General features: G+C 65.1%; 75 protein-coding genes. 31 read left to right on the top strand and 44 right to left on the bottom strand.

Features of this window, described 5'->3' with window-relative positions:
- From VDP74_RS09235 to ettA, 4 genes are all read right to left on the bottom strand, one after another.
- The coding region (locus VDP74_RS09235) for an acyl-CoA dehydrogenase family protein (protein WP_322999337.1) at positions 1 to 1,363 on the bottom strand (1,363 nt) is incomplete at its 3' end.
- 232 nt (positions 1,364 to 1,595) lie between these two features.
- Positions 1,596 to 1,823, bottom strand: a complete 228-nt coding sequence (locus VDP74_RS09230) for a glycine zipper 2TM domain-containing protein (RefSeq protein WP_298013986.1) — start codon at positions 1,821 to 1,823, stop codon at positions 1,596 to 1,598.
- A gap of 116 nt (positions 1,824 to 1,939) precedes the next feature.
- Positions 1,940 to 2,497 carry an isochorismatase family protein gene (locus VDP74_RS09225; protein WP_322999336.1) on the bottom strand — a complete coding sequence of 186 codons (558 nt, stop codon included), beginning with the start codon at positions 2,495 to 2,497 and terminating at the stop codon, positions 1,940 to 1,942.
- 57 nt (positions 2,498 to 2,554) lie between these two features.
- Positions 2,555 to 4,228, bottom strand: a complete 1,674-nt coding sequence (ettA, locus tag VDP74_RS09220) for an energy-dependent translational throttle protein EttA (protein WP_322999335.1) — start codon at positions 4,226 to 4,228, stop codon at positions 2,555 to 2,557.
- Positions 4,229 to 4,339: 111 nt separating this feature from the next.
- On the opposite strand from ettA, the gene VDP74_RS09215 reads away from it, so the two are divergent.
- Positions 4,340 to 4,816 carry a hypothetical protein gene (locus VDP74_RS09215; protein ID WP_322999334.1) on the top strand — a complete coding sequence of 159 codons (477 nt, stop codon included), beginning with the start codon at positions 4,340 to 4,342 and terminating at the stop codon, positions 4,814 to 4,816.
- 30 nt (positions 4,817 to 4,846) lie between these two features.
- Here VDP74_RS09215 and VDP74_RS09210 read toward each other — a convergent pair whose 3' ends face one another.
- The gene (locus tag VDP74_RS09210) at positions 4,847 to 5,812 is read right to left on the bottom strand and encodes a glycosyltransferase family 2 protein (RefSeq protein ID WP_322999333.1); all 966 of its coding nucleotides are present in this window, start codon (positions 5,810 to 5,812) and stop codon (positions 4,847 to 4,849) included.
- 123 nt (positions 5,813 to 5,935) lie between these two features.
- A complete protein-coding gene (locus VDP74_RS09205) occupies positions 5,936 to 6,064 on the bottom strand; it encodes a hypothetical protein (protein WP_003803595.1) in 129 nt (42 codons plus the stop codon).
- Between the two features lie 224 nt (positions 6,065 to 6,288).
- Between VDP74_RS09205 and uvrA the strand changes: the two genes are divergently transcribed.
- The 4 genes from uvrA to VDP74_RS09185 all read left to right on the top strand — a co-directional run bounded on the left by uvrA (position 6,289) and on the right by VDP74_RS09185 (position 14,782).
- Complete coding sequence (gene uvrA / locus VDP74_RS09200) at positions 6,289 to 12,039, top strand: excinuclease ABC subunit UvrA (protein WP_322999332.1); 5,751 nt, start codon at positions 6,289 to 6,291, stop codon at positions 12,037 to 12,039.
- Positions 12,036 to 13,256 carry an aminodeoxychorismate synthase component I gene (gene pabB, locus VDP74_RS09195; RefSeq protein WP_322999331.1) on the top strand — a complete coding sequence of 407 codons (1,221 nt, stop codon included), beginning with the start codon at positions 12,036 to 12,038 and terminating at the stop codon, positions 13,254 to 13,256. The genes uvrA and pabB overlap by 4 nt, the downstream gene beginning before the upstream one ends.
- A complete protein-coding gene (locus tag VDP74_RS09190) occupies positions 13,225 to 13,956 on the top strand; it encodes an aminotransferase class IV (protein WP_322999330.1) in 732 nt (243 codons plus the stop codon). Before pabB ends, VDP74_RS09190 begins: the two co-directional genes overlap by 32 nt.
- Positions 13,957 to 14,122: 166 nt before the next feature.
- Entirely contained in the window at positions 14,123 to 14,782 is a 660-nt protein-coding gene (locus tag VDP74_RS09185; RefSeq protein ID WP_416232960.1) for a C40 family peptidase, read from the top strand.
- A gap of 49 nt (positions 14,783 to 14,831) precedes the next feature.
- Here VDP74_RS09185 and VDP74_RS09180 read toward each other — a convergent pair whose 3' ends face one another.
- Positions 14,832 to 15,179 carry a DUF2325 domain-containing protein gene (locus VDP74_RS09180; RefSeq protein WP_322999329.1) on the bottom strand — a complete coding sequence of 116 codons (348 nt, stop codon included), beginning with the start codon at positions 15,177 to 15,179 and terminating at the stop codon, positions 14,832 to 14,834.
- 252 nt (positions 15,180 to 15,431) lie between these two features.
- On the opposite strand from VDP74_RS09180, the gene VDP74_RS09175 reads away from it, so the two are divergent.
- From VDP74_RS09175 to VDP74_RS09155, 5 genes are read left to right on the top strand one after another with little or no spacing between them, the layout of a single operon-like run.
- The gene (locus VDP74_RS09175) at positions 15,432 to 16,649 is read left to right on the top strand and encodes an amino acid ABC transporter substrate-binding protein (RefSeq protein ID WP_322999328.1); all 1,218 of its coding nucleotides are present in this window, start codon (positions 15,432 to 15,434) and stop codon (positions 16,647 to 16,649) included.
- A 27-nt stretch (positions 16,650 to 16,676) separates the two neighbouring features.
- Complete coding sequence (locus VDP74_RS09170; RefSeq protein ID WP_322999327.1) at positions 16,677 to 17,540, top strand: branched-chain amino acid ABC transporter permease; 864 nt, start codon at positions 16,677 to 16,679, stop codon at positions 17,538 to 17,540.
- A complete protein-coding gene (locus tag VDP74_RS09165; RefSeq protein WP_322999326.1) occupies positions 17,537 to 18,484 on the top strand; it encodes a branched-chain amino acid ABC transporter permease in 948 nt (315 codons plus the stop codon). The genes VDP74_RS09170 and VDP74_RS09165 overlap by 4 nt, the downstream gene beginning before the upstream one ends.
- On the top strand, positions 18,481 to 19,215 hold the full coding sequence (locus VDP74_RS09160; protein ID WP_322999325.1) for an ABC transporter ATP-binding protein: 735 nt from the start codon (positions 18,481 to 18,483) through the stop codon (positions 19,213 to 19,215). The genes VDP74_RS09165 and VDP74_RS09160 overlap by 4 nt, the downstream gene beginning before the upstream one ends.
- Positions 19,212 to 19,946 (top strand): ABC transporter ATP-binding protein, encoded by a 735-nt coding sequence (locus tag VDP74_RS09155; RefSeq protein ID WP_322999324.1) that lies wholly within the window; start codon positions 19,212 to 19,214, stop codon positions 19,944 to 19,946. Before VDP74_RS09160 ends, VDP74_RS09155 begins: the two co-directional genes overlap by 4 nt.
- Before the next feature lie 11 nt (positions 19,947 to 19,957).
- Here VDP74_RS09155 and VDP74_RS09150 read toward each other — a convergent pair whose 3' ends face one another.
- Complete coding sequence (locus tag VDP74_RS09150) at positions 19,958 to 20,920, bottom strand: CysB family HTH-type transcriptional regulator (RefSeq protein ID WP_322999323.1); 963 nt, start codon at positions 20,918 to 20,920, stop codon at positions 19,958 to 19,960.
- A gap of 163 nt (positions 20,921 to 21,083) precedes the next feature.
- Entirely contained in the window at positions 21,084 to 22,577 is a 1,494-nt protein-coding gene (locus tag VDP74_RS09145; RefSeq protein ID WP_322999322.1) for a CoA-acylating methylmalonate-semialdehyde dehydrogenase, read from the bottom strand.
- Between the two features lie 179 nt (positions 22,578 to 22,756).
- Between VDP74_RS09145 and VDP74_RS09140 the strand changes: the two genes are divergently transcribed.
- Positions 22,757 to 23,719: a LysR family transcriptional regulator gene (locus tag VDP74_RS09140; protein WP_322999321.1), complete on the top strand. Its 963-nt coding sequence runs from the start codon at positions 22,757 to 22,759 to the stop codon at positions 23,717 to 23,719.
- 13 nt (positions 23,720 to 23,732) lie between these two features.
- On the opposite strand, the gene lptF is transcribed toward VDP74_RS09140, so the two are convergent.
- Complete coding sequence (lptF, locus tag VDP74_RS09135) at positions 23,733 to 24,860, bottom strand: LPS export ABC transporter permease LptF (RefSeq protein ID WP_322999320.1); 1,128 nt, start codon at positions 24,858 to 24,860, stop codon at positions 23,733 to 23,735.
- Positions 24,861 to 24,960: 100 nt separating this feature from the next.
- Between lptF and VDP74_RS09130 the strand changes: the two genes are divergently transcribed.
- The 3 genes from VDP74_RS09130 (at position 24,961) to VDP74_RS09120 (ending at position 27,709) form a co-directional block, all read left to right on the top strand.
- Positions 24,961 to 26,457, top strand: coding sequence for a leucyl aminopeptidase (locus VDP74_RS09130; protein WP_322999319.1), 1,497 nt, complete (start codon positions 24,961 to 24,963; stop codon positions 26,455 to 26,457).
- On the top strand, positions 26,454 to 26,897 hold the full coding sequence (locus VDP74_RS09125; RefSeq protein WP_322999318.1) for a DNA polymerase III subunit chi: 444 nt from the start codon (positions 26,454 to 26,456) through the stop codon (positions 26,895 to 26,897). Before VDP74_RS09130 ends, VDP74_RS09125 begins: the two co-directional genes overlap by 4 nt.
- 110 nt (positions 26,898 to 27,007) lie before the next feature.
- Positions 27,008 to 27,709: a Bax inhibitor-1/YccA family protein gene (locus VDP74_RS09120; protein ID WP_322999317.1), complete on the top strand. Its 702-nt coding sequence runs from the start codon at positions 27,008 to 27,010 to the stop codon at positions 27,707 to 27,709.
- 151 nt (positions 27,710 to 27,860) lie between these two features.
- Here the strand turns inward: VDP74_RS09120 and rarD are convergent, their stop codons facing one another.
- From rarD to VDP74_RS09030, 18 genes are all read right to left on the bottom strand, one after another.
- Positions 27,861 to 28,751 (bottom strand): EamA family transporter RarD, encoded by an 891-nt coding sequence (gene rarD, locus VDP74_RS09115; RefSeq protein ID WP_322999316.1) that lies wholly within the window; start codon positions 28,749 to 28,751, stop codon positions 27,861 to 27,863.
- Position 28,752: 1 nt separating this feature from the next.
- Entirely contained in the window at positions 28,753 to 29,343 is a 591-nt protein-coding gene (recO, locus tag VDP74_RS09110; protein ID WP_322999315.1) for a DNA repair protein RecO, read from the bottom strand.
- A complete protein-coding gene (era, locus tag VDP74_RS09105; protein WP_322999314.1) occupies positions 29,336 to 30,271 on the bottom strand; it encodes a GTPase Era in 936 nt (311 codons plus the stop codon). The genes recO and era overlap by 8 nt, the downstream gene beginning before the upstream one ends.
- Positions 30,268 to 31,023 carry a ribonuclease III gene (gene rnc, locus VDP74_RS09100; RefSeq protein WP_322999313.1) on the bottom strand — a complete coding sequence of 252 codons (756 nt, stop codon included), beginning with the start codon at positions 31,021 to 31,023 and terminating at the stop codon, positions 30,268 to 30,270. The genes era and rnc overlap by 4 nt, the downstream gene beginning before the upstream one ends.
- Positions 31,023 to 31,910 carry a signal peptidase I gene (gene lepB, locus VDP74_RS09095; protein WP_322999312.1) on the bottom strand — a complete coding sequence of 296 codons (888 nt, stop codon included), beginning with the start codon at positions 31,908 to 31,910 and terminating at the stop codon, positions 31,023 to 31,025. The genes rnc and lepB overlap by 1 nt, the downstream gene beginning before the upstream one ends.
- Before the next feature lie 9 nt (positions 31,911 to 31,919).
- A complete protein-coding gene (lepA, locus tag VDP74_RS09090; RefSeq protein ID WP_322999311.1) occupies positions 31,920 to 33,713 on the bottom strand; it encodes a translation elongation factor 4 in 1,794 nt (597 codons plus the stop codon).
- 141 nt (positions 33,714 to 33,854) lie between these two features.
- Positions 33,855 to 35,336, bottom strand: a complete 1,482-nt coding sequence (locus VDP74_RS09085; RefSeq protein WP_322999310.1) for a DegQ family serine endoprotease — start codon at positions 35,334 to 35,336, stop codon at positions 33,855 to 33,857.
- A gap of 23 nt (positions 35,337 to 35,359) precedes the next feature.
- On the bottom strand, positions 35,360 to 36,367 hold the full coding sequence (locus VDP74_RS09080; protein WP_322999309.1) for a MucB/RseB C-terminal domain-containing protein: 1,008 nt from the start codon (positions 36,365 to 36,367) through the stop codon (positions 35,360 to 35,362).
- Positions 36,367 to 36,873, bottom strand: coding sequence for a sigma-E factor negative regulatory protein (locus VDP74_RS09075; protein WP_322999308.1), 507 nt, complete (start codon positions 36,871 to 36,873; stop codon positions 36,367 to 36,369). Before VDP74_RS09075 ends, VDP74_RS09080 begins: the two co-directional genes overlap by 1 nt.
- A 9-nt stretch (positions 36,874 to 36,882) precedes the next feature.
- The gene (rpoE, locus tag VDP74_RS09070) at positions 36,883 to 37,482 is read right to left on the bottom strand and encodes an RNA polymerase sigma factor RpoE (protein ID WP_322999307.1); all 600 of its coding nucleotides are present in this window, start codon (positions 37,480 to 37,482) and stop codon (positions 36,883 to 36,885) included.
- A gap of 19 nt (positions 37,483 to 37,501) precedes the next feature.
- Positions 37,502 to 38,731: a beta-ketoacyl-ACP synthase II gene (fabF, locus tag VDP74_RS09065; protein ID WP_322999306.1), complete on the bottom strand. Its 1,230-nt coding sequence runs from the start codon at positions 38,729 to 38,731 to the stop codon at positions 37,502 to 37,504.
- Between the two features lie 140 nt (positions 38,732 to 38,871).
- Complete coding sequence (gene acpP, locus VDP74_RS09060; RefSeq protein ID WP_043680887.1) at positions 38,872 to 39,111, bottom strand: acyl carrier protein; 240 nt, start codon at positions 39,109 to 39,111, stop codon at positions 38,872 to 38,874.
- A gap of 186 nt (positions 39,112 to 39,297) precedes the next feature.
- Positions 39,298 to 40,038 (bottom strand): 3-oxoacyl-ACP reductase FabG, encoded by a 741-nt coding sequence (fabG, locus tag VDP74_RS09055; RefSeq protein WP_322999305.1) that lies wholly within the window; start codon positions 40,036 to 40,038, stop codon positions 39,298 to 39,300.
- 1 nt (position 40,039) lies between these two features.
- Positions 40,040 to 40,972, bottom strand: a complete 933-nt coding sequence (gene fabD / locus VDP74_RS09050; RefSeq protein ID WP_322999304.1) for an ACP S-malonyltransferase — start codon at positions 40,970 to 40,972, stop codon at positions 40,040 to 40,042.
- Positions 40,973 to 40,983: 11 nt separating this feature from the next.
- Positions 40,984 to 41,958: a beta-ketoacyl-ACP synthase III gene (locus VDP74_RS09045; RefSeq protein WP_322999303.1), complete on the bottom strand. Its 975-nt coding sequence runs from the start codon at positions 41,956 to 41,958 to the stop codon at positions 40,984 to 40,986.
- Between the two features lie 19 nt (positions 41,959 to 41,977).
- Entirely contained in the window at positions 41,978 to 43,036 is a 1,059-nt protein-coding gene (plsX, locus tag VDP74_RS09040) for a phosphate acyltransferase PlsX (RefSeq protein ID WP_322999302.1), read from the bottom strand.
- 28 nt (positions 43,037 to 43,064) lie between these two features.
- Positions 43,065 to 43,247, bottom strand: coding sequence for a 50S ribosomal protein L32 (rpmF, locus tag VDP74_RS09035; protein WP_298013908.1), 183 nt, complete (start codon positions 43,245 to 43,247; stop codon positions 43,065 to 43,067).
- A 65-nt stretch (positions 43,248 to 43,312) separates the two neighbouring features.
- Positions 43,313 to 43,819, bottom strand: coding sequence for a YceD family protein (locus tag VDP74_RS09030; RefSeq protein WP_322999301.1), 507 nt, complete (start codon positions 43,817 to 43,819; stop codon positions 43,313 to 43,315).
- Between the two features lie 122 nt (positions 43,820 to 43,941).
- Here VDP74_RS09030 and VDP74_RS09025 point away from each other — a divergent pair, with 122 nt between their 5' ends.
- A complete protein-coding gene (locus VDP74_RS09025) occupies positions 43,942 to 44,529 on the top strand; it encodes a Maf family nucleotide pyrophosphatase (protein ID WP_322999300.1) in 588 nt (195 codons plus the stop codon).
- Between the two features lie 5 nt (positions 44,530 to 44,534).
- On the top strand, positions 44,535 to 45,242 hold the full coding sequence (locus tag VDP74_RS09020) for an SAM-dependent methyltransferase (RefSeq protein ID WP_322999299.1): 708 nt from the start codon (positions 44,535 to 44,537) through the stop codon (positions 45,240 to 45,242).
- Here VDP74_RS09020 and VDP74_RS09015 read toward each other — a convergent pair whose 3' ends face one another.
- Both VDP74_RS09015 and VDP74_RS09010 read right to left on the bottom strand, forming a co-directional pair.
- Positions 45,243 to 45,977 (bottom strand): HAD-IA family hydrolase, encoded by a 735-nt coding sequence (locus VDP74_RS09015; protein WP_322999298.1) that lies wholly within the window; start codon positions 45,975 to 45,977, stop codon positions 45,243 to 45,245. It lies immediately after the preceding gene.
- Positions 45,974 to 46,930, bottom strand: a complete 957-nt coding sequence (locus VDP74_RS09010; protein WP_416232959.1) for an RluA family pseudouridine synthase — start codon at positions 46,928 to 46,930, stop codon at positions 45,974 to 45,976. The genes VDP74_RS09015 and VDP74_RS09010 overlap by 4 nt, the downstream gene beginning before the upstream one ends.
- A 468-nt stretch (positions 46,931 to 47,398) precedes the next feature.
- Here VDP74_RS09010 and VDP74_RS09005 point away from each other — a divergent pair, with 468 nt between their 5' ends.
- Entirely contained in the window at positions 47,399 to 50,269 is a 2,871-nt protein-coding gene (locus VDP74_RS09005; protein WP_322999296.1) for an Rne/Rng family ribonuclease, read from the top strand.
- An 86-nt stretch (positions 50,270 to 50,355) separates the two neighbouring features.
- On the opposite strand, the gene mdtI is transcribed toward VDP74_RS09005, so the two are convergent.
- On the bottom strand, positions 50,356 to 50,688 hold the full coding sequence (gene mdtI / locus VDP74_RS09000) for a multidrug/spermidine efflux SMR transporter subunit MdtI (RefSeq protein WP_322999295.1): 333 nt from the start codon (positions 50,686 to 50,688) through the stop codon (positions 50,356 to 50,358).
- 3 nt (positions 50,689 to 50,691) lie between these two features.
- Complete coding sequence (locus VDP74_RS08995; RefSeq protein WP_322999294.1) at positions 50,692 to 51,066, bottom strand: SMR family transporter; 375 nt, start codon at positions 51,064 to 51,066, stop codon at positions 50,692 to 50,694.
- A 104-nt stretch (positions 51,067 to 51,170) separates the two neighbouring features.
- On the opposite strand from VDP74_RS08995, the gene VDP74_RS08990 reads away from it, so the two are divergent.
- Entirely contained in the window at positions 51,171 to 52,046 is an 876-nt protein-coding gene (locus VDP74_RS08990) for a LysR family transcriptional regulator (protein ID WP_322999293.1), read from the top strand.
- A gap of 39 nt (positions 52,047 to 52,085) precedes the next feature.
- Here the strand turns inward: VDP74_RS08990 and accD are convergent, their stop codons facing one another.
- The 4 genes from accD to VDP74_RS08970 all read right to left on the bottom strand — a co-directional run bounded on the left by accD (position 52,086) and on the right by VDP74_RS08970 (position 57,331).
- On the bottom strand, positions 52,086 to 52,967 hold the full coding sequence (accD, locus tag VDP74_RS08985) for an acetyl-CoA carboxylase, carboxyltransferase subunit beta (RefSeq protein WP_322999292.1): 882 nt from the start codon (positions 52,965 to 52,967) through the stop codon (positions 52,086 to 52,088).
- Positions 52,964 to 53,797 (bottom strand): tryptophan synthase subunit alpha, encoded by an 834-nt coding sequence (gene trpA / locus VDP74_RS08980; protein WP_322999291.1) that lies wholly within the window; start codon positions 53,795 to 53,797, stop codon positions 52,964 to 52,966. Before trpA ends, accD begins: the two co-directional genes overlap by 4 nt.
- A 9-nt stretch (positions 53,798 to 53,806) precedes the next feature.
- Positions 53,807 to 55,006, bottom strand: coding sequence for a tryptophan synthase subunit beta (gene trpB, locus VDP74_RS08975; RefSeq protein ID WP_322999290.1), 1,200 nt, complete (start codon positions 55,004 to 55,006; stop codon positions 53,807 to 53,809).
- A 126-nt stretch (positions 55,007 to 55,132) separates the two neighbouring features.
- The gene (locus VDP74_RS08970; protein ID WP_322999289.1) at positions 55,133 to 57,331 is read right to left on the bottom strand and encodes a bifunctional (p)ppGpp synthetase/guanosine-3',5'-bis(diphosphate) 3'-pyrophosphohydrolase; all 2,199 of its coding nucleotides are present in this window, start codon (positions 57,329 to 57,331) and stop codon (positions 55,133 to 55,135) included.
- A gap of 209 nt (positions 57,332 to 57,540) precedes the next feature.
- On the opposite strand from VDP74_RS08970, the gene fdxA reads away from it, so the two are divergent.
- From fdxA to VDP74_RS08925, 9 genes are all read left to right on the top strand, one after another.
- Positions 57,541 to 57,867: a ferredoxin FdxA gene (gene fdxA / locus VDP74_RS08965; RefSeq protein ID WP_322999288.1), complete on the top strand. Its 327-nt coding sequence runs from the start codon at positions 57,541 to 57,543 to the stop codon at positions 57,865 to 57,867.
- Positions 57,868 to 58,064: 197 nt separating this feature from the next.
- A complete protein-coding gene (locus tag VDP74_RS08960; RefSeq protein WP_322999287.1) occupies positions 58,065 to 59,282 on the top strand; it encodes a polyhydroxyalkanoate depolymerase in 1,218 nt (405 codons plus the stop codon).
- Positions 59,283 to 59,384: 102 nt separating this feature from the next.
- Positions 59,385 to 59,996, top strand: a complete 612-nt coding sequence (locus tag VDP74_RS08955) for an RnfABCDGE type electron transport complex subunit B (RefSeq protein ID WP_322999286.1) — start codon at positions 59,385 to 59,387, stop codon at positions 59,994 to 59,996.
- Positions 59,993 to 60,631, top strand: a complete 639-nt coding sequence (gene nth, locus VDP74_RS08950) for an endonuclease III (RefSeq protein WP_322999285.1) — start codon at positions 59,993 to 59,995, stop codon at positions 60,629 to 60,631. Before VDP74_RS08955 ends, nth begins: the two co-directional genes overlap by 4 nt.
- A gap of 144 nt (positions 60,632 to 60,775) precedes the next feature.
- The gene (locus VDP74_RS08945) at positions 60,776 to 61,558 is read left to right on the top strand and encodes an ABC transporter ATP-binding protein (protein WP_322999284.1); all 783 of its coding nucleotides are present in this window, start codon (positions 60,776 to 60,778) and stop codon (positions 61,556 to 61,558) included.
- Between the two features lie 67 nt (positions 61,559 to 61,625).
- Positions 61,626 to 62,339, top strand: coding sequence for an ABC transporter ATP-binding protein (locus VDP74_RS08940; RefSeq protein WP_322999283.1), 714 nt, complete (start codon positions 61,626 to 61,628; stop codon positions 62,337 to 62,339).
- A gap of 54 nt (positions 62,340 to 62,393) precedes the next feature.
- Positions 62,394 to 63,605, top strand: a complete 1,212-nt coding sequence (locus tag VDP74_RS08935; protein ID WP_322999282.1) for an ABC transporter substrate-binding protein — start codon at positions 62,394 to 62,396, stop codon at positions 63,603 to 63,605.
- A gap of 88 nt (positions 63,606 to 63,693) precedes the next feature.
- Complete coding sequence (locus VDP74_RS08930; protein WP_322999281.1) at positions 63,694 to 64,581, top strand: branched-chain amino acid ABC transporter permease; 888 nt, start codon at positions 63,694 to 63,696, stop codon at positions 64,579 to 64,581.
- Entirely contained in the window at positions 64,578 to 65,555 is a 978-nt protein-coding gene (locus tag VDP74_RS08925) for a branched-chain amino acid ABC transporter permease (protein ID WP_322999280.1), read from the top strand. The genes VDP74_RS08930 and VDP74_RS08925 overlap by 4 nt, the downstream gene beginning before the upstream one ends.
- 158 nt (positions 65,556 to 65,713) lie before the next feature.
- On the opposite strand, the gene VDP74_RS08920 is transcribed toward VDP74_RS08925, so the two are convergent.
- From VDP74_RS08920 to VDP74_RS08900, 5 genes are all read right to left on the bottom strand, one after another.
- Positions 65,714 to 66,916, bottom strand: a complete 1,203-nt coding sequence (locus VDP74_RS08920; protein WP_322999279.1) for an ABC transporter substrate-binding protein — start codon at positions 66,914 to 66,916, stop codon at positions 65,714 to 65,716.
- A gap of 372 nt (positions 66,917 to 67,288) precedes the next feature.
- Complete coding sequence (locus VDP74_RS08915; protein ID WP_322999278.1) at positions 67,289 to 68,047, bottom strand: ABC transporter ATP-binding protein; 759 nt, start codon at positions 68,045 to 68,047, stop codon at positions 67,289 to 67,291.
- Entirely contained in the window at positions 68,044 to 69,888 is a 1,845-nt protein-coding gene (locus VDP74_RS08910; protein ID WP_322999277.1) for a branched-chain amino acid ABC transporter ATP-binding protein/permease, read from the bottom strand. Before VDP74_RS08910 ends, VDP74_RS08915 begins: the two co-directional genes overlap by 4 nt.
- Before the next feature lie 4 nt (positions 69,889 to 69,892).
- Complete coding sequence (locus VDP74_RS08905) at positions 69,893 to 70,930, bottom strand: branched-chain amino acid ABC transporter permease (protein ID WP_322999276.1); 1,038 nt, start codon at positions 70,928 to 70,930, stop codon at positions 69,893 to 69,895.
- 64 nt (positions 70,931 to 70,994) lie between these two features.
- Positions 70,995 to 72,164, bottom strand: coding sequence for an ABC transporter substrate-binding protein (locus tag VDP74_RS08900; RefSeq protein WP_322999275.1), 1,170 nt, complete (start codon positions 72,162 to 72,164; stop codon positions 70,995 to 70,997).
- A 287-nt stretch (positions 72,165 to 72,451) separates the two neighbouring features.
- Here VDP74_RS08900 and msrB point away from each other — a divergent pair, with 287 nt between their 5' ends.
- The 4 genes from msrB to VDP74_RS08880 are packed head-to-tail and all read left to right on the top strand — an operon-like array spanning position 72,452 to position 74,512.
- Entirely contained in the window at positions 72,452 to 72,847 is a 396-nt protein-coding gene (msrB, locus tag VDP74_RS08895) for a peptide-methionine (R)-S-oxide reductase MsrB (RefSeq protein ID WP_322999274.1), read from the top strand.
- Positions 72,844 to 73,425 carry a septation protein A gene (locus VDP74_RS08890; protein WP_322999273.1) on the top strand — a complete coding sequence of 194 codons (582 nt, stop codon included), beginning with the start codon at positions 72,844 to 72,846 and terminating at the stop codon, positions 73,423 to 73,425. The genes msrB and VDP74_RS08890 overlap by 4 nt, the downstream gene beginning before the upstream one ends.
- Complete coding sequence (locus tag VDP74_RS08885; protein WP_322999272.1) at positions 73,422 to 73,721, top strand: BolA family protein; 300 nt, start codon at positions 73,422 to 73,424, stop codon at positions 73,719 to 73,721. Before VDP74_RS08890 ends, VDP74_RS08885 begins: the two co-directional genes overlap by 4 nt.
- Entirely contained in the window at positions 73,718 to 74,512 is a 795-nt protein-coding gene (locus VDP74_RS08880; RefSeq protein ID WP_322999271.1) for a peptidylprolyl isomerase, read from the top strand. The genes VDP74_RS08885 and VDP74_RS08880 overlap by 4 nt, the downstream gene beginning before the upstream one ends.
- A gap of 64 nt (positions 74,513 to 74,576) precedes the next feature.
- Here the strand turns inward: VDP74_RS08880 and ligA are convergent, their stop codons facing one another.
- From ligA to smc, 3 genes are all read right to left on the bottom strand, one after another.
- Positions 74,577 to 76,709, bottom strand: coding sequence for an NAD-dependent DNA ligase LigA (ligA, locus tag VDP74_RS08875; protein ID WP_322999270.1), 2,133 nt, complete (start codon positions 76,707 to 76,709; stop codon positions 74,577 to 74,579).
- Complete coding sequence (locus VDP74_RS08870; RefSeq protein ID WP_322999269.1) at positions 76,706 to 77,698, bottom strand: cell division protein ZipA C-terminal FtsZ-binding domain-containing protein; 993 nt, start codon at positions 77,696 to 77,698, stop codon at positions 76,706 to 76,708. The genes ligA and VDP74_RS08870 overlap by 4 nt, the downstream gene beginning before the upstream one ends.
- Before the next feature lie 19 nt (positions 77,699 to 77,717).
- The coding region (gene smc, locus VDP74_RS08865) for a chromosome segregation protein SMC (RefSeq protein ID WP_322999268.1) at positions 77,718 to 81,191 on the bottom strand (3,474 nt) is incomplete at its 5' end.

Raw genomic sequence — 81,191 nt, 5'->3', positions numbered from 1 at the left:
TGCGGCCCAGCAGGTCCAGCGCCTGCACGCCGGTGGTGCCCTCGTACAGCATGGAGATGCGGCTGTCGCGCACATTCTGTTCCATCCCGTGCTCGGAAATGTAGCCATGCCCGCCGAATACCTGCACGCCCAGGTTGGCCGCCTCGAAGCCGGTTTCCGTCATGAATGCCTTGGCGATGGGCGTCAGGAAGCTGAGCAGCTTTTCCGCCAGTTCACGCTGTTCGGCATCCTGGCTGTAGTGGGCGATATCGACCTGCTGCGCAGCGTAGTACAGCAAAGCCCGGTTGCCCTCGGCAAAGGCCTTGATGGTCAGCAGCATGCGACGCACGTCGGGGTGCACGATGATGGGGTCGGCCGGCTGGTCCGGGAACTTCGGGCCGCTGAGCGAGCGCATCTGCAGGCGTTCATGCGCATAACGGTTGGCACCCTGGAATGCGACCTCGGCATGTGCCAGTCCCTGGATGGCCGTGCCCAGGCGAGCCGTGTTCATGAAGGTGAACATGCAGTTCAGGCCCTTGTTGGCCGGCCCGATCAGGAAGCCCGTGGCACCGTCGAAATTCATGACGCAGGTGGCGTTGCCGTGAATGCCCATCTTGTGCTCGATGGATCCGCAGCTGACGGCATTGCGCGCACCCAGGCCACCCTGCCCGTCCGGCAGGAACTTCGGCACGATGAACAGGGAAATGCCCTTGGTGCCAGCAGGCGCGTCCGGCAGACGGGCCAGCACGATGTGGACGATGTTTTCCGCCATATCGTGTTCGCCGGCGGAAATGAAGATCTTGGTGCCGCTGATGCGATGGCTGCCGTCGGCCTGGGGTTCGGCCTTGGTGCGCAGCATGCCCAGGTCGGTGCCGCAATGCGGTTCGGTCAGGCACATGGTACCGGTCCATTTGCCGGACACCAGGGGTTCCAGGTAGGTCTTCTGCTGTTCCTGCGTGCCATGCGCCTGCAGGGTATTCATGGCGCCATGCGACAGGCCGGGATACATGCCCCAGGCCCAGTTGGCCTCGCCCATCAGTTCACTGATGGCCATGCCCAGCGACTCAGGCAACCCCTGGCCGCCATGGGCCGGGTCGTGCGACAGGGCCGGCCAGCCGCCTTCCACGTACTGGGCGTAGGCTTCCTTGAAACCTTTGGGGGTCGTGACGCCTTCCGGCGACCAGGTGCAGCCCTCGCGGTCGCCGACCTGATTCAGCGGCGCCAGCACTTCCTGGCAGAATTTCGCGCCTTCTTCCAGAATGGCATCGACCGTGTCCGGCGTGGCGTCCCCACAGCCCGGCAGGGACTGGTAGTGATCGGGATAATTCAGAACCTCGTCGCGCACGAAACGGATCTCGCGCAAGGGGGCTTTATAGTCGGGCATCTCCAGGTCTCCGGGTGGTTGGCTCTCCGGCCGGCGCAATGCCGGGGCCGGAAGGCCGAGTCTCATTTAAATTCAAACGATCGTTTGAATTTAAGCCGGGATTGCCTGGAAAGTCAAGGCCCGATCCCTGGGGCCAAAAAAAGAAGGGCTCCGGCAGCGACGCTGCCAGAGCCCTGTCGGCCGGAGCCGGGTACGGCCCCGCTCCGCCGGATTCAGCTGCAGATGTGCCCGATCAGCGGTTCTTCCCGACCTGATCACCGATCACGCCGCCGATGGCTGCGCCGCCGACCGTCCCCAGGATACCGCCGCCCGTGATCACAGCCCCCGCCACACCGCCGAGACCAGCGCCGGTCACGGCGGATTTCTGACGATGGCTCATGTTGTCCCAGGAGGAGCAGCCTGCCATGGCGGTCGCCAACACCAGCACTGCGCTGAATTTCCCAAGGGTACGAATGGTCATAGGAGGTTCTCCTTCTTTGAATTCCTTGATTTCTTTATAACCCGGCCCCCGGGTGGAAACTGTGAGCCGAGGCTACAGTTGTTTCAATCCAGGCCGCAAGGCAGCCCGGGGAGCCGTCATTTCACCAGGGCCAGCACGTCGCGAAAGGCCGGATGCGCCGGGGTTTCAAGCCATTCATACAGCGCCATCTCGGATGTGACGATTTCCAGACCATACCGGCGCCAGCGTTCGCAGGCCGCCAGCCGATCGGATTCGCGCCGGGAGCCGATGCCATCGGCGACCAGCACCGGCTCGTAGCCGGCCTGCGCCAGGCCCAGGCCAGTTTGTAACACGCAGATGTGGGCTTCCGTGCCTGCCAACAACACTCGGGTGCGCCCCACCGGCCACCGCGACAGAAAAGCGGCTTCGCGGCAGGCGTTGAAATGCGTCTTGGCAACGGTCCGATCGATATGGGGAAGCAGATCGGCATGAGTCGGACCGATCTTCTGGGACCAGTGTTCCGTAGCCCAGACGGGAACGGACAACAGGCGGGCTGCCTGGGCCAGGCGGGCCACCCGCCCCCTCAGGGCATCGGTCTCCCGGATCGCCGGCAGCAGTTTCTCCTGCATGTCGATGATCAGCAGCAGGCTGGCGCCGGCTGCCAGCAGGGCCTGATTCACATCGTGGGTGCTCATGACGCGCTCCTGTGATCCTGACTGCCGGCTGCCAGGACGGGCAGCCAGCCAATCGAATTATTTCAAGGCCTTGTAGCGGATCCGGTGCGGCCGGGCGGCTTCCTCGCCCAGGCGCTGGCGCTTGTCGGCTTCGTATTCCTGGTAGTTGCCATCGAAGAACACCACCTGGGAATCGCCTTCGAAGGCCAGGATGTGCGTGGCGATCCGGTCCAGGAACCAGCGGTCGTGGCTGATGACCAGCACGCTGCCCGCGAATTCCAGCAGCGCGTCTTCCAGGGCGCGCAGGGTTTCGACGTCCAGGTCGTTGGACGGCTCGTCCAGCAGCAGCACGTTGCCGCCCGCGATCAGGGTCTTGGCCAGGTGCAGGCGGCCGCGTTCGCCGCCCGAAAGTTTGCCGACCTGCTTGCCCTGGTCCGCACCCTTGAAGTTGAAGCGGCCCAGGTAGGCGCGGGAAGGCATCTCGAAACGCCCCACCGTCAGCAGGTCGGCGCCATCGGAAATGGCATCGAACACGGTCTTGTCGTCGGGCAGGGAATCGCGCGACTGATCCACGTAGGCCAGCTTGACCGTCTGGCCCAGCACGACCTCGCCGGAATCGGGGGTCTCCTGACCGGCGATCATGCGAAACAGCGTGGATTTCCCGGCGCCGTTGGGGCCGATGATGCCGACGATGGCCCCGGCGGGAATCTTGAAGCTGAGATCGTCGATCAGCACCCGATCGCCAAAGGATTTGGAGACGTTGTGGAATTCGATGACCTCGTTGCCCAGGCGTTCGGCGACCGGGATGAAGATTTCCTGGGTCTCGTTGCGCTTCTGGTATTCGTGCGAAGACAGTTCCTCGAAGCGGGCCAGGCGGGCCTTGGCCTTGGCCTGGCGGCCCTTGGGATTCTGCCGCACCCATTCCAGTTCTTTCTTGATCGTGCGCTGGCGGGCGGATTCGGCGGCTTCCTCGTGCTTCAGGCGGTCTTCCTTCTGTTCCAGCCAGGAACTGTAGTTGCCCTTCCAGGGGATGCCGTGCCCGCGATCCAGTTCCAGGATCCATTCGGCGGCATTGTCCAGGAAGTAGCGGTCGTGGGTCACGGCCACGACCGTGCCGGGAAACTGGCGCAGGAAGACTTCCAGCCATTCCACCGATTCGGCGTCCAGGTGGTTGGTGGGTTCGTCCAGCAGCAGCATGTCGGGCTTGGACAGCAGCAGGCGGCACAGGGCGACCCGGCGTTTTTCACCGCCCGACAGCTTGCCGACGATGGCATCCCAGGGCGGCAGCCGCAGGGCGTCCGCCGCGATTTCCATCTGGGTTTCAATGTCGTCGCTGCCGCTGGTGGCGGCCGCCGCGATGACGGCTTCCAGTTCGGCCTGCTCGGCGGCCAGCGCGTCGAAATCGGCATCTGGTTCAGCGTATGCGGCATAGACTTCATCCAGCCGTTTGCGGGCCTCGAACACCTGGCCCAGGCCGGCTTCGACGGACTGGCGCACGGTGTGTTCGGGGTCCAGTTGCGGTTCCTGGGGCAGGTAGCCGATGTTTAGGCCCGCCATGGGGATGGCTTCGCCCTCGATGTCCTTGTCTACCCCGGCCATGATCTTCAGCAGGGTGGATTTGCCGGACCCGTTCAGGCCCAGCACGCCGATCTTGGCGCCGGGAAAGAAGGACAGGGAAATGTCGCGCAGGATCTGGCGTTTGGGGGGCACGATCTTGCCCACCCGGTTCATGGAATACACGTACTGTGCCATGGCGTCACCGTCAAAGCTCGGGCCGAGGAATTCGGCCGCACAAAGGGTCGATTGTAGGCCGGGGAACGTACAATGGGCGAAGAGCGACTTTCTGAATTCCCGGACACCACCATGCTGACCTTCACCGCTGCCGAGGCCGATCTGCTGGGCCGCACGGCCGATGCCCTGTGCGCCTACATGGGCAAGCCCGTCATTGCCGAAATCGTCACAGAGCCCGAAGAAGGCTTCGAATGGGCACTGTTCGCCCTGCCCCTGAGCCCGGGCGAAGAAACCGACGGCCGCCAGCACGTCCAGGCCGGCGGCCCCGGCGCCCGCTTCCTGGGCAACGGCGGGGGGCTGGATCTCAGCGACGGCCAGCCCATCGACTGCGAATTCCTGTGGGCCATCCAGCTGTCCGAACTCGAAGGCTGCCGCTACATCAAGGTCGACGGCCAAGGCGAGGAAGCCGGCTGGTCGGACACCCTGTCCGAACTGCTGCCCTTCGAACTGACGGAAACCGAACTGCCCGACGACGAGGACGATACCGCCGACATCGATGAACCCGATGACGACGACGATATTCCCGACGCAGGGCGCACCCTGCACTGATGCGCCCACAGACGCCCTGACGCCCGCAGGTCAGGCGGCGACGGAATGCTTGCTGCGGGCGGCGGCTTCGCGCACGCGATCCCGCACGTACAGGACCGCGCCCGCCGGCCACATCGCCACCACCAGTAGCCGGGACAGCGGATGGGTCAGGCGCCGCCCCTGAGGCCGGGCCACCCGGCGGGCGCGCAAATGCAGGGCAAACCGTGTATACCGCACGGCCGCCGCCAAAAACGACGACGGCTGGTAGCGCAGCCACGGCAGACAGCATTCCACCGTGTCATAGGACAGCAGCCACAACCCCAGTGCATGCCGGCTGCTGTCGGCAGCCGGCTGCCGACGGGACAGGCCGTCATTGCTGTCGTGATAGACCCGGAACACCTGATTGACGAAACGCGTCAGGTAGCCGGCGCGGGCGATGGACCGCCACACCAGGCTTTCGGGCACAAAGCCCGGGATGTCTTCCGGAAAAGGAAACTGCCGCAGCACATCCGTGCGCAGACAGCCGAATTTTTCACCGCGCACGTGGTAGCGGAATGTCATGTCCAGCGAAGTGACGTCCATGACGTCATCGGGATACATGTCCCCCACGACCTGGCCGTCGGGCCGGGCGCACAGGCCTGTGATCGCCACATAGCGGCCGCGCAGGGCCGGCGGCACCTGGTCCCAGACCTGGGCCATCTGATACAGCGCATTGGGATCGAGTTCGTCATCGCTGTCGATGGCGACCAGCCATTCACCCCGAGCCTGGCGCACGCCATTGTTGAAGGCTGTTTTCTTGTGTTGATTGGATTGCCAGATGTAACGGATCGGAAAGCTGGCTTCTTCTTGCCACCCCTGCACCAGCGTGCGGGTATGGTCGGTCGACCCGTCGTCCACCACCACCCATTCAAAGTCCTGGAATGACTGTTCCTGCAAAGACCGGTAGACACGTTCCAGTGTGTGCGCCCGATTGAATGTGGGGGTGACGACAGAAAACAAATGACGCCAGCAAGCCATGCCGGTGAACTCCTCCTGTCCTCAGGGCTTCATGATAGCGGCAAAAAAAAACCACGGACGACGGTGTCCGTGGTTTCCCCGATGCCGAATTGTATGCAAACAATACGGCAGGTCTGGCGCGGATCAGACGCGCTTGACCTTTTCCAGCATCTTGAAGACGCCTTTGGGGGCGCGCACGAATAGACGCTTGAACGCTTTGCCAAGGCAACGGCGCTCGAGCGTGTTGCGCCGCGTGCGTTTGATTTCTGCCATGAGAATCTCCTGGGTATGGGGGCGGGCTTGAATGCAAAACACGCTATTTTAGCAAAGTTCCCTTCTTCTGGCCCTGCAGCGGGCCCTGGCGTCCGGGCGGGTCTGGTAACACATGCATCCGATCTGTTGCCGGAAGCGACAGCGCGCCGCACTGTCCGCAATACCCCTCGGGCCGTGCCGGGCTGCTGCCACCATCCGGCACACGCGCGGATTATGATGGCGCCATGAACGCACCCATCCGCATTTTCGGCGCCCGCCAGAACAACCTGAAGAACCTGGACGTCACCGTCCGCACCGGCGAACTGCTGGTGGTGACCGGCGTCTCCGGCTCGGGCAAATCCTCGTTGGCCTTCGACACCCTGTACGCGGAAGGCCAGCGCCGCTATGTGGAAACCTTTTCGCCCTACGCCCGCCAGTTCCTGGACCGCATGGACAAGCCCCAGGTGGACCGCATCGAGGGCATCCTCCCGGCCATCGCCATCGACCAAGTGAACCCGGTGCGCAATTCGCGCAGCACCGTGGGCACCATGACGGAACTGAACGATCACCTGAAGCTGCTGTACGCGCGCGCAGGCCACCTGCACTGCGCTGGCTGCGCCCGCCCCGTCATGCGCGACAACCCCACCAGCATCCGGCAGCAACTGGATGCCTTGTGCGCCGCCTCCGACCCGCGCCTGGTCGTCACCTTTCCCGTCACGGTGCCGGGCAACTTCACCGAAGACGAGGTGCGCGGCTTCCTGGAGCAGCAGGGCTACACGCGCGTGCACGAACCGGCGGCAGGCGCTGCTGCCGACAGCCAGGCGCAGGTTCCAGTCGCCGCCGCAGCCGCCGCGAAGACGGCTAAGGCCAAGAGCAAGACGACAGCCCCTTCCCGTCGCCTGCACGTCATCCAGGATCGTTTCCGCCTGGGCAATGCCGAGGCCGCCCGGGTCGACGAGGCTCTGGAAACCGCCCTGCGCCAGGGCAATGGCCGGATGACCGTCCACGCCCTGTTCGACGACCACGAAGAAGCCTGGCGCTTCAGCGCCGGGCTGCACTGCGCCCAGTGCGACATCGAATACAGCACCCCGCTGCCCAGCACCTTCTCGTTCAATTCGCCCCTGGGCGCCTGCGAGGCCTGCAAGGGCTTTGGCCGGGTCATGGGCATCGACTACGGCCTGGTCGTCCCCGACGAGACACGCACCCTGCGCGACGGCGCGGTCAAGCCCTGGCAGACCGCCAGCTACAAGGAATGCCAGCAGGAGATGGAACACTACGCCGGCAAGATCGGCATCCGCCTCGACACGCCCTGGCGCGACCTGACGGCGGCGGAAAAATCCTGGGTGATCCACGGCACTCCCGACTGGAAGGGCGGGCCCTCGGCCTGGAAACACCAGTGGTACGGGATCCAGCGCTTCTTCGACTGGCTGGAAACCAAGGCCTACCGGATGCACGTGCGCGTACTGCTGTCCAAATACCGCAGCTACACGCCCTGCCCCGTTTGCCTGGGCGCCCGCCTGAAGGCCGACGCAACCCTGTGGCGCCTGGGCCGGGACACAGGCGCCATCGCCGGCTACCCGCGCTTCAAGCCCGCGCACGCCCGCTGGACGGATGCGCAGCTGGCCGGTCTGCCCGGCCTGGGCCTGCACGACCTGATGCGCCTGCCCATCGAACGCGTGCGCGACTGGTTCGAAAGCATCGAACTGGGACAGGCGCTGGACGGAGCGCTGACCGAACTGCTGGACGAAGTCCGCACCCGGCTGCGCTTTCTGTGCGACGTGGGCCTGGGCTACCTGTCGCTGGACCGGCAGAGCCGCACCCTGTCGGGCGGCGAAGTCCAGCGCATCAACCTGACCACGGCTCTGGGCACCTCCCTGGTCAATACACTGTTCGTGCTGGACGAACCGTCCATCGGACTGCATCCCCGTGACATCCACCGCATCGTGCAGGTCATGCAGCGGCTGCGCAACCACGGCAACACTCTGGTCGTGGTGGAACACGACCCGCAGGTCATGGTGGCGGCAGACCGCATTCTGGACATCGGCCCCGGCCCCGGCGAACGTGGCGGCCACATCGTCTTCGACGGCACCCCGGCGCAGTTGGCGGCGGCCGACACGCTGACCGGCCGCTATTTCGGCGGCCGCGAGCGCATCGAAGCCCCGCGCCCCATGCCTGTAGCGGAAAAAACCCCGCGCCTGCTGCTGCAGGGGGTGCGGGCCAACAATCTGAAGAACATCGATTTTTCCCTGCCCCTGGGGCGGCTGGTATGTCTGACCGGGGTATCGGGGTCCGGCAAGTCCACGCTGGTGCAGGACGTGCTGTACCCGGCCCTGCTGAAACGCATGGGCCGACCGACCGAGGCCCCCGGCGAACACGACGCCCTGCTGGGCGCCGAGCAGATCGCCGACGTCGTCCTGGTGGACCAGACCCCGATCGGCAAGACGGCGCGCTCCAATCCGGCCAGCTACGTCGGCGCCTTCGACGCCATCCGCAAGCTGTTTGCGGCAGCCCCCCTGTCTCAGGAACGCGGCTACACCGCCGGCACCTTCAGCTTCAATACCGGCGACGGACGCTGCCCGGGCTGCGGCGGCACCGGCTTCGAACACGTGGAAATGCAGTTCCTGTCGGACGTCTACCTGCGCTGCCCCGACTGCAATGGCCACCGCTTCCGCCCCCAGATCCTGGAAGTGCGCATCGAGCACCTGGGCCGCACCGCATCCATCAACGAAGTCCTGGACATGACGATCAGCGAGGCCCTGGAATTCTTCAAGGGCCTGCGCGACGTGCAGTGGGGACTGGCGCCACTGGCCGACGTCGGCCTGGAATACGTGCGCCTGGGCCAGCCGGTGCCCACGCTGTCCGGGGGCGAAGCCCAGCGCCTGAAACTGGCCGGGCACCTGGCCCAGGCAGCCAAATCCCGCGCGCCACAGGGCATGCTCAAGGGTAGCCTGCTGCTGTTCGACGAACCAACGACCGGCCTGCACTTCGATGACATCGCCCGGCTGATGCGGGCCTTTCGCAAGCTGCTGGCCGCCGGGCATTCGCTGCTGATCATCGAGCACAATCTGGACGTGATCCGCGCAGCGGACTGGATCATCGACCTGGGGCCGGAAGGCGGCGACCAGGGTGGGCGCATCATGGCGCAGGGTTCGCCCGAACAACTGATGCAACACGCCGGATCCCATACCGGCCAGGCCCTGGATGAGTACGAACACAGGGCAGTCCTTGCGGACTGCCCTGTGCCTGACGAATCCGAGCGGCATGCAGGCCGCGAGGTGGTACAGAACTGTGGCAGCCCGGCGCTGATGCTGCGGGAACCCGCGCCCCGGCCACCGCTTGCCTCCGCCAGCGCCGACATTCACATCGTCAACGCCCGCGAGCACAACCTGAAGGGCATCGAAGTCCACATTCCGCGCAATGCCTTCACCGTCATCACAGGAGTGTCAGGGTCGGGAAAATCCACGCTGGCCTTCGACATCCTGTTCAACGAAGGACAACGCCGCTATCTGGAATCCCTGAACGCCTATGCCCGCGCCATCGTGCAGCCGGCCGGCAAGCCCGACGTGGACGCCATCTACGGCATACCGCCGACCGTGGCCATCGAGCAGCGCACCAGCCGGGGAGGGCGCAAGTCCACCGTGGCGACCATGACGGAAATCCACCACTTCCTGCGTCTGTTGTACGTCCGCCTGGGCACGCAGATGTGCCCGGATTGCCACGTGCCGGTCGCGCCCCAGACACCGGAACAGATCGTCGCCCAGCTGCTGCGTGATCATGCGGGCGACCATATCGGGCTGCTGGCCCCGCTGGTCGTGGCCCGCAAAGGCTATTACACAGACCTGGCCAAATGGGCAGCCTCGCACGGCCACACCCATCTGCGCGTGGACGGCGCCTTCATCCCGGTCGCCCCCTGGCCGCGCCTGGATCGCTACCAGGAACACACGATCGAACTGCCGGTACGCGACCTGATCGTGGACGTCCGCGACGAGGCCGGGCTGCGAGACGCCGTGCGCGCGGCGCTGGCGCTGGGCCATGGCAGCTTCCGTGTCCTGACCGGACTGACGACGGCAGGTCCCGCCACGATCGAGGGCCGCCGAGGGGCAGGCCTGGCCCCCGACCCGCTGTTGCTGACCTTTTCCATCAAGCGGGCCTGCCCAAGCTGTGGCACCAGCTTCCCCGAACCCGATCCACGCCTGTTCTCCTACAACTCGCGCCACGGCTGGTGCCCAGGATGCTTCGGCACGGGGTTGTCCCTGGCAGGCTTCACGGAAGAACAGACCGGCGAGGAATCCAACTGGCTGGAAGGCAACCCGGAGGACGCCCTGTCGGTCTGCCCCCAATGCCACGGCCAGCGGCTCAACCGCGTAGCCCTGGCCTTCCGCTGGCATGAGCGTTCCATCGCCGAGCTGGCTGCCCTGCCCGTCAGCGACGCCCAGCGTTTCTTCCTGGGCCTGGGCACACAGGGACGCGAGGCCGAGATCGCCCGCGACGTCCTGACGGAAATTCGTGGCCGCCTGGACTTCATGATGGACGTGGGGCTGGGCTACCTGGCCCTGGACCGTGCCGCCCCCACGTTGTCGGGCGGCGAAGCCCAGCGCATACGCCTGGCCGCGCAGCTGGGTTCGAACCTGCAGGGTGTGTGCTACGTGCTGGACGAGCCCACCATCGGTCTGCACCCGCGTGACAACCGCATCCTGCTGGACGCCCTGAGCCGCCTGGAAGGCAACGGCAATACCCTGGTGGTCGTCGAACACGATGAAGACACCATCCGCCGCGCCGAACACGTGATCGACATCGGCCCGGGGGCCGGGACGCGCGGCGGCATGGTGGTCGCCCAGGGCACAGTGGCCGACATCGCACGCCATCCGGCGTCGCTGACCGGTCGCTACCTGCGCGAACCACTGCGCCATCCCATGAACGGCCGTCGAGCCGTGGACGCGCAGACACCGGCCATCGAGGTCGTCGACGCCAACCTGCACAATCTGCGCCAGGCCCGGGCCCGCATCCCCTTGGGACGCCTGACCGTCGTGACCGGGGTTTCGGGGTCGGGAAAGTCCACCCTGGCCCGCGAAGTGCTGCTGGACAACCTCAGCCGCCGGATCAACAGCCGCCTGTCCGTTCCCTGGCAGGGCTGCCGCGACATTCGCGGCTGGGAGGCCGTGGACCGGGTGCTGGAAGTCGACCAGACGCCCATCGGCAAGACCCCCCGGTCCTGCCCGGCCACCTACGTCGGTTTCTGGGACGACATCCGCAAGCTCTACGCCAGCACGCGCGAATCGCGCCTGCGCGGCTGGACGGGATCGCGCTTTTCCTTCAATACCGGCGATGGCCGCTGCCCGGAATGCGAAGGCCAGGGCATGCGCACCATCGAAATGAGCTTCCTGCCGGACGTCAAGGTGCCTTGCGAAGCCTGCCACGGAGCGCGCTTCAACCAGGAAACCCTGGGCGTGGCCTGGAACGGGCGCAGCGCCGGCGACGTGCTGCGCATGGAAGTCGATGACGCCATCGGCCATTTCGCCGCGCACCGCAAGATCGCCCGCGCCCTGCAGCTGATGCAGGACGTCGGCCTGGGCTATCTGACCCTGGGCCAGCCCTCCCCCACCCTGTCGGGCGGCGAGGCCCAGCGCATCAAGCTGGTCACGGAACTGACCAAGGCTCATCTGGACGAAGGCGTGCTGCGTACCGGGCGGGCATCCCGCGCGCCCCACACCCTGTACGTGCTGGACGAGCCCACGGTCGGGCTGTCGACCGCCGATGTGGAAAAGCTGATCGGCGTGCTGCATCGGCTGGTCAATGCAGGCCACACGGTCGTGGTCATCGAACACAACCTGGATGTCATGGCCGAAGCCGACTGGATCATCGACCTGGGGCCGGAAGGCGGCGACCAGGGCGGCCAAGTCGTGGCCCAGGGCAGCCCGGAACAGCTGTGCGCGACTCCGACCCATACGGGTCGCATCCTGGCGGAATTTCTGCAGCGCGCTCCGGCCACGGCATGAATCCACCATCCGGCTGTCTGTTCGAAAACCGCCTGAGCGGCTGGTCGCTGCAGCTGGATGACCCAGCGGGCAGGATCGCAGTCCACCGGCGATCCGACCTGCCCGCCGCCTGGGCCGCCATCGAGTCCGCCCGGCGGGCGGGCTGCTGGGTTGCCCTGCTGCTGGATTACGAGCTGGGGACATGGCTGGATGACGGCCTCGGCCTGTCCGATCCGTACAGCCAGGATGCGGATGCCCTGCCCCGGCTGACCGCCCTGGTGTACGCGCAGGCACGGGAACAAGGCCAGTGGGCCCCTAACGTGGGGCCCGACAGCCCTGCGTCCCCGCCCGCGCGAGACGCATCGGCCCTGCTGTCCGGCGCACTGGATCTGAGGCTGCGCTGCGGCCGGACCCGGACGGAACATGCGCGGGCCATCAGCGCCATTCGCCAGGGGATCGCGCGCGGCGACTACTACCAGGTGAACTACACCATGCCGCTGACGCCGGACTGGCCGACCGGGCTGTCGCCCGTGCAGGTCTACCAGGACCTCACGGCCCGGCACCCCGTGTCACACGCGGCCTGCCTGCAGGACGGGGAACGCTGGGTGCTGTCGCTCTCGCCCGAACTGTTCGTCGCCCGCCAGGGCAGCCTTCTGACGACCCGCCCGATGAAGGGCACGGCCCCCCGTCACGCTGATCCGATACGAGATCGACACGCGGCCGACACCCTGCTGCGCAGTGAAAAGAACCGTGCCGAGAACCTGATGATCGTCGACCTGCTGCGCAACGACCTCGGGCGCATCGCCACGCCAGGCACCGTCCGCGTGCCGGCGCTCTTCAGCCTGGAAGGCTACCCGTCCGTCTGGACCCTGACGTCCACCGTACAGGCAGAAGCGCCGGACGTGCCCATATCCCGGGTGCTGCAGGCCCTGTTTCCCTGTGGATCAGTGACGGGCGCGCCCAAGATCGCCGCCATGCGGGCCATCCGGACGCTGGAAAACCGGCGCAGGGGCATCTACTGCGGCAGCGTGGGATGGCTGGCGCCCAACGGCGATTTTTCCCTGAACGTCGCCATCCGGACCATCGAGGTGCGCGACGGCCAGGCGCTGTTCGGCGTCGGCGGTGGTATCGTTGCCGATTCCCGGGCCGATGAGGAATGGCGGGAATGCCGATGGAAAGCCAGGATCCTGGACCGCTGGAATCCCTATGACGACGACACCCGCCCCCGCCCTGATTGAAACCATGCGCCTGGAGCAGGGCCGGATTGCCCTGTGGCCCGGCCACCGGGCGCGGCTGCTGGCCTCGGCCGCCGCGCTGGGCTACCCCCTGGACCCTGCCGCGCTTGACGCCCGGGTGTCGGCCAGCCTGCACGCCGCAGCTTCGACACCCGGATCGGCCGGCCTCCCTGGAGCCGTATGGCGCCTGCGCCTGCTGCTGACGTCAGACGGACTGCTCTCACTGGAAGCGGCGCTGTTGCCGGATACCCCCGCCCCGGTCCGGCTGGCAATTGCGTCGGACGTCCTGGACGACGTGACTGCAGACACCGCTGCCGGACACCGTGACCTGCCGCCAACCGATGCCCGCTTCCCAGACGACTTCTGGCGACGACACAAGACCACCCGCCGCCCCTGGTTCGCCGCCGCCCAGGATTGGCTGCGGGCCCACCCGGATCATTTCGATCTGGTGTTCGACGATGCCACGGACGGATTGCGCGAAGGCAGCCGCTGCAACCTCTACCTCCGCGATCCGCAAGGCCGCTGGCTGACCCCGACTGCAACCGGCAGCCTGCTGCCCGGTGTCCAGCGCCAATGGCTGCTGGATCAGGGCCTGGCTCACGAAGCGGCCCTGAGCCTGGCCGATCTGCGCGCCGCGCCCGCCCTGAGAATCTCCAACGCCCTGCGAGGCTGGCTGGATGCGCAGCTGGATCCGGCAGACTGAACCGGGCACTGGGCAGAAACACAGACTGGTCACATGCACAGCTTTACCTCATCCACATGATCATTTAGAATCGGACGGTTGCCCTGCAGGGTGGGCAATTTTTTTCAACCTCCAGGCGTTCACTGGCCTTCCCAGGCCGCACGCCGAAGACAGAACTCAAGAACCCATGCCGCCGCCACATTCCGCTCAAGTCCATGTCATTCAGCCCACGCCATTTGTGGCGCGCCTCTTCAAGCTGATGCTGTGCGCCGGCGCAGTGGCCCTGGCCGGGTGCGCCACCCAGCCCCGCCAGACGGCAGATGCAAACTCCAATCACCTGCTGCGCGACAGCTACCTGCTCAGCACCCAGTCCGACCCCCTGGGCGCCTGGCTGGACAAAAAAGACCAGCTCGCTGTCGATTATCCCCAGTCCGATGTCCCCTCCAGCCAGCTCCCCAAGACCATGGCGGCCACTGCCCTGAAATTCCTGGGGGTCAAATACCGCTACGGCGGGGATGCGCCCGGCGAAGGCTTCGATTGCAGCGGTCTGGTGGCCTATGCGGCAGAAAAATCCCTGGGATTGAAACTGCCGCGCACCGCCAGCAGCCAGGCCCAGGAAGGCATCTCGATCGACCGTGACGAACTGCGCCGTGGCGACCTGGTGTTCTTCAATACGCGGGGCCGACGTTTCTCACACGTCGGCATCTACCTGGGCAACCACCAGTTCGTGCATGCGCCGCGCACCGGCGCCGCCATCCGCGTCGAAAGCATGGACATCGCCTACTGGCGAAAGCGCTACAACGGCGCCCGCCGCCTGAAACCCCAGGCCGAAACCGCACAACGCTGACCCTCGCACCGCAGCCGCATGCCAGGCCCGGGACTGCAGTTTCGCAGGCTCAGTGCAGGCGCGCACCGGCATCCGCCCGCAAAGGGCAGGCCTTGCAATAGCCACACTGATCGAGCGCCCGCTGCATGCTGCATACCGACCGCCTGCAGGTCAACACGCGTACCCCAGCCCGCTGCGCAGCCGCCCGGAATGTCTTCATGACGTTGTGTCCCAGGAAATCCGTCAGCAGGATCACCAGGTCCGTGCCGGACGGCAAGGCCGGCGCTTTCTTCTGATGGGACGGGTCCCGGCCGCTGATGTGATGCCGAACGGCGATATTGTGATCGCGCAGCAGGTCCGGAATGTTGCCCAGCCGGTCTGCGCCGACGATCAATGCACTGACTTGAGACTGCGCCATGAAAGTGGCTCCTGGAATGGAACGGGAAGAAATCGGCTTCCTTAATTGAACATAAATAATAATCATTCTTATTCAAGAACGCAATTCTCACGTGACCTACTCCCCACCGCTGCCGTGGACACCCCGGAGGATTACCTCCTATTTGCGGACACGTTGCGGTGATTTTCAGTAGACCGTCAGAGAATATTCAGAGGTTTGTTACGTTACAAAGCGCAGAATGGAACGCAAAGCAACCCTTAGGAGACACGTTCCATGCATACCTTATTTCGGCATAGCCTGCCCTGCGCGGCCGTCGCGCTGGCCCTGGCGCTGGCCAGCGGAGCCAGTCAGGCGGCGGACAACCAGATTCTGCTGGGCGCATCCGTCCAGCTGACGGGGCCGGTGGCCAACACCGGCCGCTATTACAACGACGCCTACAAGCTGGCGGTCGACCAGATCAACCGCAAAGGTGGTGTCACGATCGGTGGGAAAAAATACACCCTGGCCCTGAAGATCTACGACAACCAGTCCGACGTCAACCTGAGCGTGCGCCAATACACGCAACTGGTGTCTCAGGACAAGGTCAACTTCCTGTTGGGACCGTTCGCCAGCAATTTCGCCCTGGCCGATTCGGCGGTCTCGGAAAAATACCAGATTCCCATGGTCCAGGGCGGCGGCGCCTCGGACCAGATCTTCTCGCGCGGCTTCAAGTACGTCTTCGGCACCCTGGCGCCGGCCAGCGACTATTTCGGCAGCACGATCAAGATGTTCAAGCAACTGAAGCCTGAACCCTCCAAGGTCGCCCTGCTGTACGCGGACGATTCCTTCGACGTGTCCGTGGCCAAGGGCACCCGGCCGCTGCTGAAGGACGCCGGCGCCGATACCGTGCTGGACGAGCGCTACAGTTCCAACGCCAGCGACTTCAACACCCTGCTGTCGCAGATCAAGTCCAAGCAGGCGGATGCCGTGCTGGTTGCTGGCCACGAAACGGAAATCCTGAACTTCATCCGCCAGGCGAAAAGCCTGGACGTCTCGCCGAAGTTCTATTCCTTCACCGTGGGCGTGCCCAGCGAGGACTTCCGCAAGGCTCTGGGCAATGACGCTGACTACGCCTTCGGCATGACGGCCTGGCTGCCCAGCGAGGCCCTGAAGGATGACTGGTTCGGCGACGCCGCCCAGTTCGCCAAGGCCTGGGGCGCGCAGTACCGCTACGAACCGGACTATCACGCGGCATCGGGCGTCTCCGACGTGGAAGCCATCGTCAAGGCCATCGAAAAAGCCGGCACGCTGGAGCCGAAGGCTGTCCGCAACGCGCTCGCCGCCAGTGACTTCAATAGCCTGTATGGCCACATCAAGTTCGCCGACAACGGCCAGATCCATCTGGACCAGACCGTGATTCAAGTGCAGAACGGCAAGCCGGTGGCCGTATTCGACGGGGACAAATTCATGACCCAGCCGAAATACCCGATGCCCGACTGGTCGAAGCGCTGATCCGCCCCGCCCCCCGGAGACACCGCCTTGGACCTTCTGCTGCAAGTCCTCATCAACGGCATCCTGCAGGGCGGGCTGTACGCCATCGTGGCGCTCGGCCTGGCCCTGGTCTGGGGGGTGCTCAATATCGTCAATCTCTCGCATGGCGCCTTCATCATGCTGGGCGCCTACATCTCCTGGTACAGCTTTCAATGGCTGCACCTGGACCCCTTCCTGGGGCTGCCGCTGACGGCAGTCCTGATGTTCGTCGTGGGCTACGCCATCCAGCGCGGCATCCTGAACCTGATCGTGCGCGCGCCCATGTTCAACACACTGCTGATCACCTTCGGGATGGAGGTCGTGCTGACCTACCTCGCCCAGCTGGTGTTCTCGGCCGATTTCCGCACCATCAATCCCGCCTATTCCGGGCAGAACATCACCCTGCTGGGGCTGACGATCCCGCTGGTGCGGCTGGCCGCCTGCAGCGTGGCCATCGCCCTGACGCTGATCATGTGGTATTTTCTGCTGCGGACCCGCCTGGGCCGGGCCATCCGGGCCACGGCTCAGAACCTGTCGGCGGCCCGGCTGTACGGCGTCGAACCGCGCCACCTGTACGCCGTCACCTTCGGCCTGGGCCTGGCACTGGCTGGCGCGGCCGGCGGCCTGTACGGCACCGTCTCGCAGATCAACCCCTACATCGGCGCCACCCTGACGGCCAAATCCTTCGCCATCGCCATCATCGGCGGCCTGGACACGCCGCTGGGCGTGATCGCAGGCGGCCTGATCCTGGGACTGATCGAATCCCTGACCACGCTGTACATCGGCCCCACCTACGCTGACGTCGCCAGCTTCGGCGTGCTGCTCCTGGTGCTGATCGTGCGGCCCACCGGCCTGCTGGGGAGAACCGCATGAACATCTGGCGCCCCATCCTGATCGCTGCAGCGCTGGTCGCGCTGGCCCTGCTGCCCTGGTACGGATCCGACACCATCATCCAGTTCGGCATCAGCACCCTGCTGCTGGCCGTGCTGGCGCAGGGCTGGAACATCATCGGCGGCTATACCGGCTACCCGTCCTTCGGCAATTCCGTGTTCTATGGCCTGGGCGCCTATGGCGTGGGCATCGCCATGGTTCAGTGGCAACTGCCCTTCGCCGTGGGCATGGCCTTTGGCGTCGTGCTGGCCGTGATCTTCGCCTTCCTGCTGGGCATTCCGGTACTGCGCCTGAAGGGCCACTATTTCGCCATCGCGACCCTGGCCCTGGCGCAGATCATGGCGGCCATCGTCTCCAACGTGCCGCTGGCGGGGCAGAACATCGGTCTGGTGCTGCCACCGCTGAACGACGACCGGATGTTCTACGAACTGGCGCTCATCCTGCTGGTGGCTGCGACCCTGACCGTCTGGTGGCTGACCCGCAGCCGCTTTGGCTTCGGCCTGATCGCCATCCGCGAAAACGAGGAAGGCGCCGTCGTCATGGGGGTGGACACGACCCGCTACAAGGTCCTGGCCTTCGCCCTGGCCGGCGTGTTCAGCGCACTGGCCGGCGGCATCCAGGCTTACTGGATCACCTTCCTGGACCCGGGCAGCGCATTCGACATCACCCTGAACGTCAAGATGATCATCATGGCGGTGTTCGGCGGCCCCGGCACGATCCTGGGACCGATCGTCGGTTCCTTCATCCTGTCGGCCATCTCCGAACTGCTGTCCAGCGAGGTCACCAGCATTGCCGGCCTGTTCTTCGGCATCGTCATCGTCGTCGCCGTGGTGTTGATGCCACGCGGCCTGGCCGACGTGGTACGGCGTTTCCACCGCCTGGGCTGGCGTTATTTCATCGACAACATCCGGACGAACCGCATATGAGCCCGATTCTGGAAGCCCGACAGCTCACGCGCCGTTTCTCGGGATTGGTCGCGGTCCACGACGTCAGCTTTTCCCTGTCGCCCGGTGAAATACTGGGCTTCATCGGCCCCAACGGCGCCGGCAAGACCACGCTGATCAGCCTGCTCAGCGGCACCCTGGATCCTTCCGAAGGCGAGGTCTGGTTCGACGGGCGACGCATCGACCGCATGGCCGCATTCCGCCGCGCGCGCCTGGGTATCGGGCGCACCTTCCAGATCATGCAGCCCTTTCCGGGCCTGTCGGTCCTGGACAACGTCGCCGTCGGTGCCCTGTTCGGGCGCGGCCAGGGAGAAGCGAAACTGTCCAGGGCCCGCGCCAACGCCCGCGAATGCCTGCAGTTCGTCGGCCTGGGCAAGCACGTGGACCAAAGGGCCGAAGACCTGGGCGGACCGGACCGCAAGCGCCTGGAACTGGCCAAGGCCCTGGCCATGCAACCGCGCGTACTGCTGTGCGACGAGGTCATGGCCGGCCTGAACCTGGTGGAGATCGACGAGGTCATCGACATCATCCGCAAGGTGCGCGACACCGGCATCAGCATCATCGTCATCGAGCACGTGATCAAGGCCATCCGCAACCTGTCGGACCGCATCATGGTGCTGCACCACGGCGAAAAGATCGCCGACGGAGCGCCCGACAGCGTCCTGAACGACCCGCGCGTGGTCGAAGCCTATCTGGGAAAGAAACGCACATGAGCTCCACGCCTTCGACACATACGCCGCTGCTGCAGGTCCAGGGCTTGTCGGCCGGCTACGGCCTGGTGCAGGTGCTGCACGACATCACCCTGGAAGTGCGCGAAGCCGAATTTCTGGCCCTGGTCGGCAGCAATGGCGCGGGCAAGACCACCTTGCTGCGGGTTCTGTCCGGCCTGCTGCCCAGCCAATCAGGCCGCATCACGTGGGCTGGCGCCGACATCCAGGGCCACACGCCCGACCAGATCTTCCGCCAGGGGATCGTCCAGGTTCCCGAGGGCCGCCAGCTCTTTCCCCGCATGTCGGTGCAGGACAATCTTCTGATGGGCGCCTACCGGCGCGCGGACACAGCCGCCATCCGCACCGATCTGGAACAGGTGTACGCCCAGTTCCCGCGCATGGCCGAACGCCGCCGCCAGCTGGCCGGCAGCATGTCGGGCGGCGAACAGCAGATGTGCGCCATGGCACGCGCACTGATGGCGCGCCCGCGCCTATTGCTGGTGGATGAAATGAGCCTGGGCCTGGCGCCCATCATCGTCGATCAGCTGATGGAGAGCCTGGCGACCATCCGCGACCAGGGGGTCACGGTGCTGCTGGTCGAACAGGATATCCACTTGGCCCTGGCGGCGGCGGACCGCGCCTACGTGCTGGAAACCGGCCATATCGTGCAGGAAGGCCCGGCCGGCCAACTGATCGAGGACCCCGAACTGAGACGGGCCTATCTGGGCGTGTAGCGCCCAGGGGATCAGGCGACTTCGCGCACCGCCGGCGTCGGCTGGGAAACGGCCTCGGACACCCGGTCGCGCGTCAGTTCGGGCGCCAGCATTTCCATCAGCACGTACACATAATCCCGCAGGAAGACGCCGCGTTTGATGGCGACGCTGGTGGTGTGCTTGCCGAACAGATGACCGGCCGGCAGCCCCACCAGGCCTTTGTCGCGACGCGGGTCGAAGGCCACGCCTGCGATGATGCCGATGCCCAGGCCGATGTCGGCATAGGTCTTGACCACGTCCGCGTCGATGGCCTCCAGCACGATGTCGGGCGTGATGCCCGCCTGCTCGAAGGCGGCGTCGATGGCCCGACGCCCCGAGAAAGCCCGATCGTACGTGACGATGGGGTATTGGGCCAGATGCTCCAGCGACAGGTTACGGGCGGCGCTGGACGTCAGGCTGGTCAGGGGATGATCGGGCGGCACCACCAGCGTGTGTTCCCAGGCATAGACCGGCAAGGCCACCAGGCCCGGTGTATCTGCCAGGGTTTCGGTGGCGATGGCCAGATCGGCCTGTTCGTGCAGCACCAGGCGGGCCAGGTGTTCGGGATTGCCCTCGGCCAGCGAAACGTGCACTTTCGGAAAGCGCGCCCGGAAGGCCGGGATCACGCGCGGCAGCAGGTAGCGGGCCTGTGTGTGGGTGCAGGCGATGACCAGGGCGCCTTCGTCGCGCTGGGCGAATTCATCGCTGACCTTTTTCAGGTTGTCCACTTCGCGCATGATGCGGTCGATGACGGTGGACACGGCCTGCCCCGGCTTGGTCAGGCCCTTCAGGCGTTTGCCGTGGCGCTCGAAGATCTTGATGCCCAGCTCGTCCTCGAATTCGATGATGGCTTTCGACACCCCGGGTTGCGAGGTATACAGGGCCCGGGCGGCTTCGGTCAGATTGAAGTTGCGGCGGATGGTTTCGCGGACGAAACGGAATTGCTGGAGATTCATATGCCATGGCCCTATAGGAACAGCCATTATATGGAATATGGAACGCCTTTTATATTATTTTTTGTTATTTGTTTAGTTCGTCGGATGGACATGCCACAGGGCGCCGGAAAGGTTCTGAGACCCTGCCGACGCCCTGTGCATCACGCCTGCAACAGCCGACGCGTTACCTCATGGCGATGGTCGTGTTCACGTCCGTGGGATGCGCCTGCCAGCGAGCCGTGATGGTCTTGGTCTGCGTCCAGAAGTAGATGGACTGGCGGCCATTGGGACCCAGGTCGCCCAGTTTCGACGCCCGCGACCCCGTGAAGCTGAACCAGGCCACCGGCACCGGGATGGGGATGTTGATCCCCACCTGGCCGACGTCGACGTGATTCTGGAAGTAGCGAGCATGCCCGCCATCCTGGGTGAAAATCGACGTGCCATTGCCATTGGGATTGGCGTTGATGAATTCGACGGCTTCTTCCAGAGTATCGACCAGCACCACGGACAGCACCGGCCCGAAGATTTCTTCCTGGTAGATGCTCATGTCGGCCTTGACCTTGCTGAACACGGTAGGGCCGACGAAATTGCCCTGCTCGTAGCCAGGGACCTTGATCCCGCGCCCATCGAGCACCAGATCGGCGCCTTCGTCCACACCCTTCTGGATGAAGCCTTCGACGCGTTTCTTGGCCGCTGGCGAAATCAGGGGGCCCAGGTCTGCCTTGCGGTCGGTGCCGATATTGACCTTCAGTTTCTTGGCCCGCTCGACGAAGTCCGGCAGCCATTTCTGCGCCTCGCCGACCAGCACCAGCACCGAAATCGCCATGCAGCGTTCGCCGGCCGCGCCGAAGGCGGCCCCCAGCATGGAATTCAGGGCGGCCTCGCGGTCGGCGTCCGGCATGATGACGCTGTGGTTCTTGGCCCCCATCATGGCCTGGCAGCGCTTGCCGGCGTTGGACGAGCGGCGATAGATTTCCGTACCCACGCGCGTCGAACCGATGAACGACACGGCCTTGATGTCCGGGTGATCGCACAGGGTATTGGCCACGTCCGGGCCGCCGTGCACGACGTTCAGGACCCCCGGCGGCAGGCCGGCTTCCAGGGCCAGTTGCGCCACCATCAGCGACGCGCTCGGGTCCTGTTCTGACGGCTTGTAGACGAAGGTATTGCCCATGGTGACGGCAATCGGGAACATCCAGCAGGGCAGCATCACGGGGAAGTTGAAGGCCGTGATCCCGGCGCAGACGCCCAGCGGCTGCAGCACGTTGTAGACGTCGATGCCGGTGGCGGCATTTTCGGCGTAATCGCCCAGTTGCAGCACATTGGCCGACACGGCGTGTTCCACGCCTTCCAGGCCGCGCGCGACTTCGCCCTCGGCATCGGGCAGGGTCTTGCCGTGTTCGCGGGACAGGACTTCGGCGATCTTGCCGGTGTTTTCACGCAGCAGGTGTGCCAGGTCGTTCATGATCTGGCGGCGTTTGGCCTGGCTGACGGAACGCCAGGTCTTGAAGGCTTCCTTGGAATTGGCAATGGCCCGCTCGACCTCGGCCGGCGTGGCGAACGGCACCCGCGCCACCACTTCCTGGGTCGCCGGATTGATGATGTCGCGCCATTCGGTAGTTTCGGACTGGACCAGTTTCCCGTCGATCAGTAGCGGGACACGTGGAATATCGCTCATGCAAGTCTCCTGGTTGAAATCGGTTGGATTCCGCAGGGCGGGCTGCCCGGAGTCCTGCCCGGTCAACCCGTACAGGACACTCGTGGCGCGGCGCCTCATGTCATGTCCCAGTGTAGTTGTGTAAAAAACTTATTACCATGAAAATATTTGCACATTGGTTGACGATATTTGCACAAGCCATGACGGACTGGGACGCGATTCGCTATTTTCTGGAAGTCGCCCGCACGCAGCGGGCCAGCGCAGCCGCACTGCGCCTGGGTGTGCAGCACAGCACCGTGACACGGCGCATCCGGGGCCTGGAACTGGACCTGGGCATCACCCTGTTTGAGAAATCCCGCGCCAGCGGCTTCACCCTGACGGAGGAAGGTCAGCGATTCTTTGCCTACGCGGAACAAGTCGAAAGCGCGCTGCTGGCCGCCCGCGAGGCCCTGTCCGGATCCGCTCAGGGGCCTTCCGGCCACCTGCGCATCGGATCGACCGAGGGCTTCGGCAGCACCATCCTGACGCCCCTGATGATCGACTTCCAGCGCCGCCACCCAGGCATGACCCTGGACATCATGCCGGTGCCGCGCTACATCAGCCTGTCCAAGCGCGAGGCCGACATCGCCATCGCCCTGGAGCGCCCGCAGCGCGGCCCCTATCTGTGCACCAAGCTGGCCGACTACACCTTGCAGCTCTATGGCACGCAGGACTACCTGGATCGCCAGCCGCCCATCCGCCACCGTCACGATCTGGAGCGGCACCGCTTCATCGGCTATGTGGACGAGCTTCTGTTCAGCGACCGCCTGCGCTATCTGGATGATCTGGCGCCGGCCGCCAACGTGGTGTTTCGCAGCACCAGCGTGCTGGCCCAGTATCAGGCCGTGCTGGGCGGCCAGGCCCTGGCCATCCTGCCGTGTTTCCTGGCTGCGCAGGACTCGCGCCTGGCGCCGGTCCTGGCGCGCGACATCCACGTCACCCGCAGCTTCTGGATGTACTGCCACGAAGACCTGCGCCAGACCCGGCGCGTCATGGCCCTATGGGATTACCTGAAGCATGCCATCGACCTGAATCGCGACCTGCTGCAAGGCGGCAGCCGGACCCTGCGCACGCCTGCCGAGGACTGGCTGCCTTCGTATGGCGCTCAGGTGCCGGCGGCCTGATGCGAATTCCGGCCTATACGGGCCTGGCCGCTGCTGAAGCTGCCTGCCGGCGAGGCCTGGGCATGCGGGTGCGCCGCCACAGCATCCCCAGCCCCAAGGCCAGGAACAGGGCATGGACCAGCCAGACTCCCAGCCCGAAGGACAGCACCCCGCTGCCGATCCAGCCGCGCGACAGATTGATCAGATTCATGTAGAGCAGCGCCAGCAGCCCGGCCAGCAGCAGATCGCCAGAACGCCCCAGGCGCGGGTTCACCGCGCCCAGCGGCAAGGCGATCAGCGCCAGGTTCAGCACAGAAAGCGGCAAGGCCAGGCGCCACATCAGCTGGGACAGGGATTCATTGTCTCCACGTACCACGAGATCCAGCGTCGGCCGCGCCTTGATTTCCTGCAACGCCTTCTGGCGGGCGGTTTCCAGGGCCCCGGGGTCGGTACGGCTTTCGATCCGCACGCCATAGCGCTGGAAATCCAGCAGCCGCAGTTCCGGAGTGCCCGGTTTCAGGTCATAGCGATGCCCCGGACCCAGCACCAGGAAACGGTCGCCGTTGGCTTCTGTGCGGATGGCAGCGCTGTCGGCGGTGACGATGCTCAGCCAATCGGGCTCGATGATGCGGGCCACGACACGGCCCAGCTCGTCATCGGGACGCGAAGGCGATTCCGCGAAGAACACGCGCTTCCCGTCGTCGGTTTCGATGAACTGCCCGGCCGTGACCTTGGACAGGTCGGAGCGCTGCTCGAAGCGCTGGCGATATTCGGCAATCTGTCCGTAAGCCCAGGGCGAGGCCGACAAGGTCAGCACGGCCACCACGGCGGCCACCGGCAGAGCAAACATCATGACGGGGCGCAGCCAGTCGGTCAGGGAAAGGCCGCTGGCGAACCAGACGGGCATTTCCGATTCGCGGTAGCTGCGCGTGACGGTCGTCAGGACTGCCACGAACAGCGTCACCGACAGGATCACCGGCAGCGCCGTGATGCTGGAAAAGGCCGCCAGCCCCAGCACGACGTTGGCGCCGATATCGCCATTGGCGGCCTGGCCGAGCAGCCGCACGATCAGCACGCTGAGCCAGACCACCAGCAAGGTGGAAAACACGATGCCAGCATGGCTGGTGATTTCGGAAAAGACGGCGCGCTTGAACAATGACATGGGAAAATGCGGAATAATGGGCCGTCAATCCCAAACGGGCGCAATTGCCTGCGAATCGGCTGATTGCCGCCCGCGCGCCGCTGGATCTAAGGAAATACGAATGGAATTTAGCACAAGCACCACGACTACCCTGCATACCTTGAAAACCCAGGCCCTGGCGGTCGGCGTGTTCCAGGATGGCATCCTGAGTCCCGCAGCCGACGCGCTGGACCAGGCGTCCGGCGGTGCGATCCGCGCGGTCGTCCAGTCGGAATTCGACGCGGCGCCGGGCAGCTGCCTGACTCTGCACGCGCCGGTCGGCATCGCGGCGGCCCGTGTCATTTTACTCGGCCTTGGCCGCCAGGACAGCCTGACGGCCGCCACCCTGGCCAAGGCGCACCAGGCGTTCGCAGGCTACTGCGTGCGCGCCGGCGTCAGCACGGCAGTATCCACCCTGTGCGCCCTGGCCATCGCGGATGCCCCCCTGACGGACTGCGCCCGCGCGGCGGCCCGCCTGGTCAGCGCCGCAGCCTACCGCTACGACCAGACCTTCAGCCAGGCCAAGCCGGCCATCAAACTGCGCAGCTTCACCCTGCACTTGTCCCGCGCCAAGGCCGCCCAGGCCAAGATCGGCCTCGAACAAGGCGCCGCCATCGGCGCGGGCGTCAATCTGGCCCGCTTGCTGGGCGACCTGCCCCCCAACGTCTGCACCCCCACCTACCTGGGGCAGACGGCGCGCAGCCTGGCAAAGCAATTCAAGACCCTGAAGGCCGAAGTCCTGGATCAGAAGAAGATCGAAGCCCTGAAAATGGGCTCTTTCCTGTCAGTAGCGCGGGGGTCGACCGAACCGCCCGCCTTCATCGTGCTGCGCCACACACCCAGCAAACCGACCGACCGCAAGGCCGCCCCGATCGTGCTGGTCGGCAAGGGCATCACTTTCGACGCCGGCGGCATTTCCCTGAAGCCCGGCCCCGGCATGGACGAAATGAAATTCGACATGTGCGGCGCAGCCAGCGTCCTGGGCACCATGCGTGCCGTGGCGGAACTCGACCTGCCGCGCGAAATCATCGGCATCGTGCCCAGCTGCGAGAACCTGCCCAGCGGTTCAGCCGTCAAGCCCGGGGACATCATCACCAGCCTGTCGGGACAGACCATCGAAGTCCTGAACACCGATGCCGAAGGCCGCCTGATCCTGTGCGACGCCCTGACCTACGCGGAACGCTTCAAACCCGCAGCGGTGATCGACGTCGCCACCCTGACCGGTGCCTGCGTCATCGCCCTGGGCCACGTCAACAGCGGTCTGTTCACCCAGGACGACACGCTGGCCGCCGAACTGCTGGCAGCGGGCCGCCAGGCCCAGGATCCTGCCTGGCGCATGCCCCTGGAAGACGCCTACCAGGACCTGCTGAAATCGAATTTCGCCGACATGGCCAACATCGGCGGCCGCCCTGCGGGTTCCGTCACAGCGGCCTGCTTCCTGTCGCGCTTCACCGGGAAATACCGCTGGGCACACCTGGACATCGCGGGCACCGCCTGGCTGGAAGGCAAACAAAAAGGCGCCACCGGCCGGCCGGTGCCCCTGCTGACCCAGTACCTGCTGGGGCAATGCGGGGCATGAGCCGCGTTGATTTTGCCTACGGGGCGCCCCACCGCCTGCGGGCGGCCTGCCGCACCACGGCCCGTCACGTACAGGCGGGCCGGCGGCTGCTGGTCTACTGCACCGACCCTCGACGCCTGCGGCGCTTCGATGGCCTGCTCTGGGACTTCGACCCCGCCAGCTTCATCCCGCACGCCTATGCGCACGATCCGCTGGCAGACCAGGCCGATGTCATCCTGGTGTCCGATGCCGACACCCTGGCGGCGGCGGCGACCACCGACTGGCTGCTGAACCTGGACCTGGCCTGCCCGCCGGATGCCGCGCGTTTCACCCGCATCCTGGAAATCGTGTCCGGCCACGAAGCCGACCGGGAAGCCGCCCGCAGCCGCTGGGCGCAGTACCGGGATGCAGGACACGATGTGCGAGGGCATCAGCTCTCGGCGGGAACTTGGGAACCCTGAACGGGCCCAACTCATGACAGTCTGGACGATTTTGTTCAGCTTAATGTAAGATTGCTGCATCCACTATGTTATAAGCGTTAGACTGATCTGACGCACGACAGGAAACCACCATGTCCGACTTCCGCAATACCCTACCTCGCGCCGGCGCCTACGACGCGTCGGTCACTGTCCGCAACCGCGTGTTGCGCAATACCTACTGGCTGCTGGCCTTGTCCCTGATTCCCACCGTGCTGGGCGCGGCCGTCGGCCTGCACTTCGGCATGGGCCAGGTCATGGCCGCCAATCCAGGCACCAGCACGCTGGTCTTCCTGGTCGGCGCCTTCGGCCTGATGTTCCTGGTCGAACGCAATAAAAATTCCTCGCTGGGCGTGGCCCTGCTGCTGGGCTTCACGTTCTTCATGGGGCTGATGCTGTCCAACCTGCTCAGCTTCGTCCTGGGCATGAGCAACGGCGCCCAGCTGATCATGCTGGCCTTCGGCGGCACGGCGGTCGTCTTTGGCGCCATGGCCACGGTGGCCACCACCACGAAACGCGATTTCACCCATCTGCAGAAATTCCTGTTCGTGGGCGTGATCCTGCTGATCGTGGCCATGGTGGCCAACATCTTCCTGCAGATGCCCGCCCTGATGCTGACGCTGTCGGTGCTGGCCATCGGCATCTTCTCCGCCTTCCTGCTGATCGACCTGCAGCGGATCATCCAGGGCGGCGAAACGAACTACATCAGCGCCACCCTGGCGGTCTACCTGGACCTGTACAACATCTTCGCCAACCTGCTGATGCTGCTGGGCGTCCTGGGCGGCAACCGCGACTGATACAGCCGCGCACCACACAACACCCTGGCGGCCTTCGGGCCGCCATTTTTTTGCCCGCCAGCAGTCGTCAGCCTGCGCAGCGTGGGGGCGCCTTTTGCCGCTGGGCCGCCCCCAAGGCAAAAGAGCCCCCTTGGGGGGCAGCAAGCAGGCGTCAGCGTGCGCAGCGTGGGGGCACCTTCAATTTCTGAACTCCCTCGGCTGCGATCAGCCCCACCGCCAGCCAGATCGGCCCGTAGGTCAGCCATTGGGATGGAGCCACTGGTTCTCCCATCAATAGAAACGCCACCCAGAACAGCAACACCGGTTCCACGTAGCTGAGCAGGCCGAACAGCCCCATGGGCAACAGCCGGCTGGCTGCCAGGTACATGGACAGCGACACCACGCTCAGCAGGCCCAGCAGGGGCACCTGCAGCAGTAGACGCGGGTGGTCCGCGAAAATCCGGGCGGCCTCGACCGCCTGGGACTGCAGGACCAAAACCGCCACGGGCAACAGGAACAGCATGTCGAACCACAGGCTGCTGAGCGCATCGACCTGCAGGCGCCGCCGCAACATGAAGTACGGCGGATAGCCCAACGCCACCAGGGCGGTCGCCCACGATACCGAGCCCAGCCGCCACCATTCGTGGCCGACCCCCAGCAAGGCGAACGCCACCGCCCAGGCCTGCCAGCGACTGAGCCGTTCGCGATAGACCAGCCGGCCGGCCAGCACCATCACCAGCGGCAGCAGAAAATATCCCATGGACACGTCCAGGGCGTAGCCATGCAGAGGCGCCCAGACGAACAGCCAGAGCTGAACCCCCAGCAGGGCCGAGCACAGCACCATCGCCGCCAGGAAACGGCCGCGCGTGAACCGCTGCGCCGTCGCGCGCAGGGCGCCCCAGCCCCGCGCACGATGGACGACCAGGGCCATCATCGGCAGGCCCATCAGAACGCGCCACGCGAACACGATGTCGCCATCGAACGGCTGCATCAGCGTCGCATAGAAATACATGGTCGCGAACAGGGCCGAGGAAGCGACCGACAGGACGATGCCTTGCTTCATCTCAGTAACGCTGCAGGTCCATCAATACCTGGCGCGTGCGCAAAGGCGCATCCAGCAGCAGATCCAGCCGCTCCCGCAAAGCCTGGCGCAAGACCGGTTCGGCAACCACATCAGCAAAATCGGGCATGGGTTCGTCCACGCCATAGCCGGCCTGTTCCAGCAGCAGCCATTCGAACCGCCGCAAGGCGGCAGCATGAGAACGGGCCTGGGTATCGGCCAAGGCTTCCAGCGCAGTTTCATAGGCGTCATAGACGCCGGGATGCGGATCTTCGCGGGCCAGCAAGCGCAGGATCAGTTCGTTCAGATACCAGGCCGACATCATGGCCCGGCCATTCAGCAGACGCACCGGGCCAGATTCCGCTCGCACCAGGGTATGGACTTCGGCCGATCCCGACCATGACAGCCACAACGGCTGAAACGCGACCAGCACCGGCCGCAGTGCGGAATATGGGCGCTTGGCGCCCTTGGCCACAACAGCTACACAGCCGTGGTCGCGCGTGAAACACTGGACGATCAGCGAGGTTTCGCGCCATGGGCTGGCATGCAGCACATAGCCTTGCGCATCCTGGATGCGCAAGCCTCGTCTAGTCATATCCCAGTTCCCGCAGGGTGGCCTCGCGCCCGGACCAACCCTTGCGGGTCTTGACGTAGACATCGAGGAACACCGGCTTGTCGAGCAGTTTCACCATGTCCTGGCGGGCCTCGGTGGCGATGCGCTTCATGTGCTGCCCCCCCGCCCCCAGCAGGATCGGCCGATGGCCGTCGCGCTCGATGACGACGCAGGCGGCGATGCGTACCCCGCTGTCGTCCTCTTCCCATTGCTCGATCACGACGGTGCAGCCGTAAGGCAGCTCGTCGCCCACCAGGCGGAAAATCTTTTCCCGTATCAGTTCGGCCGCCAGGAAGCGGACCGGGCGATCGGTGAAGGTGTCGGCTTCGAACAGGTGTTCGCCTTCGGGCAGATACTGGGCAATTTCACGCACCAGCACATCCAGCTGTACGGACCGGGCGGCGCTGACGGGCACCACCGCCGCATACGGAAATTCCTGGGTCAGGCGCGTCACGTAGGCGAACAAGGCGTTCTTGTCTTTCAGGGCGTCGATCTTGTTGACGGCCAGGATCACCGGTCGCTGGCGCGGCAGCAGCGGCACCACGGCCGCATCGCCCGCCGACCACTTGCCGGCCTCGACAACCTGCACCACCACGTCGACCTCGGCCAGTGCCTGAGTGACGACCCGGTTCATCATGCGGTTCATGGCCCCGCCGTGGCGGGTCTGGAAGCCGGGGGTATCGACGAAGACGAACTGGTCGGCCCCCTGGGTCAGCACCCCGTGAATCCGGTGGCGGGTAGTCTGCGCCTTGCGTGAGACGATGGATAGTTTGGCGCCGATCAGGGCGTTGCCCAGCGTCGACTTGCCGACATTGGGTCGCCCCACCAAGGCAACGAAGCCGCAGCGGCTGGCGGGTTTTTCGTCGCCCGCCCCCGCATCGGGGGATGCCTTCAGGGAATCATCAGTCATGTCTTTTCCTGGGAAACCGCCACCGGCAAGGATAATTGGGCGGACTTGCGATGGCGCCGCCCCGGGCGGCGCGCCGGCCCCAATGCCTGCACGGCGGCGATGACCTGCCCAGCGGCAGTCTGTTCGGCCGCCCGGCGGCTGCTGCCCGAGGCCTGGACCTGGATGTCGAGCTGCGCGACCGAGCACACCACGTCGAAGGTCTGATTATGGGCCGCCCCCCGGGTGGAGACGACCTCGTAGTGGGGCAGATCCAGCCCGCGACCCTGCATGATCTCCTGCAGCAGGGTTTTGGGGTCCTTGCCGAAGGTGCGCACGTCGATGTGCGCCAGAATGGGGCGGTACAGTTGTTCGATGACCCGGCTGACCTGATCGTAGCCACCGTCCAGCAGCAAGGCGCCGAAAATGGCTTCCAGGGCATCGGCCAGAATGGATGGGCGCCGGAAGCCGCCGCTTTTCAGTTCGCCCTCGCCCAGCCGCAGGTAGCTGGACAGCGACAGTTTCTGCGCAATGTCGGCCAGGGCCGATTGTTTGACCAGATTGGCCCGCACACGCGACAGATCGCCCTCGTCCATTTCCGCATGCTCGGTGAACAGCAGCGCAGAAACGACGAAATTCAGCACCGAATCCCCCAGGAATTCCAGGCGTTCGTTGTGCGGCATGCCATGGCTGCGGTGCGTCAGGGCCTGCTCCAGCAGGGCCTGGTCCCGATAGCGGTAATCCAGCGCCGCCTGCAGCGTGTCGAGCCCGGCCATCAGTGAAACCCGCCGATCCGGCTGGGCGAACTGAAATTCATCCAGACGAAAAATGCCCGCCCGACGATGTTGCGGTCTGGAACGAAGCCCCAATAGCGGCTGTCCAGACTGTTGTCGCGGTTGTCGCCCATCATGAAGTAATGGCCGGCCGGCACCGTGCAGCGCACCCCGCCATCCTGATAGGCGCAGGCCTTGTAGTCCGGGAACCGCGTGATCGGCATGAAATCCTGGGGCGCCTGGACGTTCAGCAGGATACGGTGCGAAACCTGTCCCAGCTGCTCGTGGTACTGGCCCACGTATACCGCGCGATCAGGCTCGAAATAATCCCCGTCGCGTTCACGGGGCACCTGTTTGCCATTGATGAACAAGGTCTTGTCACGGTATTCGATGACGTCGCCCGGCACCCCGACCACACGCTTGATGTAGTCCACGGACGGATCCACCGGGTAGCGGAACACCACCACATCGCCCCGGTTGGGCGTGCCGATGTCGATGATCTTGCGGTCGATGACCGGCAGGCGAATGCCGTACTGGAATTTGTTCACCAGGATCAGATCGCCGTTTTCCAGCGTCGGCAGCATGGAACCGGACGGAATGCGAAATGGCTCGACCACAAAGGACCGCAGCACGAACACGAACAGGATCACCGGAAAGAAACTGACACAGTATTCGATCCACCAGGGCGCCTGGATGGCGCGGTCGTAGATCTGCTGGCATTCGGCCTGCAGGGCGGTCGGATCCAGGCCGGCGGCATTGTTGCGGCAGGCCTGGGCGGCGGCCTCGGCGCGAGCGCGGCGCCGGCCACGCAAACGGACTCGATCGAGCAGCCAGACCAGACCGGTCACGACCAGGGCGACAAACAGCAGCAATGCAAAATCCCAGCTCATCGGCGATCCTTACTTGTCCTCGACCTGCAGGACGGCCAGGAAGGCTTCCTGCGGGATTTCCACGTTCCCGACCTGCTTCATGCGTTTTTTGCCAGCTTTCTGCTTTTCCAGCAGTTTTTTCTTACGCGAGATGTCGCCGCCATAGCATTTGGCCAGTACGTTCTTGCGCAGCGCCTTGACGTTCTCTCGGGCGACGACCTCTGCCCCGATGGCCGCCTGGATGGCGATGTCGAACATCTGGCGGGGAATCAGGCCACGCATGCGCGTCACGACATCCCGGCCCCGGTGCCGCGCATTGGCGCGGTGCACGATCATCGACAGGGCGTCGACCCGGTCGCCGTTGATCAGCAGGTCGACGCGCACCACATCGGCCATCCGGTATTCCTTGAATTCGTAATCCATGGACGCATAGCCACGCGACACGGATTTCAGGCGATCGAAGAAATCCAGGACGATTTCCGCCAGTGGAATTTCATAGCTGAGGTGCACCTGGCGGCCGTGATAGCTCATGTTCAGCTGGACGCCGCGTTTGGCCGTGCACAGCGACATCACCGGACCCACGTATTCCTGCGGCATGAACAGCGTCACCGTCATGATGGGTTCACGGATTTCCTGGATGTTGCCGACTTCCGGCATGCGGGCCGGGCTGTCCACCATCATCAGCGTGCCATCGCGATGCAGGACTTCGTACACCACCGACGGCGCGGTGGTGATGATGTCCATGTCGAATTCGCGTTCCAGGCGTTCCTGCACGATATCCATGTGCAGCAGGCCCAGGAAGCCGCAGCGAAAACCAAAGCCCAGTGCCTGGGAAACCTCGGGTTCGAACATCAGGGACGAGTCGTTGAGCTTGAGCTTTTCCAGGGAATCGCGCAACTGGTCGTACTCGCTGGATTCGACCGGATAGACGCCGGCGAACACCTGGGGTTTGACTTCCTTGAAGCCAGGCAGCGGACCGGTGGCAGGCTTGCCCGCCAGCGTGATGGTGTCACCGACCTTGGCGTGCTCGAGTTCCTTGATGCCGGCGATGATGAAACCGACCTCGCCGGCCGACAGGGAGTCCCGGGGCTGGGATTTGGGCGTGAACACCCCCAGCTGTTCGCACAGGTGGGTGGCGCCGGTGGCCATCAGCAGGATCTTGTCTTTCGGACGCAGCACGCCGTTGACGATGCGCACCAGCATCACCACACCCACGTAATTGTCGAACCAGGAGTCGATGATCAGGGCCTGCAGGGCGGCGCCGGGATTGCCCTTGGGCGGCGGCACCCGCGCCACGACGGCTTCCAGGATCTCGTCGATGCCCAGGCCGGTCTTGGCGCTGGCCTGGATGGCATCGGTGGCATCGATGCCGATGACGTCCTCGATTTCAGCGGCGGCGGCGTCCGGATCGGCGGACGGCAGGTCCATCTTGTTCAGGACCGGCAGGACTTCGACGCCCAGTTCGATGGCGGTATAGCAGTTGGCCACGGTCTGGGCCTCGACCCCCTGGGTGGAGTCGACCACCAGCAGGGCGCCTTCGCAGGCCGACAGCGATCGGCTGACCTCGTAGGAAAAGTCCACGTGGCCCGGAGTGTCGATCAGGTTCAGGGCATAGACGCGGCCGTCTGCAGCGGTGTAGCTCAACGCCGCCGTCTGCGCCTTGATGGTGATGCCGCGCTCGCGCTCGATATCCATGGAATCCAGCACCTGCGCCGCCATCTCGCGGTCCTGGAGACCGCCGCAGCGCTGGATCAGGCGGTCGGCCAAGGTCGATTTGCCATGATCGATGTGCGCGATGATGGAGAAGTTGCGAATATGATCCATAGACTGCGTGCGAAACTCGGGAAAGTCGGAAAAGGATGGGGAAGGCAGACCGGCATGCCGTCAAAAAAGAGGGCGCCGCAAGGCGCCCCCTTCGGTACAGGCCGTATTTTAGCTTTTTCCCGCCGGGGAATCCCTAGCGGATCATTGCAGCTTGATGATCACCCACTGGGATTGCTGATCCCGGCTGACCAGCAGCACCACCGGATTGGATTTATCCAGGCCTTTGACGACCTTTTCGTACTGCGCCGGGCTGGTGATGTCGGTATTGTTCACCCGCAGGATGATGTCGCCTTCCTCGATGCCCACATCCGCCGCCGCGCCTTCGGAGCGGCTGACCACCACGCCCTGGTCCAGGCCCGAATCCGCCGGCAGGGGCTTGACGCTCAGGCCCAGGCGATCGGCGCCGTCCTTGGCGGGGGCCTCGGGATTGGACGAGGCGGCTGCCTTCTGGTCCAGTTCCGCGACCTTGGTCTTCAGTTCCAGCGACTTGCCCTTGCGCCAGACCTGGATCGTGGCCTCGGTGCCAGGCTGGGTCGACCCGACCAGGCGCGGCAGATCCGTCATGTGCTTGATGGTCTGGCCATTGAAGGCCGTGATCACGTCACCGGCATGCACGCCCGCCTTGGCGGCCGGGCCATCGGCTTCGACGCTGCTGACCAGGGCGCCCTGCGACGTGCCCAGCCCCAGGGCCTTGGCGACGTCATCCTGGACTTCCGTGATCTGCACGCCGATGCGACCGCGCGTGACCTTGCCGTGCGCCTTGAGCTGGTCCACCACCCGCATCACTTCATCGATCGGGATGGCCAGGGAAATCCCCATGAAACCGCCGCTGCGCGAGATGATCTGGGAATTGATACCCACCACCTGGCCCTGCAGATTGATCAGCGGGCCGCCCGAGTTGCCGGGGTTGACTGCCACGTCGGTCTGGATGAAGGGCAGATAATCGCCGGTATCCCGATTGATGGCGCTGACAATGCCGGCCGTCACGGTGGAGTCCAGCCCGAACGGCGAACCGATGGCCAGCACCCATTGGCCTTTCTTCAGCTTGTCGGAATCCCCGATCGCCAGGGGCGTGAGGCCGGTGGCATCGATCTTCAGCAAGGCGATATCCGTGCGCGCGTCGGTGCCGATGACCTTGGCCTTGTATTCCTTGCCGTTGGTCATGGTGACGAAGATGCCGTTGGAATTATCCACGACATGGTTGTTCGTCAGGACATAGCCATCGCTGGACAGGATGAAGCCCGACCCGATGCCACGCGGCACGGTGCGTTCCTTGGGCGTGGGCTGATTGGGCTGGGCATGCGGCCGCTGTTGCTGCTGCGGCCCGTATCCCGGCGGCATGAAATCCGGTCCGAAGAACCAGCGGAACAGATCGGAGGGATCCCCGCCGCCGGGCCCCGTGGGCGAGCGGCGCACCGGCACGGCCTCGGTCGTGCGGATATTGACGACGGAACCTTCGGTCTCGGAAACGACCTGTGTGAAATCCGGCAGCGCGGCGGTCGCCGATACAGCGGATTCAGCCTGGGCGGCGCCCATCGGTGCTGCCGAGATCAGCAGCAGGCCGGCGGCAGCGCCCGCAAACGCTCGCTTTACACCCAATGCTCGGGGCAAATTGAAAGCCATGGAGTTCTCCTTGGAAGAATGAGTTAGCGGGCAGCTTGCGGCACGTATTGCACGGCACGGGCCAGATCACGAACCGTCTGGGCGGGTGCTTCGCCAACGGCAGTCAACCAAAAGGACGCCAGACGCATCCGATAGATATTGACTGCTCCTTGCCGCAGGTCTCCCTGTCTGATGTTTTGATCACGTTTCGGGTCAAAGGTTTCAATGAAAACCGAAATGGCGGCCAGACCGTCGGAAACCACCAGCTGGTTCACGGCGTGATCCGGCCCGATCTGACGCGATAATTCGGCCACAGGCTGGAAACCGGGCGGCAGCGTGAAACGCCAGCCCTGGGCCTGCAGGTCCGTGGGCGCGCTGGATTCCGTCACCAGCTGCCAGTCGCGGGTGTCCCAATGAGAGCTCAGGGCCGCCGGCTGCACATCGGAGCCCATGCGGATGCTGCTGAACGCCACCTGATCCACCAGGTGGCCCGCAGGATCCAGCGTCTGGGATTTCAGCAACAGGTGCGTCTTGGCATCGGTGCAGATGCGGTAGCTGTAGCGCAGATGGTCGCGCGCCTTGAGCTCGGACATCGCGCATTCCCGCCCCGCGATCCGGTAGATGCGGGACGAGGCGCGCCAGTCATAATGCGTGGCGATGGCCTGGGCATTGCCCAGCAACAGGCCCGGGAAGTGGTCGCTGCGCGCGGGCTGGACGATCACGAGCTTGTGATCCGGTCGCAGGCACTGTTCGACGCCGTTCTGGCGCAGGCATTCGCGCGGGGCGCCGTCCAGCACTTCCAGGCGCTCTCGCTCGCCCGTGCCGTCGACCAGATGCACCAGCCGGGATGCCTGCAGGATGTGCCCCTGCTGATAGACGTAGATACCGGAGTAATCCAGCGCCCGGGCAGCCTGCTGAACCTGCTGTAAAAACGCCAGGGCATCGCTGCCGGGCTTTGGAGCAGAAGGAGCCGCCTGGGCACCTGCACACAGCACCAGCCCCGCCAGCAGGCCGCAGGCCCATCGGGCGGAACTACCCTGCCACGTCACCATCAGTGGGACCCCATGCCGTCATAGGAAACCTGGCGCACCGGGCCTGCGCCGGCCATGTCCTGGTGCGCCGCCATGTAATCGGCCAGGCTGGGGTCGTTGGTTTCAGGTTCGGCGGCCTGGGCCAGGACCGGCGTGCTGGCCGGCGCCGCATCCGGCCCGGACAGAAAAGGTTTGGCCATCCAGACCACCGACGCCACCGCTGCCGCCACCGCCAGGCTGGACAGTCCGAAACGCCAGGCACGATGGCGTGCCAGCGGCGCCGGCGCGACGATGGCCGGCTCGGCGGCCACGGCGGCCGACACCCGCGCATAGAAGCGTTCGGACGGCTGAATGGCCAGATCCTGGCTGCGCATGACGTCGCCGATCAGGTGATAAGTATCCCAGACCTGTCGGCCATAGGGGCTGTCGAGTTCTTCGGCCCGCAGATCGGCTTCGCCATCCACCCAGGACGAAACCGACGCTTCCCAATCATGGTCCACGACGGACGGTTCATGCTTGATATTCATGAGGGCTCCTTACCAGCGGCGTGCCGGGTCTTGTTCCATGACCGGCCGCAAGCGGCTGGCAATGGCTTCCCGCGCCCGGAAGATCCGGGATCGGACCGTCCCGATCGGACACTGCATGGTGCTGGCAATATCTTCATAACTCATCCCCTCGATCTCTCGCAACACGATTGCCGTCCGCAAGTCTTCGGGCAGAGCCTCGATCGCTTCGTTGACGGTCTGGGCGATCTGGCGACTGGCCATCATCGATTCGGGCGTGCTCTGATCACTTAGGCCATCGATCTGGTCAAAAGTTTCACCGTCATCGTTTTCCAGTACGGAAACCGTGGTCGGCCGTCGAAAATTGGCCGCCTGCCAGTTGCGGGCCGTATTGATGGCGATGCGATACAACCAGGTATAGAAGGCGCTGTCGCCCCGGAACTGCGGCAAGGCGCGATAGGCCTTGATGAAGGCTTCCTGGGCGACGTCCTCGACGTCGGCGGGATCGTGGATCATGCGCGACAGCAGGCGCATGATCTTGCGCTGGTATTTGATCACCAGCAGGTCGAAGGCGTGCCGTTCGCCGCGCCGCACGCGTTCGACCAGCGCGAGGTCGACCTCGCGCTCGCTCATGCGGAGTCTCCGACGAAGGTCAGAACCGCCTCACGATCATGGAGCCGTTGGTGCCGCCAAACCCGAAGGAATTGGACAAGGCGACGTCGATCTTCAGATCGCGAGCCTGGTTGGCACAGTAATCCAGGTCGCATTCCGGGTCCTGGTTGAACAGATTGATGGTCGGGGGCGAGATCTGGCGATACACCGCCAACGTCGTGAAGACGGCTTCGATCCCGCCGGCGGCCCCCAGCAAGTGGCCCGTCATGGACTTGGTGGAATTGACGACCAGTTTGCGAGCATGATCCCCGAACGCCAGCTTCAGGGCCTCGGTTTCGTTTTTGTCACCCAGCGGGGTGGATGTGCCGTGCGCATTGACGTAGCTGATCTCGTCCGCGTTCACGCCGCTGTTGCGCAAGGCGTGCAGAATGCCCCGGCGCGGACCGTCCTGGTCGGGGCTGGTGATGTGATGTGCGTCGGAACTCATGCCGAAACCCAGGAACTCGCCATAGATGCGAGCGCCGCGACGTTTGGCGTGTTCGTATTCTTCCAGCACCAGCACCCCGGCGCCTTCGCCCAGGACGAAGCCGTCGCGGTCGCGGTCCCAGGGGCGCGAAGCCGTGGCGGGATCGTCGTTGCGCGTGGACAAGGCGCGCATGGCGGCAAACCCCCCCATGCCCAGCGGGGAGACGGAGCTTTCGGCGCCGCCCGCGACCATCACGTCGGCATCGCCGTATTCGATCAGGCGGGCTGCGTCGCCGATGGAGTGCAGGCCAGTGGTGCAGGCCGAGACCACCGCATAGCTGGGGCCCTTGAGGCCCAGCATGATGGACAACTGGCCCGAAATCAGATTGATCAGGGAAGCCGGTACGAAGAACGGCGAGATCCGTCGAGCGCCGCGCTGCAGGTATTCGGTCTGCATTTCCTCGATGCGCGGCAGGCCGCCGATGCCCGAACCGATGATGGTGCCGATGCGGTCTGCGTTTTCACCCGTGATTTCCAGGCCGGAATCGCGCCAGGCCTGTATGCCGGCCGCCACGCCATAATGGATGAAGGTATCCATCTGTTTGGCTTCCTTGGCGCTCATGTAGTCGGTGACCTGAAAGCCTTTGACTTCGCCCGCAATCTGGCTGTTGAGCACCGAGGCGTCGAATCGCGTCACCCGCCCGATCCCGGAGCGGCCATGGATGAGGTTGTCCCAGGCGGTATCGACATCATTTCCCACAGGCGACACGATGCCCAATCCGGTTATGACGACTCGTCGTTTCACATACGGCTCCTGAAAAGAAAAAGGCAGTTCATGGCAGATCATCAGGTCGGACACGCAGACCTGCCTGCCCGATGATCACCCGTCACGAACTGCCATGGCCCGGACGCGGCGGACTACGCCTGCGTCGGGTCGAAATGAGATTACTGTTTGCTATGCGAGGTGATGTAATCGACCGCCTGCTGCACCGTCGTGATTTTCTCGGCTTCCTCGTCGGGGATTTCCGTTTCGAATTCGTCTTCGAGCGCCATCACGAGCTCGACCATATCGAGCGAATCGGCACCGAGGTCGTCAAGGAAGGAAGATTCGTTTTTGATCTCGGCTTCGTTGACGCCAAGTTGCTCAGCGACGATCTTCTTGACGCGCTGTTCGATGCTTTCCATGCATATCTCCAGTTAGGAAAAATCCCGCGAATTATAGCCAAACGAGGACAGCTGGGCTGCGGGTCTTAGTCAAAAAAAAGCAGCTCGGGACCAGACGACTATACGCTGGACGATTGAAGCACCGAGATCTGCCTACTGAGTTTGAACGGATTTTACCTTAGACGGGTGTCGTCCGTTCTCTTTACCCTACATGTACATACCACCATTGACGTGCAAGGTCGTGCCTGTTACATAGCCCGCCTGGGGGCTGGCCAGGTAGGCGACTGCATGCGCGATTTCTGCCGCAGAGCCCAAACGCCCCAGGGGAATCTGCTGCAGGATCGCTGCCGTTTGCGTGTCGTTGAGCGCGCGTGTCATGTCCGTATCGATAAAGCCGGGCGCCACGCAATTGACCGTGATGCCGCGGCTGCCGAGTTCCTGGGCCAGGGCGCGCGACATGCCTGCCACGCCGGCCTTGGCCGCCGCGTAGTTCGCCTGCCCCGGGTTGCCGCTGTAGCCCACCACCGAGGTGATGTTGACGATGCGGCCCCAGCGGGCCTTCATCATGGTCTTGGCGACACCGCGCGACAACCGGAACACGGCCGACAGGTTGGTGTTCAGCACGGCGGCCCAGTCTTCGTCCTTCATGCGCAGGATCAGCCCGTCGCGGGTGATGCCGGCATTGTTGACCAGGATGTGGGGGCCGCCCTGCCCTGCCAGTTCTGCCAGCAGCGCATCGCAGCTCGCAGCATCATCGACATTCAGGACCGTGCCACGCCCGCCCTGGGGAGCCAGGGCTTCGGTGATGCCGTCCGCGCCCGCCTGCGAGGTCGCGGTGCCCACGACTGTTGCACCGGCGGCGGCCAGTTCCAGGGCCACAGCGCGGCCAATGCCGCGCGATGCGCCGGTGACCAGGGCGATCTTGCCCGTCAGAATGGGTTCTGCCATATCAGCCTCTCAAGGCGTCCAGCGTCTGTTGCAGCGACGCCGGATCGGTAATGTTGAAGGTTGTCAGATCGCGGTCGATGCGCTTGACCAGGCCGGTCAGGACCTTGCCCGGACCGCACTCGACCAGATGGGTGACGCCGTCGCGCTTCATCGCCTGGATCGTCTCCACCCAGCGCACCGGATGCCAGGCCTGACGCACCAGCGCGTCGCGGATGGCAGCCGGTTCTGTCGGCGAGGCCACATCCACATTATTGATCAGGGGAACGGCGGGCGCACGCAGATCGATGTCGGCCAGCGCCTGTGCCAGCGTATCCGCCGCAGGCTTGAGCAAGCGGGAGTGAAAAGGCGCGGACACCGGCAGGGTGACGGCGCGCTTGGCGCCGGCCGCCTTGGCCAGTTCGCAGGCCCGCTCGACTGCAGCCGCATGGCCCGCGATCACGACCTGGGCTGGCGCGTTGTAGTTCACGGCCTCGACGATCTGGTCGCCGGATGCCTGAAGACAGGCCTGGCGCACGGCGTCGTCATCCAGCCCCAGGATGGCGGCCATGCCGCCCTCGCCCACGGGGACCGCAGACTGCATGGCCTGGGCACGCACCCGGACGGTACGCACGGCGTCGCCCAGGTCCAGCGCCTCGGCCGCCACCAGCGCGGAGTATTCCCCCAGGCTGTGCCCGGCCACGATGGCGGGCGCAGCGCCGCCGGCCTGCTGCCAGGCGCGATACATGGCGACGGAACACAGCAGCATGGCGGGTTGGGTATTGGTCGTCAGATTCAGGGATTCGGCCGGCCCCTGGGCGATCAGGCCCGTCAGGTCTTCGCCCAGGGCATCATTGCCCTGCTGCAGAACGGCCTGCACGCCGGCGTGATCCGCCCAGGCGTCCATCATGCCCACGGCCTGCGAACCTTGGCCTGGAAATACGAATGCGATCTTCATGTGCGTGAGCCTTACAGTCTGACGAGGACGGAACCCCAGGTAAAGCCGCCGCCGACGCCCTGCAGCAGGGCCAGTTGCCCCGGGCGGATGCGTCCGTCGCGCCAGGCCACGTCGAATGCCAGGGGGACGCTGGCCGCCGACGTATTGGCGTGTTTGTCCAGCGTCACGATCACCTTGTCCTCGGGCAGGCCGAGCTTGCGGCTGATGAAATTCAGGATGCGGACGTTGGCCTGGTGCGGCACCATCCAGTCCAGCGCCGACAGTTCGATGCCGGCCTCTTCGCAGACCTCGTGCGCCGAGCGCGTCAGCGAGTTGACGGCCAGCTTGAATACGGCCTGACCGTCCATGCGCAGGAACGGATCGCCAGTGACCTGGCCGCCGGTCACGCTGCCCGCAGCGCACAAAATGTGCTGCTGGCGCCCGTCGGCATTGAGTTTGGCCGCCAGGATGCCGGGTTCTTCCGAGGCGCTGAGCACCATGGCCCCTGCCCCGTCGCCGAACAGCACGCAGGTGCGCCGATCGTTCCAGTCGAGGATGCCGGAAAAGACCTCGGCGCCGATCACCAGGGCATGGCGGGCGCGGCCGGCGCGAATCATCGCATCGGCGGTCGCCATGGCATAGACGAAGCCGCTGCACACGGCCTGCACGTCGAAGGCAGCGGCGCCGCCGACGCCCAGGTTGGCCTGCACCACACAGGCCGTGCTGGGGAAGATGAAATCGGGCGTGGACGTCGCGACGATGATCAGATCCAGGTCGTCGGCCCGCAAGCCGGCGTTTTCCAGCGCGGCGCGCGCCGCAGCCGTGGCCAGGGTGCTGGTCTTGGTGCCGGGATCGGCGATATGGCGTTGGCGGATGCCGGTGCGTTCGACGATCCAGTCATCGGACGTTTCCACGCCGCGCGTGGCCAGGTCGGCAGCCAGATCATCGTTGGTGACGACACGAGGGGGCAGATAGCCGCCCGTTCCGGTAATCCTGGCGTAAGGCATATCGATTCCGAAAAAGAAACTAGACAGCCTGGGCGGCATCGCCCTGCGAGGGCGAAGGCACGCGGCTGCGCAAGGCATCCAGGCGCTGGATGGTGCCCTGGAGCAGGCCGTTCAGGACAGCCTCGCGGGCACGCTGCAGCGCCTGCCCGTAGGCATAGATATCGGCCGAGCCGTGGCTTTTGATGACGATGCCACGCAAGCCCAGCAGCGCTGCGCCATTGTAGCGGCGATTGTCCACCCGATCGCGGAAGCGGCGCAACACGGGCGTGGCCACCAGGCCGGCCGTCATGGTGAAGGGCGAACGGCGGAATTCCTCGCGCATCATGGTGCCGATCATCCGCGCCAGGCCTTCGACCGATTTCAGGACGACATTGCCGACGAAGCCATCGCAGACGACCACGTCGACCGTGCCTTTGAAAATATCGTCGCCTTCCACGTTGCCGTAGAAGTTCAGCCCGCTGGCGCGCAGCAGCTCGGCTGCCTGTTTGACGACCTCGTTGCCCTTGATGAGTTCCTCGCCGATGTTCAACAGGCCGACCGAAGGCTGGGCCTGGCGATCCACCGCCGACACCAGGGCCGCGCCCATCAGGCCGAACTGCAACAGGTGCTCGGCAGAGCAATCGACGTTGGCGCCCAGGTCCAGCACCGTGGTGGCCCCGCCTTTCTGGTTGGGCAAGGCAGTGGCGATGGCGGGCCGGTCAATCCCGTCCAGCGTCTTCAGGACATAGCGGGAAATGGCCATCCAGGCGCCGGTGTTGCCGGCCGAGACAGCGGCATCGGCGCGGCCGTCCTTGACGGCCTGGGCCGCCACCCGCATGGACGAGTCCTTCTTGCGGCGCAGGGCGACCTCGACCGAGTCGTGCATGGTGACGACTTCGGAAGCGTGCAGGACGTCGAACTGGCCGGCGGTCACCACGTGCTGCGCCAGCATGGAACGAATCTGGGATTCGTCCCCCACCAGCAGGCAGCGGGTATCGGGATGCGCCTGGGCAAACGCCACCGCCGCCGGCACCGTGACGGGCAGGCCGTGATCGCCGCCCATGCAATCGATGGCGACGGTAAGAGTGTGATCGGGCATTGAGCGCGATGAAAACCGAGGCGCCGGATTACTCGTCGTTCTTGGTCTTCAGGACCTTGCGGCCGCGATACACGCCGTTGGGGCTGATGTGATGGCGCAGGTGCTGTTCGCCGGTGGTGGGCTCGATGGCCGTGGCCGGAGCCGTCAGGAAATCGTGCGAGCGATGCATGCCGCGCTTGGACGGGCTCTTTTTGTTCTGCTGGACAGCCATGATGACTCCTGTGTTCGGGGCCGCCTATTTTAAGGTAAGCGCGAACCCGCGTGTTAAATGATGATTCAGTGTTTCCTGAGCTGTTCGAGAACGGCAAAGGGCGAAGGTTTGGTCACATCCTGGTGTTCCGATTCATCCGCAGCCCCGGGGCAGACATCGTGCCGGGGGGCGTAAGGCAAAGCCAGAATCAATTCGTCTTCGATCAGCGCCAGGACATCCAGCTGCCGATCGGCGATCAGATATTCGACGTCGGTGCCTTCTCCGGCGGATTCCATTGCGTCCAGGGCATCCAGCTGGGCCTGGTTTTTCACCAGCCCAACCGTATTGTCCACCTGCACGGACAGCACCAAAGGCCCCAGGCACCGCTGACAAATCAGCGTCACCGACCCTTGGGCATGGATATCCAGCCACATCCGGCCCGTGCCGGCATCCTGCCGGCCAGCCACGCGCCAGGCAATTTCAGCATCCTGAGGCACCGGAAGACCCTGGCAAAGACGCGCGAACTCAAAGGCTTTCCGGCTGCCTTCCAGCACCCGGCCTGCCTGCGAGAACTCCAAGGCATCAACGACCATGAATTCTGACTTCCAGGAAAACTCTAGATTTTACTTGGCAACGGCAATTTAATCAATTTGACGTATCGGCCCACCCCTGCCGGGCGCAGTACACTGCCGGTTCCCACTGCACGGCTTCGTTCATGACCCTTATTCTGGCCTCCAGTTCCATCTACCGGCGCGAATTGCTGCAGCGGCTGCAGTTGTCCTTCCAATGCCACTCGCCCGACATCGACGAACGCCCGCTGCCGGGCGAATCCCCCCGCGACCTGGCCTGGCGGCTGGCACGGGGAAAGGCCGACCGGGTCCTGGCCGAATACCCCGGCGCCCTGGTGATCGGCTCTGACCAGGTCGCCGCCTGCGAAGGGCGGGCCATCGGCAAACCGGGCACCCACGAGGCCGCCCGCGCGCAGCTGCGGCATTTCAGCGGCCGCGAGGTCCTGTTCCACACGGCGGTCTGTGTCACCGACGGCCAATCGCACCTGCAGGACGAAATCACGACCCACTGCGAATTCCTGCCCCTGAACGACGCCCAGATCGAACATTACCTGCGCACCGAACAACCCTATGATACGGCGGGCAGCGCCAAGGCCGAGGCACTGGGCATCGCCCTGATGGCCCGCATGCGCAGCGACGACCCCACCGCCCTGATCGGCCTGCCCCTGATTGCAGTTTGCCGCATGCTGCGGGCCTTCGGCCTGGATCCCTTGCAACCCACTCCATCCGCCTGATTCCCATGACCATCCTGCATCTCATTCCCGTCGGATTGGGCGAATCCGCCCCGGATCGCTGGCTGCCCCAGGCCGCCCGAGAGATCACTACGCAGCTGCGCTACTTCGTCGCCGAGAACGCCAAGTCCGCGCGGGCATTCCTGAAACTGATCGGCACCCAGGTCCCGCTGCAGGACATCACGATCCACACCCTGAAGGCCGACAGCACGCCGCAGGACATCCGCAGCTGGCTGGATGCCGTACCCGCCGACCAGGATCTGGGTCTGGTGTCCGAAGCGGGCTGCCCGGCGGTGGCGGACCCCGGGGCGCTGGTGGTGGCCCAGGCGCATGCGCGCGGCCTGCGGGTACTGCCCTGGACAGGGCCGTCGTCGATCATGCTGGGGCTGATGGCCAGCGGCCTGCAAGGGCAGCGTTTCGCCTTTCATGGCTACGCGCCGGTCAAGGCGCATGAACGCGACGCGCAGTTGCGGGCCTGGGAATCCGTGTCGCACAAACAACAGCAGACGCAAATCCTGATTGAAACGCCCTATCGCAACAAGGCGATGTTCGATGCGCTGCTGCAAACGCTGCGGGACACGACACGCGTGTGCGTGGCCAGTTCGCTGACCTGCGCGGACGAATCCATCCTGACCCGGACAGTCGCCCAGTGGCGCAAGACGGGGGCGCCGGATTTCGACAAGAAACCGACGCTGTTCCTGTTTCTGGCCAGCTGATCAGGCCACCCGCGCCCGGATCCAGGCCTGCATGCCGGGCACCGTGCCGACCAGCGCCGTCGGCTGGGCGGATTCCAGCAAGGACGCCCGGTGCGCACCGTAGGACACGGCCAGACTGTCGATACCGGCGGCCTTGGCCATGAGGACGTCGTGCGTGGTGTCGCCGACCATCAGTGCGGATCCGGGACTCAGATCCAGTTCGGCCAGCAGCTGTTCCAGCATGTCGGGATCGGGTTTGCCCCGGGCCTCGTCCACGGTACGGGTAGCCTGGAACAGGCCCTGCAGGCCCAGGCGGTCGATGGACGTATCCAGCCCTCGGCGGCTTTTGCCGGTGGCGACTGCCAGCACCACGCCCTGGGCGTGCAGGTCGCGCAACAGCTGGGCCTGCCCGTCGAACAGGTGCATGTCGTCCAGCAGATGCATGAAATGAGCCTTGTAGCGTTCGGCAAAGGCATCGGCCTGGTCAGCCCGCAGCTCTGGGACCAGCTGATACAGGGCCGACTGCAGGGATAGCCCGATGACCCAGCCGGCCTGTTCCCGGGTGGGTTCGCGCAGGCCCAGGTCGCGACAGGCGCCGATCAGGGCGCCGACGATGTGGTGCGTGGAATCCAGCAGCGTGCCGTCCCAGTCGAAGATCACGGCCCGGTAGGCCGCACGGGTGGCGCCGGCAATCGAACCGGCGGGTGCCGGCGCCGCCAGGGGAGCGTTCTGTGTCATGTCGTCCAAAAGAGTCATTGCATCGAATCCAGCCGATCCAGCACGGCCTGGCATGCCGGCGGCAACGGTGCTTCCAGCACCAGAAGTTCGCCCGTCACCGGATGGGGAATCTCCAGCCGATGGGCATGCAGGAACATGCGCCGGAAGCCCTGGGCAAAGAGGGCCGCGCGAATTGCGTCCGGCCCGTATTTCTCGTCGCCCGCGATGGGATGGCCCTGAGAAGCCAGATGCACCCGGATCTGATGCGTGCGCCCGGTGCGCAATTCGGCGCCCAGCAGCGACCAGGCGCCACCATAGCGGTGTTTCAGGGTGATGATGGTATGTGCAGGCTTGCCCAGGGGATCGACCCGCACGCGGCGCTCGCCCCCGGGGGTCAGGTATTTCAGCAGCGGCAGACGGATGCGCTGGCGATCATTGACCCAGTCGCCCACCACCAGGGCCAGATAGTGCTTGCGCCCTTGGCTGTTGCGCATCATGTCGTGCAGGGCCACCAGGGCCTTGCGGCTGCGGGCGATCATCAGCACACCGGACGTTTCCCGGTCCAGCCGGTGGGCCAGTTCCAACAGGCGTTCGTCCGGGCGGGCGGCCCGCAGCTGTTCGATGACGCCAAAGGACACGCCGCTGCCGCCATGCACGGCCACCCCCGCCGGTTTGTCGATGACCAGCAGATGGGCGTCTTCGTACAGCACGGGAAACGTAGCCGGAGGCGCAGCCGGCCGCGCGGCGGGATCGGGCAGCCGCAGCGGCGGGATGCGCACCAGGTCGCCGACCTGCACCCGCGTGTCGGCGCGGCAGCGCCCCTTGTTGATGCGCACCTGTCCATCGCGGATGGCCTTGTACAGATGGCTTTTGGGCACGCCCTTGTTCAGGCGCAGCAAAAAATTGTCCAGCCGCTGGCCCGCCGATTCGCTATCCACCACCACCTGGCGGACGGCCGGACGGCGTTCGGGAGACATATCTATTTTGCGCATAGGGAAAAGCGGCATATAATCACAGCAGCCTATAGAGGCCGAAAACCGCCAGACGTAGAGACGCAAGGCATGCGCTCCGCCGGGCTGCAGGGACATCATTGTACTGCCTGGGTTTCGGTTTCTGGGTCCTTGGTCGCCGGCCCTGTCCCGGTTTCCCTGCCCCGCACATCGGGCAGGGCAATCGACAAGCCGCGTGCGACGCCGCAGGTTTCTGCTCGCTCTTCCGCACCGGACGCCGCGTTTCGCGCGTCCGCCGTTCCCAGCAACTTTTCGTCAACCACGACCGTGCCCTTGACCTCCCTGCTGCCAGAACCTCGCGCCCACCAGCGCGCCGTGCCACTCTTACCGGAGACTGGCGCGGCCTGATTTCGTCCGCAGCCACCTCCACGCAGACTGCCGCTATGCACACCGAGTGACCCGTGGTCGTGCGCCGAATCCGGCGCACCCTGACAACGGAGAAACCCACTCATGAAACGCATGCTGTTCAATGCGACGCACCAAGAAGAACTACGCGTCGCTATTGTCGATGGCCAGAAACTCATCGATCTGGACATTGAAACTGCCGGGCGCGAACAGCGCAAAGGCAACATCTACAAAGGTGTCATCACTCGCATCGAACCGGGCCTCGAAGCCTGCTTCGTCAGCTACGGTGAAGAACGCCACGGCTTCCTGCCCTTCAAGGAAGTTGCCCGCACTTACTTCAAGGAAGGCGTGGACGTGCGCACGGCGCGCATCCAGGACGCCCTGACCGAAGGCCAGGAACTCATCATCCAGGTCGAAAAGGAAGAGCGCGGCAACAAAGGCGCGGCCCTGACGACCTTCATCTCGCTGGCGGGCCGCTATCTGGTCCTGATGCCCAACAACCCGCGCGGCGGCGGCGTCTCGCGTCGCGTGGAAGGCGAAGACCGCCAGGAACTGCGCGACACCATGGACCAGCTGGACATCCCGGCCGGCATGAGCATGATCGCCCGCACGGCCGGCATCGGCCGCAGCGTCGAAGAACTGCAGTGGGACCTGAACTACCTGCTGCAGCTCTGGACCGCCATCGACGGCGCCGCGCGCGAAAACAAGGCTCCGATCCTGATCTACCTGGAATCCAGCCTGGTCATCCGTGCCATCCGCGATTATTTCTCGCCCGAAATCGGCGAAATCCTGATCGACACGGACGACATCCACGATCAGGCCCTGGCCTTCATGAGCGTGGTCATGCCCGACAACGTCAATCGCGTGAAACGCTACCGCGACGACGTGCCGCTGTTCTCCCGCTTCCAGATCGAACACCAGATCGAGACCGCGTACTCGCGCACGGTGACGCTGCCTTCGGGCGGCGCCATCGTCATCGATCACACCGAGGCCCTGGTGGCCGTGGACGTGAACTCGGCGCGCTCCACCCGGGGTGCCGACATCGAGGAAACCGCCCTGCGCACCAACGCGGAAGCGGCCGACGAAGTCGCCCGCCAGTTGCGCCTGCGCGACCTGGGCGGCCTGATCGTGATCGACTTCATCGACATGGAAGAAAGCAAGAACCAGCGGGCCGTCGAACAGCGCCTGCGCGATGCCTTGCACTTCGATCGGGCGCGCGTCCAGATGGGCAAGATTTCCCGCTTCGGCCTGATGGAACTGTCCCGTCAGCGCCTGCGCCCCGCCCTGAACGAAGGCTCGCACGTCACCTGCCCGCGCTGCACCGGCACCGGCGTCATCCGCGACGCGGAATCCAGCGCCCTGCACGTGCTGCGCCTGCTGCAGGAAGAAGCCATGAAAGAAGGCACTGCCGCCCTGCACGCCCAAGTGCCGGTGGACGTCGCCACCTTCCTGCTGAACGAGAAACGCCACGACATCAGCCAGATCGAATCGCGCCTGAAGGTCAACCTGGTCCTGATCCCCAACAAGTCCCTGGAAACGCCGCATCATCACATCGAACGACTGCGCCACGATGATCCGCGCCTGGACGAAACCAAGACCAGCTTCGAACTGGTCCAGGAACCGGAAGACAAGGTCGTCTGGCAACCCAATAAGGACCAGGAAGCCAAATCGCGCCCCGAAGCCCTGGTCAAGGGCATCCAGCCCGCCCAACCGGCGCCGCACCATGTCGAACGCCCGGCCAAGGCCGCTGCCCCGACGCCGGCCCCCGCTGCCGACGCGGGCGGCCTGTTCAAGCGCATCCTGTCCTGGTTCACCGGCTCGGGCACTCAAACGGCCGCTCCTGCGGAATCCGCTCCGTCCAACCCCGCCCGCCGCGAAGACGACAGCCGTCGCCGCAATGGCGCCAGCCGCCACAACGGCCGCCGCTCGGAATCCCGTTCCAACGGCCGCGGCGAACGCAACAGCCGCGCTGAAAAGGCAGAATCCCAGGATCGCGTCGAGCGCACGGAAAAATCCGCCGACAGCCGCTCTGCACAGCGCCGCGAACGCAATTCGGACGACCGCGCAGCCCAGACGGCAAAGCCCGCCATCCCCGCCGCCGATGCCATGCAAGACTCGGTGGAACCGCGTCGCAGCCGCAGCCGTCGAGGCCGGGGCCGCAGCCGTGCCGAAGACGCCCAGGACCAGGTCGCAGGCGAGGCCGTGGAACTGACCGCAACAGCGGCAGCCGTCGCAGCCGCCCCGATTGCGGAATTCCCGGCGCCTGCCCTGGCCCAGGACGATGAACAGATCATCGCCCAGACGCCCATCGACACCGACGCCAGCCCCGTAGCCGGCCCGGCCGTGGACATCGAAGGCGATACCGGCCTGGACAGCCCGGACCCGGAACGCAAGCGCCGCCGCCGTCGCGGCCGTCGCGGTCGTCGCACCGGCGAAGGCGTGGAATCCACGACCGACACCGAATCGCTGGACGCGGCTGAATCCAGCGCCAGCGATCTCGAAACGCACGAAACGCCGCGCTTCGACCCCGAGGCCCTGGGCGCTGCCGAGCAGGCCAGCGCACCGGACGCAGGCGATACGGCCCCGGCTCCCGCGCCGCAAGCCGAACCGGCCGATCCCGTCGACGTAGCGGCCGCACCGACCGACGACACCTTCGACGCCCCGGCTGTCACCGAAGTCGTAACGCCAGCACCGGTCGTCGAGCCCGAGCCTGAGCCCATGGCGCAGGTGCAAACAGCCGCCGAGCCGGCATCTGTGCTTGCACCGGAACCGGTTCAAACCTCCGACAGCAGCCACCCGATCGTCCTGCCGCCCATCGACGAATCCCTGCGTTCCGCGGGAATGCAGCTCATCGAAACCCGGGCAGGGACTGCGCCGGCCGAACCCGTCGCACCGCCCAAGCCCCTGGGCCGTGCCCGCAAGGCCGTCGCCACGACGCAGGCGGAACCCCTGCAGCAGGTGGAAACCACGCACTGATGACAGTGCGGCCGATCGCTCCCGACAGGGGCGACCGGCGCAGCCCGGCCTCTGAAAAGACGCCGGGCTTTTTTGCGTTCAATCCTTCAATGTGAGAGCTTCAGCAGAAGCACGCCGAACACGATGCTGGCGATGCCCAGCCAGCCCAGACGGCTCAGCCGCTGCCGGAACAGCAGCAGGCCGGACACAGCGGTCAGAAAAATCCCCATGCCCCCCCACAAGGCATAGGCGATGGACAGATCGATGCCCTTGATCGCCTGCGACAGCGCGGTGAACGACATCAGGATGCTGGCGATGCCAAGCAAGCCGTACCTGCGCCGACGAAATCCGTCGGAATACTTGATGAGGACATTGGCGGCCACTTCCAGCACAATGGCCGCCGCCATGAAGGCGTAATGGATGAATCCGGCGTTCTGCATGGATCAAGGCTCCGGGATCGCGCAAGCACCGCTGGGGCATTCACCGGGCCCATCAGACGCGCCCAGGTTGACCAGCACCACGCCGGCCAGCAGTGCGCCCAGGCCCAGCAGTTTGAACGGATCCAGGGTTTCGCCGAAATACCGCAGGCCGATCAGCGTGACGCAGATCAGTCCCAGGCTTTCCCACACCGCGTAGGCCAAGGCCAGGGGCAGGTATTTGACAGCCGGAGCCAGGAACACGAATGACAGGCCGATCATGACGTACATGAGCAGCCAGGCAAACGGGGAACCGGACAGCGAAACATGCTTCATGACGGTGACGCCGGCGACTTCGACGGCCACCGCCGCCAGCAGGCATAACCAGGGGCGTAGAAACACGGCACACCTCTTGAGACGGACAACAACGATATGAACGCCATTTTCATTCTGATTCATGGATTCATAAAGTTGATGTCCATCTGATTTGTCGATAAAGTTGCCACATGCAATGGAATATCGATCAACTGCGCCAGTTCGTCGCCACGGCGGAATACGGCTCCATCAGCGCTGCCTCGCGGCAATTGGGCAAGGCGCAGTCCGCCGTCAGCACGGCGGTCAGCCTGCTGGAAGCCGATCTGGGGGTGACGTTGTTCGACCGCAGCGGACACCGCGCGACCCTGTCCGACGCTGGGCAGCTGCTGCTGCGGGAAGCCCGGGAACTATTGCGCCAGGCGCATGAACTGGATCAGCGGGCGCGATCCCTGGCCGAGGGCAGCGAACCCAGGCTGGCCCTGGCATTCGACGAGGCTCTGCCGTATGCCGCGATCAACGCCTTGCTGGGAGAGATCTCCGAACGCTTCCCCGAACTGGAACTGACCCTGCTCAACGGCACGGCCACGGAAGTCGCCGAATACGTCGAACAAGGCCGTGCCGATATCGCCTTCCATTTCGAGCGCGGCCCGCTGCACGATGGTTTCGATCAACGCCACCTTGGGACATTGCCCCAGGGCGTCTTCGTGGCCAGCGGCCACGCCCTGCTGCAATCCGACTCCGTCGGGCGGCGGGACCTGGCGCGCCACCGGCAGCTGCTGATGTGCGCGGAAGACCTCGAGGCCCAAGCCTACAGCCCGAGAATCTGGCGTTCCGACAGTTTCTATACGATCGCGGGGATGGTTGCAGCCAGGCTGGGCTGGGCCGTCCTGCCGGTACACATTGCCGCCTACGACGACTATCCGCGCCCGCTGCGGCAGGTGGCCTGCCCGTCGCTGGCCCTGCCTCCCCTGCCCATGCGCATGTTCTGGCCGCTGGGGCGCCCGCTGGGCGCCACAGCGCAATGGATCGGCGCGCGATTCGCGGAATTGATGCGGGAACTGCCCTGAAGGGGCGGCCGCGCCGGCAGCCGCCCGGGACGAGCCGTGTCAGGCCGCCTTGCAGACGACTTCGATCGGCTGGCGGGTGAACAGCGCCAGCAGGTGGGCCAGTTCAGTCTGCATTTCGCGGCGATCCACGACGCAGTCGATGGCGCCTTTGGCCAGCAGGAATTCCGCCCGCTGGAAGCCTTCCGGCAATTTTTCACGCACGGTCTGTTCGATCACGCGCGGGCCGGCAAAGCCGATCAGGGCATTGGGTTCGGCCATGACGACGTCGCCCATGAAGGCAAAGGACGCAGACACGCCACCCATGGTCGGATCCGTGAGGATGCTGATGAAGGGCAGGCCGGCCTCGGACAACTGATGCAACATGGCGGTGGTTTTTGCCATCTGCAGCAGGGAAAACAGGGATTCCTGCATGCGAGCGCCCCCGGAGGACGACACGCAGATGAATGGCATGCGGCGGTCGATGGCTTCCTGGACGCCCCGAGCGAAGCGTTCGCCCACCACCGAACCCATCGAGCCGCCCATGAAGGCGAACTCGAAGCAGGCCAGGACGGCAGGGACCGAAAGAATCGTGCCGCTCATGACGACCATGGCTTCGGACTCGCCGGTCTGTTTGGTCGCCTCGGAAACGCGTTCCGGGTACCTGCGCGAATCCTTGAATTTCAGGGGATCCATGGGACGCGTCTGGCCGCCGATCTCGGTGCGGCCTTCCGGGTCCAGCAGCGCATTGATGCGCGCCCGCGCCCCGATCCGCATGTGGTGGCTGCACTTGGGGCAGACATTCAGGGTTGCCAGCAGATCTTCCTTGTAAAGGACGGATTCGCAGGACGGGCATTTGACCCACAGGCCCTCGGGCACCCGCTTGGATGCCGATTCGCTCTGGCGGTTGATGCGCGGGGGCAGAATTTTTTCGAACCAGCTCATGCTTGACCTTTTTGGACGTGATCGAGAGCCTGGCGGACGTCGGCCAGCCACGCAGCCGCAGCGCCGATCGCAGCCTGGGGGCCATCGCTGCGCGAGGCCGTCTCGATGATTTGAATCAGTTTGCTGCCGATGACGACAGCATCGGCATGCTGCGCCAGCCGAGCGGCGCTGGCCGCATCCCGGATGCCGAAACCGACGCCGACCGGGATGCCGACATGGCGGCGGATGGTGGCCAGGTGCCGGGCGACGTCGTCGGTATCCAGATGGCCGGCGCCGGTGACGCCTTTCAGGGACACATAGTACACATAACCCCGGGCCAGACGGGCAACGTCGGCCATCCGGGCCTCGGTGGAGGTCGGCGCCAGCAGATAGATGGGATCGACACCGGCCGCCGACAGGCTGGTGGCGAAATCGACGGATTCTTCCGGGGTGTAGTCCACGACCAGGACCCCGTCGACGCCCGCCTGGGCGGCGCGCCGCACGAAGTCGTCCCGACCCATGCATTCGATGGGATTGGCATATCCCATCAGCACGACGGGCGTGTGGTCGTCATGACGGCGGAATTCGGCCACCAGGTCCAGCACCCGGGCCAGGCTGGTGCCGGCCGCAATGGCGCGCTCCCCGGCCTGCTGGATGACCGGGCCGTCGGCCATCGGGTCCGAAAACGGCACGCCCAGTTCGATGACGTTGGCGCCCGCTGCCACCAGCGCCTGCATCAGGGCAGGCGTGGACGTGACCAGAGGATCTCCGGCAGTGATGTACGGGATCAGGGCCGTGCCCCCCGACAGGCCGGCAAAGGTGGCGGCCAGGCGGTGATTGGATGCAGTCAAGAAAGGCTCCTAAAGCGCGATGCCGCTGGTTTCGGCCACGGTATGCATGTCTTTGTCGCCGCGCCCCGACAGGTTGACCAGGATGATCTGGTCCTTGGGCAGCGTGGGCGCGAGTTTGGCCGCATAGGCGATGGCATGGGCAGATTCCAGCGCGGGCATGATGCCTTCGATGCGGCAGCAGTTGTGGAAGGCGGCAAGGGCTTCCTGGTCGGTGATGCCCACGTACTGGGCCCGCCCCGAATCCTTCAGCCAGGCATGTTCCGGCCCAACGCCCGGGTAGTCCAGGCCGGCCGAGATGGAATGGGTTTCGGTGATCTGGCCGCTGGCGTCCTGCAGCAGGTACGTGCGGTTGCCGTGCAGCACGCCGATCACCCCGCGATTCAGGGATGCGGCGTGATGACCGCTGTCCAGGCCTTCACCCGCCGCCTCGACGCCGATCAGGCGCACGGATTCATGTTCGATATAGGGGTGGAAGATGCCGATGGCGTTGGACCCACCGCCCACGGAAGCTACCACGTAGTCGGGCTGACGGCCGGCGTCGCGCGGCATCTGTTCCAGGCATTCCCGGCCGATGATGGTCTGGAAATCGCGCACCATCAGCGGATACGGGTGGGGACCCGCCACCGTGCCGATGATGTAGAAAGTGTTTTCGACGTTGGTGACCCAGTCGCGCATGGCTTCGTTCAGGGCGTCCTTCAGGGTGCGCGAACCGGATTCCACCGGCACCACCGTAGCGCCCAGCAGCTTCATGCGGTAGACGTTGGAAGCCTGGCGGCGCACGTCTTCGCTGCCCATGTAGACCACGCATTCCAGGCCGTAGCGGGCCGCGACCGTGGCGGTCGCCACGCCGTGCTGGCCGGCGCCGGTTTCCGCGATCACGCGCGGCTTGCCCATGCGGCGGGCCAGCAGCGCCTGGCCGATGCAATTGTTGACCTTGTGGGCGCCGGTGTGGTTCAGGTCTTCGCGCTTGAACCAGATCTGAGCGCCCCCCAGCTGCTGCGACCAGCGCCGGGCATGATAGACCGGGCTGGGGCGTCCGACGAAATGTTCCAGTTCATCGGCAAATTCGCGCAGGAATTCAGGATCGTCCCGGTAATGCTGATAGGCCTTCTGCAGGGCATCCAGGGCGTGCACCAGGGTTTCGGCCACGAACGAACCGCCAAACTGGCCGAAATGCCCCTGGGCATCCGGCAAATGATAGGGCTTCAAATCCAGACTCGCTTCAAAGGTGCCCGAACCGGGCGCAGCGGACCACAACGGCCAGCCAAAACGGGCATTTTAACAGCGCGGGCCGATGGGCAGCCGCTGCAGCCGCATCCGGCGCGCTCCGCGCGGCTATTGCCGGCTGGCCTGGACGCCCGGCAGTTCGTTGACGGCGTCCAGCGCCTGGCGGATCTGCGTGCCATCGCGCACTTCGATCGTGAACACCATGTGCGCCAGAGAGCGCCGACTGTGGGTGGTCACCCGCACCACCCGCAGCCGCAGGCGGGCGAAGACCTCGGACAGGTCCCGCAGGAGATTGGGCCGGTCCTGGGCATGGATGCTGAGATCCACCGGATACAGGGCCTGGCCGGTTTCCCCCCAGGCCACCTGGATGCAGCGTTCCGGGTGCCGCTGGGCCAGCGCCGCCCAGGACGAGCAGTCCTGCCGATGGATGGAGACCCCCCGGCCCCGCGTCACGAAACCCTCGATGGCATCCGGGGGGGCCGGACGGCAGCAGCGGGCCAGCTGCGTGAGCAGCGAATCCACCCCGACCACCAGAACCCCGCTCTTGCCGGTGCGCGCCACGCTGCCCGCATCGCTGGCATAGACACGGGCGGCATCAGGCAGCGCGGATTCGGATTCCGGCTCGCGAAAGACCTGATCGATCTGACGCAGGCTGAATTCTTCCTTGGCAGCCGCCACGTACAGATCGTCTGCCTTGGCAAAGCCCAGCTGCTGGGCCAGGTTTTCCTGGTTGACGGCGGTCTTGCCCAGGCGCTGCAGTTCTTTTTCGACCAGTGTCTGGCCCTGGGCGATGCGCTGCTGCAATTCCACTGCATTGAACCAGGCCCGGACTTTCGACCGGGCGCGCGGGCTGGCCAGATAGCCCAGCTGCGGATTGAGCCAGTCCCGAGAAGGCCCCCCGGATTTGGCGGCGGTGATCTCGACCGTCTGGCCGGTGCGCAAGGGCGTGGACAAGGGCACCATCTGGCCATCGACCCGGGCACCCCGGCAACGGTGCCCCAGATCGGTATGCAGCAGATAGGCGAAATCGACGGCGGTGGCGCCTTCGGGCAATTCCAGCACCCGGGCCTGAGGCGTCATTACATAGATATGGCGTTCGCTGCGCGGCGCCTCGGGTGCCGGCGCCGGCCCGCCGTCTTCTTTCCAGGCCAGCAGCTGGCGCATCCAGGCGATTTTCTGATCGTATTCCCCCGACGCTGTCACCTGCCCGCCCCGGGCTCCGGCTTCTTTGTAGCGCCAGTGCGCCGCCATGCCGAACTCGGCAAACTGGTGCATGTCCTGGGTGCGGATCTGCACCTCGAAGGCCCGCCCCTGATCGTCTGCCACCACGGTGTGCAGGGACCTGTAGCCATTGGGCTTGGGCCGCGCAATGTAATCGTCGAATTCCTCCGGCACCGGGGTCCACAGGGCATGGACCAGGGCCAGCGCCGCATAGCAGGCGCGCTCGTCGGCCACGATCACGCGCAACGCCCGCAGATCGAACAGCTGCTGAAACTCGAGATGCTTGATGCGCATCTTGTTCCAGATGCTGTAGATGTGCTTGGGCCGGCCGCTGATGTCCGCCCGGATCCCGGCATCGTCCAGGGCGGCCTGCAGGCGGTTCATCACGTCTTCGATGAAGGCCTCGCGCTCGGCGCGCTTTTCCTCGAGCTGGCGGGCGATGGTTCTGTAGGTGTCGGGCTGCAGGAAACGGAAGGACAGGTCCTCCATTTCCCATTTCAGCTGCCAGATGCCCAGCCGGTTGGCCAGCGGCGTGTAGAGCGCCATGGTTTCCCGCGCGAATTCCGGCGGACAGGGCGTACGGGTCGCGGCAAACCAGCGCAAGGACTGCAGGCGCGAGGCCAGCCGCATCAGCACGATGCGCAGGTCGGCCGCCATGGCCAGCAGCATCTTGCGCTGCATTTCCTTTTGGTCGGCCCCCGATTCGCCGCCGGCCCGCCCGGCCACGGCCCCCAGGTGCAGCAAGGCGCGCGTGCCCTGCACCAGAGTGGCGACCTCGGGGCCGAAGGCCTTGCGCAAGGGGTCGGCGCGAGAGAGTTCGCCCGCCGGCACTGGTTGCACGGCCAGCAAGGCGCCCGCCCGCGTCTCGGCGTCCGAGCCCAGATCACGCAGGATCAACGCCACGGCTGCGCAGTGCGCATCCAGGAGTTCCCCCGTGCTGGCGCGGACCTGGCGCAATGGTTCACGCACCCAGTCCACCGCCTGCTGCAGCAAGACAACCCCGTCATCATCCAGGCCCTGGCTTGCCTCGCGGAACCAGTCCGGATCAAACGGGTCGGTCGATACAGTGTGCGCAGGGATGCTCATGGCCAGAAAACACTAGGGAAGTCGGCCCCGATGGGCCACCCCTCTATACTACTTGAGTCCTCCGGCCGATGGTCGCCTCCGCCTGTCCGGGATCGCCTTGCGCGGCCTCGCCCCTATCCCGGTATCGGGCTCTACGGGTTGTCCCGGATAAATTCGGTAAAATCCCCCTTGGCCTTCATCGGCCCTTGTTTGCTGCCGGAGTTCCCCTCATGACCCACGTCGTCACCGAAAACTGTATCAAATGTAAATTTACCGACTGCGTCGATGTCTGTCCGGTGGACTGTTTCCGCGAAGGGCCCAACTTCCTGGTCATCGACCCCGAGGAATGCATCGACTGTGCGGTCTGTGTCCCCGAATGCCCTGCCAACGCCATCTTCGCCGAAGAAGACGTACCCCAGGATCAGGTCGACTACATCCCCCTGAATGCGGAACTTTCCCCGATCTTCGGGCCCATCAACCGTTCCATCCAGGCCCTGGACGGCGCCGACGAATGGAACGGCGTCGCCGGCAAACTCAAATACCTGGAACGCCCCTGACCTTCCCGGTGCGGCGCCCTGCACGGGCGCAGCCGCACTGCGGCCTGTCTGTAAAATCCCACACCCAGACCCGGCAATCGACCTTACGCGGGTAAATCCTGTAGCGCGTCGTAACGATTACCGGTACTTTAAGTCCGGACTCCCGATATGAAGGCGCACGATCTGCGTCATCACAGACCACCGGAACGCATTCATCCATGCTGTACGATCTTCACGAGCTGCAACGCTCCATCCTGGCCCCGTTCACCGCTTTCACCGAAACGGGATCCCAGCTGTTTTCCAATCCCTACAGCCCGCTGGCCTACACGCCACTGTCCCGACAGTTCGCCGCCACCTACGAGCTGGCGCACCGCATGGGCAAGGACTACGAAAAACCCGCCTGGAACCTGCCTTCCACGACCATCGGCGGCCGCGAAATCACCGTGACCGAAGACATCGCGCTGGCGCAGCCGTTCTGCCGCCTGGTGCATTTTCGTCGCGACATCCGGCGCCAGGACCCGTGCATCCTGCTGGTAGCGCCGCTCTCGGGCCACCATGCCACGCTGCTGCGCGACACTGTCCGGGCCTTGCTGCCCGATCACGACATCTACGTCACCGACTGGATCGACGCCCGTATGGTGCCGGCCGCCGAAGGCACCTTCGGGCTGGACGACTACGTGCATTACATCCAGACATTCCTGCGCCATCTGGGGCCTGATACCCACGTGATGTCGGTCTGCCAGCCCACGGTGCCCGTGCTGGCCGCCGTCTCGCTGCTGGCCGCCGCCGACGAACCCTGCCAGCCGCGCAGCATGATCATGATGGGCGGCCCGATCGACACCCGCAAATCTCCCACGCAAGTCAACCGTCTGGCCACGACCAAACCCTACGCCTGGTTCGAGGACAACCTGATCCACCGCGTGCCGGCCCGCTACCCCGGCGCCGGGCGCCTGGTGTATCCCGGTTTCCTGCAGCATGCGGGATTCGTTGCCATGAACCCCGACCGCCACCTGAAATCCCACTACGATTTCTACCTGCACCTGCTGCGCGGCGACGACAACGACGCAGAAGCCCACCGCCGCTTCTACGACGAATACAACGCCGTGCTGGACATGCCGGCCCGTTTCTACCTGGACACCATCCGCACCGTCTTCCAGGAATTCAGTCTGCCCATGGGCACCTGGACCATCGACGGCATGCTGGTGGAACCCGCCGCCATCCGCAAGACCGCACTGCTGACCATCGAAGGCGAACTCGACGACATCTCGGGCTGCGGACAGACCCACGCAGCCCATCATCTGTGCGCCAACCTGTCCCCATCGATGCGGGAAATCCATACCGCCAAGGACTGCGGCCATTACGGGATTTTCTCCGGGCGCCGCTGGCGTTCGCAGATCTGTCCTAAAATCTCCGCATTCATCCGCGCCCACGCCTGATTCACCGCACCGCCTGCAGCCGCCCCGTAGCGCGCGAACGCAGGCGCATCCTGCCCGGAACGCGGCGGGGCGGCGGTGTTTTCAGCGCAATCCGTTTCCCTCATGTCTACTCTCGTTGACGAACTGGACGCCCTGCTGCCGCAGACGCAGTGCGGGCAATGCGGCTTCGACGGTTGCCGTCCTTACGCGCAAGCCATGGCCGATGGCCGCGCCGACACCAACCGCTGTCCGCCTGGCGGGCCGCCGACCATTGCCGCCCTGTCGCAGCGGCTGAACCGTCCTGCCAGACCGCTGGATCCGGACTGCGGCGTCCATCAGCCCTTTCGCGTCGCCCTGATCGACGAGGAACACTGCATCGGCTGTACGCTGTGCATCCAGGCCTGTCCCGTGGACGCCATTCTGGGCGCCAACCAGAGCATGCACACCGTCATCGAGGCCGACTGCACTGGCTGCGAGCTGTGCGTCGCCCCCTGCCCGGTCGACTGCATCTCCATGGTGCCCGCCGGCCGCGACTGGACTGCGGACGACGCCCAGGCCGCCCGCCAGCGCTATCGGTCGCGTACCACGCGGCTGCTGGCCCGCCACACCGAATCCGCAGGGCCAGCCGCCCGCACCCTGGCCAACAAGCCGGCGCTGGCCACCGCCCCTTCCGACCACGACAAACAAGACCGCATCGCCCAGGCCTTGGCCCGGGCTCGCGCCAGACGCTCATGAAACGTGCCGCCATCGAGGAATGCTTTCGCCGCTGGCGCGAGGCCAACCCCCACCCCAAGACGGAACTGGAATACGGCAGCACCTTCCAGCTGCTGATCGCCGTGATGCTGTCGGCGCAGGCAACCGACCGCTCGGTCAACCTGGCCACGCGCCGCTTCTTCCCGGAACACGGCACCCCCCAAGGCCTGCTGGCCCTGGGCGTGGACGGCCTGATGGAGGCCATCCGCACCATCGGCCTGTACAAGACCAAGGCTCGCAACGTGATCCGCACCTGCGAGCTGCTGCTGGAGCGCCACGACGGCCAGGTGCCGGACCGCCGCGAAGACCTGGAAGCCCTGCCAGGGGTCGGCCGCAAGACGGCCAATGTCGTGTTGAACACGGCATTCCGGCAACCTGCCATGGCCGTGGACACGCATATCTTCCGCGTCGCCAACCGCACCGGCATCGCGCCGGGCAAGACCGTGCTGGCCGTCGAACAGGCGCTGCTCAAGCGCATTCCGAAGGACTACCTGCTGGACGCTCACCACTGGCTGATCCTGCATGGACGCTACGTCTGCGTGGCCCGCAAGCCCAAATGTCCGCAATGTCCGATCAGCGATCTGTGCGAATATCCGGACAAGACCCCGTCCGCCTAGGCTATCGCACTGCAGCATTTTTACTTGACGTTAGGTAAACCCTGAGAAACCCCTATGGAGGCCGGCCCCGATCCGTCTCATACTTGAAACATTCCACCAAACGGCGCTGCACTGCGACAGGACACACAGGACATCTTGGGCACTATGGGCACGGACCAATCCACCATTCTCGAAACCCGCAATCTAAGCAAGACCTTCCTGGGATTCGTCGCAGTCGATGCCGTCAATCTGCAGGTCCAGCGCGGCCACATCCACGCCTTGATCGGCCCCAACGGGGCCGGCAAGACCACCTGCTTCAACCTCCTCACCAAATTCCTGACTCCCTCCGAAGGCCAGATCTTCTTCGACGGCCGGGAAATCACGCGCGACAAACCCGCTGAAATCGCCCGCAAGGGCATCATCCGGTCCTTCCAGATCTCCGCCGTGTTCCCGCAGCTGTCCGTGGTGGACAACGTACGCATCGCCCTGCAGCGCAACACCGGCCTGTCCTTCAAGTTCTGGCGCAGCGAAACCAGCCTGCATCACCTGAATGCCCGCGCCCTGGAACTGCTCGACGAAGTCGGCCTGGCCGACTTTGCCAACGAGACCACCGTCAACCTGCCCTACGGCCGCAAACGCGCCCTGGAAATCGCCACCACCCTGGCCATGGAACCCAGCCTGATGCTGCTGGACGAACCCACCCAGGGCATGGGCCACGAAGACGTCGACCGCGTCACCCAGCTCATCAAACAAGTCAGCGCCGGTCGCACCATTCTCATGGTCGAACACAACATGAAGGTCGTGTCCTCCATTGCCGACCGCATCACGGTCCTGGCCCGGGGGGCGGTACTGGCCGAAGGCGACTACGCCACCGTCTCGAACAACCCCGCCGTCATGGAAGCCTACATGGGCACCACCCAGGGCGAACTCGAAGGAGCCCAAGCATGAGCACGCAAGGCCGCCCTAAGTGCAAATTCCCCCTCGGGGGGACGGCGCGCGGCGCCAAGGGGGCAGCATGAGCACGCCCGCCCTGGAAATCTCCAACCTGCAGGCGTGGTACGGCGAATCCCACGTGCTGCACGGGGTCGACATGCGCGTCGAACCCGGCCAGGTCGTCACCCTGCTGGGGCGCAACGGCGCCGGGCGCACCACCACGCTGCGCGCGCTGCTGGGCCTGACCAGCCGGCGCACCGGCTCGATCCGCATCCAGGGCACCGAATCGATCCACCTGCCCACCTACCGCATCGCCCACCTGGGCATCGGCTACTGCCCGGAGGAACGCGGCATCTTCGCCTCGCTGTCCTGCGAGGAAAACCTGCTGCTGCCGCCCACCGTGGGCAGCACGCTGGGCGGAGGCATGTCGCTGGCCGAAATCTACGACATGTTCCCCAACCTGCTGGAACGCCGCCATTCACCGGGCACCCGGCTGTCGGGCGGCGAACAGCAGATGCTGGCCGTGGCGCGCATCCTGCGCACCGGCGCCAACCTGCTGCTGCTCGACGAAATATCCGAAGGCCTGGCACCGGTGATCGTGCAGGCGCTGGCACGCATGATCACGACGCTGAAGTCCAAGGGCTACACCATCGTCATGGTCGAGCAGAACTTCCGCTTTGCCGCGCCGCTGGCCGATCACTTCTACATCATGGAACACGGCCAGATCGTCGAGGAATTCCCCGCCGCCCAGCTGCAGGAAAAGCAATCCACGCTCGACAGCCTGCTGGGCGTCTGACACCCCATTCATCATGACACCTGCCGGCACAACCGGCTTCCTAGGAGATTCCCCATGAAATTGCGTACCCTATCCGCTGCACTCGCCGTAGCCGGCCTGGGATTTGGCCTTTCCGCCCATGCCGCCGGGGTGTCCGACGACGTCATTCGCATCGGCTTCATCACCGACATGTCCGGGGTCTACGCCGATGTGGACGGCAACGGAGGGGCGGATGCCATCCGCATGGCCATCGCCGACATGGGGGGCGAAATCAACGGGAAAAAGATCGAACTGCTGACCGCTGACCACCAGAACAAGGCCGACATCGCCTCGGCCCGCGCCCGCGACTGGTTCGATACCCAGAAAATGGACATGCTGATCGGTGGCACCAACTCCGCGACGGCACTGGCCATGGCCGGGGTGGCCGCCGAAAAGCAAAAGCCCTTCATCGCCATCGGCGCGGGTTCATCCCAGCTGACCAATGCAAAATGCACGCCCTATACCGTGCATTACGCCTACAACACCACGGCGCTGGCTAACGGCACCGGCTCCGCCGTGATCCGCGAAGGCGGTAAATCCTGGTTCTTCCTGACGGCCGATTACGCCTTTGGCCATTCCCTGGAACAGGACACCGCCGCAGTCGTGAAAAAAGACGGCGGCAAGGTCCTGGGCGAAGTCCGCGCCCCCCTGTCCACGACTGATTTCTCGTCCTTCCTGCTGCAGGCCCAAAGTTCCGGCGCCCAGGTGCTAGGCCTGGCCAACGCGGGCGGCGACTTCATCAACTCGGTCAAGGCCGCCAAGGAATTCGGCATCACCAAGACCATGAAGCTGGCCGGTCTGCTGGTGTTCATCAACGACGTTCATTCTCTGGGCCTGGACAACACCGCCGGGCTGTACCTGACCACGCCCTGGTACTGGAACCAGTCCGACGATTCCCGCGCCTGGTCCAAACGCTTCTTTGAAAAACTCGACCGGGCGCCGTCCTTCGTGCAGGCGGCAGACTATTCCGCCGCGCTGAACTACCTGCAAGCCGTCAAGGCCACAGGCACCGATGACGGCGACACCATCATGCAGTACCTGAAGTCCCACAAGATCAACGACATGTTCGCGAAAGACGGCTACATCCGCAAGGATGGCCTGTTCATGCACGACATGTATCTGGCCCAGGTCAAACGTCCTGACCAGTCCAAGGCACCCTGGGACTACTACAACATCATCCGCGATCTGCCGGCCGAATCGGTCTACGGCGCGGAATCCACCTCCACATGCCCCCTGCTCAAGGGCTAATCTCGACGCCTGAACTGCATGGCCCAGCCGCAACGGCCGGGCCATGCGCTCATCCGGCGCTCCGGTCATCTCCCTTCGCTGCGGCTCTATGACAGAACTTTTCGGTGTCCCCATCCAGGCCCTGCTCGGGCAGTTGCTGCTTGGCTTGGTCAACGGCTCTTTCTACGCCGTGCTCTCGCTCGGGCTGGCCATCATCTTCGGCCTGCTCCAGATCATCAACTTCACCCACGGCGCGCTCTACATGCTGGGGGCCTTCGTCGCCTGGCTGGGCCTGCACTACCTGGGGCTGAACTACTGGGTGATGCTGGTGCTCTCGCCCATCGTCGTGGGGCTGTTCGGCATCCTGCTCGAACGCCTGCTGCTGCGCCACCTGTACAAGCTGGACCCGCTGTACGGGTTGCTGCTGACCTTCGGCCTGGCGCTGATCATCGAAGGGCTGTTCCGCAGCATCTACGGGGTCTCGGGCCAGCCCTACTCCACGCCCGCGCTGCTGCAAGGCGGCGTCAACCTGGGCTTCATGTACCTGCCGATCTACCGCGGCTGGGTCGTGGTGGCCTCCATCCTGGCCTGCCTGCTGACCTGGTTCCTGATCGAAAAGACCCACCTGGGCGCCCTGCTGCGCGCCGGGACTGAAAATGCCAAGCTCGTCGAGGCCTTCGGCGTGAACGTGCCGCTGATGATCTCGCTCACCTTTGGGCTGGGGGTAGGCCTGGCGGCCTTTGCCGGCGTGCTGGCGGCCCCCATCCTGCAGGTCTCTCCGCTCATGGGGTCCAACCTGATCATCGTGGTGTTCGCCGTGGTGGTGATCGGCGGCATGGGCTCGATCCTGGGCTCCATCATCACTGGCCTGGGGCTGGGCGTCGTCGAAGGCTTCACCAAGGTCTTCTGGCCAGAAGCCTCCAGCACCGTGGTCTTCATCATCATGGTGATCGTGCTGTTGCTGCGCCCGGCGGGGCTGTTCGGGAAAGAATCATGAATCGACAACTGCTTGCCTACCTGGTCGCCATTGTGGTGATCGCGGCGCTACCGGCAATAGGCGCCTATCCGATCTTCATCATGAAGGTCATGTGCTATGCCCTGTTCGCCTGCGCCTTCAACCTGCTGCTGGGCTACACCGGCCTGCTGTCCTTCGGCCATGCCGCCTTCCTGGGGCTGGCTGGCTACGCCTGCGGCCAGGCGCTGACCGTCTGGGGCTGGCCGACCTTCAGCGGCCTGCTGTTCGGTACAGCCAGCGCCGCGCTGCTGGGCCTGGTGTTCGGCATCCTGTCGATCCGACGCAGCGGCATCTACTTCGCCATGATCACCCTGGCACTGGCGCAGATGCTGTTTTTCTACTTCCTGCAGGCGCCCTTCACGGGCGGCGAGGATGGCCTGCAAGGCATCCCGCGCGGCAGCATCCTGGGCCTGGACCTCACCCAGGACATCAATCTGTACTACGTGGTGATGGTGATCTTCGTGCTGGGCTATGCGCTGATCTGGCGCACCGTGCATTCGCCCTTCGGCCAGGCCCTGAAGGCCATCCGCGAAAACGAAGCCCGCATGGTGTCCCTGGGCTATCACGTGGACCGCTTCAAGCTGCTGGCCTTCGTGCTCTCGGCGGCCCTGTCGGGCCTGGCGGGCGCCACCAAATCGGTAGTGTTCGTCTCGGCAACCCTGTCGGATGCCACCTGGCAGATGTCGGGCATGGTGATCCTGATGACGCTGATCGGCGGCATGGGCACCCTGACGGGGCCGGTGCTGGGGGCCGTCATCGTGGTGGCCCTCGAAAACAAGGTCGGCGACATCGGCCGCTTCCTGATGCAGGAAACCGGCATCACCTGGTTCCGGGTGCTGGGCGAGTCGGTCACGATCGTCATCGGCCTGATCTTCGTCATCTGCGTGCTGACCTTCCGGCGCGGCATCATCGGCGAATGGCTGTACCGGCACGCGCTGCGCAAGGCGCGCAGCTGATCGATCCGTAGCAGGGGCCCGGCGACGACCGGACCGTCCCTACCTTACCAGGCGCAATGAAAATCCGGCCCCTCATCAAAGGGGCCGGATTGCTTTTTGATCATGCGAGGCAACGCTGCGTGCCCCCACCTCGCGGCCTGCATGCCGCCCGGATTCGATCAGCCTTGCTTGACCAACGGGCAGGCGCTTTCCGACAGCGGCACCGAGACCAGATCCGCCGGCAGAGTCCTCAGGATCTTGTAGTAGTCCCAGGGCCCTTTGGATTCCTTCGGGGTCTTGACCTGAACCAGGTACATGTCGTGCGCCATCCAGCCGTCCTTGCGGACCACGCCGTTGTGGGCGAAGAAGTCGTTGACCGGCAATTCACGCATCTTTTCGGCCACGACCTTGCCGTCCGTCGTCCCGGCGGCCTTGACGGCCTTCAGGTAGTGCAGCGTAGACGAATACACGCTGGCCTGCACCATGCCGGGTTCGCGCTGGGTGAGCTTTTCAAACCGGGCGGAAAATTTCCGGCTGGCATCGTCGCGATCCCAGTAGAAAGGCGTGGTCGCCACCAGCCCCTGGGCCTTTTCCAGGCCCAACGCATGCACGTCGCTGATCACGATGCCCAAGGCCACCAGCTTCTGGCCAGCCTGTGTCAGGCCGAATTCGGCAGCCTGCTTGATGCTGTTGCTGGTGTCGGCCCCGGCGTTGGCCAGTGCCACGGCCTGCGCCTTGGATGACTGCGCCTGCAGCAGGAAGGACGCAAAGTCGGACGTGCCCACCGGGTGGAATACCTCGCCCACGACCTTGCCGCCGTTCTTGTCCACGACCTTGGTCAGGTCGGCTGCCAGCTGTTTGCCATAGGCATAGTCGGCCCCCAAGATGAACCAGTTCTTGGCGCCTTCCTTGACCAGGCCGGTGGCCGTCCCGACAGACGAGGCGTAGGTGTCAAACGCCCAGTGGAACCCCGTGGGAGAGCAGGCCTTGCCGGTCAGGGCCGCCGAAAACGGGCCGGACGCGATGGTGACCTTGCCCTTTTCCTGGGCCAGCCCCTGCACGGCCAGGGCCACTGCGGAATTGGTCAGGTCGCCGATCATTTCGACGTGATCGACGTCGAACCATTTACGGGCGATGGACGTCGCAATGTCGGTCTTGTTCTGGTGATCGGCCGAGACGACTTCGATCTTGCGACCCAGGACCTCGCCACCGAAATCCTTCACGGCCATCTGTGCAGCCGTCACTGACGTCACCCCGCCGAAATCGGAATACAGGCCCGACTGATCGTTCAGGATCCCGATGCGCAAGGGTTCAGCCGCGCCGGCGAACTGAGGAATCGCCGCAGAAATCGCCAGGCACAGCAACAACTTCTTCATCTTCATGGATTGTCTCCGTTGATTATGCTTTGTGTTGCGAAGCCCTGTGCGGGACGGCAAAGACCCTGCACGGGCTGCCTTTTGAGGGTATCGTCGGGCCGCGTGGGCTGTCAATGCGATGGAACCCTGCAGGAGGGGTGTCTCAAGCCGATGCAGGGTTCCACGGCGCGGCCTGCAGGCCGCTTCGATTCGACAGTCGTGAAACAGTCCGCAGGGACTGTCCTACGTCCCGTGCTTCCCACGGCGCGGCCTGCAGGCCGCTTCGATTCGCCTGGCGTAGAACAGTCCGCAGGGACTGTTCTACGTCCCGTGCTTCCCACGGCGCGGCCTGCAGGCCGCTTCGATTCGCCTGGCGTAGAACAGTCCGCAGGGACTGTTCTACGTCCCGGCGAATCCCAGATAACTTTCGATTACTCGGGGGTGGGTGGCCAGCATCGAGGCCTCGCCCTGGAGCACGACTGAACCGGTTTCCAGAACGTAGCCGGTGTCGGCCACATGCAGGGCGGCGCGGGCGTTTTGCTCGACCAGCAGGATGGATACGCCTGTGCCGCGCAGATGGGCGATGGTCTGGAAGATTTCCCGCACCACGCGGGGCGCCAGTCCCAGGCTGGGCTCGTCCAGCATCAGCAGGGATGGGCGGGCCATCAGGGCGCGGCCTACTGCCAGCATCTGGCGCTCGCCACCCGACAGGGTTCCGGCTGCCTGGTCCGCCCGTTCGCGCAGGCGCGGGAACAGGGTGTAGACCTCGTCCAAGGTGTCCCGCCAGCCGCGCACCCCGGCCCGGTACAGGCGAAAGCCACCCAACAGCAGATTGTCGTGTACCGACATGCTGGCAAAGAGCTCGCGCCGTTCAGGCACCAGCGTCAGGCCCAACCCCACCCGGCGTTCGATATCCCAGTCCTGGATCGCCTGACCCTGGAACAAGACCTGGCCATGGCTGTGCCCGCGCTGCGGCAAGGCGCCCATCAGGGCGTTGAGCAAGGTGGATTTCCCGGCCCCGTTGGCGCCGATCACCGTCACGATCCGGCCCCGCCCCACCGTCAGGTCCAGAGGATCCAGGGCGGCGACCTTGCCATAATGGGCCGACAGGCCCTGAACCGACAGGACCGTATCGGCGGCATTCTCGGGCGCCGTCATGATGCCGCCTCTGGATGCAGCCGATGCGCCGCAGCCGGAGCTGCGGACTCCCAATCGTCGTCCAGGCCGCCCAGATAGGCTTCCAGCACGGCGGGATTGTTTTGAATGTCCGCCGGCACACCTTCGGCCAGCGGCGTGCCGAAATCCATGACCAGCAGGTGATCGGTCAGCTTCATGACGAAATCCATGTCGTGTTCCACCAGCAGCAGGCTCATGCCTTCGCGGCGCAGCTGGTCCAGCACGGCCGCCAGGGCCTGTTTTTCCTGGTAGCGCAGGCCGGCGGCGGGTTCATCGAGCAGCAGCAGGATCGGGTCTCCGCATAGGGCGCGGGCGATCTCCACGATGCGTTGGCGGCCCAGCGGCAGGCTGCCCGCCGGCTGCTCCATGACGTCGCCCAGCCCGACCCGCTGCAATTGGCGCGCGGCCTCCTGCAGCAGGGACGCCTCGCTGGCCCGATCCAGGCGCAGCGCCGCCGCGACCACGCCGGTGCGGCTGCGCAGGTGCGCCCCCAGGGCGACGTTGTCCAGCACCGTCATGTCCGGCAGCAGTTGCACGTGCTGGAAGCTGCGCACCAGGCCTCGGCGGGCGATGTCGTGAGCCGGGCGGCCGTCGATACGCTCGCCCATGAAGCGCACCTGGCCCCCGCTGAGCGGCAGCACGCCGCTGATCAGATTGAAGGTCGTGCTCTTGCCCGCGCCGTTGGGGCCGATCAGCCCCATGATTTCCCCGGCCCGCAGCTGGAAGCTGATGTCGTTCACCGCCACCAGCCCGCCGAATTCCTTGCGCGCCTGGTCGACTTCCAGCACGACCTGCCCGTCAGGCGGCAAGGGCCGATGCGGCAGTTCCACTGCCGCCGTTTGCAGACGACGCGGCGCGTTGGCGGACGCCTGCCCGCCTACCCAGCGCCCGATCCGGGCCAGCACCGGCCACAGGCCGTCTCGGGCGTACTGCAACACGAGAATCATCAGCACCCCGAAGGCCAGCAGTTCCAGATTGACGCCAGTGCCGACGAGCTTGGGCAGCAGGTTCTGCAGCTGGTCCTTGAGAATCAGCACAGCAGCGGCGCCGGCCACCGCGCCCCAGACGCTGCCGGCCCCGCCCACCACCGCCATGAACAGATATTCGATGCCGTATCCCAGGCCGAACGGGCTGGGGCTAACCGCCCGTTGCATGTGCGCGTACAGCCAGCCCGACACGCTGCCCAGCAGCGCCGCATAGACGAAGATCACGACTTTGTAGTGCGCCAGATCGACGCCGAACGATTCAGCCATGGACCCGCTGCGCAAGGCGCGGATCGCGCGTCCCGCGCGGGAATCCAGCAGGTTGTGCGTGGCCCACAGGGCCAGCAGCAGCACCAGCCAGATCAGCAGGTACATGGATTCGCTGGCGGCCAGCGACCAGCCGCCCAGCATCAGCGGCGGAATACCGGCGATGCCGTCGTAGCGGCCCAGGAAATCCAGATTGCCATACAGGTAATACAAGGCCAGGCACCAGGCCAGCGTGCACAGCGGCAGGTAATGGCCGGACAGGCGCAGGGTGATGACGCCCAGCCCATAGGCCACCAGGCAGGTCAGCACCAGGCCCGCCAACAGGCCCAGCCAAGGGGAAACCCCAAAAGCCGTCGTCAGCCAGGCGGTGGAATACGCGCCCAGCCCCACAAAGGCGGATTGGCCGAACGAAGTCAGCCCGCCCACCCCTGTCAGCAGAACCAGCCCCAGGACCACCAGGCTGTAGAGCCCGATGTAGTTCATCTGCGTGATCCAGAAGGCCGGTACGCCCGGTATCCAGGGCAACAGCGCCAGCACGATCAGGGCCGGGATCTTGATCCAGGAAAGACGCATCGGATCAGTCCTCCTCGTCCAGCTGCACGCTGCCAAACGAGCGCCACAGCAGCACCGGAATGATCAGGGTGAACACGATCGCTTCCTTGAAGGGACTGGCCCAGAACGAAGAAAAGGCCTCGAGGATGCCGACGAACAGGGCGCCGGCGGCCGCGATCGGGTAGCTGACCAGGCCGCCGAAGATGGCCGCGACGAAGCCCTTCAGACCGATCAGGAAACCGGTGTCGTAATAAATGGTGGTGATGGCGGCAATCAGCATGCCCGACAAGGCGCCGATGGCCGCCGCCAGGGTGAATGTCAGGCTGCCTGCGACTCGCGTGCTGATGCCCACCAGCCGGGCTCCCCGGCGATTGACGGCAGTCGCGCGCAGGGCGCGGCCGTACAGGGTGCGGCTGAAGAACAGCCACAGGGCGGTGATCAGGACGGCACACAAGCCCAGCACGGCAAAGGTCTGGGCCGTCCATTCCACCGGGCCGATCTGCACGCTGCCCTCGACCAGTGCCGGTGTGCGCCAGCCTTCGGCGCCAAAGAACAGCAGCCCCAGGCCCGTCAGGGCGAAATGCACGGCCACCGAGATGATCAGCAGCACCAGCACGCTGGCCTGCTCGACCGGCTGGTACACCAGACGATAGATCATCGGGCCCATGGGAATGACCAGCGCCAGGGAAAACAGCACCTGCAACAGCAAGGGCACCCCCGGCCCCGCCAGGCGCGGCGCCAGCGCCCACAGGATCACGGGCAGACACAGCGCCCAGACCAGCGTGCGACCATAGCCGCGCCACTGATGCGTGCGCCAGGCGGACACGGCTTCGACCAGGCAGACCAGCACGCCCAGCAGCACCAGCAAAGCGGCGGTGCCGGGCACCCGGCCATTGGCCAGAAAGGCCAGCGACAAGGCGCCGAAGGTGACGAACTCGCCCTGCGGGATCAGGATGACCCGGGTCACCAGGAAGACCAGCACCAACGCCAGGCCCAGCAAGGCATAGATGGCCCCGTTCAGGATGCCATCCTGCAACAGGATCAGCGCGATCGTCAGATCCATGTCCGCCCCGCTTCCAGGATGCGCCCAGGCCGCCCGGGACGATCAAAACCGCCGTGAATCATGCTTACAGATCCGGCTGATAGGTCCATTTGCCGTCGACGACCTTGACCATGACGCGGCCACGGACATCCAGGCCGGCATGATCCGTCGGGCTCATGGTGAAGATCCCCTGCGAAGCCGGCAGTTCCTTGACCTGTTCCAGCGCATCGCGCAGCGCCGAGCGGAATTCCGGCGTGCCCGGCTTGGCGCCGGTCTTCAGTGCGCGAGGGATCGCATCGTTGATCAGCTGGCCGGCATCCCACATATGACCGCCGAATGTGTTGGTCGTCCCCGCGCCGTACTTGGCTTCATAGGCATGCACGTAGACCAGGGCGCTCTTTTTCACCGGATTGCTGTCTGGCAACTGCGCGGCCACCAGCAGCGGCCCGGCGGGCAGGATCATGCCTTCGCAGGCCTTGGCGCACACCCGCAGCACGTCGTTGTTGGCCGCGCCGTGGGTCTGGTAGATCTGGCCCTTGTAGCCGCGTTCGACCAGTTCGCGCTGCGGCAGCGCCACTGGCGTGCCCGAGGCGGCGATCAGGATGCCATCGGGTTTGGCTGCCAGCAGCTTGAGCACCTGGCCCGTGACGCTGGTGTCGGGGCGGGCGAAGCGTTCGGCAGCCACGACCTTGATGCCCTTGGCCTGGGCGGCGGCCTTCATTTCCTGCAGCCAGCCGTCGCCGTAGGCATCGCTGAACCCGATGAAGCCCAGGGTCTTGATCTTTTGTTTGACCATGGCGTCGGCCAGGGCGCCCGCCATCAGGGCGTCGTTCTGCGGCGTCTTGAAGATCCATTTGCGCGGGCCGTCCACCGGCTCGACCAGCTTGGCGTTGGCGGCCACGCTGATCATGGGGGTGCCGGTTTCGGCGGCTACGTCCGACATGGCCAGGGATGCGGGCGTCACCGACGTACCCAGCACCACGTCGACGTGGTCGTCGGCCGTGAACTTGCGGATGTTCTTGACTGCCTGAGTTGTGTCGGTAGCGTCGTCCAGCACGATGTACTGGACCTGCTCGCCGCCGATCTGCGTTGGCAGCAACGCGACCGTGTCGCGTTCCGGGATACCCAGCGAAGCGGCCGGCCCGGTGGCCGAGACAGTCACGCCGACCTTGATCTGGGCCGATACGGTCAGGGGCAGCGCCGCCAGCAGGGCCGCAGCGCCCAGGGTCAGGCGGAAGGAACGTGCAAATGTCATGGTGGTCTCCGTAAATTTTTGATCGTCGTGCAAGTACACTGGGGTTACAGTCTGGCAGGCTGATCAGTGTATCCGTGCAATCCCTGATGACAAATCAGCCTGTTTTCAGCATGAATCATGATCGGGCGTCATATTATCGCAGGCTGACGCAATTTGCTGCCGAAACCGCCCGTTCAGCGCCGCCGGCCGTCCAAATGAAACCCAAGATGACAGCCCAGGGACAGGGACGGAAAAGTCGTTTAAGATAAACAAGTTACCGATTCAGATACCCAACACTGGTTTTTTTCGTGGACAAGGTCACTCGCACCGACGCCCAATGGCGCGCGCAACTGTCGCCGGATGAATTCGCCGTCACCCGTCTGAAACACACCGAACGACCGTTCACCGGCCGCTACTGGGATTCCACCCAGGCCGGTACTTACGTCTGCGTGTGCTGCGGCACGCCGCTGTTCGTCTCCGACACCAAATTCGACGCCGGCTGCGGCTGGCCCAGCTATTTCGAACCGATCCGCCCCGACGCCATCCGCGAAGAACGCGACATCAGCCACGGCATGGTCCGCACCGAAACCCTGTGTGCCGCCTGCGGCGCTCATCTGGGCCACGTCTTCCCCGACGGCCCCGCCCCGACCGGGCTGCGCTACTGCATCAATTCCCTTTCCCTCAAATTCATCCCGGCCGAATGAAAAAATTTCTTTTCGACCTATTCCCCCTGATCCTGTTTTTCGTGGCGTTCCGGTTTGCCGACATCTATGTCGCTACCGGCGTGGCCATGGCAGCGGCCATCGCACAGATCCTGTGGCTGCGGCTGACGCACCGCGCCATCGAGGGCACCCACTGGATCAACCTGACCGTGATCGTCGTGTTCGGCGGTGCCACGCTGCTGCTGCACGATGACACCTTCATCAAATGGAAGCCGACTGTCCTGTACTGGCTGTTCGCGGTCATCTTGCTGGGTTCCCGCATGCTGACGGGCCGCAACCTGATGCGCCGCCTGATGGGTGAAAAGATCGCCCTGCCCGACCGCGCCTGGGCACGCCTGAACGACAGCTGGGCGGCTTTTTTCATCGCATCCGGCGCGCTGAACCTGTACGTGGCCTTTTCCGGACGGTTCACTGAATCGCAGTGGGTCAATTTCAAGGTCTTTGGCCTGATGATCCTGCTGCTGTTGTTCGTCGTCGTGCAATCCATCTGGCTGGGCCGGCACATCCAGGCCGACGCCACGACGGATTCCGCACCCGCGAAGGACACTGACGCCTCATGACGACAGCCCAGATCCCCGACCCGGCGGATCTGCGCCGTCAATTGCTGACGCGGTTGCAGAACCTGAACCCGGACACACTGGAACTCATCGACGAGTCCCACCTGCACGCCGGACATGCCGGCGCCCAGGGCGGCGCACGGCACTTTCGGGTACGGATCGTGTCCAAACACTTCGAGGGGCTGGGAACCCTGGCACGCCATCGCCTTGTGTATGATTGCGTGCGAGACCTGATGCCCTTTCCGATTCACGCATTGGCCATCGAGGCCAGCATTTCCCCCAACCAAGGACTTTCATGAAACGTATTGCTGTTGTGGCCCTGGCCTGCTCCCTGGCTCTGCCGGTCTACGCCAAGGACCTCGTCACGGTCAACGGCCAGGGGATTTCCCAGGCCAAGTTCGACCAGTTCGTCAGCCTGCTCGTCAGCCAGGGCGCCCAGGATTCGCCGCAGCTGCGTGATCAGGTCAAACAGGAAATGATCAACCGCCTGGTTGCTGTCCAGGCCGCCGAAAAGGCCGGCCTGCAGAAAGACCCCGCCGTCCAGCAGGAAACCGAGCTGGCCTCGCAAAGCATCCTGGTGCGCGCGCTGATGGCCAAATACCTGAAGGACCACCCGGTCACCGATGCCGACCTGAAAAAAGAATACGACACCATCAAGGCTGAACAGGGCGACCGCAAGGAATACAAGCTGCGCCACATCCTGGTCAAGGAAGAAGACCAGGCCAAGGCCCTGATCAAGTCCATCAAGGCCAAGAAAACCACCTTCGAAGCAGCCGCCAAGAAAGACTCCATCGACACCGGCAGCGGCAAGAACGGCGGCGAACTGGGCTGGGGCCCGACCAGCAACTACGTGCCTGAATTCGCGCAGGCCGTGGAAAGCATGAAAAAGGGCGAGATCAGCAGCGCACCCGTCAAGACCCAGTTCGGCTGGCACGTGATCCAGGTCGAAGACGAGCGCCCCATCGCTTTCCCGTCCTTTGACGAGGCCAAGCCCCAGCTGGAAGAAATGATGCGCCAGCAGGCCCTGGGCGACTACCAGAAAGGCCTGATGAAGGACGCCAAGATCGTGGACAACAGCGCGGCGAAATAATCCGCCACCGACACGACACAGCGGGGCGGTCTTCCTTGGAAGACCGCCCCGCTGTCTTTCGGTCCTACTGTTTCAGCAGTGCCAGCAGGCCGGCTTCGTCCAGGACGGCGACGCCCAGTTCTTCGGCCTTGGCCAGCTTGCTGCCAGCTTCCTCGCCGGCGACCACCCAGGCGGTCTTGCGCGATACCGAACCGCTGACCTTGCCACCCGCCGCGAGAATCATGCGCGTGGCCTCGTCGCGGCTCAGCGTGGGCAGCGTCCCCGTCAACACCAGGGTCTTGCCAGCCAGGGGTTTTGCGCCGACCGGTGCGGCATCCGCCTGGGGTGCGACACCCGCCGCCTGCAGTGCGGCGACGACCTCGCGGTTATGCGATTCGGCGAAAAATCGACGGATGGACGCCGCCACGACGGGACCGACATCGGGCACCTGCAGCAGGGCTTCTTCGGAGGCATCCATGATGGCCTGCATGGAGCCGAAATGACGCGCCACGTCCCGCGCCGTGGTCTCGCCCACGTGGCGGATGCCCAGGGCATACAGCAGCCGCGACAGCGGCGGGCGACGGCTCTGATCGATGGCCTGCACCAGGTTCTGCGCTGATTTCTGGCCCATGCGCGGGTAGGTGGAGAGTTCCAGTCCGGTCAGGCCATACAGGTCGGCCAGGGTACGCACGCGACCGCCATCGACCAGTTGTTCGATCAGCTTGTCACCCAGGCCGTCGATGTCCAAGGCCTTGCGGCTGGCCGCATGCCACAGGGTCTGCTTGCGTTGCGCGGGGCAGAACAGGCCGCCCGTGCAGCGTGTGATGGCCTCGCCCTCGGGCCGTTCCACTGCGGACCCGCAGACCGGACAGACCGGGCAGACCGCCAGCAGGTCGAACGGCAGGGTGCCCGCCGGCCGCAATTCCAGCACCGGCCCGACGACTTCCGGGATCACGTCGCCGGCGCGGCGCACGATCACGGTATCGCCGATGCGGATGTCCTTGCGGTGGATCTCGTCCTCGTTGTGCAGCGTGGCGTTGGTGACCGTGACGCCCCCCACGAAGACCGGCTGCAGCCGGGCTACGGGCGTCAGCGCCCCGGTGCGTCCAACCTGGACGTCAATGCCCACCAGGCGGGTGGTTTCTTCCTGGGCCGGGAATTTATGCGCAATCGCAAAGCGCGGCGCACGCGCCACGAAACCCAGCACTTCCTGGGCGCGCAGATCGTTGACCTTGTAGACCACGCCGTCGATGTCGTAGGGCAGCGTGGCCCGCTGCGCGCCGACCGAAGCGTAGAAGCGCAGCAATTCCGCCGCCCCCCGGCAACGCTGCCGCCCCGGGCTGACGGCAAAGCCAAAGGTGGCCAGCCAATCCAGCATGGCGGCATGGGTCGCCTGCGGCTGCAGGTCACGCCCTGCGGCGTCCCGGATCTGCCCCCAGCCGTAGGCGTAGAAGCGCAGGGGTCGCGCCGCCGTCACGCGCGGATCCAGTTGGCGCAGACTGCCCGCCGCCGCGTTACGCGGGTTGACGAAGGGCTTGTCGCCCCGCGCCGCCTGCTGTTCATTCAGGCGGGCGAAGTCCGCGCGCGCCATCAGGACCTCGCCCCGCACTTCCAGCACGGCGGGCGCGGTATCGCCGCGCAGGCGCAGCGGCACGGAACGCAGGGTGCGGATGTTGGCGGTGATGTCCTCGCCCTCGGAGCCGTCTCCCCGGGTGGCGGCCTGGACCAGATGGCCTTGTTCATACCGCAGGCTGACGGCCAGGCCGTCGAACTTGTATTCCGCGACGTAGTCCACGCCCGGCACGGCGGAAGCCGCAGATCCGGGGGCCGCATCCGCCGGAAACAGCTCGCGCTGTTCCCCGTCGTCGGACGCCGGCCGCCCGGCAGCCGACAACAGCCCGGATTCGGCCAGGATCGCCGTCACGCGATCATCGAAGGCCTGGATGTCCGGGTCCTCGAAGGCATTGCCCAGAGACAGCATGCGCACCGCATGGCGCACCGGCGCGAAATGCCCGGCGGGCGCGGCCCCGACCCGCTGCGTCGGGGAATCGGGCGTGACCCAGTCGGGATGATCCTGTTCGATGGCCTGCAACTGAGCCATCAGGCGGTCATACTGCGCGTCGGAGACGGACGGCTCGTCCAGCACGTAGTAGCGGTGGTTGTGGGCCTCGATTTCCGCCCGCAGATCCAGCAGCTGCTGATGCAGGGAATCGGTCACGAAAAGACTCGGGCGGTGCGTTCCGTGCCGGCCAGGAAACCGGCCTGGTCCAGCTGGTCGTACAGGGCGCTGATCTGCTTGTCGATGGCGGGCGCCGATGCATCCTGGAATGTGCGGCCCTGGTCGTCCAGCACATGGGCCTCCAGGCGCTGGGCCAGGTCGCGGCCCACCGCCACCATCCGGCTGAACGCCTGGTCATCGGGGATGCTGTTGGGCACATCCAGGATCAGATCGGCCCGATGCGAGAGATCGCCTGCCTGCTGATCGACCTGCAGCACGAATCGCGGCAAGCCGTTCTCGGCCATCCAGGCCCACTGCCCGCGTGACTGCACGAAGCCGGCCTCGGAGGCGGCCTGGGCGATGGCTGCGGCAGGGCGCGGGGCGGCCAGCTGCAGGATCAGGCCAACCTGGGCGTCCATGGCGGCGCAGCGCGCGTCGAGTTCGGCAGCCTGTTTCAGGACGGCGTCCTGGTCGGGCGCCTCGATCTGGCCGTCAAACCGTTCAGCCAGGTTCTGCGCCAGGGTCCAGAGGTTCGACCATTCGATGGCCGTCAGCGCGCCGCCCCGATTGGCCATGACCACGGCCAACTGCAGCGACACGTAGGATTCGTCGTCGCGCAGGCGGGTGCGGTGGCCGCCGCCTTCGCGTTCGGCGAAGACGCGCACCGGTTTTTTACCCACGCGCACGATGGACTGCACGGCTTCGGCCAACGCCTCGCCCGAGGCCGGATGCGCCAGGGCGATGTCGATCACGGCCTCGCAGGCCGGATCGATTTCGGGAGACTCATCGACCACGGCGGCGCGGTCGGGTTCCCATAGGCTGGGTTCGCGCCGGGGCGCGGCATCCTGCATGAGCACGTCCTGCTCGGATTCGGGCAGCGTCGCCCGCATGCTGCGCCGCGCGCGCCATTCCTGCCAGCCGTTATACAGCAGGACGATGACGATCAGTGCCGCCCCAATCGAAATCAGCAAAATCTGCAAATCGCTCATAAAGACCTCGTTACCCCGTTCAGGCTGCGCCAGCAACCCATTGCAGGGCTGAATCCATGTCCACCGCCACGATGCGCGACACGCCTTGTTCCTGCATGGTGACCCCGACCAGCTGCCGCGCCATCTGCATGGCAATTTTATTATGTGAAATGAAGAGAAACTGTGTCTGATCGCTCATGCCCCGCACCAGGTTGGCATAGCGTTCCGTATTGGCATCATCCAGTGGCGCATCGACCTCGTCGAGCAGGCAAAACGGCGCCGGATTGAGTTTGAACAGCGCGAACACCAGCGCCGTCGCGGTCAAGGCCTTTTCGCCCCCCGACAGCAGGTGGATCGTGCTGTTGCGCTTGCCGGGCGGCTGGGCCATGACCTGCACGCCGGCATCCAGGATTTCATCGCCCGTCATGCTCAGGCGCGCTTCGCCGCCGCCGAACAGCTGCGGGAACAACTGCCCGAAATGCTGATTGACCGTCTCGAAGGTCTGGGACAGCAGTTCGCGGGTTTCTCGATCGATCTTGCGGATGGCGTTTTCCAGCGTATCGATGGCCGACAGCACGTCGTCGCGCTGATGATCCAGGAAGCCCTTGCGGTCGCGTGCCGCCGACAATTCGTCGAGCGCCGCCAGATTGACGGCGCCCAGGGACTCGACGCGCCGGGAGATCCGCTGGACCTCGGACTGCAGCCAGTCCAGCCGCTGCCATTGGGGCGGCTGCTCGGCCAGGTGGCGCTGCAAGGCGGCGCGATCCACCTGCCGGGCGTCCAGCTGTTCGGCGTACTGTTCCACCGACAGGCGCGAGGCCTGCTCTTTCAGCTGCAATTCGGTGATGCGCGCGCGCAGCGGGTCCAGATTGCGTTCCAGCGTCAGGCGCCCCTCGTCGGCTTCCCGCAAGGTAGCGGCGGCCTGATCCTGCTGCACACGCGCCTGGCGCAGGGCCTCTTCGGCTTCGGCCCGCGATTCCAGGGCGTCCTGCAAACCGGTCTGGGCGACGGACTCGTCCAGTTCGAACAATTCACCCTGCAGGGATTCGAGTTCGGCGCCCGAGCGGCGGCTTTGCTCGGCCGCCAGCTGCAAGGTGCGGCGCAGCTCATCCAGGCGGTTGCGCAAAGCGCGCACCGCGTAATCGGCTTCCTGGGCGGCACGTTCCTGGTCGCGCCCCTGCTGACGGGCCTGCTCGGCCCGGGCTGCCAGATCTTCGATCTGCATGTCCAGCGCCGCCTGCCGTTCCTGCTGTTCGGCCAGCACCGCATCCTGGGATTCGAACCAGGCCTCGGCCTCGTCGCGCCGGGCAGCCAGTTCGGCCTGCTGCGCTTCGATGTCCCGCAGATCGCCATCCAGGCGGCGGGCCTGATCGTCGGACCGGGCCATCTGCTGACTGATCTGGTGATGCTGCATCCGGGCATCGTGCTGGGCCTGCATGCGCTCGGCAATCTGCAGCCGCGCGGGCTGCAGGGCCTGTTCCAGGGCACGGCGCTCGGCATCGGCGCGCGCATGCGCGTCCAGCGCCTGGTCGGCGATCAGCTGGGCCGCCTTGATTTCGCGCACCAGATTGTCGATCTGCTGCTGGCGGGCCAGCAGGCCGGCCTGCTCGGAATCCGCTGCGTAGAAACGCGCGCTGCAGGCATCGACCCGATGGCCGGCTCGCACGACCCACAGCCCTCCGGGCGGCAGTTCGGCCCGGCGCGACAGGGCCTGGCCCAGATCATCGGATACATACACCCCCTGCAACCAACTGGCCAGCAAAGGCTGCAGCGCGGCATCCCGCGCATGCACCCGATCCAGCAACAAGGTGGCTCCGGCAGGCGCCTGTGCCGGGGCGGGCGCCTGGCCAGGGACCTGATAGAAGGCCAGCCGGGCGGGCGGCGCATCCTGGGCGAACGCCCGCACATGATCCAATGTGCGCAGCCCCAGCGCGTTCATGCGCTCGTGCAGGACGGCTTCCAGGGCGGTTTCCCACCCTGCATCCACCTGCAGCTGCTGCCACAGGCGACCCAGCCCGTGCAGCTCCTGGCGCTGCAGCCAGGGCTCCAGGGCGTCCTCGGACTGGATCTTTTCCTGCAGGGCGATCAGGGCCTGGCGACGAGCATCCAGCCGTTCCAGGTCGAGTCGTGCATCCTGGCTGGCCTGCTGCGCCTGCGTCAGGGCGGCCTCCAGATCCGGTTGGCGCGATTCCAGTTCCAGCAAACGGGCCTGGGCTTCTTCCAGGCGCGATTCCGCCACGGCGCACTCGCCTTCCCAGCGTTGCAATTCCGCCGGATCCGGCATGCCCAGCGCCTGGCGTTCATCCTGCAGACGCTGCCGGCGATCATCCAGGCTGCGCCATTGGTGATCCGCGTCGCGCTGGGATTGGGCCGCCAGGGCCAGATCCTGTTCGGTGCGCGCCAGGCTGCGGCGCCATTCGTCGCGCTGCAGATTCAGAGCCCGCAACTGCGCATCCAGATCGGGCAGGCCATCCTGGGCCGACTGGGCCTGCACGGCCAGGGTCTCGGCCCGGGCGATGGCCTCGTCGATCTGTTCCTGGATTTCTTCGATGGCGCCCTGGCTGTGGGTCTGCTGATCGCTCCATTCCTGCATCTGGGATTGCAGTTGGGTGCGCCGCGCCTGCAGGCGGTGCCGGGAATCCACCACGTGGCGGATCTCGGCTTCCAGGCGGCTGACCTGCGCCCCGGCCTCGAACAGACGCCCCTGCGCCTGATGGACGGCCTCGCTGGCGGAGAAATGTCCTTCACGCCGGGATTCCAGGTCGGCCTCCAGCGACCGCAAGCCGGCCACCGCCGATTCCAGTTCCGCCTGGGCGCGTTCCGTGTCCGCCGCCAAGGTCTGCCGGCTTTCGCGAGCGGCCTGTTCCCGCAGCAGCCACAGGGCATGCTGCTTGAGTTCGCCTTCGGTCTGCAAGGCCCGGTAATCGGCTGCCACCCGGGCCTGGGATTCGAGCTTTTCCAGCTGCGCGGCCAGTTCGCGCAGAATGTCGTCCAGCCGGATCAGGTTCTCACGGGTGTCCTGCAGACGGTTTTCCGTTTCGCGGCGGCGTTCCTTATAGCGCGACACGCCGGCGGCTTCTTCGAGATAGACGCGCAATTCCTCGGGGCGCGCCTCGATCAGGCGGTTGATCATGCCCTGGCCGATGATGGCGTAGCCCCGTGTGCCCAGGCCGGTGCCCAGGAAGATGTCGTGGATGTCGCGCCGGCGCACCGGCTGGTTGTTGACGAAGTAGCTGCTGGCGCCATCGCGCGTCAGGATGCGGCGCACTGCGATTTCCGCAAAGGTGGACCACTGGCCGGCCGCGCGGCCCTGGCTGTTGTCGAAGACCAGTTCGACCGAGGCGCGGGCAGCGGGCTTGCGCTGCCCCGAGCCGTTGAAAATCACGTCCTGCATCGAGGCGCCGCGCAATTCCGAAGCCTTGGTCTCCCCCAGCACCCAGCGCACGGCATCGATGATGTTGGACTTGCCACAGCCGTTGGGACCCACCACGCCGACCAGTTCACTGGGCGTGGG

This window comes from Castellaniella sp. (assembly GCF_034674885.1).
Classification (GTDB): Bacteria; Pseudomonadota; Gammaproteobacteria; order Burkholderiales; family Burkholderiaceae_B; genus Castellaniella.
The sequence above is the reverse complement of the archived record's forward strand: the minus strand, read 5'-3'. Positions and strand labels throughout refer to the sequence as shown.

Bases quoted from the DNA above. Each gene is read 5' to 3' on its own strand.
- VDP74_RS09230 (WP_298013986.1), bottom strand. From the start codon at position 1,823: ATGACCATTCGTACCCTTGGGAAATTCAGCGCAGTGCTGGTGTTGGCG.
- VDP74_RS09225 (WP_322999336.1), bottom strand. From the start codon at position 2,497: ATGAGCACCCACGATGTGAATCAGGCCCTGCTGGCAGCCGGCGCCAGC.
- ettA (WP_322999335.1), bottom strand. From the start codon at position 4,228: ATGGCACAGTACGTGTATTCCATGAACCGGGTGGGCAAGATCGTGCCC.
- VDP74_RS09215 (WP_322999334.1), top strand. From the start codon at position 4,340: ATGCTGACCTTCACCGCTGCCGAGGCCGATCTGCTGGGCCGCACGGCC.
- VDP74_RS09210 (WP_322999333.1), bottom strand. From the start codon at position 5,812: ATGGCTTGCTGGCGTCATTTGTTTTCTGTCGTCACCCCCACATTCAAT.
- VDP74_RS09205 (WP_003803595.1), bottom strand. From the start codon at position 6,064: ATGGCAGAAATCAAACGCACGCGGCGCAACACGCTCGAGCGCCGTTGC.
- uvrA (WP_322999332.1), top strand. From the start codon at position 6,289: ATGAACGCACCCATCCGCATTTTCGGCGCCCGCCAGAACAACCTGAAG.
- pabB (WP_322999331.1), top strand. From the start codon at position 12,036: ATGAATCCACCATCCGGCTGTCTGTTCGAAAACCGCCTGAGCGGCTGG.
- VDP74_RS09190 (WP_322999330.1), top strand. From the start codon at position 13,225: ATGACGACGACACCCGCCCCCGCCCTGATTGAAACCATGCGCCTGGAG.
- VDP74_RS09185 (WP_416232960.1), top strand. From the start codon at position 14,123: ATGCCGCCGCCACATTCCGCTCAAGTCCATGTCATTCAGCCCACGCCA.
- VDP74_RS09180 (WP_322999329.1), bottom strand. From the start codon at position 15,179: ATGGCGCAGTCTCAAGTCAGTGCATTGATCGTCGGCGCAGACCGGCTG.
- VDP74_RS09175 (WP_322999328.1), top strand. From the start codon at position 15,432: ATGCATACCTTATTTCGGCATAGCCTGCCCTGCGCGGCCGTCGCGCTG.
- VDP74_RS09165 (WP_322999326.1), top strand. From the start codon at position 17,537: ATGAACATCTGGCGCCCCATCCTGATCGCTGCAGCGCTGGTCGCGCTG.
- VDP74_RS09160 (WP_322999325.1), top strand. From the start codon at position 18,481: ATGAGCCCGATTCTGGAAGCCCGACAGCTCACGCGCCGTTTCTCGGGA.
- VDP74_RS09155 (WP_322999324.1), top strand. From the start codon at position 19,212: ATGAGCTCCACGCCTTCGACACATACGCCGCTGCTGCAGGTCCAGGGC.
- VDP74_RS09150 (WP_322999323.1), bottom strand. From the start codon at position 20,920: ATGAATCTCCAGCAATTCCGTTTCGTCCGCGAAACCATCCGCCGCAAC.
- VDP74_RS09145 (WP_322999322.1), bottom strand. From the start codon at position 22,577: ATGAGCGATATTCCACGTGTCCCGCTACTGATCGACGGGAAACTGGTC.
- VDP74_RS09140 (WP_322999321.1), top strand. From the start codon at position 22,757: ATGACGGACTGGGACGCGATTCGCTATTTTCTGGAAGTCGCCCGCACG.
- lptF (WP_322999320.1), bottom strand. From the start codon at position 24,860: ATGTCATTGTTCAAGCGCGCCGTCTTTTCCGAAATCACCAGCCATGCT.
- VDP74_RS09130 (WP_322999319.1), top strand. From the start codon at position 24,961: ATGGAATTTAGCACAAGCACCACGACTACCCTGCATACCTTGAAAACC.
- VDP74_RS09125 (WP_322999318.1), top strand. From the start codon at position 26,454: ATGAGCCGCGTTGATTTTGCCTACGGGGCGCCCCACCGCCTGCGGGCG.
- VDP74_RS09120 (WP_322999317.1), top strand. From the start codon at position 27,008: ATGTCCGACTTCCGCAATACCCTACCTCGCGCCGGCGCCTACGACGCG.
- rarD (WP_322999316.1), bottom strand. From the start codon at position 28,751: ATGAAGCAAGGCATCGTCCTGTCGGTCGCTTCCTCGGCCCTGTTCGCG.
- recO (WP_322999315.1), bottom strand. From the start codon at position 29,343: ATGACTAGACGAGGCTTGCGCATCCAGGATGCGCAAGGCTATGTGCTG.
- era (WP_322999314.1), bottom strand. From the start codon at position 30,271: ATGACTGATGATTCCCTGAAGGCATCCCCCGATGCGGGGGCGGGCGAC.
- rnc (WP_322999313.1), bottom strand. From the start codon at position 31,023: ATGGCCGGGCTCGACACGCTGCAGGCGGCGCTGGATTACCGCTATCGG.
- lepB (WP_322999312.1), bottom strand. From the start codon at position 31,910: ATGAGCTGGGATTTTGCATTGCTGCTGTTTGTCGCCCTGGTCGTGACC.
- lepA (WP_322999311.1), bottom strand. From the start codon at position 33,713: ATGGATCATATTCGCAACTTCTCCATCATCGCGCACATCGATCATGGC.
- VDP74_RS09085 (WP_322999310.1), bottom strand. From the start codon at position 35,336: ATGGCTTTCAATTTGCCCCGAGCATTGGGTGTAAAGCGAGCGTTTGCG.
- VDP74_RS09080 (WP_322999309.1), bottom strand. From the start codon at position 36,367: ATGGTGACGTGGCAGGGTAGTTCCGCCCGATGGGCCTGCGGCCTGCTG.
- VDP74_RS09075 (WP_322999308.1), bottom strand. From the start codon at position 36,873: ATGAATATCAAGCATGAACCGTCCGTCGTGGACCATGATTGGGAAGCG.
- rpoE (WP_322999307.1), bottom strand. From the start codon at position 37,482: ATGAGCGAGCGCGAGGTCGACCTCGCGCTGGTCGAACGCGTGCGGCGC.
- acpP (WP_043680887.1), bottom strand. From the start codon at position 39,111: ATGGAAAGCATCGAACAGCGCGTCAAGAAGATCGTCGCTGAGCAACTT.
- fabG (WP_322999305.1), bottom strand. From the start codon at position 40,038: ATGGCAGAACCCATTCTGACGGGCAAGATCGCCCTGGTCACCGGCGCA.
- fabD (WP_322999304.1), bottom strand. From the start codon at position 40,972: ATGAAGATCGCATTCGTATTTCCAGGCCAAGGTTCGCAGGCCGTGGGC.
- VDP74_RS09045 (WP_322999303.1), bottom strand. From the start codon at position 41,958: ATGCCTTACGCCAGGATTACCGGAACGGGCGGCTATCTGCCCCCTCGT.
- plsX (WP_322999302.1), bottom strand. From the start codon at position 43,036: ATGCCCGATCACACTCTTACCGTCGCCATCGATTGCATGGGCGGCGAT.
- rpmF (WP_298013908.1), bottom strand. From the start codon at position 43,247: ATGGCTGTCCAGCAGAACAAAAAGAGCCCGTCCAAGCGCGGCATGCAT.
- VDP74_RS09030 (WP_322999301.1), bottom strand. From the start codon at position 43,819: ATGGTCGTTGATGCCTTGGAGTTCTCGCAGGCAGGCCGGGTGCTGGAA.
- VDP74_RS09025 (WP_322999300.1), top strand. From the start codon at position 43,942: ATGACCCTTATTCTGGCCTCCAGTTCCATCTACCGGCGCGAATTGCTG.
- VDP74_RS09020 (WP_322999299.1), top strand. From the start codon at position 44,535: ATGACCATCCTGCATCTCATTCCCGTCGGATTGGGCGAATCCGCCCCG.
- VDP74_RS09015 (WP_322999298.1), bottom strand. From the start codon at position 45,977: ATGACTCTTTTGGACGACATGACACAGAACGCTCCCCTGGCGGCGCCG.
- VDP74_RS09010 (WP_416232959.1), bottom strand. From the start codon at position 46,930: ATGCGCAAAATAGATATGTCTCCCGAACGCCGTCCGGCCGTCCGCCAG.
- VDP74_RS09005 (WP_322999296.1), top strand. From the start codon at position 47,399: ATGAAACGCATGCTGTTCAATGCGACGCACCAAGAAGAACTACGCGTC.
- mdtI (WP_322999295.1), bottom strand. From the start codon at position 50,688: ATGCAGAACGCCGGATTCATCCATTACGCCTTCATGGCGGCGGCCATT.
- VDP74_RS08990 (WP_322999293.1), top strand. From the start codon at position 51,171: ATGCAATGGAATATCGATCAACTGCGCCAGTTCGTCGCCACGGCGGAA.
- accD (WP_322999292.1), bottom strand. From the start codon at position 52,967: ATGAGCTGGTTCGAAAAAATTCTGCCCCCGCGCATCAACCGCCAGAGC.
- VDP74_RS08970 (WP_322999289.1), bottom strand. From the start codon at position 57,331: ATGAGCATCCCTGCGCACACTGTATCGACCGACCCGTTTGATCCGGAC.
- fdxA (WP_322999288.1), top strand. From the start codon at position 57,541: ATGACCCACGTCGTCACCGAAAACTGTATCAAATGTAAATTTACCGAC.
- VDP74_RS08960 (WP_322999287.1), top strand. From the start codon at position 58,065: ATGCTGTACGATCTTCACGAGCTGCAACGCTCCATCCTGGCCCCGTTC.
- VDP74_RS08955 (WP_322999286.1), top strand. From the start codon at position 59,385: ATGTCTACTCTCGTTGACGAACTGGACGCCCTGCTGCCGCAGACGCAG.
- nth (WP_322999285.1), top strand. From the start codon at position 59,993: ATGAAACGTGCCGCCATCGAGGAATGCTTTCGCCGCTGGCGCGAGGCC.
- VDP74_RS08945 (WP_322999284.1), top strand. From the start codon at position 60,776: ATGGGCACGGACCAATCCACCATTCTCGAAACCCGCAATCTAAGCAAG.
- VDP74_RS08940 (WP_322999283.1), top strand. From the start codon at position 61,626: ATGAGCACGCCCGCCCTGGAAATCTCCAACCTGCAGGCGTGGTACGGC.
- VDP74_RS08935 (WP_322999282.1), top strand. From the start codon at position 62,394: ATGAAATTGCGTACCCTATCCGCTGCACTCGCCGTAGCCGGCCTGGGA.
- VDP74_RS08930 (WP_322999281.1), top strand. From the start codon at position 63,694: ATGACAGAACTTTTCGGTGTCCCCATCCAGGCCCTGCTCGGGCAGTTG.
- VDP74_RS08925 (WP_322999280.1), top strand. From the start codon at position 64,578: ATGAATCGACAACTGCTTGCCTACCTGGTCGCCATTGTGGTGATCGCG.
- VDP74_RS08920 (WP_322999279.1), bottom strand. From the start codon at position 66,916: ATGAAGATGAAGAAGTTGTTGCTGTGCCTGGCGATTTCTGCGGCGATT.
- VDP74_RS08915 (WP_322999278.1), bottom strand. From the start codon at position 68,047: ATGACGGCGCCCGAGAATGCCGCCGATACGGTCCTGTCGGTTCAGGGC.
- VDP74_RS08910 (WP_322999277.1), bottom strand. From the start codon at position 69,888: ATGCGTCTTTCCTGGATCAAGATCCCGGCCCTGATCGTGCTGGCGCTG.
- VDP74_RS08905 (WP_322999276.1), bottom strand. From the start codon at position 70,930: ATGGATCTGACGATCGCGCTGATCCTGTTGCAGGATGGCATCCTGAAC.
- VDP74_RS08900 (WP_322999275.1), bottom strand. From the start codon at position 72,164: ATGACATTTGCACGTTCCTTCCGCCTGACCCTGGGCGCTGCGGCCCTG.
- VDP74_RS08890 (WP_322999273.1), top strand. From the start codon at position 72,844: ATGAAAAAATTTCTTTTCGACCTATTCCCCCTGATCCTGTTTTTCGTG.
- VDP74_RS08885 (WP_322999272.1), top strand. From the start codon at position 73,422: ATGACGACAGCCCAGATCCCCGACCCGGCGGATCTGCGCCGTCAATTG.
- VDP74_RS08880 (WP_322999271.1), top strand. From the start codon at position 73,718: ATGAAACGTATTGCTGTTGTGGCCCTGGCCTGCTCCCTGGCTCTGCCG.
- VDP74_RS08870 (WP_322999269.1), bottom strand. From the start codon at position 77,698: ATGAGCGATTTGCAGATTTTGCTGATTTCGATTGGGGCGGCACTGATC.